Source organism: Arenibacter echinorum (assembly GCF_003259375.1).
GTDB lineage: Bacteria > Bacteroidota > Bacteroidia > Flavobacteriales > Flavobacteriaceae > Arenibacter > Arenibacter echinorum.
In genome coordinates this window covers 1-115,343 of record NZ_QLLN01000009.1, presented here as the reverse complement: position 1 = coordinate 115,343, position 115,343 = coordinate 1, and the positions used below count along the sequence as shown (strand labels likewise).

The following is a 115,343-nucleotide window of genomic DNA, read 5'->3' as shown; positions in this document are numbered from 1 at the left end:
TCCTGAGACGGAATAGCATTAAAAACATCTAGTACTACTCTATTGAAATCTTGTTCAACCTTAAATAAGGTATTTATTTCTTTAATTGAAAAATAGGCGATCCAATCCTCGTACATTTCATCTACTGGCTTCGACAATGAATTGACAAAAGTCTTTACCCTTCTCAATTTATGATTACCAGAAATATCTTCCGAGATAAGTTTGAAAAACGGATTCAAGGCTTTCCAAAAAAGCCTTGGTACAAATTTTATTTTATTGTATAGTAGAGCTGCTTCATACCTGGGATACCCTCCGAAAATTTCATCGCCACCATCCCCGGCCAAAGCTACAGTAGCGTATTTTTTAGTTTCCCTGGTAAGTTCATGGATTAATATAGAGGTAGGATTACCAAAAGGCTCGTCAAAATGATGTACCATTTTTGGCAATAAATCAGTGACATTCGGGTGAATTATGATTTCATGGTGGTTAGTGTTAAAATGAGCTGCCATTTTCTTGGCATCACTGGTTTCATCATATTTATCGGCACCGGCAAACCCTAGGGTAAAGGTATTAATAGGCTTATTGGAATTCTTGGCCATATAATATAAAATAGTAGAAGAATCGATTCCTCCCGAAAGGAACGAGCCTAGTTCTACATCGGCAATCATTCTTAGCCTAACAGCGTCATTTAATAGGTAGTCTAATTTATCAAGGATTTCTCCTTCGCTTAGATCATAGTTCAAACCAATCGAATCTATAGAATCCCAATATTTAGTAATTTTTAAATCTCCTTGTTTGTAAAAAAAATAATGTGCAGGTTCCAGTTTTTTTATCTCCTGATAAATGGAGTTAGGGGAGGGGACATAAAGGTATCTTAGATATTGGCTTACGGCTTCATGATTTACAGATAGCCCTTTCACCAATTCTTTTAGAACTTTTATTTCGGAAGCAAATGCAAATTGTCTTTCATTTTTGTAATAAACAAAAGGCTTGATCCCTAGCCTATCGCGTGCTCCAAATAAAGTATCCTTTTTTATATCGTAAACGGTAAAGGCAAACATACCAATGAAGTCTTCAAGGCATTTTTCCTTTTTTTCAATGTAATTATATAAAATAACCTCGGTATCGGACTTTGTTCTAAAGGCATACTTACCTTCTAAATTTTTCCGTATCTCCTTGTAATTATACACTTCCCCATTGAAGACAATTACAAAATTACCACAGGCCGAAACAAATGGCTGATTGGCACCCTCAGTAAGGTCTATGATAGAAAGACGGTTATGTGCAAACGTATATTCACCAAAGCTCCTTGTAGTGACATTGTCCGGACCGCGGTACTCGGCAATATTTAAAAATGCAGAATGGTCTGGGGCTTTAAAATTAAATCCTATTATTCCGCACATACTAGATTGTTTGTATAAAGAGTATGAGGTTTTTCATTTTATATAAATACACGATAAATGATTTTCTTCTTTTCAAAAGCCGATTGTTAACTTCAATTTATCCCAAAAAGTTATTAATTAAGGTTCTGAGCTTGGCCCATCTGCTTTTTTTAGGTATCCTTAGTTTAATATTACCTTCCTTGCGTTTCACCAACCAAGGAGAGAAATAGAGTAAAGGAACCGCCAAGATTAAAATGTACAACTGTAAATTTATATATAGATCCTTTATTACAAATGCCAGGACTATGACCAGGATATTTATAATCGCCAGGGTCAAGGTAGCTTTTCTATGAGATAGGCCCAAGTCCAATAAACGGTGGTGAATATGGTTGCGATCCGCACTAAAGGGGCTGCGTTTTTGGGCAATACGAATAATAAAGACCCTTACCGTATCCAAGATGGGAAAGGAAAGGATGGCCATGGCCATAATAGGGGCTACAGGTATGGTGTATGGGGTTACCGTAGTGGCATTAAATTCCAAAAAGGAAATGGCCTGGTAGGCCAAAATAAAGCCAATAAACATGGAGCCTGAATCGCCCATGAATATTCTACGCCTTTCCCAGAGGTTAAAACGGAGAAACCCTATAAGTGCCCCTATTAGGGCAAAGGAAACAGCGATCATTAAATAGCGACCGTTGAGCAAATAAAACACACCAAAAGTGGCACTGACAACTATGCCTATGGTACCGGCCAATCCGTTTATCCCGTCGATCATATTATAGGCATTGATTACCGCCAGAAAAACAAATATGCTAAAAAATACCGAGACCAAATAGGGGAGTTCCTCCAAACCCAATAGGCCATGGCAGCTCACGATCCGAACATCGGTAAAAACAATGACCAGGGTTGCGGCCAAGATTTGTATCAGAAATTTTTTCTTGGGTGCCAGGCCCAAAAGATCGTCCTTAATGCCCAAAAACATGAGGGTAATGGTGGCCGCCAAGAGGGAAAGCAATTTTAGGAGGTTTGCTTGGGAAAGATCCAATAACATCCCTGCGATAATCAAGGTCAAAGAAAAGGTAATGAACATGCCCACCCCACCCAAAGTAGGGGTTTTGGTGGTGTGTATACTGCGATCCACAGGTTCGTCCATTAGATTTTTGGACTTTACCAAGTAGATGATTACCGGGTACATTCTCAGTGATAGCAGAATGGGAATAAGCAAGGCGATAAAAACCAATATGTAGGTATTGGTAAATAGGTCATATAGGTATGCCATAATTATTGATTAGCACATAAGGGAACTGTTCATTTATTGTATTCTGCACTAATTTTGTTACACTTTATAGGGGGAATTCTAAAGGAACAAATGTAAAATTTAGGGATTAAGAATAGTACATTTCAGGAGTAAATCCTTAATAGGCAAATGTAAGCTTATTTATTTTTTATAACATGATTTGACTTTGATATATATTATTTCATCGATTAAAAGCACTTTTTCGTTATGAAGTGTTTTTTGTACTCCTTATCTGTCAAAATAAACTATATAAATCCATATATACAAACCCGTGTTGTTAACAAATGGTTAGGCGTTTATGTTGGTTTTACGGGCCTTAAAACCCTTGTAGGCTTATTTATGACCGACATACCCAAGATAGGACGGAATTAGCCTTCGGCTATAGGCTCTTTGTTTTGCAATTTTTGCATGTTATTTGTGTTAATAAATTTTTTAAACGCGTTAAAAAAAACGTTGGTTTATCCTTTGTTTTTAAGGTTTTGAGTACATTTTAACGATTTCTTCATAGAATAAAGGCTTAGCTCGTGAAATTTGTGCGTTCCCCCGAACACGATTTCAACAAGCCAGCCCATATGCCATGTTTTCCAGAAATGATGACACCTATTATTTTTTACCTAGTCAAAACTATACCCAAACCCAATAAAATCCTTGCGGAAAACCGCAAGGGGGGAGGGCTATTGTTTTTGGGTACAGTAATTGCCACTTATGGTTTTGCATAAAGCAAGAACAATGCCCTTAATCCCTATGATTTAGTGGGGTTGTTTAAGTATTTGTAAGTCAGGGGTTTGTATAGGGAATAAAATGAGCCTAAAAAAGGAGATATGGGGAGTTATTCCGCAGCTGGGGAGGAATTGCTCAATGTGGAAATGTACCAATGATGGAATAGGCAAAAGCCAGAAGGCAAAAGCCAAAAGCGATGAGGAGAGAGAAGAGAGGAGAGAGAAAAGAAAAAAGAGAAGAGAGGAAAGAGCAATGGGGTAATGTGTTAATTTGGAAATGTACCAATGGGTTAATTTAGCAATGAAGGAATAGCCAAAAGCCAAAAGCCAAAAGCCAAGAGAAAAGAGAAAAGAGGAAAGAGAAATGGGGTAATGTGTTAATGTGGAAATGTGCCAATGATGGAATAGGCAAAAGCCAGAAGGCAAAAGCCAAAAGCGATGAGGAGAGAGAAGAGAGAAGAGAGGAAAGAGAAAAGAGTCTAAATTATAACTACTCATAACTAATAACTGTCGCCGACTTCGATTTCGACTACGCTCAATCTCCGTGAGGGCATTCGTCATTGCGAGGAGCGATAGCGACGAAGCAATCTCTTCATAGGAACAAGCAGATTGCCGCGCTGCGCCTGCTTGCCAGCAGGTAAACTCGCAATGACGGATTTAGTTCTGTCGTCAGTTCGAGTGAAATGCCGTTAGGCATTTTGTATCGAGAACCGAGGGCTTCTCGATACAATTTTATTGCGCTGCGCTACATAAAATCACTCGAAGTGACGGGCTGTCAACTGACCACTGTTCACTGATTACTTCTCCCTTATTCAAGTCCATAAAAGTCCACCGCATTCTGCCCCATAATGGCGGCCTGCTCCGTGGTGCTAAGGCTGGAAATGAAATTGGTGGTCAGGTCTTTTACCTGGGTGTAGGATCCCGCAACAAGGCAAACGGGCCAATCGGAACCATACATACAGCGTTCTGGGCCAAAAGCCTCTAGGGCCAAGAGCATATAAGGGTGTATTTGTTCCGGAGTCCAGGTTTTGAAATCGGCCTCGGTAATCATGCCCGAGATTTTACAGTGTACGTTTTCGTGCTTGGCAACCTCTTTCATCATAGCCGCCCAGCCGTCATAAAAGCCATCCTTTATATAGGGTTTGGCAATATGATCGATGACGAATTTTTGATTGGGGAATTTTTTCACCAACTCCAGTGTAGCCCCTAACTGATGTGGAAAAATAAGGATGTCATAGACGGCCCCGTATTGCTCCAATTTGGAGATGCCCCTTAAAAAATCTGGTCTCAACAAGAAATTATGGTCCGCTTCTTCTTGAACAATATGTCGGTACCCCTTTAGATGCTTGTCCTTAGCGTATTTCTCCAGATCTTTGTCTACATCGGCACTTCTCAAATCTACCCAGCCCACGACACCTTTAACAAAAGCGTTGTTATGGGCGTGTTCCAAAAGGAAATCGGTTTCCGCCAAGGTCTGGTCCGCCTGTACCGCCACACAACCATCAACGCCGTTTTTGGCAAATACCGGTTTTAGGTCCGAGGGTAAAAAATCCCTACGGATAACGGTCATTTGCTCGTTTATCCAGGAGTGTTTTACAGGGTTGTATTTCCAGAAATGTTGGTGAGAATCTATGATCATGGTTGAAGGTTTAATGTATTATGTTATAAAGTTATAAAGTTATAAAGTTGAATGTTGAAAGTTTTTTGGGTTTTAGGTTCTTTAGCTCTCCTTCGGAGAGGCCAGTTATAGGGAAATCCCTCTTTTCCATGGGATAAAGTCGTTCTGCTCCAATCTAACCGCCGCTGGGACAATGTTGCCACTGGCTACTTCGATGATATAGTCCAGCAATTCCTCTCCTTTGGTCTGTATGGTATCCTCTCCGGTAATAATGGTACCCGTGTTAAAGTCGATAATGTCCTTCATACGCTCACTTAGGGCATTGTTGCTCGACATTTTGATGACCGGGGCCACCGGGTTGCCGGTAGGCGTGCCCAAGCCGGTAGTAAAGGCTATGACATTGCATCCTGATCCGGCCAAGCCTGTGGTGCTTTCCACATCGTTTCCCGGAGTACATAATAGGTTTAAACCATTTTTGGTGACCCTTTCGGTATAGTCAAGCACATCCTGGACCAGGGAAGTACCGCCTTTTTTGGCCGCTCCGGCCGATTTCATAGCGTCTGTGATGAGTCCGTCCTTTATATTTCCTGGCGATGGATTGTTTTCAAATCCGGAGCCTATGGAAACCGCCTTGGCGGAATAGGCCCTCATAATACCCGCAAACTTTTCTGCATTTTCCGGTGTTTCACATCGGTTGATGAGCTCTTGTTCTACCCCATTGAGTTCTGGGAATTCCGATAGCACGGTAGCCCCGCCCAAGGCCACTATAAGGTCGGAAGCATAGCCCAGGGCCGGATTGGCCGAAATTCCAGAAAATCCGTCCGAACCGCCACATTCCAAGCCCAGTACCAATTTGCTTAGTGGGGCGGGTTGGCGTGTTACCTTGTTGGCTTCAATAAGGCCCAAAAAGGTCTTCTTCACCGCTTCCTCTATAAAATGGCGTTCGCTCTTGCTTTTTTGTTGTTCCAATATATGTAATGGTTTGGAAAAGTTGGGGTCGCGTTTGGCTATGGCGGCCTCCAAAATTTTCACCTCTGCGTTCTGGCAGCCCAAACTAAGGATAGTAGCCCCTGCAACATTGGGATTGGTAATATATCCTGCCAATAGGTTGCACAGGGTGTCCGAATCCCCGCGATCACAGCCGCAGCCTCCGTCGTGGGTAAGGAACTTAATACCGTCCACATTGGGAAAGGTCCGGTTCTGTTTAATATCTTCGGCCGTTTTAATAATGGGCAAAGCCATCAGGTCCTCTGCACTGGCCCCTTTTTTGTATTGGGATACCAGCACTTCGGTATCTATTATATAGTCCTGGGCAGTCTCATAGCCCAGGGCATTGAGTAGAGTAGTGCGGAGCACGTTTACATTTCTGTTTTCACAGAATACCATAGGGATAACCAGCCAATGGTTGGCGGTTCCTACAGTGCCGTCGGCACGGTGGTACCCGTTGAAGCTACCGTTCTTCCATTTGGAAATATCCGGTGCCACCCAGTGGGATTGTTGTTCCCCCACATTGTAATCGGAAGAGGCATGCACCACATTATCAATGGTAATGCTTTCCCCTTGGGCAATGGGCTTAACAGATTTTCCTATCAGGGCACCGTACATAAGGATGGGGTCTCCCACCTTGAAATCCTGAAGGGCGAATTTATGTTTGGCGGTAACATTGTTTTTGAGCGGGAAGGATTTCCCTTCAAAATCTACCACATAATCTTTTTTCATATCCTGCAAAGCTGCAAGGATATTATCGTTGGGATGTATCTGTAAAAAGTTCTTTGACATATTGGGATGCTATTTTTTTTTTAAAATTCTACGGTAGCTTTTATTACTCCTGTGGCGGGTTTTAACCAGCTATCGAAATTCTCCTTCATCTCTGAGAAATGCACGTTGTGGGTAATGAAAGATTCTGTGGGGAACTGGTCCAATATGGCAATGACCCTTTCAAAATCGGCCACCGTGGCATTTCTACTACACATAAGGGTGGTCTCCTTGGCGTGTATGGCCGGGTGGGTAAAGGTAAGTTCCCCTTTGGAGAGTCCCACTAAAATATACCTACCGCCGTGCGACATATAGGAAGGTCCCTGTTCCAAGGCCCCCTTATGACCCGAGGCATCGAATACGGCCGTGGCCATATCGCCATTGGTAATTTCTGAAATCTGTTTTACGGGGTCTTCGGTGACATTTACAATATGGTCCACCCCGATTTTTTCCTTGGCATACTGAAGTCGGTCCTGGTTCATGTCCAGGGCAATGACCTTGGCCCCTTCTATCTGGGCCAGTTTCATGATACCGATTCCTATGGGACCACAACCTACTACAACAATCGTTTCCCCAGCTACTATCTGAGCCCGTCGGATGGAATGTGCCGCTATGGCCAAAGGCTCCACAATGGCCATTTGTTCGTTGGTCAGGTGCTTGGCGGGCAACAATATATCAACCGGAACGGTAATCTGTTCCTGCATGCCGCCGTCCGTATGTATGCCCAAAACCTGGATCTGGGTACAGCAATTGGTCTTGCCGTTTCTACAGGCCACACAATGGCCACAGCTTAGGTAGGGCATGATAACCACATTGTCGCCCGCCTCAATGCCCTTATCATTTTCGTCTATTTCCAGTACAGTGGTGGCCAGTTCATGGCCCAGGATCCTAGGATAGGTAAAAAAGGCTTGGTTGCCGGTATAGGCGTGCAGGTCGGTACCACAGATACCCACCTTGTTCACTTTTAACAGGGCTTCCCCTTTTTTTCTGATCGGGGCCTCTTTTTCCTTTAACTGAAAGTCCCCAGGTTCCTCACAAACAATGTATTTCATGCGTTTACTTCTTTTGTTTTTTATGGTTGATGTGATTGATCATTATCATTTTAAGGCTATTGCATGAAAGTACAATAGCTAAAATGCTAATATGGTTTAGGGGTGTAATTTAGCCAAAAAGATTTAAAAAATGTTGAAAGCTTAAAGTTCAATGTTGAATGTTCAATGTTAAAAGTTATGAAGGGCTAAAGGTGTATTGGGAAGTGGGAAATTAGTATTGAGTGTATAGAATTGAGTATTTAGTAGTGAGAATTTAGAAACGGGAGTCTAGAGTCTGGAATCTAGAAACTGGACTAAAGTGTTCTGTTCAAGGTTTAAAGTTCAATGTTGAAAGTCGTCACTTCGAGTGATTTTATGTAGCGCAGCGCAATAAAATTGTATCGAGAAGCACTCGAACTGACTGTAGTGTCTAGTGTCTAGTTTCTAGCCTCTAGAATCTTGATATAGGGGACTGACCAAAATCATTTCAGGAATTCTGACTTCGCATTACCTTCGAAAAAATAGCATTTTGGGCAATTTGGAACTTTTTAAATAAAACTAAACATGGAGAAAATAAAAATACTTTTGATGATCTTGGTTGTCTTGGGATGGAGCTGCAAGGAAAATCCAAAACAGACGGAGCAAAAAATTGAAACCGTAAAACAGGAAACCAAAGCCACTACCTCTTTACCTGCGAGTATAAAGGAGATTGCAACCTTTGTAACACCTGCTTTTACGGATACGACGGACATTCAGAACCTGATTATTTTTAAGGAGCTCGATTTATCTAACAACACCATTTCTACCATAGATACCGATAGCGCGGGTGACCTGTACAAAAAGTTGGCGACACGAGGGCAAGCTACTTCATTGCCCATATTTGAGGTTAAGGGAACAGATCTAGTTGTTCTGCCCGTACAGGGTGTTGGTTTTGGTGGGGCCATCTGGGCAAAGGTGCTGTTGGATAAAAAGACCTTGGAAATAAAAAACATAGCCTTTGAGCACAAGGCAGAATCTGATGGTTATGGTGCGGCAGTTAGCGAAAAAGCATTTGAAGATCAGTTCTTAGGCGTGAAAATCAATTTGGAGGAAGACACCTTTACATTGCAAAAAGCCATTGAAAAAGCCAATGATGACGGACATTTTATTGACGGGATATCCGGAGCAACCATGACAAGTCAAGGGGCTGTGGCCATGGTGAATCAGGGCTTGCGAAAATATAAAAGCTATTTGAAGAGTGTTGAGTGAACAGTCTTCAGTAATCAGTTTTCTTCAGCCATAAGCCACTGGGCAAAAGGCCAAAGTTCAATGTTAAAAAATTGATAGTCCTTACGGAGATGGAGCGTTGGAAGAACCTAGATGCTAGAGCCTAGACTAAAGTCTTGTGTTGAAAATTGTTTAACCTGGTGTTCCTTCCCCTAGCTTGGCCTGTCCCGCTTTTTAGCGGGAGGAAAAGGTGGCTTCGACGTAGGAGAAGACGGAAGGGGTAGCCTGCGAGTCAATCTGCTTCTTACAATGGACAGAGGTCAGCCCGTCACTTCAAGTCTACCTACCTTCAGTTTGGTGGTTTGGAATAATAAAGTGGAGCAAAATAGTATCGAGAAGCACTCGTACGGTCGATAGAGTCTTGGCTCTAGGCTCTTGCCTCTTAGCATCCCGCCTGTTCGTGTGAGCCTTCCCACCAGCAAGTATGTAGTCTTCCAAAGGAAGATAGTGTCTACAAAAAACAGCGGAAACTTCCAAGAAAAATTGGTATCTTTCTTATAACATATTAAGCTTCTCATTTATGTCTTATAACATGGTTATTGCCGGTGCTGGGGGTATTGCCCAGGCCGTTGGATTAATAATGGCGGATTGGGGAAACGTACCCCTAAAAATATTTATTGGCAATCGGACGCTGGAAAAAGCCGAAAAGGTGGCCCATTGGATAGGGAAAGGCACCACCGACCCGGGAATGGTCAAGGCGTTTTGCCTTTCCGAAGCTGGCCTGACCAAAGAAATGGAGGACATTTTTACAAAGGGCGATGTGCTTTTGGATTGTCTGCCCGGTAGTTTGGCGCCCAAAATGGCGAGCTATGCCAAAGATTTTAAAATGCACTATGTAAACCTCACCGAATATGTGGCGGAGACCAATGAAATAATTGCATTGGCCAAAAATGCCGAAACCGGTTTTGTGCTCCAATCCGGTCTGGCACCAGGGTATATCAATCTGTTGGCGCACCATATCTTTCAGGAATTTTGCAAGAAACATAAGGTAGACAAGGTAGATAAACTGCAGTTTAAGGTGGGGGCCTTAACGGACCATGCCGTGGCACCACATTACTACGGATTTACCTGGAGTCCAGTGGGGGTGGCCACAGAATATATTAAAGATGCGGAGGCAGTCCGTGATTTTAAAAAAGTACCCCTTAAATCCCTCTCAGAAAGGGCAACTATTATTATAGACGGCAGGACCTATGAGGAGGACCTCACTTCAGGTGGGGCCGCCGATCTGCCGGACGCCCTAGCGGGCAAGGTGCGAAACTTGGATTATAAGACCTTGAGATATCCCGGACACTATGCATGGGTGCAACAACAGATTGCAGGTTTGAAAAATACCGATACTTCCATTAAGACCCTTCAGGAGAAAATGGAAGGTGAAATTCCCCATATAGAGAATGACCAAATTGTACTGTATGCCGCTGTAGAGGGCAAGGACAGTACGGGTATCCTGAGAAGAAGCGAGGTTTCCAAGCTAATATTGCCTCAAAAAGTAGGGATACACAGACTTAGGGCCATACAGACCACCACGGCGGCACCCATGGTTCAGGCTGCTTTTATGTTGATGGAGTCCGAACACAAAGGAGTTGTTCTGCAAAGTCAGATAGATCCAAAGCCTTTTTTGAACGGGAATTTTATAGCGCCTATTTATGGGAACGTCAATTGAAATGAACTTGAACTTGTGTACAATCTTGATTGTTTGTCACTTTTACTTCAATGAAATTATTTTAACATAATGTAAAATCATTGTAAAGACCCTTTTCCTTTGGCCAAAAATGCGTAATATTATTTTTTAATATTTAAAATATCTATTTACACCTTAAATTCAACCTAATGAATCGGCTAATTATCCTCCTTTTAACGCTAATTTTTATTTCTTGCAATTCCCGCCAAAACAGCATTTCCATTTTACAGGTACCTGGTAAAGATCAGTACAGTATTATTGATGAAAATGGAATATCCATTTTGGCCAGTGGGAGATATGTAACTCCTGTAGGGGATAAATTGCGGATAACACATGATCCCTTTGGGATGGCCGTTTCTCCTGATGGGAGCAAGGCGGTTACCCTGCACAATGGGGTTTTTACGGTTATAGATGTTGCCTCCTTGGAGTCGGTCAGGATTCCCAGTTATGATGGCAGCATACCGTCACCTTTGGCCAAGGGTTCTTTTTTGGGGGTTGAATTTGCCCAGGATTCCAAAACGGTTTATTTAAGTGGGGGAGATACGGGAGCAGTTATCCAATACGATGTGGAGAATCTTGTAAAAGTGGATTCAATCTCCTTGAACGGTCTTGTTGGCGGGAAGGATTATCAGGATAGTTTTACTTCCGATCTGCGGATCAATGAAGCCGAGAACGAATTGTTGGTGCTGGATCGCGGCAATTTTAGACTGGTGCGTATCGATCTGGATACCAAAAAAATAAAGGGATCTGTCAATGTAGGAAGACAGCCTTTTGGATTGGCGATCAGTCCCGATAAAAAGCAGGCCTTTGTGGCCAATGTCGGAGTGTATTCCTATCCTTTGATAGAAGGAGCCACTCCTGCCAATTACGATTCCTTAATGATTTCCCATCACCCTTATGGGGACAACACCAAGGAATCCATAGAGGGTACCGTAGTGGAAGGACGAAAGGTTCCAGGCTTGGGGAGTCCTTTGCACCCGGATGCCATGAGTGTCTTTACCATAGACCTCGACAACAATAAAGTGATCAAAAAATTTAAAACGGGACATCAAATAGGACAGACCGTGGAAGATGCGGAAGTGGTTGGTGGCGCCAGTCCCAACTCCATTGCTGTAGGGAAACAATTTGCCTATATAACCAATGCCACCAACGACAATATCACCATCATTGATCATTTAAGTCAGGAAATTGTAGGCCATATTCCGATAAAGGTCGATGCCCGTATAGACAAATATCGTGGTCTCCTGCCTTTTGGTATCACCATGGATAAGGATGAAAAAACTTTGTACGTGGCCTTGTTGGGCTTCAATGCGGTGGCCGTAATAGATATCCCGTCCCAAACTACCAAAGGGCTTATTCCCAGTGGATGGGGGCCTACAAGGGTTGAATTGTCCAAAGATGAAAAGAACATTTATATTATTACCTGTAGAGGACTTGGGGCCGGACCCAATGGAGGGAAGGACTTTGTAGAACCCCCACAGGGCGATTACATTGGGGATATTCAATTGGGAAGCTTTCAAAGGGTAGCCATGCCAAGCGATGAAAAACTTGCAAAGTACACCAAAATGTCCATCGACAATACCTTCAGGGAAAGTACCATAACCGACGATGGGACCAATCCTTTGCCTCCCTTGCCAAAACTACGCCAGAGTCCTATTAAACATGTGGTGTATATTACCAAGGAAAACAGGACTTACGATGAGGTTTTTGGCCAGCTTAAAACAGGAAAGGGCGATAGTACCTTGGCCCGATATGGCGTTAATAATACCTATACCTTGCCCGATTCCGTTCAGGCCCAGTTTCCCAATCTGCGTATTTCACCCAACCACCATAAGGCTGCAAAGCAATTTGCCTATTCGGACAATTACTATTGCGATAGTGATGCTTCGGTTCACGGACATCATTGGCTGGTAGGGGTTATTCCCAACGAATGGGTAGAGGCCAATGCCAGCGTTAGCAAGACTGCCAAAATATTCTCGGACGCTCCCGGGCGTCGTCACCCAGGCACTATTGGAAGTGTAGACCCCGAGGATTATGCGGAGATTGGTGGACTATGGGAAGCCTTGGATAGGGAAAAAGTTTCTTTCTACAATTTTGGACAGGCCAACGAAACGGCACATGTGCGCGAAGAATGGTACGATACAAATACCGGCGCTGCCCACGGGGTGATGGTGCCTATGCAAAAGGCTTTGTTTACAAGGACCAGCCACGACTTTGCCGGTTATAATATGAATATCCCGGACCAATACAGAATGGATCAGTTTGAAAGGGAGTTTACAGAGAAATGGATTGAAGGGGAGGAAGAAATGCCACAATTGGTGACCATGATGTTGCCCAATGATCACGGGGCAAGAATACGTCCCGAAGATGGCTATCCTTACCCACAATCCTTTATGGTAGATAATGACTTGGCGGTAGGAAGGGTATTGCATTTTCTGTCCAGGACCAAATACTGGAAGAATATGCTGGTAATCATCACGGAGGATGATCCCCAGGGCGGTGTAGATCACGTGGACGCCCATAGGTCCATTTTAATGATGGCGGGCCCTTATGTTAAAAAAGGCTATGTTTCCAACACCCATGCCAATTTTGGAGCTATTTTAAAAACCATGTACAACATTTTGAATGTGCCCTATGTAAATCAATTCGATGTTACGGCGTCCTTACTTCAAGATTTTTTCACTTCGGAGCCCGACTATACGCCCTATACCATGGAACGGCATGATGAACGTATGTACAATGCCGAACTTTCTATGAAGAAGTACAATAAAACCATCGATTGGCGCAAAATTGAACAGGGCCCTCCTATGGATAACGAGGACGATGCAAGGGTAAATCACTATGAGAATAAGACGGATGATGAAGAGTGAACAATTGGCAATTAACAATAAACAGTGAACAGTAAACAGTAATCAGTGAAAAGTTAACAGTGAATAGTAAACAGTAATCAGTGATCAGTAATCAGTGATCAGTAATCAGTGGGCAGTCGACAGTCGGAATGTTGAAAGTTGAGATTTAGTATTGAGCAATTAGAATTGAGAAGTGAGATCCTAAAATCTAGAATCTAGACCTAAGTTTTCAGTTCAAAGATCAAAGTCGTCACTTCGAGCCCGCCAGCCTGTCGGGCAGGTGGTTTTGCATAACGAAGTGGAGCAAAATTGTATCGAGAAGCAGGCACGGGTTACCCTAAAGGTTATCTATACAAAATGGCTATCGCTCGTCACTTCGAGTGATTTTATGGAGTGAAACGAAATAAAATTGGTTTGAGAAGTAGACGTTTTGAACCATACTGGTTCTCGATACAAAATGGCTATCGCCCGTCACTTCGAGTGATTTTGCATAACGAAGTGGAGCAAAATTGTATCGAGAAGTGCTCGAACTGACGAAAGAACCTCAAACTAAGATGTTAGAAGTTTAAAAGAGTAAATGTTGAATACCCGTCACTTCGAGTAATCCGACAGAGGAGGATTGTATCGAGAAGTAGACGGCACCGAGAAGCACTCGAACTGTCGATAGAACAGAGAAGCAAAGTCGAATGCCCTTCATTTCGAGCCTGCTTACCGTCACTTCGAGTGGTTTTATGGAGTGAAACGAAATAAAATTGTATCGAGAAGGACTTGAACTGATGATAGAATCATATTAATCATGAAATTGTCCTATGTATATATTCTTAAATGTTCTGATGATTCATACTATACAGGTGTAACATCAAATTTAAACGGACGACTTTTGGAACATATTTCAGGAATCCACAAAGATAGTTATACGTTTACTCGAAGACCGTTATCATTGGTTTACTATGCTGAATTTTCAGATATAAATTTAGCCATCCTAACAGAAAAGCAAATTAAGAAATGGTCAAGGGCTAAAAAGGAAGCATTAATTAATAACGAGTTCGAAAAATTACCCAATTTAGCGAAGAAAAAATTTAGAATGTAGGACATCTTTCAACATATTTTCCATTCACCGTCACTTCGAGTGATCCGACAGAGGAGGATTGTATCGAGAAGTAGACGGCACCGAGAAGCACTCAAGTTTAAGATGTTAAATATTGATTACAACCCAACCTTGTAACCCAAAACTACAACCTAGCAGAAACAGATAGCACTCCAGACCTACCATATCCATTCACTCCAGAACCATGGTATCTATAATCCTCATTGAAGATATTCTGTAGTCCAACAGCGATGGTAATGTAGCTAATGGAATAACTGCCATGAATATTTAGGACGTTCCAACCAGGGGTGCCCCCGAGAGGGATTCTATTATCGTCTATATCCCCAGAAGCCAAACGATCCTGTTTGCCGGCCAAGAGCCAATCAGCATTGAGGTTCCAGTTCTTTATGGAGTAGGAGGTGGCCAATCGCCCAAATATAGGCGGGATGCGGCGTGCAGGTTCATCACTGGTTTTATTCTGGCCATAGGTATAGGTCATATTGCCTGATAGGTTCCAATTCGGATTCAGGCTTAGATCCAATCCCATTTCGGCCCCTTGGATAAAGCCGCGTTCCACATTTTTCTTTTGATAAACAGGATAACCTTCAATGCTGTCACCAGCTATTCTGTTGCGCACAATTAAATCGTACAATTCATTGCGATATAAAAATACTTCGGCCTTCACGACACGATTCCGAAATTTGTAGCCTAGTTGATATTGTAGGGAATGTTCCGGTTTTAAATCGAAATTGGGTGTTTCATATCGAAAATCTACTATGCCCAAGGAACCAAGATCATTAATATTCGGAGCCCTAAAGCTTGTATTGATGGAGGCAAAGACATTAGATGTTTCATTCAATCTTCGCTGCACTGCCAGATTTCCAACTAATGCCGAGGGTGTAAGTTTGGTAGCACCCAAGACCGAATCGGTCACTTTGTTGATAAAGGTATTGAACCGCAAACCTGCTGTAATATCCCATTTCTCCATGCTCAAGGTATGCATGCTAAAAGCGGCAATACTGGTCATGGTGGCCCCATCTGGATATAATCCGCGACTGGCCGTTTCAGTATTGGTGGTTAGATCCTTATCGTTGCGACTACTTTTTACCTTGTCGTTATAGATCTCGACCCCACTATTTGCAGACCATATTTTTCCATGGCCCGAAAATGTTTCGGCCGAAAATCCAAAGGTCCTCACCTTATCGTTTTCGGTACGTAGGGAATTTGAACCATTTTTTTGCAATATCCTACCTTCCTCATGATGCTGGTAGGAAGCGGTGACCACCGCAGTTTTAAAGATATTGTTTCCGAGGTCTTGGTGGAGTCTAAGATAGGCCAATTCCCTTTTTTGCGGGTCCATCTTATTTATGGCATAATCCTCCAAGGCTACCTTGTGGTATACGGGCACATCTTTTTGGTGCACTCTTTGGTATACCGAGGTGAGGTGGGAACGGTCTGTTAGCAATATTTTTCCCTTGAGGTCAAAATCCAATTCGCGATAGCCTGTTGGAGTCTGTTGTCCGGTGGTATCACCACCTACAAGGTCCCCAAAATTTCGCCAAGTGGCATTGGCCCTAAAGGCCGCTCGTTTATCCCCGTATTTTAAGGCCGCGTTGGCTGTCTGTTCCATGCCCTGCGTCACAAATCGGGTAAAAAGGTCCGTACCCCAAACCGACTTTTCGGCCGTTTCTACCTCCTTGCTCAAGGCTTGGATGGTTCCCCCTACGGCATCGGAACCATATTGTACAGAACCGCTACCGCGTAAAACCTCCATTTTCCCAACGCTGAACACATCAATAGTATTAAAATATTGGTTGGGTCCCGATCTTACCGTGGCATTATTAAGTCGGATACCGTCATATAGCAGTAAGGTTTGGTTCCCCGTTAATCCCCTTAAAAATGGCGATCCGCCTCCATGGTTGGTTTTTTGTACAAACACCCCGGGAGCCAATAGCAGTGCTTCAGGAGCAGTACGCAATTGAAATCTCTGAATGGAATTGTTGTTGACAACCTCAATGGCTTCCGGGGTCTTGTATTGTGAAGATCCGTATCGGTTTGCCGTAACCACTACCTCCTCCAAAGTGTTTAAGGGTAAAGAGTCATTTTGGGACCGGGAGTTTTCCTGGCCAAAAAGGAATCCTGTGATACAGTTGAAAATTATGGCAAAAAGAAATTTGGAAGGACTATTTAAAGCTAAGGTCATTATATAGGTAATTGGGTAAAAATGATTTTGGATACTATGTTTTGAGTGGATTTAATCCCTAACGGGAGACTTAGGTTCTTTACATTTTAAGGTGGCAAAATTGGCTTATTTAACTTTATTGGGTATTAAATTAGTATTATCTAAAATTTATCTTTTGCAATAATAATAGTTCTTCCAAGAATATAAAAGACAATAATGGCATTGGCAAACATTGGGCATGTTTATTATTGATTGTGGCCATACCAGGGTTGATAAATCATAAAAGGGTAATATTGGATTTATAATTGATAAATTTTATGTATTGTGATTCTTTATCTTTGGATTGACGCTGCAGCCCAAAAAATCAACGCTTTTAATTAACTTTTTACTAGTGTTTTAGATTGATTACGGCTTACGGTAAATCAAAAAATACAACTTTATAATTTAAAAATTTATTGACCATTTATGAAACCAATTGTACAAATTTCCTTAGACCTTACCAATATAGATGAAGCTTTAGAAACGGCCGCCATGGCATTGCGAGCAGGGGTGGACTGGCTGGAAGCGGGCACTCCCCTTATTCTGGCAGAAGGATTGCACGGGGTTCGAAAATTAAGGGAGGCGTTTCCTAATATCCCTATAGTAGCTGATCTTAAGACGATGGACGGAGGGTATTTGGAGGCCGAAATGATGGCAAAGGCTGGAGCTACCCATGTGGTGGTAATGGCCAGGGCACATGCAGAAACTATTAAAGTCGTAGTACAGGCCGGCAAAGATTACGGGGTAAAGGTAATGGGCGATAATTTAGGTTGTCCGGATATGGTGGAAGGGGCCAAATGGTTGGAAGACCTTGGCTGTGACTATATAATCCATCATATAGGTTATGACGAACGCCGTGGAATTGCTGCCCAAGGCTTAAAAATGCCAAGCCCAATGGATCAATTGCGCGAGGTGGTCAATGCCGTTAAAGTTCCGGTACAGGCGGTGGGTGGACTAACCTTGGAACAGGCCATACGCTGTCCAGAATATGGGGCGCCAATGGTAGTACTGGGAGCTCCCTTGACTATAGATGCAGATTCCTTTAAGACTGCCGATGGTGACTTGGAAAGTTCTTTGCGACTTATATGTGAAAAGATTCATGCCTACGGGGAAGTAACACGTTAATCAACAATTACAAAATAAAAGAATCAAAAAAATGAGTTCAATAGGAGTAGTAAATTTCTCTTCCGAGCCAGGAAGTGTAGAAATTAGGGAAATAGAAAAGCCAAGTATTGGCGAAGATGATGTGTTGTTGGAAGTGGCCAACGTTGGGGTGTGCGGAAGTGATCTGCATCAATGGACTTCAGACCATAGTTGGCCTGTAAATTATCCCGTGGTGCTTGGGCACGAGTTTGGTGGCCATATTGCGGCATTGGGGAAAAGGGTAATCGGATGGAAGGAAGGTGATAGGGTAGTAAGTGAGACCGCTGCAATAATAGATCAGAACAGTCCGCTTTCTAGACAAGGCCTTTACAACCTGGATCCAACTAGAAAGGGATTTGGATATGGGGTAAATGGTGCCATGACCCGTTTTGTTAAGGTACCTGCCAGATGTCTGCACGCTGTACCGGAAAATTTACCTTTTGAGCAAGCCTGTTTAACCGAGCCCTGTTCGGTGGCATATAGTGCGGTGGTGATGAACTCTAAAATTAAACCAGGGGACAGGGTTATTGTATTGGGACCTGGGACCATAGGCATCCTTTGTGCTGCCATGGCGCGCTTATGTGGTGCCGAAGTAGCCATTGTTGGATTGGAATCCGATAGGGAAAGATTGAACATCGCCAAGCAATATGGATGTGAGGGAATTGTGGGAGACGCAAGTGCTTGGGCCAATAAACAAGATGGGTTGGGAGCGGATTGCATTATAGACGCAGCCGGGGCAAGTGCTACGCTAAAAATTGCCTTACAATTGGTGCGTCCCAATGGACATATTACCAAGGTTGGGTGGGGCCCACAACCTCTAAACTTCTCCTTGGATCCATTAGTGCAAAAGAATGTTACCCTACAGGGTAGCTTTAGCCATAACTGGCCCATATGGGAAAAAGTGCTTTCCCTTTTGGCTTCCGGAGCTTTAGATGTAAAGCCTATAATTGGTGGGGTTTGGGAATTGAAGGATTGGCATGAGGCTTTTGATCAAATGCATTCCGGAAAGGTGGTGAAAAGTGTTTTAAAACCAAGTTAAAACTTATGCGTTTAAAGGATAAAGTAGTTTTAATAACGGGAGGATATACCGGTATAGGCAAGGCCATAGCCAAGCGCAGCGTACAGGAAGGGGCCAAGGTATTGGTCAACGGCTTGGAAGAGGAAATAGGCTTGGCACTGCTGGAGGAATTGGGTGCGGATAATGTTGGTCATCTTACTATGGATATCACCGAGGAAAGTGCCCCGCAATTATTGGTAGAGGAGGCCATATCTAAATTTGGAAAATTGAACGCCGTTGTGAACAATGCCGCCTATATTGCTTCCTCCAATATTACAAGCACCGAAGTACCTTTTATGAAACGTATGTTGGCAGTGAATTCCATTGCTCCTCTAATGATCATTCAGGCAGCATTACCTCATTTATCCGCTGTTCGCGGTTGTGTACTCAATATAGGTTCCATTAACGCCTGGGGCGGGGAACCCGATCTATTGGCTTATAGCATGTCCAAAGGGGCATTGATGACCTTGACGAGGAATCTGGGCGACAGTTTGTTTCGGGAATACGGCGTACGCGTAAACCAGATCAACCCAGGTTGGGTACTTACGGAAAAGGAAATATTGAACAAGAAGGAACAGGGGATGAAATCGGATTGGTATAAAGACATACCGGACATTTTTGCCCCTGCACAACGAATTTTTACCCCCGAAGAAATAGCATCAGCCTGCCTTTATTGGCTTTCCGATGAATGCGGACCTGTTAGTTCCCAAGTGATGGACTTGGAACAGTTCCCCATTATAGGGCGTAACCTCCCCAAGAACTGGGAAGGTTCCCATAAAAAGAAATAATTTAATAACATTAAAAGAATAAAGATTTGCCACAATTAGCAGTATTTCCCAAAGCATTTATGCATGAACTTTGTAAGGATGGAACTATGAAGGTTTCCGAATGGATCGACCTGGCCGTTGAGCTAGAGGTAGACGGATTGGAATGGTACGCCGGATTTTTGGAGATGGCCGATAAGTCCAACTGGCCCGTTTTTAGGGAGCAAGTGGAACGTCATGGAAAAACAATACCCATGCTGTGCTGTTCCCCGGATTTTACCCATCCTGATGCCGCTTTTCGGGAAAAAGAAATTAAAAAACAAATAGGGTGGATCGAAATGACCCACGCATTGGGCGGTTCCTATTGTAGGGTATTGTCAGGACAGCGTCGTCCCGAATTAACTATGGAAGAGGGGATCGGCTTTGCTGCGGATTGCATTAAAGAATGTCTACCCCATGCGGAAAAGTTGGGAGTTACATTAATATTGGAAAACCACTATAAGGACGATTTTTGGGAGTATCCCGAATTTGCCCAGCAAATGGACATTTTTTGCAAGTTGGTAGATCGTATCCACCATCCTAATTTTGGGGTCAATTACGATCCTAGCAATACCTTTTTGGCAGGGGAGGACCCTTTGGAACTCTTGTATCGGGTGTCCGATCGTGTAGTGACCATGCATGCCAGCGACCGTTACCTAAAAGAAGGTACCATTGAAGATCTGCGCAAGGAAGAAGGTGGAGCCATGGGCTATGCCAAAAGACTTAGCCATGGTGAGATAGGGAAGGGCCTAAACGATTATGATGCCATTTTCAAGGAATTGAAAAGAGTTGGTTTTGATGGCTGGATCAGTATTGAAGACGGTGTGGACGGAATGGATCAGTTGGAACGCAGTGTGGCCTTTTTAAGAAAGAAAATAAAGGAGTATTGGCCCGATTTTAAATAGGGCGAATGAACTTAGGACATAACTATTTGACTAAAAAAGTACCTTCTCCTAAACCGATGAAGGTGCTTTTTTCATTAGTTGTTGAATAAGACTAAAGGAAGGTAAATGTCATGATAAAAGAGTCAATAGCCATTAGCCAAAAGACAAGAGGTTGACGGGAATTTTCGCTCCTCCCCCTGACCAGTGGAAGGAGAATTTTCTGTTTCAACTGTACAACTGTCCACTGATTACTGTAATCCCTTCTCGAGACAATCCTCCTTCGTCGGATCACCTACCTGCCGGTAGGCAGGCTCGAAGTGACGGGCAGCCCTCTGACCACTAATTACTGCTACTGTTCACTGACTACTGTTTACTGTTCACTGATCACTAACAATTGTTCCTTGCTAATTGTTCATTGTATCAGCGATAACCCTTCACATCCCCCATATCCAAAGTAATTGGACCAATACTGTGTTTACTGGGTAGAAATGCGCCACTTTCCGTTACTTGCCAATCGTCCCAACTGGCTTCAATGCCACCAATAGGGATAATGCTTACCCACATCTTAAAGCTAATGGGGAAGCCGTTCGGCTGTAATTTCCATAAGTAGGAATCGCCCGGAGTGTCTCCACCACTAGAATAGGTGACCAATAATTCTTGGGTGCCGTCTTTCAAGGAAACAATACTTCTTTCCGTACCCGGGTCAAAAATTTTGAAAGGGGCAACCAGCCAAAAAGAGTCATTGTTAAAATAAGAGGTGGCCATTTTAATAAGTTTTTCCCTTTCCTCACTGTCAAGAGGTACCTTATCTTTGACAACTGAACTCTTTGAGGGTACTTTTAAATTTAGTTGCACTTGATAGTCGCTCCAAGCAACAAATACTATATCCGCCTCTTTATCCCAACGATAATGGTGTTTTCCATTGGCAAAAGACCATTCCAAAAAGCGGGTTTCCTTCTAGGCCTCATAATGGAGGGCTGTCAACATTTTCATGGCCAGGGCATCCGCATTTTGGCTTTTGATACCTGAGGGCAGGGGTTCGTTGTAAATGGCAAAGAGGATAGCTCCCAAGGTGAACAATAGCAGTAATGCTCCAAGTACTATTTTGCCTATTTTTTTGATCAAGTGTAATCGCTTTTTAGGGATTGGAAGTACATCTAGTGTTCCAAATATACAAATAGTGCGATCATTATGTCCAGTTGCGCTTAATAACCTACAGCGGTATCGTCCCCACGTCTATCGGCACCGGCTTCCAACTTTCCGCTTGGCAATATCTTAATGGCATCTACCTTACCTATAACCGGGGTATTTTCTTCATTAATGATGTATCCCTTGCTTTTTAGATCGGTGAGTAAGCTCGGCTTAAATCCTTCCGGTTCAAAAATTATGGCATCGGGCAACCATTGATGGTGAAAACGGGGAGCGTTTACCGCATCTTGCATACTCATATTATATTCATAGCAATTTAGAATGGTCTGGGCCACAGCTGTTATTATCGTGGAACCCCCTGGAGTCCCGACCACCATCCATAATGCCCCATTTTTTTCTACTATGGTGGGCGTCATACTACTTAACATCCGTTTTTCTGCGGTTATGCTATTGGCCTCTGCACCCACAAGTCCGAACATATTGGGAACTCCTGGTTTGGCACTAAAATCGTCCATTTCATTATTTAGAAAAAACCCGAGTTCATCCGAGTACAGTTTGGAGCCATAGCCTCCATTAATAGTCGTTGTGGCCGAAATGGCATTCCCAAAGGAGTCTACAATAGAGTAGTGGGTGGTTTGATCGCTTTCCACAACGTGCACCTCCCCATGGGATACTTCAGAGGATTTGGTAGCCTTGTCAAAGGAGAAATTTTGCATTCTTTCCTGTAGGTATTGGTCCGACAAAAGTTCCTTTAAAGGGATTTCCACAAAATCCGGGTCCCCCAGAAAGTAGTTTCTATCGGCATAGGCCCTACGTGCAGCCTCCGTAAACAATTGGATGGATTTAACCGAATTGTGCCCATAGTCGGATAGGTCATAGGGTTCCATCATCTTAAAAATTTGATTTATAGTAAACCCACCACTACTGGGAGGACTCATAGATATAATTTTTAGGTCCTTATAATTGAACGTAATAGGAGATCTCCATTTGGCTTCATATTTTTCAAGATCTTCAATAGTAAGGTAACCGCCTTTGGCTTGAATAAAATTGGCTAATTTTTCTGCAACTTCCCCTTTGTAAAATCCATCTTTTCCCTGATCGGAAATTTTTTGAAGGGTATTTGCCAAAGCGGGGTATTTTATGGTATCGCCCGTCTTGTAAACAGTGGCAAAAAAAGTCGTATCACTATTCACTTCCATAAAAATGTCGCGATAGTTGTCCAACCTTATGGCCTGTTTTTCGGTTACGACAACGCCTTTTTTGGCCAGCTCTATAACAGGCGCCATGATTTCTTTTAAGGGCAATGATCCAAATTTTTCGTGGACTGCTATTACACCGGCCACAGTGCCCGGAACCCCTACGGCCGTTGCTCCCAAGGTACTTTTGCCCGGAATAACATTTCCTAAGGAATCCAAATACATATCTGCATGCGCTGCCAAAGGCGCTTTTTCGCGGTAGTCCAAACCTCCAGTTTCCCCGTTGGCTTTCCTATATACCATAAAACCACCGCCACCAATATTTCCGGCATAGGGATAGGCCACGGCAAGAGCCAGTTCTGTTGCAATCATAGCATCGAAGGCATTACCGCCCTTTTGGAGAATGTCCGATCCAATTTTGGAGGCCTCCACTCTGGCAGAGACAACCATTGCTTTTTCGGTAACTAAGCCTGTAGGTATTGGGTCGGGTACGTTTCTGCAATTGATGAATAGGAGTATTCCAAGCAAGAAACCAGTTATGCGGATCATAGATTATAATTTTTCCAAAAAGATAGTCATATTCCAATTAAATATGAATTTTAAGATATAATTGAAAAGATATTTATCGATAATGATTAATCCCTTGGAAAATTTGGACAATCTTATAATTAATTTGCTAGGGGATTGAATAAATGGGAATGGGTATAAGGCTGCGAGATAAAGGTGCGCCTTGTCAATAGAATACGGCCAATCTTCTTTGCTTGGCCGCTTTCATGGGAAAATAAGTGTAGGTTATTGAAAAAGTTGCAAAAAAAAAGGTTGTACTATGACAACCCTTTTTATAGTGTCTATTCGGCTTCTCGATGCACGAATTCGCTTAGAGAGATAATTTGTTTTTGATCCTTTGAATTTTGATAAACATTATAGACCGTTGGATAATAGGAGGTTTTTGTAAATTTTGTAGGTTGCGAATAAGCTTCGCTGAAAGGAACTCCACTTTCTATATATGCCACTGTATTCATTGGTTCCACAAATGTTACCTCCCCATCGTAAGTTCCATAAAGTAGTATATTGGTAAATGGGGGAGCAAAACTCAATGGTATCCAATGGGTACCCATCATAGGTACTGCCGTACCACCGTCCGGCGGAGTTATATAGTCTGCAGGTAGGTAGCCTGGCGGCGGATAATTGTCGAACTGGGGCTTTGCTTCGGGGTAGGTCGGAATTGCCTCCCGGGCGGCTACTGATGTCAAATAAAAGTGTACATCAAAATGAGGCACTGTAAACACACCATCGGGCTCATGTCCGTGAGGATTCCAATCAAAAAGGACATGATTGAACGGGGTCACATCCATTGCCTTTTTGTGCAATGGAAGTACTAATTGTACAGGGTCATCACCTTTGGGCAGTTGGTTTAGTAATTTTTTGGACATTTCCACGCCCAATTCTTCTGGAGTGCCATCTTTTGCAATCCTTATCCATGACCGTACATGGCCTTTCCCCAAGGATATTTGGGGACCATAGAAAGTGTTGGATTTTAAAAGGGCCTTGCTATTGACAGGTTCCAGGGTATCTTCGATTGTTGACTCCGGACTACAGCCCAGAAGCATTAAGAGAAAGATCAATCCAATTCCAATGTAGTTCAAATGTTTAAATCCCATAGTTGTTGTTGTTTAGGTAAAGTTTTAAATAAAAACGCACGCCATTGTTTGCACAATGTTAAAAGGACTAACTGTGAGGGGAAATGTATTTAAGCGGAACTTATAAGTATTTGGGGGAGTGTTCCCACATTTGGGAAAGGTGATTAAAGGTACTTAATTATTGTAATTTAATACCATATTTAGATAAAAAAATCATGGTTGTCCCTTGACACCGACTGGGTTATACCCACAATTCCTGGTACTTATCGCAAGGAGAGATATTTTTGTTTGGAAAATATGATGAGTTCTTCAAAAAAATAAGTGAATTCCTTTTCAAAATCGGTATAATGTTCCTCAAGGTCCAAAATGGCAAAATTCATTTTGGATTTATTTTGGGTACGTCTATTCATGCCATTCAAAACTCTGGAAATTCCTTCCATTTTGGCATAATTCAAAATCCAATTATCCGCAATCATATACGGCATCATGCGCTTTACACCTATAGGGAGTATATCGTAATTGTTTTCCAAAAGATCATAAAAATTGTCCACAAAGTGGGGCAATGGGGTATTGGCATAATCCGACCAATTCTTGGCTAAAAAATGATCATAGAATATGTCTACAATTACACCGCTATAATGGCTGTAGTTCTCATGCAAGCGTTTGGTGCTCTGCCTTACAATTGGGTGCTTGTCCGTAAAAGTATCTATAGCACGGTGCAGCACTATTCCCTTTTGAATTTTTTCTGGAAGGTGCTTGTATTTATTGCCCCTTATACTGTCCGCTATAAAATTTCCGATAGTGATCTGGTCGTCTTCAAAAGATAGATATAGGTGTGCTAAAAAATTCATTGACCTCGGTTGAAGTTTATTAAGTTCGAATTTACAACTTAGCGGCATAGGATTTAAACCTAACCTTTTATATTTGTAAAAATTTATAAATAAAATATGACTTTAATAAAATCTATTTCGGGAATACGGGGTACCATTGGTGGCAGGCCAGGAGACAATCTCACACCTATTGATGCTGTTAAATTTGCCGCTGCTTACGGTGTTTGGTTAAAGGAATACTCTAAAAAGGAAAAATTAAAGGTAGTCATTGGGCGAGATGCCCGACTTTCCGGAGAAATGATCCAGAATTTAGTAGTATCCACCCTAGTAGGTTTGGGAATAGATGTGATAGATCTGGACTTGTCTACAACACCGACCGTAGAAATAGCGGTTCCTTTGGAAAAGGCCGATGGAGGTATTATTCTTACCGCAAGCCATAATCCAAAGCAATGGAACGCCCTAAAACTTCTAAATGAGAAAGGGGAGTTCTTGGATGCTGCCCAAGGTGCCAAAATATTGGAAATTGCGGAAAAGGAAGCCTTTAATTTCTCGGAGGTAGATGATTTGGGAACCGTCAATAGGAACGATTCCTATATCGATATCCATATTGATGAGGTGTTGGACCTTTCTTTGGTGGATGCGGAAGTTATCAGGGCGGCCAAGTTTAAGGTAGTTGTAGACGGGGTAAATTCTACCGGTGGTATTGCCATCCCAAAACTTTTAAAGGAATTGGGGGTAGAGGTAGTGGAACTATACTGCGATCCTACAGGGCATTTTCCCCATAACCCAGAACCTCTAAAAGAACATTTGGGCGATATATGTGCATTGGTTGTAAAGGAAAAAGCTGATTTTGGAATTGTTGTAGATCCGGATGTAGACCGTTTGGCTTTTATTACCAATGAAGGGGAAATGTTCGGGGAGGAATATACTTTAGTGGCCTGCGCGGATTACGTGTTGGGTAAGACCAAGGGAAATACCGTTTCCAACCTGTCGTCTTCCAGGGCTTTGCGGGATATTTCCGAAAAACACGGCGGCACTTATGAGGCCGCTGCCGTAGGTGAAGTAAATGTTGTGACCAAAATGAAGGCCAATAAGGCCATTATAGGGGGAGAGGGCAATGGAGGTATAATTTATCCTGAAAGCCATTATGGTAGGGATTCGTTGGTAGGAACGGCCTTATTTTTAATGCTGATGGCAGAAAGGGGAGGTACCGTAAGTGAGCTAAGAGCCAGTTACCCTAGTTATTTTATGAGTAAGAAGAAGATTGAATTGACTCCGGGTTTGGATGTGGATGGCATTCTGGTAACTATGGCAGAGAAATATAAAAATGAGGAAATATCAACAATTGATGGCGTAAAGATCGATTTTCCAGAAAACTGGGTGCACTTACGTAAATCCAATACGGAGCCTATCATCAGAATTTACACAGAAGCCAAAAGTCAGGACGAAGCTGATGGCTTGGCCGATCGAATTATTGGCGAGATAAAGGCGGTTGCCGGAATCTAAAATTATACAGTAATAAGGGTCGGGGCGTTTATATCCGGCCCTAATTTTTTATTGGGTATATGAAATCAATGACCTTAAAATTATTTATTTTTTCTTTACTGGCAGTTACTTCTTTTTCTAGTCATGCACAGGCGGATACCCTGAGGGTAATGAGTTTTAACATACTCCATGGGGCTACGACCAAGAACGATTTTAACTTGGATTCCCTGGCCGGGGTCATAAATCATTACCAACCCGATTTGGTAGCCTTGCAGGAGGTCGACTTTAAGACCAAAAGGGCAAAAAATTACGATCTGCCCACCGAATTGGGCATTCGGACAAAAATGGCTTCGCTATTTGCCCGTGCCATGTATTATGATGGAGGAGAGTACGGAGAGGCGGTACTGTCCAAGTATACCTTTATTGCCAGTGAAAACTTAGCTTTGCCCCATTTGCCGAATTCGGAACCTAGGGCGGCTTTGGTAACCCGTGTCAAAACCAAAAACGGTAATACTATTCAGTTTGTTGGCACACATTTAGATCATCAAAAGGATGAAACCGATAAAGTTATGCAGGCCAAGTCCATCGTTAAAAGCCTGGGTGATACCGAATATCCCACTTTATTGGTAGGCGATCTGAACGCTGTTCCCAATAGCCAAACAATAGCTATTCTTTCCGAAAAATTTATGAAGCCCAAGCATAGCAATGCTTGGAAAGGCACTTTCCCTGCCACCGGACCCAATATCTGCATTGATCACATAATGTTCAATCAGCCTAACAAATGGAAGGTATTGGATTATGAGGTGTTTTGCGAAAATTATGCCAGCGATCACTGTATCGTAATAGCAACCCTAGTATTTACTCCTTAGCCAGTTGTTCTTTTAAGTAGGCTCCACGTACCAACTTTGAGGTCTGATGTTCACCAGTATGGTTCCAACCCGGAGGCATAACTATATAGAGAAGTTTATTCTTTAAACCAGGCGCTTTGGCTACATCTTTGAAAAGGGCAATAAATTCCCCGAAATAAACATCCAAGAAATTGCCGCTATCCATTTTACGGGTAATGCCGTATTCAATTTCGATATCATGCTGTTCATCCTGGTAGGTTCCAAAAACCTTGTCCCAGATATTCAACAAATTACAGAAATTGGTATCCATATACAGGGGGTTTCTGGCGTGATGAACCCTATGATGGGAAGGTGTTAATATAATCTTGTTCAAAAATCCCATTCTGCCATCTTTCATAATATTTTCACCAACATGGATAAAAGCTCCATAGGTGCCATCTATAAACATGATCAAAAAGAGCATAATTGGTTCAACTCCCAACAGTATACATACCGTTGTCCTAATGGCATCGGCATAAGGGGCCTCCAGAAAAAAATGGGCATGGGTTACGGAAAGGTTCATTTGTTCCGGCGCGTGGTGGGTAGAGTGCAGGCACCAAAAAAGCCGCACTTTATGCCCCCAATAGTGGTATAAGAAATGACCAAATTCCCAAACAATATATCCGTAAATAAACCAGTACCAGGTCATTTTTGTCTGTAATATGGCATGGGGTTGTAACCACCCTATTATAAGGGTCACCATGGCTATGGCTATAAATCGCCCAATAAACCTATTGAACACATAGATGAGGAAGTTAACCTTATACACCTTGGTATTAGGCTTTTTGTATACCAGACCAAGGATGAATTCCAATAGTAATAGCAAAGGAATTATGGGGTAAATGAGGGATACAACACCATCGTAAGTTGAGAAAACACTATAATCCCCGGCCTGTAATAACTCCAGTGCCTGACTTATTCCCAAAAATCCAACGACTTCATCATATAGGGTACCTAAAATGTCCATAGTAAACTTTACTTTATATCAATAAGGTAGTAATATAATTAAAAAGGGACAATTTTGCCACTAATTTAGACCAACGCCACTACTGGAATCCTTAAAATGAATCAATGGGCGTTGAATAAAGAAAAAATTTAGTTTATGGGGTGGGGGATGTGCCCGTTTTTTCGTTCGTTATTTACCTATTATTATGAAATCGCAGCGTCTGTTGGCCAGATGATCTTCATTGCTGCAGGGAACACCGTTGGCGCAATTATTGATCAAGCGCGACTCGCCATAGCCTATGGCGCTCTCAATTCTTGAGGGATCAATGCCCATATAAACCAGATAATCCTGGGTAGATTTGGCCCTGTTATCGGAGAGTTCCAAATTAAAAGTGTCCGATGCCCGAGAATCTGTATGGGCTTCAATCTTAATTTTCACATTGGGGAAATCGTTCATAAAGCTCACTATCTTGTCCAGTTCGGCAGCCGCTTTATAGGTGATGTTATGTCGGTTTAAATTAAAAAATATAGGATTTACCCTAACTTTTTCCACACCACCTTCGCTAACTATAAAACTTGAAAAGGGGGTTAATACGGTGTTATTGATATCTTTAAAAAGGTTTGGCGAATCGGCATTGTTCACCGTCTTGATTTCCTGTTTGTATTCCAGTTTAAAAAAGGCAAATATATGATTCACGCTGGGTGATAAAGCTACTTCAAAATTACCCTGTTCATCCGTAGTGGTTTCCAAAACCAATTGTTTTTCCTGATCATATACCTTTATCTTAACCTCCGGGATAGGTGATTGGGTAATACCGTCCTTTATAATGCCTTTATAGATTATCGTTTCGGCTATTTTATTAAAGGCATATAGGTCGTCATCTCCCTTGCCATCTCCCCTGTTGGACGAAAAATAACCGGTATTTTTAGAATGGTTTATGATAAATGCAAAATCGTCCATATTGCTATTAATGGGCATTCCCATGTTTTTTGCCAATCCAAACCCATTTTCGGATTCAATTTCAGCTTTGAAAATGTCGAGTCCACCTAGTCCAAAGTGACTGTCAGAAGCAAAATACAAGTATTGGCCGTCTATAAATGGAAACATTTCCCTTCCAGGAGTATTTACCTTGGGACCAAGATTGGTGGCCGGACCCAATCTTCCATCCTCCTTGATATCTACGTAATAAATATCGGTCTCCCCAAAACCTCCGTACATATTGGAAACAAAATATAGTCGCTTCCCATTCTCCGTTAGGTAAGGGTGTCCAAATGAGTATTTGGGATTATTGAATTTTAGGGAAACGGCCCCTACTATGGAATCTTCTACAACCTTCCCCTTTAAGATCTGCATATTGGAAAATCCTTTTGGATTTACCTGTAAGGCATTGTCCTTTAAATAGTTTTGGGTGAAATAAACGGTTTTGTAATCCGAAGAGTAGGTAAGTGTTCCTTCGTGATATGAAGATTGAATATTGGCATGTAATTTTTGCACATCTTTTAGTTCATTGGTACTAGTATCCCTCTTGGCGGTTAAAATGGTCAAATAGGGCTGTTTGTTCCAGGAATATTCCGTATCCTCCGAAAACTCCGGTGCCCGACTGGAGGAAAATACGATGGCATCTTTGTAATACATTGGGGCAAAGTCCGATTGGGGCGAATTTATTTCCAAATTCTTAATTTCGTAAGTGGGAGTCTCCCCCAACAGGCTGTCCAAATATTTTTCCTGCTCCAAAATGGAGGCAAGCTTTAATTCATCGTAATTATAGTATTCCTTTATTAGGTTGTTGGCAGTAATGTATTCCTGACAGGCCTTAAGGCTTTGTGCATATCGTATAAAAGTTACTTCATCCACTCTTTTTTCCTTAAGGGCATAAAGTTTTTCGTACCAAATCTTGGCATTGGTATAGTCGTTTATATTGAAATAGCTTTCAGCCAGACGCTCAACAAATAGGGGCTTGGGCCGTTTCTTATTAGATTCAAGCTGTTGGTAAACATTTATGGCTTCTGTGAAATTCAAATTTTGAAAATACTCGTTCGCCTCCGCTCTGGTATTTTGTGCCAGAAGGATATTTGTTAGGAAAAGAGTGAATATGGGTAGGATTATCTTCATAGGTCTTAGCTTAGAAAAATCGGGGTGAACGTGCATTGGGCCCCCATCTTGGCATTAAGTACTTCAATATTATCTCGTGTGACCCCTGATTGTAATCGCCAAGATCTGAAATGCTGTAATCATAGGAATAGCCCAGAAAAAAGTTTTTGGATATCTCAAAACCTGCCAAGGCGCTATAACTGTCCTTTAATCTGTGGGAGGCTCCCAATGTAAATTTTTGCAAGAAAAGCACATTTAGGGAGGCGTCTATTGTTGGAGGTGCATTTTCTACAACCTTTATCAGCACAGAAGGTTTAAGTTTTAGGGAAGCGTTGATATCCATTACATAACCACCGATAAAATAAATATGGTTGTCCCTGTGGATCAAGTTTTTGTCGCTAACTACATTCGATTGATTAATTAGCACGTTCGGCATTGAAAATCCAACATACCAGTTGTCATTAAATATATATATTCCAGCTCCTACTGCTGGAAGGGCATTGTAATAGTTGTCATAACTAAATAGAACATCATCTTGGTCGTAATAGTTGCCTTTGGAATAATCTACTTCAAAAAAATCGATACCAGCATTGATTCCTAAGGACATTTTTACTTTTTTGCTTATGTTTAGATAGTAAGAAAAAACCGCATTGGAACTAAATTCAGTCGATGGTCCAATATTATCCTTAAAAATATTGACCCCAAGTCCAATTCTATTATTAATGATTCCCGAAACTGTGAGGGCCTTTGTTTCGGGAGCGCCATCAATGCCGATCCATTGTGCCCTGTAACTCAGGGTGGCATCCATACGGTTATTGTCGTTAACGTATGCGGGATTTATGGTAGAGGTGTTGTACATATACTGGGTATATTGGGGAAGTTGCTGTGCCAGCAGTATACCTTTACTATACAGGAGTAAGATTATAATAAACGTGAGGAATTTTTTTTGGGGGATCTTCATCTATTAATTTAAAGTGTAAGGCTCATTAGTCTTTTCTTAAAAATAGCCAACCTGTTTTGTTTTCGCTTAAGCTGTCGGTTTTTAAAATATAAAAGTAAGTTCCTGTGGGCAATGGGTTTCCTTTGCTTACAGTGCCGCTTACATTGGCCAATCCTCTCCAATCATTTTGGTAGGCCTTTTGCTGATAAACCAGGGCACCATATCTATTAAATATTTGGAGTTCCGACTCCGGGAAAGTTTCTATACAGTCTATTCTGAAATAGTCGTTATCCCCATCGTCATTGGGTGTAAATTCATTGTATATGGTAATACAGGATGGTTCCAAAGTAATTTCAGCACTATTGTTCTGCATATTTTTATCTGCAGGTAAGGATGTTTCAATGAATGAATTACTACTGTAATTACCATTGGGCGTTGCCTCAACTTCAAGGTTCAAAACCGCAGTTGACTTGGCTGGTAATGATGAAAGCCTCCACACCTGGTTCGATGGATCAAAGTTGCCTTGGGAGGTTTTCGCATTAACATAACTAAAACCCCGGTCCAATTGCTCCTTGATCACTATATCACTGAAGTTGGATAACCCTTCGTTTTCAACCGTAATGGTCAAAATTACTTTTTCCCCTATCATCGGGTGTCTGTTGCTGACTTTTTTGTTAATTTTTAAATCCGATGGCTCACTGATTTGAACCGTGATCATTAATCTATGGGTACTTTCACAATTTGAGAAAACTTGGGCGGCAAAATAGTGCTTTCCGTTTTGCAAAGGGGTATCAAAATCCAGTAGTTTGCCTTCCAGAGGCGCGTTGTACCAAACAACATTGGTTTGCTCCACTTCCAAATCCCCGATAGTCGGATTTTGACCAGCCGCAAAAACCTGGACATCATTTGGCGCAGTTGGGGTGAAAGGGGCATGCACGATGACGGAAACAGCCAAGCGTTGTGCACTTTCATGGCCCTCTAATAATTGTGCGGCATAATAAGTTGAATTATCCTTTAAAGGGCTGTCAGGGGATAATGGATGGCCATTGGAGGTACTGTCATACCAAACAATGTTGGATTCATTTATTTGAATAGCACTTAAGGTAGGACGGTCGAACGCACAAAATTCCTGATGGGTATTTTTAGTGGTAGGGGGAGATACCTCCCATATATGATCCCCTCCCATTGGATGGTCATAAAAATCAATGCTTTTGGTCTTAACGAGCTCCGGACTTAGTTCTGGAATTGAGTAACATTGCACTTGCCCAGCTAGAAAGACTACAAGGCAAAAAAATAAATCCAAAGTATACCGGCCAATAGTTGTTTTGGTATAAAATCTCATTTACGACTAATAAATTTGGTTCTATAACGCAGAAAAAAATAAATTATTTAGTTTTTTAAGTATTATCGCTGCCAATAAAACCCACATGGAGAGGGTTTTAGGCGAAATAGAGAAGGAATAATTATCAGATAAAACAAGTCTATTGGAATTCTACGGGTACTTTATTTCGGTGTTTCCAACGTTTGTGTGTCCAAAGGTAGTACTCCGGTTTTTCCCGTATCTGATCTTCGGTCAACCTGAGAAATTGGTCTGTAATTTGATGTTTTTTGGTCTGCTTACCGGCGGTGGTAATGGGGATGAATTCTGCTTGGTAATAGCCTCTTTTTACTTTCGAAACCTTAAGGAAGACTACTGCTAGGTCCAATTTTCTGGCCATGCTCTCGGGGCCATTAAATATAGGCACCTTAACGCCCATAAATTCACTCCAATATTGAGCTCTTTTTACTTGGGGGGATTGATCGCTCACCATGCCATAGGCAGAAATTACTCCGTTTTGGACATTCCTATAAACCGTTTTTACGGTTTCCTGTTGGGTAATTAGGGTGGTGTTCCATTTGGCCCTTATTTTCTTTATTAAATCATCAAAATAGGTATTTCCAATTTTTTGATAAACGGCATATCCTTTGGCATTTACATAATTGTTAATGCTCACGTTCCATTCCCAATTGGCATAATGGGAACATACAATAAGTACGCTTCTATCTTTAACGATGTCCTGAAGTACTTCAATATTAATGATCTTATAACGTTCCTTTAGCTCCTCTTTTGATAGGTTCAAGGTCTTCACCATTTCCAGGAACATGTCGCACATATGATGATAGAATTCCTTTTTAATCTTTTTTATTTCTTGTTTTGACTTATTAGGAAAGGAACGTGCAAGGTTTTCGGTTACCACCCTTTTGCGGTAGCCAACAACATAGAAAAGTACAAAAAATACAAAGTCCGAAAAAAAGTAGAAAAGTCTAAAAGGTAATATGGAAATAAGCCATAGCAGGGGGTAAACTAGAATATAGACCAGAAATTGCATGCAGATATAATTAGAGCAAATATAGCTATATTTGAACCCAAAAATAATAGTTTTCTTCATGAATAATATTCATATTGCTACCATTGCCATTATGGCTGCGAACGTCTTGGCTTCATTAAAAGGTTTTAACGATAATACATTCTTTGAACGTTATAAGTTTGGTGTCGGTGCTATACAGGCAGGGCAAAAGGACAGGATGCTTACTTCGGGTTTTTTACATGTAGACCTGTCCCATCTCTTTTTTAATATGTTTACGCTTTATTTTTTTGCCGATGTGGTGATTGATTGGTTTGGTCCCAGTAAATTCGTCATCCTTTATTTTATAAGCCTGGTTGCGGGAAGTTTATTGGCATTATATTTTCATAAAAGTGAACCTTATTACAGTGCCGTTGGGGCCAGTGGGGCAGTAACCGGTATATTGTACTCGGCCATCCTTCTAGAGCCCGGTATGCGATTGGGAATTATGTTTATCCCTATTCCTTTACCGGCTTACGTTTTAGGAATCCTCTATTTATTTTATTCAATCTATGGGATGAAAACACGGTTAGGAAACATTGGGCATACTGCCCACTTTGGGGGTGCTATTGGCGGCTATGTGGTTACCTTGTTCTTTAAGCCCGATCTTCTAGTTACAGATACTTTAATGGTGCTTTTATTGGCTTTGCCCATTGTGCTTCTTTTTATTCTAGGGAAAATGGGCAAGATTTAAAGAACGCCCAAAGGTACAGCATATGGTTACCACCATCCCTTGGGGTTTTGGATTTAGGAATTTTCCGCACACCAAAATCACGGTCAATTACAATGACATTTCAATAGCTCACATAAAAAAAGGCCCGTAATTTATTACGGGCCTTTTTTATTTATAAATTCTGGAACAATCTTATTGCAAAAGTTCTGAAATTTTCGACTCCAATTCTGGGCCTCTTAGGTTTTTAGCTACAATTACCCCGTTTTCATCAAGGATAAAGGTAGCAGGAATGGCTTCTACATTGTAAAGTTTGGCCACGGCATCATTGAAGTAATCCAAACTGGAAATATGGTTCCAGCTAAGCTTGTCATCAGCAATCGCCTTTTTCCAATCTTCTTCCTTTCTATCCAAAGAAACACCAATAATGTTAAGTCCTTTGGAGTGGTACTTGTTGTAGATATTGACCACATTGGGATTTTCGACCCTACATGGTTTACACCAGGCTGCCCAAAAATCGATGATGGTCACTTTTCCCATTGCCTCTTTTAGGGATAATTCCTTACCGTCTGGGGTAGGCCCTGAAAAGTCGGGGGCAGTAGCACCTATCTCCGTACTCTTGCCTTTTTCTTCCCTAGCTTTGGCAGCTTCCAAACTTTTAAGGATGTTTTTGGCAGGCAGGGTTTCCTTTATTTCAGGGGATAAGGCATCATACATTTTCTGTGCCTCATCGCTCTCAATCATTCTTGTACCAAGACCTTTTTCTATCAATAAAGCGGAAATAAGGCCATTTGGATTGTTTTTGATGAAATTCAACTCAAAATTCTTATATTCTTCTTGAAGTTCAGCAAACTCGTCACGTAAGGAGTTAGCGGTAGCTTCGTTTCCGCTCATATTTGCGTTTTGCATATCTTTTTGAATTGACATTGCCTGATCGGACAATGCCCTTGATTCACTTAGATAGTTAAAGAAAATATTATTCTGTACAGTTCCTTTGACCTTGGCAAAATTTAAACTATCCTTTTGTGCACTAAATTCTATTTCGCCTTTTTCGGCAACAACCGGGGTATAACCCTGTATTTTATCAACAAAAACATATATTAAATCGGGCGAATCAGCAGGACCACTAATGGTAAACTTACCATTCTCAACTGTGGTGGTGTCAATATCATAAGGTTGATTGTTTTCATCAATCTTTCTAAGAAATATTTGGGTACCGTTTTCCACATCACCGGTTAAAGTTCCGTTCAATACAAAACCTTCGGGTTTACTGTTGCACGCTACAACTCCTACAATCACAGTAAGGGATAATAATATTTTTTTCATTGTTGTTTTCTTTTAATTGCCGCAAATGTACTTATATATGAGTAATAAAAAAAGCCATAAATGCTACAAGAACATTCATGGCCAATAAAATAGTAATTAGTTATTTGTATCAAAACTGATAGCGAATACCCAAGGCGATATCAAAATCAAAATTATCAGAGAAGTCTTTGTATCCCACGATACCGATTTCAGGTCTAAAATCCAATGAAATTAACAATGGAATGTCAAAGTTATATTCTATACCAATATCCCCGGCAGCCAAAACAAACAATCCACCATCGGGCGTATAGTATCCTCCATTGCCATTCGGCCTAGAGGCGAAATCCACACTTCCTAGACCGCCACCGGCGCCATAGTACCAATTGAAATTTCCGTCCAAGGGTCTAACCCATTGGTAAAGGGCCGTTAATTTAAAGGCATCAAAATAACGACTATCGCGCCATCCAAGGTTGGCTTCCAATCTGTTGTCGCGGTCCAAAGATTTTTGATAGGATATTTCTGCACCAAAACCATCACTGTCCCCCAAGCGCAGACCAATGGCGTGATCGGATATTTCCTGGGCACTCATAGAGAACCAGGAACAGAACATAAATAGGGTAAATAATTTTAAAATTTTCATAAGTGTTCTAAAGTTAATTAATGTAAAAATTAAAAATTCATTATTAATCTGAAACAATAAAACTTAATTTAGTGCCCAAAATTGTTTTGAGTTGGATAAAAATATGCTAAATAAATTAAAGGGTGATTTAGAGGGCGATTTGTTTGTTGACAAATTAATGACCACCCTATATGCCACCGATGCTTCCGTATATAGAAAAATGCCAATGGCAGTGGCTTACCCGAAGACTGAAGAGGATATTAGAAAACTGATTCTTTTTGCAGGAGAACACAAAATTGGTTTAATACCTAGAACTGCAGGAACCTCCCTTGCCGGACAATGTGTTGGGGATGGTATAGTAGTGGATGTCTCCAAAAATTTCACCAAGATTCTTTCAGTTGATGTAGATAAAAAACAAGTAACCGTTCAACCAGGGGTGATCCGTGACGAGTTAAATCTCTATTTGGAGCCTTACGGCCTATTTTTTGGACCAAACACTTCTACTTCCAACCGCTGTATGATCGGGGGAATGGTAGGCAACAACTCCTCGGGAACTACTTCCATACAATACGGGGTTACCCGTGATCAGGTCGTATCCTTACAGACTTTTTTATCCGATGGAAGCAAGGTAGAATTCAGGGATTTGTCCTTGAACGAATTTCTGGGTAAAATGTCCTTGGATAATTTTGAAGGAAAAATTTACAACAATATTCATAAAGAATTAAGCAATAAGGAAATACAGGCGGAAATTTTAAAAGAATTTCCAAAACCCCAGATCCATAGGCGCAATACCGGATATGCTGTGGACGAGTTGCTCAAGAACAATATTTTTGGGGATAGTGCCCAAGGCATAAACTTATGTAAATTATTGAGCGGGAGTGAAGGCACCTTGGCATTTACAACAGAAATTGTGCTTCAATTGGCAGAGTTACCGCCGAAACTTTCCGCAATGGTGGTTACCCATTACAAAACCTTGGAGGATTGTTTGTTGGATGTTGCTCCCCTAATGACCCATAATCTACATACCTGTGAAATGATGGACAAGGTAATTTTGGATTGTACCAAAAATAACCGTACCCAATTGGAGAACAGATTTTTTGTGGAAGGGGATCCCGCGGCTTTGCTAATGTTAGAAGTTAAGGCGGATACCGAGGAGGACTTGAACAAACAACTTCAGCAATTATTGGAGACGGTTAAAAAGTCGGGATTGAGCTATGCCAACCCTATATTGAAGTTCGGTGATGTGAATAAGGCGATCGAACTTAGAAAGGCCGGATTAGGGCTTCTTGGAAATATAGTAGGAGACCGTAAGGCGGTTGCCTGCATAGAGGATACTGCAGTTGCCTTGGAAGATTTAAAGGATTTTATAGGGGAATTTACCCAAATAATGAAGGACTACAAGCAAGACGCGGTCTACTATGCCCATGCAGGGGCAGGGGAGCTGCATTTAAGGCCGATCTTAAATTTAAAGAAATCTACCGATGTGGCCTTATTCAGGTCCATTACCACAGACGTGGCCAAGCTTACCAAAAAATACCACGGATCTTTTAGCGGGGAACATGGCGATGGAATTGTAAGGGCCGAGTTTATTCCGCTTATGATCGGGGAGAAGAATTACGAGCTCCTGAAACGTGTAAAGACCTATTTTGATCCATACAATATTTTTAACCCAGGGAAAATAGTGGATGCCTATCCCATGGATGAATCCCTAAGGTATGAAATTGACCGTCAGGAACCGGAAATAGAAACCTTGATGGATTTCTCCGACAGTGAAGGCATTCTAAAAGCGGCCGAAAAATGTAATGGTAGCGGGGATTGCAGAAAGACCCATTTGGTATCTGGAGCCATGTGCCCCAGTTATCATGCCACCAAAAATGAAAAGGATACCACACGTGGCCGCGCCAATACCCTGCGTGAATTTTTAACTTCTTCGGAAAAGACGAATAAGTTTAACAACAAGGAGCTAAAAGAAGTTTTTGATCTATGTTTAAGCTGTAAGGCCTGCTCCAGTGAATGCCCCAGTAACGTTGATGTGGCCACACTTAAAGCAGAATTTCTATATCAATATCAGGAAGAGAACGGATATCCTTTTAGGGCGAAGCTTTTTGCCTATAATACCCAATTGAATAAATTGGTAAGTAGTATGGCAGGTATTACCAACGCCATGTACGATTCCAAACTCTTTGGCGGATTGCTTAAGAAGTCGGTCGGAGTAGCAGCGCAACGTAGTCTGCCGAAAGTTTATAAATTCGATTTTGATAAAGAGCTTCAAAAAGCTAAGGGTCAGGTAAATACTACCAAGTCCAAGGTTGTGCTGTACATAGATGAATTCACCAACTATTTGGATGTTGAATTGGGTAGGGATGGAATTGAAGTGCTGACGCGACTGGGGTATGAGGTGGAACTTTTTTATGCAGAGAGTGGAAGGACCTATATTTCTAAAGGGTTTTTAAAACAGGCCAAAAAATTGGCCATTAAGAATGTAGATAGACTTTCGCAGCTAACGGATAAAGGACTTCCAATAATTGGATTGGAACCTTCCGCTATACTTACGTTTAGGGATGAATATAAACGATTTGGTTTTGATAAAAAGAAGATGGATGCCGTTGCTGCCAATTCTTTTTTGATAGAAGAATTTTTGGCCAAAGAAATTCAGTCCGGCGCTTTAACCGCCGATCTGTTTACAAAGGAAGCCAAGACCGTAAAGATCCACACCCATTGCCACCAAAAGTCAATCTCCAACCAAAAGGTAACTTTTGACATATTGAATCTTCCAAAGAATTATACTGTTTCTATCATTAGTTCCGGATGTTGTGGTATGGCAGGGTCCTTTGGGTACGAAAAGGAGCATTATGAGGTAAGTATGCAGGTGGGGGAGCTAAAGTTGTTCCCGGCCGTTAGGAAGTCCGCAGAGGATGTAATCATTGCTGCCAATGGAACAAGTTGTAGGCATCAGATTTACGATGGTACCCAAAGGAAGGCCTTGCATCCTATAACGGTATTGAAGCAGGCGCTTATTGTCTAATAGGATTCTATTAGGATGGCGGAAAACATAGACTTATCAATAAAAAAATAAAGAATTTTAGCCCTGTTCAATACTTGTAGTAGTTGTTGGCCAGGGTTTTTTTTCAATTGTTTTGCAAACAGCGGTAATCGGTTTTTATGATCTAGGCCAAATCAGGGGATAACATTAGATCTTTGCTTTTTTTGATAATTTTTTCAGAGGCTCTTCTACGATGTTTGTTGCAGCCAGTAATTCATGAATGTCCATGCCCTTAAGTTCTTCATCCGCGAAGAAAGGGGAGAGTTTATCCGCGCTGTATCTATATATCTTCCAGCGTTTAAAGGCATATTCAAGAGCAGTGAGATTTTCTACCCAATCTCCGGAATTTAAATAGGTGCATTTACCTCGTTCACTTTCATAAATCTCTTTTTTGGGCTGATGGATATGGCCGCAGATAACATAATCATAGTTCTCGTCAATGGCCAATTCCTTTGCCGTATGTTCAAAATTTTGAATAAATCTAACGGCACCTTTTACGCTGTTCTTAATTCTTTTTGACAAGGAATATTTTTCGCGCCCCAGTTTGCCCAAGGTCCAATTAATGGTTCTGTTAATGAGAATTAATAGACTGTAACCATGCCTGCCCAGTTTGGCCACCCATTTTGCATTCTGAATGGATATATCAAAAACATCACCGTGAAAGAACCAGGCCCTTTTACCATTTAATTCTAGGGTCAATTGATCTACAAAATGGATATTTCCCAAAGAAGTATCGCAGAACCTTCGAAGCCTTTCGTCGTGGTTCCCTACAATGTAATACACGTCGGTACCATTAGTTGCCATTCCCATAATTTTTCTCAGCACTTTTAGGTGTGTAGCAGGGAAATATTTTTTGCTGAATTGCCAGATATCAACTATATCACCGTTTAAAATGAGTGTTTTAGGGTTTATACTGTTCAAATAGGCCAGTAGTTCATCCGCATGACATCCGATTGTCCCTAAATGTACATCGGAAATAACTACCAATTCTATTTGTCGCTTTTTCACGGAGGTGGAATTTTCTCAAATTAAAGCTTTGGATTTAAATTTAAGGTGAAGGTAAAATCAAATTAGAATAAGGAAATAGTTAAGTTTACATTAAGTTGGTCTAATTCTGTTTTAATTTGCAATAACCAAGGTTTCTATTTTCGTATCTCTGTTTTAAGATTTACCTTTGTAATCTTTGAGTTGAAATGACCTTTTAAACCATTTCATAACCACAAATTTTAACTACAAACATGGCAGGAAATACTTTTGGAACCCTATTTAAACTATCTACGTTTGGAGAATCTCACGGTGTGGCCATCGGCGGCGTACTGGATGGCTGCCCGGCAGGAATTGAATTAAATCTGGAGGCCATTCAGGAAGATCTGGACAGGCGTAAACCTGGTCAGTCGGCCATCGTGACCCAACGTAAGGAGCCTGATACCGTGGAGTTTTACTCCGGAATTTTTGAAGGGAAGACCACAGGGACACCTATAGGGTTTGCCATACACAATACGAATCAAAAATCACATGATTATTCACATATAAAGGACTCTTATAGACCTTCGCATGCCGATTATGTGTACGACCAAAAATATGGTTTCAGGGATTATCGCGGAGGAGGAAGAAGTTCGGCCAGGGAAACCGCCAGTAGGGTAGTTGCAGGAGCTATAGCCAAACAATTTTTGGGCGATATGAAAATAAATGCCTACGTTTCGCAAGTGGGCGAACTTTCCTTAAACAAAAGTTACCAGGAACTGGATTTCTCACTTATAGAATCCAATCCTGTACGATGTCCGGATACCGCTACTGCGGCTAAAATGGAAGAATATATTAAAAAAATAAAAAAGGAAGGCGATACCGTTGGAGGGGTAATTACCTGTGTTATCCAAAATATTCCTGTAGGCTTGGGAGAACCGGTTTTTGATAAACTACATGCAGAACTGGGGAAGGCCATGCTGTCCATTAACGCCGTTAAAGGTTTTGAGTATGGTAGCGGATTTGAAGGGGTAAAGATGAAGGGGAGTGCACATAACGATCAGTTCAATACAGATGGTACCACCAAGACCAATCATAGTGGAGGTATTCAGGGCGGTATAAGCAACGGAATGGATATTTACTTCAATATCGCATTTAAGCCGGTTGCTACTGTTATCCAGGCCTATGATACCATAGATAGGGAAGGGAATAAAGTAAGCACCCAAGGCAAGGGTAGGCACGACCCATGTGTGGTGCCCAGGGCGGTGCCCATTGTGGAAGCAATGGCGGCCTTGGTTATGGCAGATTATACTTTGCTGAACAGGACTATTAAATTATAGCCTTATATTTTTTGGTGCTTTGCACCACAAAATACTATCTTTCCAATCTAAATCATTGTTTTTATGAGGAAGTTGGAATTGCACTGGCAAATTATTTTAGGAATGGTGGGCGGAGTTCTTTTCGCTCTGGCCATGGTTCAGTTTGATTGGGGCCCCAAAATTGTCTCCGATTGGATTAAACCCTTTGGGAATATTTTTATTAATTCTCTAAAGCTCATTGCGGTTCCATTGATATTGGCTTCCCTGATCAAGGGGGTTTCAGATTTAAAGGATATTTCCAAGCTTTCAAAAATGGGGGGGAGGACCATTGGAATTTACATTATAACTACTGTTATTGCCGTTTCCATAGGACTCACCATAGTGAATATTATAAAACCCGGATCCTCCATTTCAGAAGAGACGAGGAACGAATTGGTGGAAAATTACCAAGGTGATGCCGATTCTCAGATAGCCAAGGCCAATAAACAAAAAGAATCCGGGCCTCTCCAAGCCTTGGAAGATTTGGTGCCAAGCAATATTTTTGCGGCAGCCGGTGACAATGGCAACATGTTGCAGGTCATCTTTTTTGCTATTTTCTTTGGCGTGGGACTTATTTTGATACCGGCAGAGCAGGCCGATCCGGTAAAGAAGTTTTTTGATGGCTTCAATGAGGTAATTCTTAAGTTGATAGATTTGATTATGTTGGCCGCTCCTTATGGTGTTTTTGCCTTATTGGCCGCTTTGGTAGTGGAATCTCCCAGTTTGGATCTATTCAAGGCCTTGGGATGGTATTCGGTAAGTGTACTATTAGGTTTGATCCTGATGATAGGCGTATACATTTCACTGGTATGGATATTTACCAAACGCAAACCATCATTTTTTATAAATGGAATTTCCCCTGCACAATTACTGGCTTTTTCTACCAGTTCCAGTGCTGCAACACTACCTGTGACCATGGAAAGGGTAGAGGAGCATTTAGGGGTAGAGGAAGAGGTTGCCAGTTTTGTATTGCCAATTGGGGCCACTATAAATATGGATGGTACCAGTCTTTATCAAGCTGTTGCAGCGGTATTCATTGCACAGGCTTTTGGAATGGATCTTAGTTTTGGAGCCCAATTGGGAATCATTGTAACGGCCACCTTGGCTTCTATAGGTAGTGCCGCTGTACCGGGAGCAGGGATGGTGATGCTTGTCATTGTTTTGGCACAGGCTGGCATTCCAGAAGCCGGACTGGCATTGATCTTTGCTGTAGATAGGCCTTTGGATATGTGTAGAACGGTAGTCAATGTTACAGGGGATGCCGCAGTATCCATGATGGTGGCAAAGTCTGTAGATAAATTAGGGGAACCCAAAGTAAAGGAATGGAGTGATCATTATAAGCCATCAAAATAACAAACAGCTTCATTATTGCTGAATTCAGCGCCTATTAATACTACAAAAATTATTTTTGTCGTTTTGTGAATTCAATTGATTGTTCCCATAATTTAGCACAATCTTAATTGAAAGTATGAAAAAACTTGCCTTGCACTGGCGAATCCTAATAGGTATGCTTTTGGGATTGCTTTTTGGGGTGTTAATGTTATATATATCAGGAGGTAAGCTATTTATTCAAAATTGGATCAATCCATTTGGCATTATCTTTATCAACCTATTGAAGCTTATCGCCATTCCCTTAATTTTGGCTTCGATAATAAAGGGGATTTCAGATTTAAAGGATATTGCCCAGTTTAAAACAATAGGTGTCCGTTCCGTTACCTTATTTATCACCACCACCATAGTGGCAATTATTATAGGCTTGGTGCTGGTAAATATTTTTTCCCCTGGAAAAGGAATCTCTGAGGAAACCGTTGCAAGGATTACCAATGAATATGCTGGTCGGCAAGGTGTGCAGTCCAAACTTGCAGAAGCTTTTGTGCAAAAGGAATCCGCGCCTTTGCAGTTTTTGTTGGATATGGTACCGGAGAATGTTTTTAGTGCAATGAGCGACAATAAACTAATGCTCCAGGTAATATTTTTTTCTGTGTTTCTAGGGGTGTCCATGTTGCTAATTGGGGAAGCCAAGGCAAAACCTTTAAAGACCCTTTTTGATTCCCTTAACGATGCGGTATTAAAAATGGTCGATATAATTATGGTAACGGCTCCCTTTGCCGTGTTTGCCCTTTTGGCCAATGTAGTGGCCAGCTCAGGAGATCCGGATTTATTATTGGCATTGGTTAAATATGCTGGTGTTGTTATTTTAGGGCTTTTTCTGATGATTGTTTTTTACTCTACCGTATTGATGTTTGTAACCGGAAAAAACCCCATTTGGTTTTTAAAGGCCATCAGTCCTGCACAACTTTTGGCATTTTCTACCAGTTCAAGCGCGGCAACCCTTCCCGTAACCATGGAGAGGGTAGAGAATCAGTTGGGAGTGGACAAGGAGGTTGCCAGTTTTGTGCTTCCTGTTGGGGCTACCATAAATATGGACGGAACCAGTCTTTATCAAGGTGTGGCAGCAGTTTTTATTTCTCAGGCATTGGGGCATCATTTGGAGATTTCGGACCAATTAATGATAATATTGACCGCGCTTTTGGCCTCTATAGGTTCTGCTGCAGTACCGGGAGCTGGAATGGTAATGTTGGTAATTGTTTTGGAGTCCATAGGATTTCCCAGTGATAAGTTGGCGGTAGGCTTAGCATTGATCTTTGCGGTAGATAGACCTTTGGATATGGCCAGAACAGTAATAAACGTAACGGGCGACGCCATGGTGTCCGTGGTTGTTGCAAAATCGGTAGGGAAATTGAATGATATCCCTAAATAATGAGAGCCTCAACGAGGTGCAATAAATAATAGTAGTAATGTTAAAGCAAGAAATGAGCCGGGAAATTATTAATCAGTTTCCCAATGTATTTGCAATAGATGCCAACTTGGACAGGTTGGTAAAAAAAATTGAATTACTTACCTATTTAAATCCTTTAAATATTGAAAAAGAAAAGCATCGTTTTTTTTCATCCAAGTTCGTAGATGAACCCATATTTAAGTATAAAAAACTACAATTCGACCCATATAAGCTAAACCGTTTGTTCTTCTCCCAGCGCTTGGAGCGCATAAAGGATGAACAGATAAGGAAATTTTATCAAGAAGTGGTGTATTACTATGCCAATATGATACAGTGTATCGAGACTATTGGCCAGAACAAAAAGTTCTATTATAATTCCCTTAGGGTTTACGGCACTCCCACGGAGAAAGATGTTCAAAATGCCAGGTTTATTCTGCATTTCGCTGATGAGCCGGATACCGAGGACATGGAAAAAATATATACCCCAGAAGACGCCAAGGTGTATTTTGAAGAGTTTGTACAGCAATATAATTTCCCTCTAAACATTTCCTTTTCCAATAGTATTGCCGCTGATGCCATGGTGAGCAATAATACCCAATCTCTCTTAATTAAGAAAAATACCACTTTTAGCAGAAACCAACTGCTTACCTTGGCCAATCATGAGATTGGAGTTCATTTGGTAACTACCTATAATGGCATGTTGCAACCTTTAAAAGTATTTTCCAATGGTTTTCCAAAAAACGTGGAAACCCAGGAGGGCTTGGCGGTATTTAGTGAATATATGAGCGGGGCCCTAAGCTTGAAAAGATTAAAGGAGTTGGCCTATAGGGTCTTGGCTTCCGACAGTCTGATAAAAGGATATAGCTTCTCGGACACCTTCGACATGCTGCACGGACAGTACAAACTGGATCGGAACAAAGCCTTTACCATAACCATGCGGGTCCACAGGGGAGGCGGATTTACCAAGGACCGCTTGTATCTAAGCGGATTGAAGAAGATTTATAAAAGGCATAAAAATGGCTTGTCCATGGATACTTTATTAACAGGTAAGGTTACTATGGAATCTGAGGCCACTATAAACCGATTTAAGGACTTGGGCTTGGCAAATGATTTAACACATACCAATGTGGCCTTTGAACAGAATTGCAATAAGAACAGCACTTTGGATTTTATATTGGACAATTTGAAATAGTGATAGGGAAGTTGTATTTCCTTTGGTTTAGTATATGTAGGCCTGCGGTAGTATGTAGGTAGACTGGTCCAAGAAGTTTTTAAATTAAAGTTAAATTATTTTAAATACCCCTTGGAATAATAACTTAGATTTTGATATCTTTGTACCACCATTAAAAAAACATAGCAATCATGTTCGATTTTGACCAATATTTAGGGTTTTTAGCATTTTTGACCATCTTGACCATTGGGTTTTGGTTGATGATTTTTTTGTTGACTTTTGTTATTCCCTACTGGATAGGAGGTGCTATCTTGGAAATATTGAAAGAAAAGCGCGACGCTAAAAAAGCAAAACGTAACCAATAGGATACGACGATTATATAGTATAAATAAAAAGGGAGCCCATAGGCTCCCTTTTTATATTTAATGGGTTAAAACTTTTATCCTTCAAAGTCCATATCTTCCCCGCCGCCACTTCTGCCTTCCCTATTGCCATTCCTTTGGTTCTGAGGTTGATTGAAGCGGTACTGGAACGATAAGGTAATCTGCCTTTGCCTCCATTGAAATTCGCTATATGTAGCCACATTTTCAGTTCTGGTATCGCTAATACGTTTTCTGGTGTTAAATATATCGCTTACGTTCAAAGTTAGGGAGCCTTTATCCTTTAGAATATCCTTGCTAAGGGCAAGATCGGAGCTCAACATTCCCTTATTGCGGTTTTGCGCATCTTCGGAAGGTCCCATATAAAAGAAGTTGGTCTGAAAATCGATTTTTCCCGGTAAAGGTAATTTGGCACTAAAGCGTGTAAACCATGAAAAATTATTGGCATCGAAATTTTGAACAATCTCTACATTCTGACTGTTGGTATAGGTGTAGTCTCCCTGTAGATCCCTTTGGAAGGCATTTAGGTTCCAGGTTAATCTCCAGTTTCTTTTAGGGGTATAGGTAGTGGTAAATTCCATACCATAGCGCTCTTCGGTGGCTAAATTTATAGGGCTTCGCACTTGTACGGGAACTACAATAGGATTTTGGGGGTCGTCCGGATTTTCAATGGTTACAAAGTCGCCCGTCTCCCTGGAAACAAATTGAAACACTCCAGTAGATCTGTTAAAGTATCCGGAAGTAGTAAAAGTAAACTTATCCCATCTTTTTAAATATCCCAAATCGTATGCATCGGTAAAAGTAGGGTCCAAATCGGCGTTTCCTTGAAAAAGGTTAGTGTTACTTGATCTGGAAGGAAATGGGTTAATAAATCTAGATCGAGGTCTTCTAAGTCTTTTGCTATAGCTTAAGGTAAGCTGCTCTTTTTCCGAAAATTCATATCCTAAAAATATAGATGGAAACCAGTTGACGTAATCCTTATTGTTAAGGTCATTGGAGTTTACCAATTCTATGGCAATATCGGACGCCTCTACTCTCAATCCACCTAGAATACTGAATTTATTAAATTTAGATCCCAATTGTGTATAGGCCGCATTTACGTATTCCTTATAGTTTAATTCATTACTGAAGTTGGGGTCACTTGTGAAACCGCCGTCTTGTTGCTGTATACCAAAATCAAAATCGGTATTGTTATTGTTGAAGGTACCGCGATAGCCTAGTTCAAATTGGGACTGGTTGTCCTTTCCAAAGGGAAGTACATAATCCATTTGTACCAATTGCGTTATCTGTGTTTGGTTATCTATGGTCCTTTCGGTATCCAAAGCAATATTATCCCCCAAGATTACCTCTTCAATTATAGAATTTTCATCATCCACTCCTTTGGAGTATTGATAATCGAAGGTAAGGGTGTGTCCTTCTTTTTCAAATTTTTTCTGGTAATTTAAAGAGTATTGATGCTCCTCCTCAAACTCGTCCTCAAGGGTAAATCGGTTTCTTTGGATGGTTGGGTTTCTATTGGCATCAAAATTGGAAAAATCCACATTAACCGAGTTGTCCCCATTGGATTTACTAAAAACAAAAGAATTGGTAATGCTGCTGCTTTCATCCAAAAACAGTTCAAAGCCAACATTGGTATTAAAGCTTTTATCTTTTCTTTGGTAATCCCTTATTTCATTTTGAAAGCTCAAGGTATTGCCGTTACTGTCAAAGTTCTCTTGATCGAATAACGCATTCCCAGGGCCGTTGCGATAGCGGTAAGTGGTATTGGTGAAGATATTGAAGTTATCGCGTCTTAGGTTGAGACTCAAGGAGCCTCCATAAGTTTCTGGGTGGCCTGTATAAACATTGACCGATCCATTTATCCCAGCCGTCTTGCTCTGCTTTAATATTATATTCAAAATACCTGCCGTACCTTCTGCATCATATCTTGCGGAAGGGTTGGTAATTACCTCCACCTTTTCTATCGCATCGGAAGGTAACTGTTGCAGGGCCTCGGGACTCAGACCGGACAAGGCCGATGGTTTGCCGTTGATAAGGATTCTAACACTTTCGTTTCCCCTAAGACTAATATTACCTTCTACATCCACGGAAACCGAAGGTACGTTGCTCAGTACATCGGTTACCGAACCACCTTTGACGGTTAGATCCGAACCAACGTTATATACTTTTTTATCCAATCGCAATTCTACTGTGGTACGCTCGCCGACCACTTCTACCTCTGCCAACTGGGCAACGTCCAAGGAAAGCCTAATTACACCAAGGTTGGTGGAAGATCTTAGATTTTGATTGTTCAATTTATAGGATTTGTAGGAGATATATTCTACACTAACGTTATAGTTTCCAGGAGCTGTCTCCACTTCGAATTGCCCGGTGGCATCCGTAATACCGCCAGTGACTTTTTCAGGATTTCTAACACTTTGTAGCACCAAAGTGGCATATTCCAAGGGTTGACCTGTTTCTTGGTCCAAAACGGTCCCAGTTATTTTTATTGGTTCTTGCGGGCCTTGGGCTCCTTGGGTGTAACCAACTAAAGAAATTAGAAATAGTGCAACTGGGAGTAGTTTGTTCATGTGCTATGTTTTGGATTTATTTTTTTTCTTCTTCTTTTTTTCTTTAACCTTTTTAAAACCGTTTTTCTGCAGTTCTACAAAGGCTTCATATTTATCGGCAGGTAGTCCTGCCATAAGTTCTTCGTCCTGCTTTAGGGTGATTTTCTCATAACTTTCCCTCATTTTGTCCGGCGGTAAATCCAGTATTTGTAATTCAATTCTTTCTTGGAGATACTTTTTTAAGGTGGTACTCAAAACAGCCTCCTCGAACGGATTTAAACCTAATTTTTCGGTAATTCCGGGCATTTCCTGATCCACAATCTGTTCTGCCGTTAATTTTTCAGGCTCCTTGGGGGTTTCTTGTGCTTGTGGAATACTATTTCTCTGTCTTCCATACCCTCCATATCCTCCGTATCCATATCCATAACCATTTCCGTATCCATATTGGGCGCTTAAAAAGGGAAAGGATAATAAGATAAATAAAACACTAAAAAATAATCTTTTGTCAGTTTTCATAATGTCAGTGGTTAATGGGATTCCAAAATTAATAGATGGTTTAACCCTTAAGGGTTAAATGTTTGTTAAAATGAATAATTCAAGAACTATGCCGTTCTGTGGCGCTTAGTAGTCTGTTCTGCTGCTAAGGAAATAATGTAAGAATAAATACTCCTTTTACCAAGCATTTTAACACGGTTACTAATTTAAAAGCGCCTTTATTTTTTCGGGAGGTCGTCCGACCACCCCTTTGTTGTCCTTGATGACGATGGGACGTTCTATGAGTTTGGGAAACGCTATCATGGCCGCAATTACTTCATCGTCCGTCATAGATTTTCCCTTGAATTTTTCTTTCCAAATGGCTTCGTTGGTTCTCACCAACTCCATAGGTATTATACCTAAAACTTTTAAAATGGCTTCAAGTTCTTTTTTGGTAGGCACGTTTTCAAGATATTTAATAATCTCAAAGTCGTTTCCCGAATTTTCTAGAATGGCCAATCCTTCCCTGGACTTTCCGCATCTGGGGTTGTGATATATTTTGATCATATTTACTAGGTTTTAAGTTTTAGGGCCATAAGTTTCCGGGCTCCTATTGGTCATGATAAAAATCTTAAGATCAGGTACCTGAAACTTTTCCCCCTTGTCCATTAACAATTTAAAAGTTTGTATAAGGTAGTCATGGTTCAACTTTCTTCCTTTTGCCCCATCATCATCAGATAGGCCTTTAAGAATTGATCTATATTCCCGTCCATTACCGCATCCACATTGCCCGTCTCCTCGCCACTACGCACGTCTTTTACCAATTTGTATGGGTGCATTACGTAATTCCTGATCTGTGAGCCCCATTCAATTTTCATTTTGGAAGACTCAATCTCTTGTCTGGCTTCCATTTTTTTTCGCAATTCTATTTCGTACAATTGGGATTTGAGCATTTTTAAGGCAGTGGCCCTATTGTCGTGTTGTGATCTTGAATCTGAACATGAAATCTGAATTCCAGAAGGTTTGTGGGTCAGCTGTACCTTGGTTTCTACTTTGTTCACATTCTGTCCCCCAGCTCCACTGGATCGGGCAGTAGTAATCTCCACATCGGCCGGATTAATATCAATTTCGATACTGTCGTCTACCAAAGGGTACACGTACACTGAAGCAAAGGAAGTATGGCGCTTGGCATTGCTGTCGAAAGGGGAAATACGTACCAGCCTATGTACTCCGTTCTCGCCCTTAAGCCATCCAAAGCTATAATCGCCCTCTATTTCCAAGGTTACGGTTTTTATTCCTGCAACATCCCCATCCTGATAATTTAGCTCTTTTACCTTGTAGCCATTTTTTTCGCTCCACATCATGTACATCCTCATGAGCATGGAGGCCCAATCACAGCTTTCGGTACCTCCGGCACCTGCGGTTATTTGAAGTATGGCCGTAAGTTCATCCCCTTCCGCTGAGAGCATGTTCTTGAATTCCAATTTTTCCAAGGCCTCGATGGTCTTGTCGTAATGGCTCTTTACATCGTCCTCGGACATTTCACCTTCTTTCTGAAATTCCAAGAAAATTTCAAGATCTGCTACCAAACTTTGGGCATTGTTAAAATCATCCACCCATTGTTTCTTGGACTGAATCAACTTCATCTGCTCCTGTGCCTCTTGGGGATGATTCCAAAAATCCGGGGCCAAGGTCTTTTCTTCCTCGTTTTCTATTTCTACAAGCTTGGCATCTATGTCAAAGATACCTCCTTAACGCACCAAGGCGATCAATGAGACTATTATAATGGTCCGTAGTTATCATATTCTAATTATTTTCAGCCAAAAATAGGATTCTTTTTTTTGATTATGGACCAAATGGGAAATGTTATTTATTGTTGGGTCTGTACATCCACGGAATGGGAGGTTTTATTAGCTCCATGGGAGTGTACTACCCCTTTTAGAGGGGAGCAATCATTAAAGTCCTTACCATGGGCTACTTTAATGTGGTTGTCATCGACCAATAAATTGTTGGTAGGGTCAAAGCCCACCCAGCCAACTTGGGGAACATAGGCCTCCACCCAGGCATGCATCTGTGAGTCTCCAAAATAACCATTTCCTTGGTGCAAATATCCGGATACATAACGGGCAGGGATTTTATTGGCCCTGGCCAAGGCACAGAATAAATGTGCAAAATCCTGACAAACACCTTCTGGATTTTCAAGTATTTCCTCTAGGAGCGTATTTACATGGGTCACCCCGGTGTTGAATTTAATAAACTGATAGACCCAGTTATTTAATTTTTGAAGATTATCAAATATACTTAGGGCAGTGTCGAAAACAAATAGATTTTTTGAACCTTTTGGCAAAGTTGTAAATTGGGTTTGGCCTAAAAAGGGCTCAAAATCTACCTTGAAATCCAAACTTTGAACAAGCTCATAATTGCTCGCGATATTAAAGATTGGAACTTGTCCAAAAGGATTAAGGCTTATTTTCTTTAGTTTAAAATTGGCCCTAAAATTTAAGTTTTGGAATTTCTCTTGGGTATTTATCCTTATGGTCCGAAAACCATAACCATTTTCCGAAAACTCATTTTTGGCACCCAATGAATTCTTAATATCAACACTCATCAATTCCTGTGTTTCATTATTTTCGGGTACAATTAGAAATTGCCATGAGGCATTGTCTACCGGATTTTCGTACTCATTTTCGGCATTATAGGTAATTGAATATTCAATTGACATTTATAGTAGTTCTTAAAGCAAATGTAGGTCAATGGTTTAACATCAATAGTTAAAAAACTCATTTTCCATTTTAAGGCTAATCTGCACCAGATTATTAAGGATTTTTTCAATGAAGCTTTGAATGTCCTCTTCAATTTCCTCGGCATATTTAAATTCATACTCCCCTTTAACTTTGCTTATTAAGAAGGCGGTGGAATTTTTGTTTGGAGTCTTGGATTCATCCAATACTCTGATGTGCTTATGGACCTGGTTGATACTGTTGATGACCGATCTTGGACAATCGGGATTTAATATCAAAAATTCCAAGGTAGAGATACTCGTAGGGGTCTTTTTGTAATACCTGCGCATCATATCATAGGATTCCACACATTTGAGCAAGGTGATCCATTCAAAGCTATGGCCTATTTCGTCCCCATAATTGCCCTTGGCCTTTACGGCATCATTGTATTTCGCGTTGATGATTCGGATTACCTGCGTGGCCCTTTCTAGATTTATACCAAGCATGATGATGGCATATACCTCATCGTGCAAAAGGGTACCCCGTATTTTGCCTCTTAAAATGGCTGTCATTTCAGTGACATTTACGGTAAAATCGTATAACCCCTTTTTTGTAAAATCCTCTACAGAATAATTGACTACAAAATGATAGAATTTGTTGATGGATTCGTACAATTCCGTAGAAATAAGGTCCCTGGCACTGTTGGCGTTCTCTCTGGCACTTTTTACATTGTTGATAACAGAATATGGTATAACCGGGTTTAGGCCAATATTGTATAGAATGTCTTCTTCTTTAAGAATAATGGAATCGTCCGCTATAGGTTCTCCTACTAGGAACATCATGGAACGCAGTACAAATTGTCTGGATTGGGAGAGCTCGTTAGGAGCATCCAAAGACGAAAAATAATTTACGTTCAGGTATCTGGCAACATGTTCGGCACGTTCAATATAACGCCCCATCCAAAAAAGGTTATTGGCAACTCTTGCTAACATAAGATTGTTTTATTTTTTTAATACCCAGGTGTCCTTTGAGCCCCCGCCTTGTGAGGAATTTACAATTAGGTTACCTCTTTTTAATGCTACCCTTGAGAGTCCTCCCTTAAGGACAAATTTCTTTTCATGCCCTAAAAGTGTAAAGGTTCTTAGGTCCACATGTCGTTGTTCAAAGGATTCGGTGTCCTCTATATAGGTAGGATGCACGGATAAGGACATTATGGGCTGCGCAATATATTTTCTTGGATTTTCCTTAATCTCATCCTGGACTACCTTTATTTCATCCTTAGTGAGTCGGTTACCAATAGAAATGCCATAACCACCTGCTTCGTCCACAGGTTTTATAACTAGTTCATGTATATGTTCCAATACATATTTCAGCTCGTCCGGCCTGCTACAGTGATAGGTGTGGACATTATTTAGAATTGGGGTCTCGTCCAAATAATATTTAATGATCTGGGGCATATAGGTGTAAATGGCCTTATCATCAGCTACACCTGTTCCAGGCGCATTGGCCAAGCAAACGTTACCCTTTCTATAGGCAGCAAAAAGACCAGGTACTCCAAGTGCCGACTCGGGTTTGAACACTAAAGGGTCCATGTATAAGTCATCTACACGGCGGTAAATTACATCAACTTTTATAGGGCCTCGAATAGTCTTCATGTAAACAAAATCGTTCTCAACGAACAGATCCCTACCTTCTACCAATTCTACACCCATAGCCTTAGCTAGATAGGAATGTTCATAAAAGGCAGAATTGTACATCCCGGGGGTAAGTACTACACAATTTGGAACATCCACCCCTTTTGGTTTTACACTTTCCAGAATCTCCAATAGGTTTTCCGCGTAATTGGTTACCGAATGGGTTTTGTAGTGGTTGAAAACACCAAAAAGAGCTCTCTTTAAGGCGGTGCGATTGCAAATAACGTAGCTCACACCGGAGGGACATCTAATATTGTCTTCAAGCACATAATAGTTTCCGTCAGAGTGTTTAATGATATCTGTACCCGATATGTGATTGTAAATGCCACCTGGTGGATCCACACCTATCATTTGATGTAAATAGTTCGCAGAGGAAGTTATAAGGTCTAATGGGACTATCCCATCCTTGATTATTTTTTTATCGTGATAAATGTCCCATAAAAACAGGTTCAAGGCCTTACTGCGCTGAATAGCTCCTTTTTCAATGATTTCCCATTCATCTTCATCTATAATTCTGGGAAAAAGATCAAAAGGAAATATCTTTTCTTGGGTCACTTTATTGTCATAGACCTGAAAAGTTATCCCTTGGTTAAAAAAAGAGGCTTTGGCCTTATTGTTCAACTGCACATAATCCTGTATGGAATGATTCCCGTACAATTCCAATAATTTTTGATAAACATTTTTGGCAACTCCATTGGAATCAAAGACTTCATCAAAAAGTTGGGCATTTTTGTTGTACGATGAAAATATAGTTTTGTTTACTTCCGAGTTCATACGCCTATTTTCTTTCAAGATAACTCATTTATGGAACTTTCGGGAATTATAAATATAATTTACCCCTAGAATTATCTATTGTTGAAAAATTAATGGAAAATATTATTGAAAATTATTTATCCTGAGTGAAAATTTTCCTTCTTGGGAATGTTATTGTTGTTTTGCATAAATTTGGCTACTCGGTTTATTAAAACCGTCTGTTTTTTAATATAACTCTTATTCCATATGCAGATAAATCTTATCAGCGATACCGTCACAAAACCTACTCCTGCAATGTTGAATGCGATGATGCAGGCTGAAGTAGGCGATGATGTTTTTAAAAATGATCCAACTGTCAACAAGCTGGAAGAAATGATGGCGAAGTTGTTCGGGATGGAAGCGGCCTTGTTTTTTCCAAGTGGTACCATGGCCAATCAGACGGCTATTAAATTGCACACCCAGCCAGGGGAGCAATTAATATGTGATAAGTATGCCCATGTTTATAATTATGAAGGGGGAGGGGTGAGTTTTAACAGTGGTGTTTCCTGTAGATTGGTAGACGGCCAAAGAGGAATGATGACTGCAGGTCAAGTAGAGGAAGTAATAAACCCACCCGACTTTTATCATAGCCCGTTAACCTCGCTGGTATGTATAGAAAATACTACCAATAAGGGCGGAGGGGCCTGTTGGGACCTGGAGGAATTGAAGGCAATAAGAAAGGTTTGTGACGAGCATCATTTAAAATATCATTTGGATGGTGCCCGACTTTGGAATGCCCTTGTTGCCAAAAATGAATCGGCCTTGGATTACGGAACTTTGTTCCATACCATAAGTGTTTGTTTAAGCAAAGGGCTGGGCTGTCCCATAGGTTCCGTTTTGTTGGGTAACAAAGAGCATATAGACAAAGCGCTAAGAGTGAGGAAGGTGCTTGGAGGTGGCATGCGGCAGGCAGGCTACCTTGCGGCAGCGGGAATTTACGCATTGGAAAACAACAGGGAAAGATTGGCGGAAGACCATAGGAAGGCCAAGGAAATAAGTGTATTGCTAAACGGGTTGCCCTACATTAAAAAGGTAGAGCCTACAGAAACCAATATTGTAATTTTTGAAATAGATGAAAAGCACATGTCCCCTGATGAGTTTTTGGCTAAACTGAACAAAAGGAATATTCAAATCATAGGGATGGGCCAAAATAAACTGCGCATCGTTACCCATATGGATTATACCAATGAAATGCACGAGGTTTTTTTGGAGATTCTTCCAAAATTATAGGCCAATGGCATCGGGTAATAAGGAAATGCTGGTTTTGAGATTCTTTATGCCGTTTTCCATTCCGGCTTCGGAGTTATAGAGCATGGAGTTGCCTAAAACTTTTCCTTCACTGTTCTTAAGAATAAAAAGAAATTTGCCATTATAGTCGGTCTTGCGTTCAAAAACCGAAGATTGCCCAATTAGCACCTTAAGATTGGCAATGGTCTTGTCAATCTCCTCCCTATTAATGAAGGGTATACTATTCAGAAGTGTCTGTCCACTTTCCGACTGCAGACTAAAGGTATATGTGGTATCCGATTCCTTTTTTATTTTTAGCATAGCCTACGGCAACTTTTTTTAAAGTTACACAAAAAAATGTGAATCTTTAAGATTAACAATCTTATCTAGATAAATTTCCGTTTACTCAAAAATGGCCCTGTATATGGTTAAAGACCATTAGTGCAGGTCTCTCTATATAGGAGTTCGTACATAGCTGGGCTAGGAGTGTAATGGTATAGAAAGCTTATATTTTAGGTAGCCATTATAAGATGATGAACAACGGGGAAGCTTGCCATTTAAAAAGGCGTCCAAATAGCCTCAAATTTTAGCTCTTGGACACCCCTTCATGTAGGTTTTAAAAATTATTTCCCATCTTCAGGTAGCCCGTAGGTATCTACCACATAATCTAAGTCCTTATCCCCTCTACCACTTAAATTGACCAAAATGGAGGAACGTGGATCTTGTTGTGCCAATTTTATGGCATATGCCACTGCATGGGCACTTTCCAAAGCAGGGATAATACCTTCCAAGCGACTTAATTCATAAAAAGCATCCACTGTTTCCTGATCCGAAACTACGTCATAGGTTACTTTTTTAAGATCCTTTAGCATACTGTGTTCCGGACCAACTCCTGGATAATCCAAACCACTGGCAACGGAATGCACTGCTCCAGGTTCTCCTTTATCGTCCTTCAACATATAACATTTAAATCCATGGATGATTCCTGGACTGCCCAAGGTCATTGTAGCGGCATGTTCGCCATATTCCATAGAGCGGCCACCGGGTTCTACTCCGTATAAGGTACATTCCGGTTCCGCTAAAAAGGAGGAGAATATTCCCATGGCATTACTTCCCCCGCCCACACAGGCTACTACCTTGTCCGGCAATTCTCCCGTCATTTCAAAAAACTGCTCTTTGGCCTCTATACCGACCACACGTTGGAAATCCCGTACCATCATGGGAAAGGGGTGTGGGCCGACCACAGAGCCAATGCAGTAAATGGTGGTTATAGGGTCTTTTAAATATGCCTCAAAAGCAGAATCCACAGCTTCTTTCAAAGTTTTCAAGCCATGGGAAACAGGTACTACCTTTGCTCCAAGGATTTTCATCCGAACCACATTGGGATGTTCTTTGGCAATATCCACTTCTCCCATATGAATCTCACATTCCAATCCAAAATAGGCGGCTGCAGTTGCCAAGGCAACTCCGTGTTGTCCTGCCCCTGTTTCAGCAATTAGTTTCTTTTTGCCCAAATGTTTTGCCAAAAGCGCCTCTCCCATACAATGGTTGAGTTTATGTGCCCCGGTATGGTTCAGATCCTCACGTTTAAGGTATATTCTTCCTCCATATTTTTCGGAGAGCCTGTTGCAATAATAAACGGGCGTTGGCCTGCCTTGATAGTGTTTGCGAATACTTCGCAGTTCCGAAATAAAATTATGCGATTTGCTTATGGAATAATAAGCGTCCGTGATTTTTTTCATTTCCTCTTCCAGAAAGGGCGGGATAAAGGATCCACCGTATTCTTTGAAAAAACCATTTTCGTCCGGATAGGTCTTAAAATAATTGTCCGTCAACATAAAGGAGAATTTTGTAATTGTTAATAAAGGTTTTGCGGCTAATAAAAATGCCCTTACAATTATAATGAATTTTATGTGAATACCCCCTTTGTGGTTATGAGGAATATGCATTTTTCTGGGCAGAAATAGGAGATTTGGCTATTGCCAAAGAAATGGCAACGCCACAGTTAAACACTGGGTTTAATTATTGAAAAAAAGAATCGTAAAATAATTTGAAAAAGAGGGAGCTCCTTGGGATTGAAATTACATTTTTCTGTTCCTTCTAAGAAAATCCAAATACTTTTCCACATCCACTTTGGACCCATAACCGGACAATGAGGCCACTTCTTTTTCTTCGGTGTTGACCAAGCTTATCAATGGAAAAATGCCCTTTTTGTTCCATTGTGATAGCAGAGCCTTGTTCTGTTTCATTTCTTCGGCGCTGAGAAGTTCTTTTTTTCTGGGGAGATCCACATACAGGAGCACATAGTCCTTGGCCACTTCCTTAAATTGACTGGTGTCGAAAAGGTCTTTTTTTAAAGCCTTACAGGGCGAGCACCAATCACTGCCCGTAAAATACATGAGAATGTTGGAATTGGTTTTTTTTGCCACTTCTTTGGCATTGGCGTAATTGGTCAGCCAATTCGTTTCATTGATATCACCACTATTATTTTGCGCATTTACAAGGAATGGAAACAGAAGTAGCAAGAAAAAAATCTTCATTATTATAAGTTTTTATTAAAAAGGCTCTGCTAAACTTACTGAAATTTATTTTAAAAACGAATCCATTCCAGGAATGTTGGGCATTCCTTCCTTGGCAACTGCGGCCAATTCGTTCTCATTTATAGTTGTGGCCTTTTCTATAGCCTTGTTCAGGGTCAGGATCAAATAATCTTCCAGCTGATCCTTGTCCTGCAAAAGACTATCATCTATGGTAATGGATTTAATTGTTCTATTGGCCGTTATACTCACCTTGAGCAATTGATCCGGAGATTGCTCATCAAGTATTACAGTATTCATTCTTTCTTTGGTGGCCTTTACTTTTTCTTGGGTTTCCTTCAATTTTCCCAACATGCCCATCATATCTCCAAACATAATTATAGATTTAAAAAATTCTTTTGTCAAAATTAATAAAATGAACGGGATTTATTGGGATTTAAGATGACAGTTATTCGCTTGGATACCTTGACGGGCAGATATTATAATAAAAGATAAACCACACATTTAAACAGGTCGATTGCATTTAAATATTATTTTTGCGGTTTCTTATAAAATATACCACACTCATGCAGCGGGAATTAAAAGCACCAAGTGCAAAAAAGATTGAGAAGCAATTAATAAAGCACAAGGATATACGAATAGATGATTACTATTGGTTGAACGAAAGGGAAAATCCGGAAGTCATTGCTTTTTTGGAACAGGAAAACGCATACTACGCTTCAATGACAGCCCATACCCAAGAGCTTAAAGACAGCTTGTTCTTGGAAATGAAGTCCAGGATAAAGGAAGATGATTCTTCCGTGCCCTACAAGTTCAATGGCTACTGGTATGCTACCAGATATGAGGTGGGAAAAGAGTATCCCATTTTTACCAGAAGATTTGAAAAAGAGGATGCCGAAGAGGAAATAATGTTCAACTGCAACCTTATGGCGAAGGGTTTGGATTATTTTAACCTAGGAGGCCTGTCCATTAGCCCCAATAACGAACTGGCCGCCTTTGGAGTGGATACTGTTTCGCGTAGGCAGTACACCCTACAAATAAAAAATTTGCATACTCAGGAGATTTATGGGGATAAAATAGAGAACACCACTGGCAGCGCGGTTTGGGCCAATGACAATAAGACCCTGTTCTATACCAAGAAAGATCCTGTTACCCTAAGGTCCAATAATATTTATAGGCATATATTGGGAACATCCCCCGAAGAAGATGAACTGGTTTTTCACGAGGACGACGAAACCTTTACCACCTTTGTTTACAAAACCAAATCCAAAGAATTTATAGTTATTGGTTCTTCCAGTACCTTGACCACTGAATTTCAAATTTTAAGGGCGGATGACCCTAATGGAAAGTTTCATGTGTTTTCCAAAAGAGTTAGGGGCATGGAGTATTCCTTAACGCATTACGAAGACAATTTTTACATTCTTACCAATATTGAGGGGGCAACCAATTTTAAATTGATGACGACCCCTGAAGATCATACCGAATCCGAACATTGGGTGGATTTTATTCCGCACAGGGAAGAAGTATTGCTAGAAGATATTGAAATGTTCAATGAGTATTATGTTTTGTCCGAACGGGAGAATGGTTTGAATAAATTGAAGATTGTGCGATGGGATACCGGGGAAAGCTATTATTTGCCCTTTGACAATGAGACTTATACGGCCTATGTGGGTACCAATCCGGATTTTGACACCGAAATTTTAAGATATGGATATAACTCTATGACAACGCCCAGTTCCATCATAGATTTCAACATGAGGACAAGGGAAAAGAAAATAAAAAAGGAACAAGAGGTATTGGGTGGAAAATTCGATAAGGAAAACTATATTTCAGAACGAATTTGGGCCCCGGCCAGAGATGGTAAAAAAGTTCCTATCTCTTTGGTCTATCACAAAAACACCAAGTTGGACGGTTCCAGTCCGTTATTGCAATACGCCTACGGGTCCTACGGCCATACTATAGATCCCTATTTTTCCACAGTACGGTTAAGTCTGTTGGACAGAGGTTTTATTTATGCCATAGCCCATGTGCGCGGCGGGGAATATCTGGGCCGTAAATGGTATGAGGAGGGAAGGTTGCTGAACAAGATCAATACGTTTACCGATTTTATTGATTGTTCCAAATTTCTGATTGAAAAAAAGTTTACCAGTCCGGAACATCTCTATGCATCTGGAGGTTCGGCAGGGGGACTTTTGATGGGGGCTATAGTAAATCTGTGCCCTGAAATATATCACGGGGTAATTGCAGCTGTTCCGTTTGTAGATGTGCTTACTACCATGTTGGATGATACTATTCCTTTGACCACAGGGGAATATGATGAATGGGGCAATCCAAACGAAAAGGAATACTATGACTATATGAAATCATATTCGCCATATGACAATGTATCGCGACAAGTACAGCCAAATATGCTGGTTGTTACAGGATTTCACGATTCCCAAGTGCAATATTTTGAGCCTGCCAAATGGGTTGCCAAACTTAGAGAGTACAAAATGGACAATAATTTATTGTTGTTCAATATTAATATGGATGCAGGTCATGGTGGTGCTTCTGGCCGATTTGAATCCTTAAAAGAGGTGGCAAAAGAATATGCATTTTTGTTAGATTTAGAGCATAAAATTCGATAATCAAAAAAAAAGACTAATTTTGTCCTATCAATATTGACATAAATTAAAAGATGTCGATAAGTTCTAAACCTAGAAACTGTTTATGGAACATAAGATAAACGCTTATAACAACCTCCTAGAACTTGTAGGAAACACCCCATTAATCAAACTAAATAAAATAGCTGCCAACTTAGAAGGTAATTTTTACGCTAAGGTGGAAGGTTTTAATCCAGGACATTCTTCCAAAGATCGCATTGCCCTTTATATTATTGAAGAGGCGGAGCGCAGGGGAATTTTAAAGAAGGGGAGTACCATTATAGAAACCACTTCGGGAAATACTGGTTTTAGCATTGCCATGATCAGTATCATAAAAGGTTATGAATGTATCTTGGCGGTAAGTTCAAAATCTTCCAAGGATAAAATAGATATGCTGAGGTCTATGGGGGCAAAAGTATATGTATGCCCTGCACACGTAAGCGCAGATGACCCAAGATCATATTACGAAGTGGCCAAGAGACTTCATGAGGAAACCGAAGGGTCTATTTATATCAATCAGTATTTTAATGATTTAAATGCCGAGGCCCATTACAAAAGTACGGGACCGGAAATTTGGAATCAGACCAACGGTCATATTACGCATTTAGTTGCCTGTAGTGGTACGGGAGGTACCATTTCCGGTACTGCTAAGTACTTGAAAGAACAAAATCCGAATATCCGTGTAATAGGTGTGGATGCATATGGTTCCGTTCTTAAGAAATACCACGAGACAGGTGAATTTGATAGTAAGGAAATTTATCCGTACCGTATTGAAGGTTTGGGTAAAAATTTAATACCTACGGCTACCAATTTCAAGGTAATAGATGAATTTATTAAGGTTACCGATGAAGAAAGTGCCCATACGGCCAGGGAGATATCCAGAACGGAAGGACTCTTTGTTGGATATACTAGTGGAGCAGTAATGCAAGCCGTAAGGCAACTGGAGGAAATGGGGGAGTTTAATGAAAATAGCAATGTAGTCGTTATTTTCCCAGATCATGGTTCTAGGTATATGAGTAAGATATACAGTGACCAGTGGATGGCAGACCAAGGCTTCTTTGACAGTAAAAACGTGGAAGAACCACAAAAAATAGAATTTGTAAAGTAAAGGCTATGCAAAATTTATGATATAAAAAGCAACGGTTCATAAGTCGTTGCTTTTTATGTATTAAATAAGTTGCATATGCATATTAAAAATATATACTTTTGCAGTAATAATCAACGTAGTCTAGATGAGAGATTTATTTGACAGAATTATCGAGAATAAAGGTCCTTTAGGGAAATGGGCTTCCCAAGCTGAGGGATATTTTGTATTTCCAAAATTAGAAGGTCCTATATCCAATAGGATGAAATTTCAAGGAAAGGAAGTAATTACTTGGAGTATTAATGATTACTTGGGTTTGGCTAATTTGCCGGAAGTGAAAAAGGTAGATGGCGAGGCAGCATTGGAGTACGGTGCCGCTTTTCCTATGGGTGCTAGAATGATGAGTGGGCATACGGATTTTCACGAACAGTTGGAGCAGGAATTGGCAGCTTTTGTTAATAAAGAGTCGGCTTATTTGTTGAATTTTGGCTACCAAGGAATGGTTTCTGCCATTGATGCTTTGGTTTCCAAAGACGACATTATTGTATACGATGTTGATGCACATGCCTGTATTATAGATGGCGTACGTTTACATATGGGTAAGCGTTTTACCTTTAAGCACAATGACATTGAAAGTCTTGAGAAAAACTTGGAACGTGCCGTAAAAATGGCCGATCAAACTGGCGGAGGAATATTGGTTATCTCCGAGGGTGTTTTTGGAATGCGAGGGGAACAAGGCAGGTTAAAAGAAATTGTTGCCCTTAAGAAGAAGTATAATTTCCGATTGTTTGTAGATGATGCACACGGTTTTGGAACTTTGGGTAAAACTGGGGCTGGAACTGGTGAAGAACAAGGAGTACAGGATGATATAGATGTATATTTTGCAACTTTTGCAAAATCTATGGCGGGAATAGGCGCCTTTTTGGCTGCAGATAAGGAAATCATAGATTATCTTAAATATAACTTGCGATCTCAAATGTTTGCCAAATCATTACCAATGATTTATGTAAAGGGAGCGCTGAAAAGGTTGGATATGTTACGTACCCAACCAGAACTTAAGGCCAAACTTTGGGAGAATGTAAATGCATTGCAGAACGGACTTAAGGAAAAAGGTTTTGATATAGGTACTACCACTAGCTGTGTTACACCGGTCTATCTTAACGGTAGCATTCCCGAAGCCATGGCGTTGGTCAAGGATCTAAGGGAGAATTTTGGTATTTTCTGTTCTATTGTAGTGTATCCCGTAATCCCCAAAGGTTTGATTCTTTTAAGAATGATTCCGACGGCCACGCATACCTTACAGGATGTTTCCGAAACTTTGGAGGCCTTCTCCGTAATACGCGAGCGTTTACAGAATGGTACTTACAAAAGGTTGTCTGCGGCAGTAGCTGCGGCTATGGGAGAATAAATCTATTTCAATTCATATCAAAAAAGCCAACTTAATTAAGTTGGCTTTTTTGATTTTGGATGGGTTTGAAACTTTATCTTTTGGGACTACTTAGAGTTCTTTTTTGTAAGTCCTTCGTCTCTTATATATTTTTGGGTCGAAATGTTTCCATAACTGGCGAATGGCCACATTTTCCTCCAATTCTGGAGTCCTAACACATTTTTCTATTCCCTTGGCCTTAAAGGTCTTGTAATATTCATTGAACATAACGGCAGTAACACCTTTGTTCTGGTATTCCGGAAGTACCCCGATCAAATAAAAGATAACCTCTTTGCTGTTCTTTTTCGCGCTGAGCAAATGAAATATGCCAAATGGAAATAATTTTCCCTTCGCTTTTTGCAAGGCTTTGGAAAATGAAGGCATTACTATTCCGAACGCTATCAATTTATCATCCTTGTCCAATATGAATTTGATATACTCGGGATTTATAAAACTTATATATTTTTTCTTGAAGTATTCCTTTTGAATATCGGTGATGCGGACAAAGGAAGAAAGGGAGGAATAGGTCTCGTTAAAAAGATCGAACATCTGATCTACCCACGGCATTACCTCCTTGGTTGTACTAAAGTTCAATTCCTTTACACCATATCGTTTCCTGACCAGTTCGTTTGCCTTTTCAAAAAATTTGGGCTCTGCATTGCTAAAGGGGAATTTATTTTCCATGTATTCCTTTTCCTTTACAAACCCAAAGCGTTCAAAATGGTTTACATAGTAAGGATGATTGTACCAGGTAATCATGGTGCCTATCTCTTCAAAACCTTCGGTTAGTACACCTACTTTGTCCAGATTGGAAAAACCTACAGGCCCTTCCATATAGGACAACTTGTGCTCTTTTCCTATTTCGGACACCTTATTGAACAGCGCCTCTGTAACTTCATGGTCATCCACAAAATCGAACCAACCAAAACGCATCTTTTTTACCTGCTGTTGGTTCACTTCCAATCTATTGATAATGGCTACGACCCTGCCTACAATTTTATCGTTCCTATAAGCTAGAAAAAACCAGGCATCGGCATCCTTAAAAACAGGATTTTTGCTTTTGTCAAAAGACTCCAGCTCATCATTAATGATAGGAGGGACCCAATAAGGGGAATCCTTGTAAAGTGTAAATGGAAATTTTACGAAATCTTTAAGTTCCGATTTTGTTTTTGCTTCTTTCAGAGTAACCATACCATGTTTCTTGTATGGTTCAATATTAGCAATATTAATCTATAGGAAAAAGGACAAAAGTTATTTTGTTAGAAATCAATTTCAGAATCGTCCCTATTCTTTTCCTTTTTCTTTAGCTTCCGTAGTTGTTTTTTAGTAGGTCCCAAATCGATATCTTCTGCACCGGAACCTTTATTTTTCCCTTTTTTCTTTTTCTTCATGGCGTTCTTGTTGATGGGGCCGCCATTTTCTCCCGCCTTTTGATCTTCGATGGCCTTCACCTTGTCCCTGTGCATGTCTACCCTATAGGAGAATCCCATTGCGGCAAAAATCCTACTGGGCGTATTTTTAAAACTAGCACCCAAGTTCATATCCACCTGCATATTTTCACCCAACAAATGGGCCACACCACCCCTTAAAAGTACGTCCGAGTACCGATCACTTTTTATGCCTTGGTTTTCCACAAAGACACTCCATTTGGGGTCTCTAAAGGCATGAGACAAGGATACTGTGTAGTTCCATTCCGGGAAATCCGTTCCCAATCTGTCATAGGCAATATTGGAAATAAGTACAAATCTAGGAGTAAGTCTGCTTTGGGTCGCCACCATTACCCGAGGGGAGACCGTAGGGTCACCTCGGTAAAACGGATTGTCGCCCAATACAAAATTGGCACCTGCGTAGACCGATACGGCCGGGATTAGATTTTTTAGTTTAAAACCATAATTGGCCTTCCAACTGTATAGATTGGGCTTATTATTTTCGGGATTCTTAAAAGGATCGTAAACCAAAAATTTTAAACCTATTCTGTTTCTGGAAAAATCGGTGTTCGTAATTTCTACCCCTGTGTTGGTATATGTTTTATTTTGATTGTCGAAAGTACCTTCATAATTCAACTCCAAGGTTTCGAAAAGTAGGCCATAACGCAATGAGAGATCGGCTCCAAGAATATTGGATTCTGTAGCTAGCTTTGAGTGGTCCTGTTGTTCATAAGCAACGCCAAATTCGGCCTGTAAAACGTTTGTACCAATAGCATACGCACTCACAGATAGTCCAGGTCTATTGGAGTTAATGACATCGGTGTATTGCGAAAAAGCGACCAATGGAATGGTGAAAATTCCAAATATTAGTATTTTCATAAGGCGTTTCTTGGAAACAATATACTCCATAGGTACTATTTTATTATTATTTTAAGACTTTTGCACTATTAATACAACGTTAGAATTGTACTTTTGATATAAAATTTGTCAACTAATTATGGGTTTTTTAAAAACGATACTAATTGTACTCTTAGTATACTATTTGCTTAAAATTCTGGCGAAATGGTTTGCTCCTAAATTGTTTAGGTACGCGGCAAAGAAGACCGAGGAACATTTTAAAGAGCAGTTTGAAGGTTTTGCAGGTCAGCAACCTCAGGAAGAAGAGCAAATAGGCGACGTTATAATTGATAGGAAAACAACCAAGAAAAAGAACAGCTCAAAAAATGTTGGAGAATACATAGATTTTGAGGAAATTGAATAACCATTTACCATAACCAAACATGAGAAACGGTCTAAGAGCCTTTTTTATCCATTTTTTTGTAACTGTATTTTTCGTAATTGTAGCGCTGGCCTATTTCCATCCCGTACTCCAGGGGAAGGTAATCGAGCAATCGGATATTGTCCAATTTACGGGGATGGCCAAAGAACAAAACGATTTTCGGAAGAAGACAGGGGAGGAGCCGTATTGGACCAATGGCGCCTTCGGCGGAATGCCCACTTATCAATTAGGAGCCTATTATCCACATGATTATGTAAAAAAGTTGGATCGGATTATCCGGTTTTTACCTAGGCCCGCAGATTATCTTTTTATATATCTTATTGGGTTTTATATCTTGTTATCCTGCCTAAAGGTAGATTACAAATTGGCGGTATTGGGTGCACTGGCCTTTGGTTTCTCTACCTATATGATCATTATATTGGGGGTAGGGCACAATGCAAAGGCACATGCCATTGGTTATATGCCTATGCTCTTGGGGGGAATTATTTTGGTTTTTAGGAAGAAATACCTCTGGGGGTTCCTCCTCACGGCTATTGCCATGGCCTTGGAAGTGGGTGCCAACCATTACCAAATGACCTACTATTTTATGTTACTGGTACTTATTCTTGGCGTTGTGTATCTAGTGGATGCCATTAAGAAAAAGAAAATGAAACATTTTGGTATTTCCGTCGGAATCCTAATTTTTGCGGTGTTGCTGGGAATAGCAGCAAATACCACTAGTCTAATGGCTACTAAGGAATATGCGGATTGGAGTACAAGAGGTAAATCCGACCTTACCATAACTGCCAACGGTGAGCCCAAAGAAAGTGGTTCCGGTCTGGATCGGGAATATATTACGCAATTTAGTTATGGGATTGTAGAATCCTTGAATTTATTTGTTCCAAGATTGTTCGGGGGTTCCGGTGGTGAGGATCTTGGGGCCGATTCCAAAACCTATACCTTTTTGACCGAGAATGGAATATCCCGGACCAAGGCATTGGATTTCACCAGTGCATTGCCTCTTTACTGGGGAGACCAGCCTATTGTAGCCGCTCCTGCCTATATTGGGGCCGTAGTGTTTTTTCTATTTGTCCTAGGGCTATTTTTGGTAAAGGGAAAAGCAAAATGGTGGCTTCTGGTAGGTACTATAATGGCGCTTCTTCTTTCATGGGGTAAAAATTTTGGCCTTCTTACGGATGTAATGATCGATTATTTTCCGTTGTACAATAAATTTAGGGCGGTGTCATCCATTCAAGTCATTCTGGAGCTCTGTGCTCCTGTTTTGGCCATCCTCGCTTTGGTACAACTTTTTGATCCCGCAGAGGATACTTCCAAGAAACTAAAGGACTTAAAATTAACGATCTTCATTACTTTGGGAATAGGAGTGCTTCTTTATCTGGTTAAAGGAATGTTCAGCTTTACTGGACAGAGCGATGAAACCTATCGCCAGTATTATGGCGATGACATTGTTTCCTTGATTATGGCGGATCGTAAGGCCGTTTACAACGCAGATATTTTTAGGTCACTAATCTATGTTATCTTGGCCGGCTTGGTTATTTGGTTCTATTTAAAGAATAAATTGAAGCAAAATTTGGTGATTGTACTATTGGGGGTGCTGGTGGTGTTCGATTTGGTAGGGGTTGCAAAACGCTATGTAAATGAGGACGATTTTGTGGCCCAAAGAAGAATGCTGGAACCTTTTCAGGAAACTGATATGGACAGACAGATAGCGCAGGACACTACTGTTTTTAGGGTATACGATCCATCAGAGATAGGAGGGGGAGGCCGTACAGCTTATTTTCATCAGTCCATTTGGGGGTATCACGCCGCTAAACCGGCGGGGATCCAGGAATTGTTCGATTTTCACATATCCAAGAATAACGTCAGGGTTTTGAGTATGCTCAACGTTAAATATGTGGTACAACAGGACGAAGAGGGTAGGAGCTATCCTGCATTAAATCCTGATGCCAATGGCAATGCTTGGTTTATTGATGAATTGGTGCCAGTATATAATGCCAATGACGAAATAATGGCATTGAATACGTTGGATGTAAAACATAAGGCGGTTTTTAACAAGTCGAAGTTTGAAAATATAAAAGAGCTTAATTTCAAGACAGATTCTACAGCTTCAATAAAATTGGTTGAATACAAACCCAACCATTTAACCTATAGTTCCAATAATGCCAACCCGGGAATTGCCGTATTTTCAGAAATGTACTATCCACATGGTTGGAATGCCTATATAGATGGTAATTTAAAGGAACATTTTGAAGTGAATTACGTTTTGAGGGCCTTGGAAATACCGGCGGGAAAACATAAAATTGAGTTTAAGTTTGAGCCCAGCCTTATTAGGGTTGGAGGCAATATAACTATGGCAAGCTCCATAATCTTGGTCTTGGTGTTCTTTTTTGGAATTGGCCATGCTTTTTGGGTCTCTAGGAAAAAACCAACAGCTTAATGCAGAAGGTACTCATCATCACGTATTATTGGCCTCCGGCAGGTGGACCTGGAGTACAGCGATGGTTGAAATTTGTAAAATACCTTAGGGATTTTGATATAGAACCTATTGTATATATTCCGGAAAACCCCAATTATCCCATAGTAGACGAATCTTTAACAGAGGAAATACCGGCAGGAATAAAAGTATATAAAAAGTTCATAAATGAACCCTATGGTTTTGCCCGATTTTTTTCAAAAAAGAAGACGAAACAGATTAGTGCAGGTATCATCAATACCAAAAATCAATCCGGGTTGGAGAAATTGTTGTTATGGATACGTGGCAATCTGTTTATACCGGATGCCAGAAAATTTTGGATAAAACCTTCGGTCGATTTTTTACAGGATGTGATTGCAAAAGAAAACATCGGAACAGTTATTACTACCGGACCCCCACACAGCTTGCATCTTATTGGGCTTGAACTAAAAAAGCGTACCAAAATTAGGTGGATAACCGATTTTAGGGATCCGTGGACCTCGATTGGCTATCATAAAAAATTGAAACTGACCAAGGCTTCCCAGGAAAAGCACAAACAGTTGGAGCACTTAGTACTGAATGAAGCCGATAAAATAATTGTGACCAGTAATACAACTAGGCTGGAGTTCTCCAATATAACTCCAAAACCTATTACTGTTATTACCAATGGGTATGATACCAGCCCGGGCAGTTCCGTGACTTTGGATGTTGATTTTACCATTTCCCATATTGGATCTCTGCTTACTGGGAGAAACCCCTTGAATCTTTGGAAAGCGTTATCAGAATTAATTCAGGAATACCCCGATTTTAAAAAATGTTTCAAATTGCAATTGGCAGGAGTTATTAGTTCGGACGTTTTGGAAAGTATCTATTTTTATGGTCTTCAATCCTATACCAAATTACTGGGTTATATTTCGCACCATGAGGCACTCCAATATCAAAGAAAGTCGCAAGTGCTTTTGTTGATAGAGATAGATTCTGAAGAGACCAAGGGTATTATTCCGGGAAAGGTATTTGAGTATATGGCGTCCAAAAGGCCTATCTTAGGTGTAGGCCCGACCAATTGGGAGGTAGGAGATATTATTGCCAAATCCAATACGGGTAAGACCTATACCTATCCACAGATCGGTGAATTAAAAAGTACGCTGCTGCAATGGTTTCAAGAATATAAAAAAGAACAATTGGCTCTGCCTTTGGCAGAGGTTGAACAATATCACAGAAGGGAATTAACGGCAAAGTTGTCCAAGTATTTAGCATGGGAATAGTCTTAAAACAATCATTGAACAATACTTTGATTACCTATGGTGGCTTTGCTATAGGGGCATTGAACCTGCTTTTTCTATATACACGTTTTTTATCGGACGAATATTTTGGCTTGGTCAATGTAATACTGTCCGCATCTTCCGTCTTAATGCCGATATTGGCATTTGGGATTCCAAATACCTTGGTCAAATATTATTCAGGTTTCCAAGAACTTAATAGAAAGGATGGTTTTATGACCCTAATGGTTTTCTTACCGCTAATACTTATTGTACCTATTGGGGCCATTTCCTACCTGGCCAATGAGACCATTGGTGATTTTTTGTCCAAGGAGAACCCCATAGTGAAAGGGTATGTATGGCATATTTTTATTATTGGTGTGGCAATGGCCTATTTTGAGGTGTTTTACGCTTGGGCAAAGGTTCAGATGAAGTCGGTTTTTGGAAATTTCATGAAGGAAGTATTCAGCAGAATAGTGATAACAATATTGCTTATGTTGGTTTATTGGAACCTAATTTCGGTGCTGACCTTTCTCAATGCCATGGTAGGGATGTATATCCTTAGAACCCTTATAATGCAGATATACGCTTTAAGATCTCTCCGGTTAAAGTTGGATTTTAATTTTCCTGCCAACACCCGTGAAATTATAAATTATAGTACTTTAATAATATTGGGTGGATCTGCCGCGATTGTTCTGTTGGAGGTAGACAAGGTAATGATCAATCAATTTATAGAAATTAAAAATGTTGCCTATTACAGTGTTGCAGGGTATATAGCAACCGTCATTGCCGTTCCGTCCAGGTCTATGCATAATATTACTTATCCCCTAACTGCGGAAATACTTCATAAAAAGGATATGAAGGCTCTTAAAACATTATATCAAAAGAGCTCCCTGACCTTGTTTATAGTATCTGGGCTTATATTTATTTTGATTATTCTTAATCTAAATGATCTGTACAATTTATTGCCCGAATCTTATCGTGGCGGATATGTAATTGTTTTCATCATTGGGTTTGCGAGGGTATATGATGCCCTTTTGGGCAACAATAATGCTATAATGTATAATTCGGATTTTTATAGGGCATTGCTCCTAATGGGGGTTGCTTTGGCCATTCTAACCATTTTGTTGAACTTATGGCTGATTCCAAAATACGGCTTGGACGGTGCGGCCATAGCTAGTTTTATGGCTTTTTTTATTTACAATACCATAAAATTGGGTTTTGTTAAATTGAAATTTGGTATTCAACCAATTACAAAGGAGACCTTTAAGGTTGTTTTTCTTCTCGTTATACTATCTGCCATTTTTTACTTTGTATCGTTTCCTTTCCATCCCGTGGTGAACATTGCCCTTAGGGGTATGTTGATTCTGCTTATTTATATTTTTATTTTATATCGCTTCAGAATTTCCGAAGACGTATTTGGGGCCATTTCATTTTATTTAGGAAAGTTGGGGAGAAGAAAATAAGAGAGACTTTATTATCTCTGGACAAGCCCTTGAGGCATTGAACGGAAGCTACTGTTAGTATCTCGGTGCCCGCCAGAACGGAACGGGCAGGCAAGGGTTCAGCATTTCAATCTCCCTTATAAAGTAAAACCCCGCAGGAACGAATTCGCTACGGGGCTAAACAACTAACCAACCTAAAAACTATTTTTAATTACTTCTAGAACTTCTTCCTCTTGTGGAAGCCGTTGAAACTTTTCTTGCACTACTGGAAGATGCCTTTGCCACCGACCTTTTTACAGTACTTTTTGACTGTACATTTGGTCGTTTTACAGTGGTATTCCTTACAGATGAACCGCTATTACTTCTACTCGAAGAACTTCTACTTATCGAAGTATTTCTCGGACTTCTGTTAACTTCCTTTTTTACCGTTGTCCTTGTATTTCCGGAAGGTCTGGACACCACTGCTTTGCTCCTTGTTACAGAACTTCCATTGCCATTACTACTCCTTGTAGAGGTTGTTCTACTTACGGTTCTTTGGACGTTCCCCTTATCATTTTGGCGAATCGAAGAACTCCTGGAAACCGATTTGTCATTTCTAGCACTTGGCGAATTGCTCCTTACCGTGGTGCTTCTCTTAACGGTGCTATTTCCATTATTGCTGCTACGTTGGGTTGTGGTCCTGGAAATAGTGTTGTTATTTCTGGATGTAGTACTTCTGGAAACACTATTGTTGTTTCTTACCCCATCATTTCTACTGGCCACAGCTCTGTTGGATCTTAGGTTACTGTTATTTCTATACCCATTATCCCTAACGGCCACTCTTTTGTCGTTTCTATAAATGGTACTTCTTTTATTCTGATGTCCTTTATCATATTTGTAATGGTGACCTATTTTAGCATATGCTTTTCTGTGGTTGTTATAATATGGTCTATAATAGGTGTATCTTACAGGTTCGTAATATCTTCTATAAGGGCTGCCGAATACTAGACCAAAGCCTATGGCCGGTCTTAAGAAATAACTGTGGAAAGGGCTGTATACATAATGTCTGTTGTAAATATTAATGTATCCCCTGTGATGGCTGTAAATTCCACGGTTGTTATAATAAACATATAGACCACCAACTCGTGAAACCCTACCGCTATTATAGTTGATATCTACATCCCCAATTTGGGTTACCCTACCGTAATAGTCATAGTAGATAGGAACATTCTCAACTTGTATAACTGCACCGTAATCGTCATACTGTACATAAGGGTTGTAATCGTAACCTGAATTAAAAGTAATATTGGTATGTCCAAAATTGACATTGGCATTTACGCCACCATTATTGTCAATATAGAAATCGAACTCCCCATCAGGATAAACTGAAAATGTGATACCATTTTCAACAAAAATAAATGAGTTATTATTTCTATAAGTATTGCTTGTGGCAACCTTATCTTCCACTGAAGCTGCCATGGAACCTGAAGTTCCAAATATAAGCGCTGTAAATAGGAGTATTAAATTTCTCATGATATAAGGTTTTAATTTTGAATGCAACTATTTACATTCAATTTGTATATACCAAACAGCATGCCAAAAAATTAAACATCAATTTAAAATGTTGATTTTCAGTTATTTATAAATTTATTTTTTATCACAAGGCGAAAGAATTAGGTTGAAGGAAAAAGAAGCTGCTAGCCAAAAGCCATTAGAAAAAAGCCTGAAATCTGTTGTCAGTAATCAGTAAACAGTAAGCAGTGGGCAGTGGGCAGTGGCCGGAAGGTAGATATTTAGGAGATGGAAACATCAGATCTGAGACTAGTAGTCAGTAGTCAGTAATCAGTATTCAGTAAACAGTGGGCAGTGGGCAGTATGTAGATTTTTAGGAGAAGGAAGCATCAAACTTCTAACCAGTAATCAGTATACAGTGGGCAGTTAACAGTATTGAAAGTTCAAAGTTCAATTTGGATAAGTAGTTCATTTAAGGGCTATAAAAATGAAACTAGTAACCAAGGACTACATCTAGCTGGACAGTTTTTCTTTTAAATACTTTGCCGTATAGGAAGCTTTGTTTTTTACAACATTTTCCGGGGTTCCCTGCACCAATAGTTGTCCTCCCTTATTTCCTCCGTCCGGGCCTAAGTCTATGATGTAATCGGCGCATTTGATTAAGTCTATATTGTGCTCTATGACAATTATGGAATGTCCTTTGTCAATTAATGCGTCAAACGATTTAAGCAATTTTTTAATATCGTGGAAATGGAGACCGGTGGTAGGTTCATCAAAAATAAACAGCGCTTTGTCCTTGGTGATTCCCTTTACTAAAAATGAGGCCAGCTTAATACGCTGTGCTTCCCCTCCGGAAAGGGTAGAGGAAGATTGTCCCAAGGTTACATATCCTAGACCAACATCTTGAAGTGGCTTCAATTTGGTCACGATTTTGGATTGATTGTTTCTGTTAAAGAAATCTACGGCATCATCAATGGTCATATTAAGGACATTATCTATATTGGCATCTTCAAATTTTACTTCCAATACTTCCTTTTTAAACCTTTTTCCGTTGCAGGTTTCGCATTCCAAATGCACGTCCGCCATGAATTGCATTTCTACCGTAATCTCTCCTTCCCCTTTGCATTTTTCGCACCTGCCACCGTCAACATTAAAAGAGAAATGTTTGGGCTGATACCCTCTTAATTTGCTTAATTTCTGGTTGGCAAAAAGATTACGGATATCGTCATAAGCCTTAATGTAGGTAACGGGGTTAGATCTTGAGGAACGACCAATGGGGTTCTGATCAACGTACTCCACGTGTTTTAGGGATTGAAATTTACCTTCCATGGAACTGTATTGCCCAGCTTTCTCTCCGTAGCCACCAAGTTCCTTTAGAATTATAGGGTATAATAACTTTTTTACCAAAGTACTTTTTCCACTCCCAGATACTCCGGTAATGACGGTCAAGACGTTCAAAGGAAAAGTAACATCAATATTTTTAAGGTTATTTTCCCGGGCTCCTTTTATTTCTATGTAATTTTTAAAAGGTCTTCTTGTTTTTGGTACGGCAATTTCCATGGAACCATTTAGGTAAGCCGCTGTAAGCGAATTGGATTTAAGAATTTCATCCAAGGTTCCATGAGCAACGACCTCCCCTCCGTGCGTGCCCGCTTCTGGGCCAATATCGATAACCTCGTCCGCTGCTTTCATAATGTCCTCATCGTGTTCCACCACAATTACGGTATTGCCTAAATCGCGTAACGATTTTAGAACGGTTATTAAGTTCTCGGTATCTTTTGGGTGAAGGCCAATACTGGGTTCGTCCAATATATACATGGAGCCTACCAAACTACTTCCCAATGAGGTGGCCAAATTTATGCGTTGACTTTCCCCACCCGACAAGGAATTGGATTTTCTGTTCAATGTTAAATAACTTAGTCCTACATTATGAAGAAACCCCAATCTGCTTTCTATTTCCCTAAGTAATCTGTTGGCAATTTTCTCGTCGTTGGAACTAAGTTTTATAACCTTAAAGAAGCCGATAAGATCTTCTATAGGCAATTCCACAAGGTCAGAAATAGATTTACCCGAAACTTTTACATAGTCGGTTTCCTTCCGTAAACGCTTTCCCTTACAGGTGCTACATTTGGTTTTGCCGCGATAACGTGATAGCATTACCCTATTCTGTATTTTATAGCTTTTTTCTTCCAGGCCTTCAAAGAATTTATGGATACCGGTAAAATAGCTGTTCCCTTCCCACACAAGTTGCTTTTGCTCATCGGATAGCTGATACCAGGGTTTATGGATTGGAAAATCGAATTTATAGGCCACATTCACCAATTCATCCCTGTACCATCCCATGCTTTCCCCTCGCCATGGAAAAATTGCGTTTTCGTATACCGAGAGCGAGGTGTTGGGAATAACCAAGTCTTCATCTATGCCTATGACATCCCCGTAGCCCTCACATTTGGGACAGGCCCCGTAAGGGTTGTTGAAACTGAACAAATGAACATTGGGTTCTAAGAATTGTATTCCGTCCAATTCAAATTTATTGCTAAAATGGGTATTTTGGCCAGTTGTTAGATCCTGGACAATACATTCTCCCTTGCCTTCAAAAAAGGCCGTATCAATGGCATTGCCCAATCTATTGAAGAAGTCCTCGTCGTTTTTATATATAATTCGATCTACCACCAGTTCAAATTCCCGACCTATATCCTTTAGGTCCTCATCTATCCTAGTAACCTCTCCATTGTACAATATTCTTGCAAATCCCTGCTTGGAAAATAATTGAAGCGATTTATAGGGGTCTCTTTCGGCACTAATTTTAATTGGGGCAAGCAAAAGTAATTTTGTGCCTTCTTCAAAGGTTTTAATATGTTCAACCACGTCCGAAACAGTATGCTTTTTAATCTCATTGCCCGATATTGGGGAAAAGGTTCTGCCAATACGCGCGAACATTAATTTTAAATAGTCATAGATTTCAGTGGTGGTTCCCACGGTAGATCTGGGATTGGTAGAATTCACCTTTTGTTCAATGGCGATGGCGGGAGCTATACCTTTAATATAATCCACTTTGGGCTTGTCCAATTTTCCTAAAAACTGTCTAGCATAGGAGGAAAGACTTTCAACATATCTTCTTTGACCTTCGGCATAAAGGGTATCGAAGGCCAAACTGGATTTTCCCGATCCGGACAAGCCTGTAATGACCACTAGTTTATTGCGTGGTATTACAACGTCTATATTCTTTAAATTATGGAGCTTTGCCCCTTTAATTATAATATTATGCTTGGGATTAACGTCTGTTATAGTGGTCATGCTCGTATTTAAGTTTGCAAAGATACGATATGTGATTTTTATTAGCTAGTAGCCTTTGTCCTACAACTAAATTATATTCATTGAAGGAAAGTAGTTTGATTCGATTTAATTTTTTTTATATTTGATGCATAATAAACCCTAAATAGCCTATACGTAACAAAATTACTTTTTTAAAATTTTGCTCAAAATGCACTTGTCACACAAAACAGGTATAGCATTTTAGCCTCAAAAAAGTAATTTGTATGGAACTATTAATAGAAGATTCAGTATTAGTAAAAGACTACATGAACGGGGACGAAAGAGCCCTTGAAAAACTAATTGACCGCCACAACCAGCGACTTAGCAGTTTTATTTATTCCAAAGTTCAAGATCGGGAAATTACAGAAGATATTTTTCAAGATACCTTTATAAAGGTTATAAGAACCCTAAAGAAGGGCAATTATAATGAAGAAGGAAAATTTCTACCTTGGGTAATGCGTATATCCCATAACCTAATAATAGATTATTTTAGGAAGAATAAGCGAATGCCCAGATTTGAAGGCAACAATGATTTCAATATATTCTCCATAATTAGCGATGATCAGTTAAATGCTGAAAGGCGACTTATCAAAGATCAGATAGATCAGGATCTTACCCTACTTATCAAAGAATTGCCAAAAGATCAGATGGAAGTTTTGGAAATGCGCCTATATAAGGACATGAGCTTTAAGGAAATATCTGAAAATACAGGGGTTAGTATTAACACTGCCTTGGGCAGAATGCGCTATGCTCTTATCAATCTTCGGAAGATTGTAGAAAAGAACAACATTATTTTAACGAATTAATAGGCCTTACAACCCCTTTTAGTTAATTTCTTCATAACAGTTGCGTTATTTGACAATAACAATATATTATTATGGGGAAATTCAACGTTACTACTAATAACAAATGTAAACTAATGTCTACACGGAGGTCCAAGATAGATTTTTTGTTGAATTACTCTAAATCACTTTACATCATTAAAAGCGATAAGTGTAATGATGAATTGGATGAGCATTGCTTAAACTAGGAACTTACAAAGGTTTTGCAATAGCTCGTCCGTATCTATAACGACTTATTGGGTTACTTAAGTACATAGGCAATAGCCTAAAAGTGAAACTCCCATTATTTTAATTTACGATGTAGTACACTTCCCATTAAGTATATAACCTTGACTTCCTTTAACAGGCCCATTACAATAAACTTTACAGTGTTTTTCTATATTCCTTAATATATAGGTTATTCTATCTTTCCAGCAGCTGATAATAATAAATAGTCTTGCCATTAATTCAATTAGGCCGTTTCAACTTCATTTTTGGCCAATTATTATGCGTAAAATAAGAAAATTGGCATTTGACATCAATTAACGGGGGTTTTACAACATAGTTTTTTGCACACCTTACCATTTATATACTTTTATCCTGTTACTAATTAATAATGAAGATTTAAAGTCTTCAAAAAAGAAGAAGTAATAAAAAAAAAGTCCGAACCGAAAGGGGAGGCCCCCTAGTTTAACCAAAAACAATATTTTGTATGGAACTGCAAATAGATGACTCAGTATTAGTAAAGGATTACATTAACGGTAATGAAAAAGCTTTAGAGGTTTTGATCAACAGGCACAACCAACGTATTAGTAGCTTTATTTATTCTAAGGTATTGGACCGGGATGTTTCAGAGGACATTTTTCAGGACACCTTTATTAAAGTGATTAAAACCTTGAAAAAAGGAAATTATAGCGAAGAAGGCAAATTTTTGCCTTGGGTTATGAGAATAGCCCATAACTTGGTAATTGATCACTTTAGAAGAAACAAAAGAATGCCAATGTTTGAGGGGAATGATGATTTTAATATCTTTTCCGTAATTGGTGATGATAAACTTAATGTAGAAAAACAACTTATCAAGGATCAAATAGATTCTGATCTTACCTTATTGATCGAAGAATTACCGGACGATCAAAAAGAAGTTCTTTTAATGCGTATTTACAGGGACATGAGCTTTAAGGAAATATCTGAAAATACAGGGGTTAGTATTAATACGGCCTTGGGAAGAATGAGATACGCACTTATAAACCTTAGAAAAATAATTGAAAAACATAATATCGTTTTAACGAATTAATAGGTCATAGGACGAACCGGACAATATTTCCATTTTAGTAGCGTTATCTTAACATAACAATACTATAATCCTATGGAAAAAATTTACTCTGAGAATCAACACAAGTGTAAACTTGCCAAAGCGAGTCCTGAAACTATCAAGTTTTTGATTGGCTATTCCAAATCTTTGCAAATAGTTGAATATAGTAATATTCAATTCGAAAATAATTTAAACTAGACTAAAAAATCCCAACTAGGAGTTGGGATTTTTTGTTTTATAGTAGGCGTCCAAAACTTTTTTTCTTCCTATTGTTTTGGTTATTATGTCTTTTTGCAAATTCCACCCTCTTGCAGGGGAATATTCCCTTCCGTACCAGATTATCTGTAAATGAAGATCGTTCCATAATTCTTTTGGGAATAATCTTTTCGCATCCCTTTCCGTTTGTACTACATTTTTACCATTGGAAAACCCCCATCGGTACATAAGCCTATGTATGTGGGTATCCACGGGAAAAGCTGGTATACCAAAGGCTTGGGAAACCACCACACTAGCTGTTTTATGACCTACGGCCGGAAATTGTTCCAAAAGTTCCATTTCTTCAGGAACTTGTCCGTCATATTTTTCAATTAAGATTTTGGAAAGCCCATAAATTCCTTTGGATTTCATTGGGGATAGTCCAACGGGTTTTATAATTTCCCTTATTTCATCTGCCGTCATTTTTACCATGTCATAAGGATTGTCTGCCTTGGCAAATAGTATAGGGGTAATCTGATTGACCCTGACATCCGTACTTTGTGCGGACAATAATACTGCAATAAGTAGCGTATATGGGTCTTTGTGGTCTAACGGAACTGGAATGGTTGGATATATTGTCTGTAAAGTTTCAATGGCAAAGTTTACTTTTTCCGCTTTCGTCATTTATTGCGTAATTTTATAAAAATATAAATATGGCAACGCCCATTCGTTTGGGTGTATTTTTAAATATAAATTTACTTAAAATTTAACTATGAAGACTTTAAAAGTAGGGGATAAGGTACCCCCATTTTTGGCAAAGGATGAAAACGGCACTATTGTTAAGCTTTCCGACTATAAGGGTAAAAAATTAATTGTCTTTTTCTATCCCAAGGCAAGTACTCCAGGATGTACCGCTGAAGCCTGTAATTTGAGGGATAATTATACCGAGCTAAAAGCAAAAGGTTTTGAGCTCCTAGGGGTAAGTGCCGACTCAGAGAAACGTCAACTAAATTTTAAAAATAAATATCAATTTCCTTTTCCGTTGTTAGCGGATGAAGACCATACTATCATAAATATTTTTGGGGTTTGGGGCCCAAAACAGTTTATGGGAAAAAAATATGATGGTATTCATAGAATGACTTTTGTAATTGATGGGGACGGAGTTGTGGAAAAGGTAATTGATAAGGTCAAGACCAAGGATCACGCTGCACAACTTCTATAAATGGTAGTATATGAACAAGTGGCTGTCCTAAATCAAAATATTAAGACAGCCACCTATTAAATATTTTTAAGTGTTACACTTTTTCCTGTTCTTCCTCTAGGGGTTTACGGATAAAAAGTTTTTTCTTTTTTATTATTTCCGCAATACCCTCAGGAAGTACGGATTCCCAACCTTCTTCACCATTAATTATTTTTTTGAGTACATCCCTGGAGAAAACATGTAATATTTCCGGGTCGTAATCTATAATGTCCATCACCTTTCCATTGTATTTGAAGAATTTGTACAATTCTTTCATTCTAGGGTGGACTTTTATGGTGTTACTTGTCATAATTTGCCCAGTTTCCTCATTGCGCATTGGATATAGGTAAACTTTAAGATCTTTAAAGAATAATTTACCAAATGCCTCTAGGATACCTCCACTAAGATGACGGTAGTATTTTTCATCAAAAATATCGACCAAATTGTTCACTCCCATGGTAAGGCCAATTTTGGATTTGGTATAATTGCTAAAATATTCAACGAGTTTAAAGTACTCCTGAAATTTCGAAATCATTACCGTATGGCCCAAAGAACATAAAAGTTCTGCCCGATCCATAAAATCTTGTTCATCTATTTCCCCGGATGCGCGAAGGTTGGAAAGGGTAATTTCAAAAATTACAACGGTATTTTCCTCCTCAACACTGGGTTCCCTGATGAAAATTTCATAGGATTTTTTAAACATATCCATATTAACCATGGTCACTGGTCTAAAGCTACCACGTAAGGCCAAAATATTTTTCTTGTAAAGAATGGTCGCGGGCAAAAGATTATTGCCATCGGGTCCAAACATTACGGCATCGGTCATATCATTCTTAACAAGCTGTAAACTCATCAACCTATTGTCCACTTCCGCAAAATTTGGTCCTGAAAAATTAACCATATCTAATTCAACCGTATCCTTGTCGATATGGTCATACAGGTATTTTAGTAATTTTCTAGGCTTGTCGTATTTATAAAATGCACCGTAAATAAGATTGACACCAACAATACCCAAGGTTTCCTGTTGCAACCTCGCTTCATTTTGTTTAAAGCGAATATGAAGGATAATTTCGTTTAATTCTTTTTGTTTGGGATCTAATTGGTATCGGATTCCGATCCATCCATGGCCTTTATATCTCTTGGAGAAATCAATGGTAGCAACGGTATTGGCGTAGGAAAAGAACAATCTGTCCGGGTGTAGTTCGCGACTTATCCTGTTGTCCATGTTTTCCATTTCATGGGCCAACATCTTTTTTAATCTAGACTGGGTTACATATCTTCCGTCTTCCTCTATTCCGTAGATGGCATCACTAAAATCTTTGTCATATGCACTCATTGCCTTGGCAATGGTTCCAGAAGCACCGCCAGACTTAAAGAAATGCCCAGAAGTCTCCTGTCCGGCACCTATTTCGGAAAAGGTTCCATAAATATCAGGATTTAGGTTTATCCTTAAGGTTTTCGCCTTTATTGACGGTACGTTTGTAAAAGCGATTTCTTTCTTAAAAATAGTGGACATAGTGTCTTTTTTACTTGTAGCAAAGTTAAAAAGTTTGAGCTATCTATTAAATAAATTAGTTATAAATTTGGATTAAATAGATATAAGATTGAAAATAACTTTTCTAGGTACCGGAACATCACAGGGAATCCCCGTAATTGGGAGCAAACACCCTGTCTGTTTAAGCAATAATTCCAAGGATAAAAGGCTGAGGGTTTCGGTAATGGTTTCTTGGGATTCCTATAATTTTATAATAGATTGTGGCCCCGATTTTAGACAGCAAATGCTTAGCAATAATGTAGTAAAGATCGATGGCATTTTATTTACCCATGAACATTCTGATCATACAGCAGGAATAGATGATATAAGACCATTTTTTTTCAGGCAGGGGGATATTCCCATATATGCCCATGAGAGGGTTGTTACTTCGATCAAAGGACGGTTCGATTATATATTCGCAGATGAAAATAGATATCCTGGTGCCCCTGCCGTAGAGATCAATACGATAAAAAATAACAAGCCGTTCAGGATAGGAAACTTAATGGCCATACCTGTAGAGGCTCAACACAATAGATTACAGGTTTTTGGGTTTAGAATACAGGACTTCGTTTATCTAACCGATGTAAAAAGCATTGAAAAAGGAGAAATGGAAAAAATAAAGGGGGTAAATACCTTGGTAGTCAATGCCTTGCGAATAGAGCCCCACCATTCCCATTTTAATTTGGAGGAAGCTTTGGAATTCATTGATATCGTAAAGCCTAAAACGGCTTATTTGACCCATATAAGCCACTTATTGGGTTTTCATGATGAAGTGGAGAAACTGCTTCCGGATAATGTGCATTTGGCTTATGACAATTTGGTTATAGAGGTTTAAACAACCCTATAGATCATAGTTCAGGAAAATATTTCAACATAAAAATTATTATTAAACCAATAAAATAGAAAATAAGGGAATGAAACATAAGATTTACTTGTATTTGTTCATATTCGTTACGCTAATAGCACTTTACCAATTTGTAAGTACCAATAATATGGTGAAGGCAAAAAACACAAAAATCGAGTCCCAGGAAGAGCAGCTTTCCCAATTGGAGGATTCCATACAGAAACTACATATAAAGGTTTTGGACAACCAATATTTTTCTTTGGAAAATAATGATGATGCCTTGGCCTATTACGACCATCTAAATTTGAAGGACCCTAGTCTCTATATATCGGATAAATTATTGGAGACCAATGAGAGTAAGGGGGATAACCCCCTAATCCCGTATGAGGGTATGGAAAACGATTTTAAAATAAACAAGATCAAGATTTTAAACCATAAATGGATTTTGGCCGATTTCTCGGATGGGAAATATTGGGGAGAAGTATTGATCAAGTATGAACTTAAGGATGATCTGGGTGTGGATTTTTCTTTGATGGACCACTTGTTGTACACCCGTAGCAATTAAATTTTATCCTGTAGCCATGTCTTGAAGGAGTAGAAATTTTGGGGGGCCACACCATGGCCAACCGGGAATTCCTCATATACATGGTCTATCTTTAGATCCTTTAAAATGCCGGGCGCTTGTTGGGCCCAGGCGACTGGAATTACCTGATCTACACTTCCGTGGGAGACATAAATCTTTAGATTTTTGAAGTTGTTTTCCTTATAGTCCTTCAAAATGAGGTTTTCATTGATATAACCACTAAGGGCTATTACATTTTTGACCAGATCAGGGTAGGACAAGGCTACTGCATAACTCAGGATGGTGCCTTGGCTGAATCCTAAGAGGGTTACATTTTTTTCGTCCAGCCCATAGGTTTTGCAAGCTTCCTCTATAAATATTTTAATCTTATCCCTGGAAAGAACCGCTTCTTCCTCATTGTTCCATTTGCCTTTTTCAGCTTCAAAGTTAATAGCATACCAAGCATTGCCATAGGGTTGCATAGGGTAGGGGGCCCTAACGGATATGATACAAAGTTCTTTGGGGAGTTCTGAAGCAAAGGAAAACAGATCTTCCTCATTGCTGCCATAGCCGTGGAACATGAACAGCACTGGAGGCTTACCCTCGGTAATATTTGATGGTCTAATAAGATGTTCCAATGATAGGGGAGCTGTAGTCATTCTAAGATATAAAAGTGAACCATTTTTGAAAATAGGGACCGAGTACGGGCACCTCTTGTTTTTTGTTGTTCAAGGCTCCGAGAAAGCCGTAGAACCAAAGTACAATATAAAAAACATAAAGGCCGTACCAGGCATATTCATTGTACCAATTGCTTAAAAAAATAGCAAAGCCAAGGAATACGAGATGTAATCCAAAAGCTTGTCGGGTATGAAACCGGGCAAACTCGTTCTTGGGATCTGAATTCATCGATATGGCAATCAAAGCCCCAACCATAGTAAGGTAAGCTACAATTGCCGTAGTCTTTCCTTCCTTAATAACATTATCCATAGAGGCAAAGTTAGTCAAGTTTAAAATTTGAACAAAAAAAGAGGCCTTATTAGACCTCCCTGAATATATTGATTCTTATAATTATTCCCCAATGGTTCCAATAATCGGTAATTTTTCCATTTTGCCGTTGTAGGCATTTATGGCACCCATTACAGCCAAAACCCATGGGGCCCACTGCAATATTCTGAGGAAACCCATACCCATTGTAACAGCTATAAGTCCAAGGACAATGGAAAGTGCAATGGCCAAGATCCACACCCTTAATGATTGTCCAATATGGAATTTGACAAATTCATTTTTTTTATCACTGTTTACTATAAAGGCAATGAGCAGACCAATAACAGTAATATAACTGATTAATGCCATAGTTTTTCCCTCACTTATAGTTTTCTGGTCCATCGTTAAGTTTTTAGTTCCTATAAATTTAGTTAATTATTTGATTGTTGGATACAATTCCGTAAACCTTTCCTTTAAGTTTACTTCCCAAAAAGCAGCTATTCTTTGAATTGGATAAAATGTCCTCTTCTTCAAAGGTATATTCCTGATCGGGGTCGAATAAGGTAAGCGCTGCATTTTCACCTACTTTCAGCACAGGAGTTTCAATGCCATATCTTTCGCGACCTTTCGTAAGAAGGGATATGGTGGTATCAAGATCAAAAATCTGATTTAACATTCCAAAAGCGCTTTCCAGACCTATAGTGCCGTCCGAGGCATTATCGAATTCCACTCTTTTGTGTTCAATATCCATAGGCCTATGGTCTGAGGTAACAAAATCTATGGTTCCATCGCTTAATCCCTTGATCAAGGCCTTACGGTCCGATTGGGTCCTAAGTGGAGGCATCAATTTAAAGAGGGAGTCGAACTCTGTCAAAGTATCATCGGTGAAGCATAGGTTGTGTACAGCCACGCTGCAGCTAACATCCAATCCCTTTTTTTTAGCCTCCCCAATTAGTTTTACGGAATTGGCCGTTGAAATAGTGGGGATGTGCAGTTTTCCACCCGTATATTCCAATATGAACAGATCCCTAACAATATTTAGCTCCTCGGCCAAATTAGGAATTCCTTTTAGGCCTAGTTTTGTAGATACTTCACCTTCATTCACAATTCCTTTTCCCGCAATCTGTAAATCCATTGGAAAAGAATGCACAAGGCCACTGAAATTATGGGCATATTGGAGGGAAATTTTGAGAAGGTTCGAGTTTCTTAAAGGTAATTTGTAATCATAAAACCCTACTGCACCGGCAGTTTTCATATCATATAGTTCGGCCAAACTTTCTCCTTCAGACTTAACGGTCAAAGTTCCTAAGGCATGAAGGGTAGTAGCCGCATTTTTGGAGGCATTCTTTAAAAAGACAATGTCGGAGCTGCTATCTGGGAGGGGGTTGGTATTGGGGTTTAGGACTATATCGGTAAAACCACTTCTTGCCGCTGTGTATAATCCATTTTCAATGGTTTCCCTTTCCTCATAGCCCGGTTCGCCAAAACTTACGCTGGAATCGAACCATCCTAGGGATACATGTAGGTTCTTATATTGGATGACCTTTGTTTTTCCTTGAACATCCAAATTGGCAGCAATATCTTCAATTACCCCGTTTTTTATAAAAATATCGCGCTTTTTTAAATGAAGTTCCTTGTTGGAAGGAGAAACAATCTTGGCCGATTTTAAAAGTATGTTCATTTCAGAAATTTTTGGATAAGAACTTCAATAAATATAAATGCTAGTGCTAAAATAACAAACCATTTCCAAAGCTCGTTGATGCTATTGTCTTTTTCTATATTTTGGAACAATGCTGCAACATTGTCGTTTTTACTACTAGCATTGAGCTCATCTAGATTCATATATTGTAGCTGGCTTTCTGTCCTAGGAAAGTTGAAACTGATGTACTTAACTATCTTTCCTTCGTCCGTTATATCGTATATCCCGGAAACCTCAGGATAATCATCAAAAGTTAAGGTGGTTTTGTTGGTAAAAGATTGTTGAAAGGGTATAAATTCGAAATCTTTTTGGGACACTTTCAAAATCCGATCTTTTGTAAGATTAACGGGAATATCAACGGTGGTTTTGCCACCTATCATCTCATAAATTTTGGGAATCTTAAGACTTGCCATACCCATGTTGTACAAGGTTGGCACAATTAAGGGAGAATTTAAAATATTTGAATTTTCCTTGGATATGGATGCTGTAAATAAATAAGTGCCGTTTTCCCCTACCAAAAACGGATCACCACTTTGGTAAGAAAGTATTTTTGGCATGGCCGATTTAATACTATAGAATGAATTTACGGAGGGATATTGGAAATTGGTTACTTCTTTTTCGAACACATTTTTATACAAAGGATGGGCAAAGGCAATCTGACTAATTTTTCTTTCTTCCACCACCGAAGAAATTAGCATAGTATTGGAAAGCCCTATTAAAAAGGAATTGTAATTTTCCAAATTGGCCTGGCCACTTGGAACAATTACTAAACTGCCTCCGTTATTTTTAAAGGCTTGTAGAGCATTTTGCAAGGCTATGGGGACAGAGTTAAGTTCATTTAGTATAATCAAATTTTGCGACTCCAATAGGCTGTAATTCAATGATTTTAAGTTGAGATTGGAATACTGAAATACCTCCTCATCAAAAATACGCTTCAAGTAATCACTATCGGCATCCCCTATGGATAGCACCTTAATTTTATCTTGCTTGGCTAAATTGAAGTAAAGTTGATTGTCATAATTAAGTCCTGCATCGGTGATCACAATTTCGCCATTGATAAGTTCGTTTGCCGGAATGGTAAAAATTACCTCGCCCTTTTTATTCTTATTGAAGGTAACCGATGTTTTTGCAATCAATTTTTCTCCATTGTAAAGAGAAACCGGAGTGTTGTCCAATTCAGTGTTGGTAGAGAGTATGCTTTTTAAATCTAAATTCTCTGAGGAAATAGTATTGATAAATACAGTATCGATTGAAATATTAACAAGGTTTTCCGGTATCAATTTTACCAAATGCCTATTTATATCGGGGAGCGAGTCTGTAGTAGGTGAATTAATACTCTTTTGAAAATCGGAAATCAAGACAAGATCTTTACGCGTACCTTCAGCTTCCGAGAATAAGGTTCTGGCCTTTAAATTAATTTCTTTTAGCTGTAATTGGTTCTTGGAATAAAGGAGGGCAAGCAAATCGTTTTTAATATCTCCAATACGGACCTCACGAAATATTTTATCGTTGGTAAAAAGAGTGAAAATATTTTCTTCAGGAACAGATTTTAGAATTCCTTGTACCATATTTTCCAATAAGGTAGCTGTTCCCATTTTGGCTTGCATACTTAGGGAATTATCAAGGTAAATAACTATTTCGTTACTTTTTAGTGCTGATTTTCCAGGAATAAAGGGTTGGGCAAAAGCAACAATAAGTGCAGTTAGCAGCAAAAGGCGAGTAAATAACAGTAGCCATTTTTTTAGGGAGTTGCTCTTTCTGGATTCCGCCACTACCTTTTTTAAGATTTTTACATTGGTAAATGGGGTTTTCTTAAATCTACGGAGTTGGAAAAGATGAATGAAAATAGGAATAAGGAGAAGTAAAAGGGCCCAAAGGAGTTCCGGATGTTTAAACAGCATTCCTAAATTTAATTTTTCAAATATAAGAAAAGAATTTCGAGGCAGTCTTAAATTTATTATCCATCTGCTCACTAGTTAAGTGACCGGGAATAGCAGGAGTATTCTTTAAAGAGGCGGTTCAATGTCAGGTTCAACAAAAAAAGAAAATATCTTGAACAGTTTTTTTTCCCTGTGCCAACAAATAGTCTTTTATAAATTCCTGAGCTTCTTTGTTGGCAACAGTAATTATGATTTGGGCATTTTGGAGTTTGTTTATTCCTAGATAATGATCCATCTTTTTATCATAAATATCCAATCCAATTTTATTGGAGTTATTGCATACCCATGTAAAAGCTATGTCCTTTTTTAGAAGTTTTTTAGCTAAAGTTTTTCCTTTGCTACCTGCACCCCAGAGTACCAAGGGGCTTTGATTATCATGGTCAAGCTTCAGGAAATAATGGAGTTTAATATCCAAGAAATAATTTTGGGCATAGTGTTCACTAGTTCTGGAAGTTCTATGTCCATAATCGCGCCAATAGTGAAGAAGTTCATTGGTTGGAATACATTTTAGACCCTGCTCATAAAAACGGAAGGCTAGGTCGTAATCTTCCGGATAGCGATTTGAAGAAAATGACCCAGCCTTTTCCAGATCTTTCCTATCTACCATCCAACATGGGGAGGGTATTACACATTCCTTATATATTTCTGAATAATTTAATCCCTTTTCCGTTAAGCCGTTTAACCATTTTTCATAACTCTTGTAACCATCTCCAACCCCCTCTTTTGAAAAGTATTTCACCTTTCCGAGGGCTACGTATCCCTGTCCATAATTTTTAAGGGAATTAACCATGGTTTCCAATTTATTTGGGGACATAACATCATCGGAATCCATTCTGGTTATATAGGTGCTCTGGGAATGGGAATATGCTGTTCTAAGTGCCTCAATAATTCCCTTGCCTTCATTTTTCAATACCTTGATCCTGGTATCCTTTTGTGCATATGAATACATGATATCCAAACTATTGTCGGTAGAATGATCATTTACAGCCAGAATTTCCCAGTCTTCATATGTTTGGTCGATGATGGATTTTATGCAGTCCGGTAGAAATTCCTGGGTATTTTTAAAAGGAATAAGAATGCTGATACTACTTTTATTCATTTGTCAAAAGTAGAAATATATTTCGCTATATGGTCAATATGGGCTTAGCAAATGAATGTATAGTGCCCAACTCCAGCAGTTTTATAAAGCTGATCGATATAAAGTCTAATTGGTGTTTTCACCAATCAGTTCCAGATCCTTTATTGCGGCCAACATTGCCCTAAAACAGGCCTCTTGGGTAAAGGGATTGATTTCTTTTGCTTTTTGGCTATGATAGCTTTTTATAAATTCACTGGCAGAGGACCAGACGGTGTGCATCATGCCCAAAAAGTGTTTCTTCATTTCTGGGCTTGCATTTTCTCTAAAATTATACATCATTTTAACCTGTTCCCTGGCAACCTCAGGCTTCTTCCAGGGACAGGCAATAACGTCCAACCCCTTAAGCGCAAATAGGGCAGGGGTAGGTAATGCCCTTTCATAATGCCAGTCGCAAATAACTACAGATTTGTCAATTAGGTCTATGGCCCTGGCAGTGTTGTTCATACTTGCCTCCCACATCCCAATTCCTGAAGTGGAAGCATCTATTAAACGATCTCCCCAAATCCATAGCCGTTTGCTGTTCATCTCTAAATGCCGGCTTATCTTATTAACTTCATTGGCAAAAATTGCAGCTGGGTCTTTTCCTTGGCAGCGTGGGCATTTTTCATCTGCAATGTAAAATACCTCGTCCATTCCTGCGTGAAAGGCTTTTGCCTCAAAAACAGCAATAATTTCATCTACCAGATCAAACACCACATTGTGCACTTCCGGATGTAACGGACAATAACTTTTACAATAGAGGCCATCGGCATTTGGCCATTCATATTTTACAGGTATTTTAACATGTGGCGTTTCGTCAAATTGGGGATATACCTCAAGAAGTTTATTGGTTTTTTCTGCCCAACTCTGATGTCCGAATAAATTTACCTGAGGAATTAGGTTTATATTGTGTTTTTTGGCAACGGCTACCAATTCCTTTATTTGCACTTTGGACAATGGATTGTTACCTCTCAGTTCTGGTCTTGATTCATAGGCATAATTGAAATCTACCCGTAGTGCCAGGGTGTTGATGCCATTAGGGCCTAATTCTTCATCAACGAATTTTACAAACTCGGCTACACCATCGGCATGGGGTGCGGCAATACAAAGTCCTTTTACTTCAAAAATATCTTGTGCGTTGCAAAAATAAAAGCCTATAGACAGGAAAATTAAGAGTAGTTTGCCCATTGTTAATTAGGATTTAATTCTAAAATACCTCGTAAAAATATTTTTCCAAAGTGAGTAAAATCCCAGGCTATTTCAATGCCTTGTTTATTGCGGCTTCCACTAATGGTTCCATTACAGCATAACCCGCCGCGGTAGGATGAACCTCATCGTCTGCATATTTTTTTGGAAGTCCGTTTCTATCATCGGCCATTGCGGTAAAATAGTCTAGATAAATATGACCATTCGCTTCCGTATATTCTTTTAACATTTTGTTCAATGCAGGAATTTTTTCATTGGGATTTAATCCAGGTTTCCATGGGTAATCGAAGGCAGGAAGCACGGAGGAGATAATTACTTTAATTCCGTTGGCCTTTGCAAGTTCGGCCATGGACTTCATATTGTCCAAGATCATCTTGGGGGTAGAAGGCCCTGTATTTCCTGCAATATCATTGGTTCCAGCCAGAATAACCACTACTTTGGGTTTTAAATCGATTACGTCCTGTCTAAAACGCAATAACATCTGGGGTGTAGTCTGTCCGCTAATACCTCTGTTGATATAAGGTTTCCCTTCAAAGAACTCCGGCCTTTTATTTATCCAACCTATGGTAATGGAATTGCCCATAAATACCACACGATTTTCGTTGGTAGCTGGCATTCCCACCTCTTTGTTGTCCTCTGCAAAGCGCTCCAGATTGGGCCAATCCTGTCCATAACTATTGTTCACGGTGAAAATGGTTAACGCAAATAATGCAATCGATAATTTTAATGCTTTCATATTAGTAAAATTGATTGGAAGATAAGTTAATATTTAAATTAGGGTTGGATTGTCATGCTTTTTTTTATTTGATAGCTGTCGCGCTTTTCTCAAATTTATTTTTTGTTGGATATCCTTAGGATAGTCGGAATGGTCTTCCGCTTCAAAGATCCTAATGTTCTGGGAATCATCTGGTTTTATCAGGTCATCTTGTCTGCAATTCAGTATGGCGGCTGCCGTCTGGACCCCGGAATAACTTGCGCCGGCCACTCCATGGGATTGGATACTTGCCCCGCACATATAAAGATTCTCTATTTCGCTCTTGGCCTTAAAGGCAAAGGGACCTATCTGTCCAAAACTCTTTTCAGTACCGTATACGCTGCCATTGGTAGCATTCAAATAGTATTTGTTGGTGATTGGCGTTCCCAATTCTTTATGAACAATATGCTTACTAATACCCGGTAGGGCACGTTCCAGGGTATTTATCATTTTATGGGTCAATATTTCCTTGAATTCCAAATACTCCTTTGATCGCTGTTCATCCTCATTGTTGAATTTGGAGAATGAATCGGGATTGATATAAGTAATGACTTCAAGAGAGTGGTGTTTTCCATCGAAACTTGTGGGGTCTTTTAGCGTGGTACAGCTAATGAACAATCCAGGGAACACTTCGCCATTAGTAATATCAATCGCGGTCATCTCTTCGTAAATGTCATCCATATCCCTGTTATCCATCATCCATATATTGCCCGAGTCCATTCCTAATTTTCGAACGTCGGTAGCAACGGTTAGAAAAAGCATTAGGGAACTACAGGAATACTTTGTTTTTTTAAGTTTTTTAAGAAGTTTTGCGCTTAGGTTTTGTTCTTTTATCAGTTTCAAATAGGTAATCCCTGGATCAGCATTGGAAATGATTCTGGATGCAAATATTTTCTCCCCATTTCTCAATTCCACCCCAATGGCCTTTTTCTTTTTATCCCCTTCCAAAAGAATTCTTTTTACGGCTGTACCCGTACGTATGGTCCCACCATTTTTTTGTAACGCCTTGGTCATGGCTTTTACAATAGCAGCTCCGCCACCCATAGGGTAGTAGCCCCCGCTAAAATAATGGTCCATGACAGCGCAGTGCAAAGGGAAACTCGCCCTCGAAGGAGCCAATCCGTGATCTCCCCATTGTATATTGAGTATTTTTTGCAGTAGGGGGTCTTTTATATGCCAGTTGATAACACGCTTCAAACTGAACAGGGCAAACTTGCCCATATGCTTTGTTCTAAAAGGGATGGTGATATGATCCCAAAAACCGTTTATTTTAGGAATCAGTTGTATTTGTCGAGAAACATTCCTGACCAACTTTAAATAATCATCGAGACGTTTTTTTTCCTTAGGGAACCTATGCCCTAGAGAGGTGTTTAGATCATTAAAATTGCCCGGCAGGTCTATTCTTTCTTCTCCAATAAAACAGTGCTCATATCCCGTGGGATTCATTCTAAAAAAAACCAGATCATTGGCTATCCCCAATCCTTCATATAGGGTTCTTGTAGATTCTCCTTCTCCAAGCAGTCCAATATAATGCACTCCTGGAGAAAAACGGTGGCCGTTTAAATAGAAGCTATGGCACCAGCCACCAGGAACATCGTGTTGTTCCAATACCAATACCCGCTGACCTGCTTTGGATAGACAAATGGCTGCAGATAATCCGCCTGCACCAGAACCGATGATAATCGTATCTATATCGTTGTAAATTTTATTATTGATTCCCATTGTATAGGTGTTGCATATGCCAAGCTATTTATAATGACCACTTTTATTTTATTTCCTCGTTTTCTTTTTGGAAAAAGTGTTGGTCCTTTAATTTTAATTCCAAATCGTTTATAACTTTGTTCTTGGTGGGCCTAAGCTTAAAAAGATAAAGAATTAAAAGTAAGGAAATAACCAGATAAAAAATGTGGTTATTCAACCTATAAGCAATAGTACTCAATATTGCTGCACCCTCTATAAATGCATATCTTACCACACATGCTTGTAGATATAGCATCAATTTACTTTTTAAAGAGTTGAGTTTTGTTAAGTCCTTTAATTGTTTACCGAAAACATAGTTGCTTATAAAATAGCTCAACATGGCAATGGTTGGGACAAGATATACAAAAACATTATTGTCTTTGGTAAAATCTATCAAAAAACCTTCCCCTGTTGCATAGATAAAAGTGGTAAACAACAAAACTCCAATAAGCAATGCAGCATGTATGAATTTAAGGGTATTAAGGTATGCTTTCGGAGTTGGGGCTTTGGCTTTGGAATCGATCATATGGCATTCAAAAGTACAGTGGTGCTTGGCAATGCCATAACTAATAAAACTTGTATTAACAGCACATTTGTTTTTAAAGGTATAAGCCTTTCCGTTTAAATGCAAGGAAGTTAAGCCAAAAATAACAGGAGGTCCAAAAGGCCCAATTTTTTTTTCAAAGCAGAAACTAATGAATATGCCCCTCATAAACAATTTCCGTGGAAATTTAATCAGTAATTATTTTTCTTTATTTTTATGTAAAGGGAATTAAAGAGGAAAAGGTTAATTTCAGTATCTAAATCAATTAAACATGGCCAATAGCGATTTTCACATACTTCTTGCAGATGATGATGAAGACGATTGCATGTTTTTTAAGGAAGCATTGGACGAGCTTTCTTTGTGTGCAACATTGAAGACGGTTAACAATGGGGTAGAGCTTATGGATTTTCTTGAAAATAATTTACCCAACCTGCCGCAAGTGCTCTTTCTGGATCTTAATATGCCCCGAAAATCAGGAACGGAGTGTTTATCGGAAATAAAGCAATGTGAAAAATTTAGGCATCTGCCTGTAATAATATATTCCACTTCTTCCAATATTGATGTCATGGACCAATTATACCGCCAAGGCGCACAATACTATATTCGGAAACCAGCCGATTTTTCAAATCTTAAAACTGTAATAAGTAGGACGATCGATCTGATAAAACAAAAAAGAGTATTACAATCCTCTAGAGAAGAATTTGTGATACAACCTTAAAGTAGATGAAACTGAATTCTACCCATAAAGCAAATAATCTCTCGTTCCTTGAGAATAGTGGCCAAATGGGCGAGCTTATTAGGGAGATGGACTGGGACACTACAACTCTGGGACAAATCAGTGATTGGCCTGTAAGTTTGCGTACTACCCTAGCCATAATTTTGCACTCATCTTATCCTATGTTTCTTTTTTGGGGTGATGAGCTTATCTGCTTTTATAATGATGCTTACAGACCAAGTCTTGGGATAGAAGGAAAACATCCGGCTATTGGAAAAAGTGGCAAAGAAGTTTGGCCGGAGATATGGGATTACATAGGCCCCTTGATAAATGAAGTAGTTACTACCGCTAAACCAGTTTCATATAATGACCAATTGGTTCCATTTTATCGAAATGGGAGCATGGAGGATATATATTGGACATTCTGCTACAGTGCTGCTTTTGATGATTATGGAAAGGTAAATGGCGTAGTTGTTACTTGCACAGAAACTACTGAAACCGTAATTACGAAAAAAGAATTACAAGAAAGTGAACGTAGGCTTCGCACAATGATTGCTCAAGCACCTGTATCGATAGCTATATTTCAGGGCAAGGATCATGTAACCGAATTGGTAAATTCTCTTGCACTGGAAATGTGGGGCAGAATGGAGGATGAAGTATTGGGACAGCCACTTCTTGAAGCAATGCCAGAACTTGAGACGCAAGGAATTAAAGAGTTGCTGGACGAGGTTTATAGTACTACCAAAACTTTTTCTACTTCAGAATTTCCCATGCAGATCATGAGGAAAGGAAAATTGAATATGGCCTATCTCAACTTCAGCTTCGAACCACTTTTAGACAATAATGGGAAAATTGAAGGTATAATGGCTTTGGGTATTGAAGTTACAAATCAAGTAATTAGCCGCAAGAAAATAGAAGAAAGTGAAAAAAAATTCAGACTACTGGCCGACTCACTTCCCCAGTTCGTATGGACCTCAGATCCACAAGGTAATTTGAATTATTTTAACCAGTCAGTTTATGAGTATTCGGGATTGTTGCCAGATCATTTAATCAATAAAGGGTGGTTGCAGATGGTACATCCGGACGATAGGGCAATGAACATTAAAATTTGGGAGGATTCAATTGCAACCGGTAAGGATTTTTTATTGGAGCATCGCTTTCGAAGACATGATGGTGAGTACCGGTGGCAATTGAGCCGTGCAAAGCCGCAACGTAATGACGACGGAATTATAAATATGTGGGTAGGAAGTAGTACCGATATACAGGAACAGAAAATTTTCCTTGACGAATTGGAAAAACAAGTTCAGAAACGTACTGCCGAGCTGGTAGAATTAAACGATTCGCTTAAAAAAAGTGAACAGCGTTACCACCTCATGGTGGAGGAAGTTCAGGACTACGCCATAATTTACTTGAACCCGGATGGAATTGTGGAGAACTGGAATACGGGAGCAGAAAAAATTAAGGGCTATAAAGCCGAAGAGATAATAGGTAGGGATTTTTCCAATTTTTATACGGAGGAGGATAGAAATAGCGGACTTCCCAAAAGGTTATTAGGTTTGGCTGCCAGAAAGGGCAAAGCAGTACATGAAGGATGGCGCCTAAGGAAGGACAATACTTTATTTTGGGCAAGCGTGGTAATCACTGCAGTGCACAATGAAAAAAAGGAGGTAATAGGATATTCAAAAGTAACCCATGACCTTACTGCTAAGAAAGAGGCAGATGATGCACTTAAGGAAAAGAAGGCTGAGCTGGAACAAAAGAACATTGAACTGCAGAAAATGAACAAGGAGCTCCAATCCTTTGCTTACATATCAAGCCATGATTTGCAAGAGCCTTTAAGAAAAATTCAAACGTTTGCTTCCAGAATAATCGAAAAGGATCAAGATACACTTTCCGAAAATGGAAAATATCTATTTAAAAGGATGCAACTGTCCGCAGAAAGGATGCAGTCTCTTATAGACGATTTGTTGGCCTATTCCCGTACACACCATTTGGAAGGCGATTTTGAAAAAATCAATCTTAATCTTATCATTGAGCAAGTTAAACAAGACCTTAGTGAAGAACTTCTGCAGAAAAATGCTATTATTGAAACAGATAATACTTGCATCGTCAATATAATCCCATTTCAATTTAAGCAACTCTTTTACAACCTGTTAAGTAATTCCTTAAAGTTTTCTAATCCTGAAAAACCGGTGCACATAACTATAAAAAACGAGTATGTTTATGGTAATTCATTGGAAGGTGAAAATTTTGTTGACGACACTAAATATTGCCATATCACTTTTTCGGATAACGGTATAGGCTTTGAACAAAAATACAGTGAAAAGATCTTTGAACTATTTCAGCGCCTATATGGGAGGACAGAATATCCTGGTACAGGAATTGGACTCGCAATTATAAAACGTATAGTGGAAAATCACCATGGCATTATTACTGCACAGGGCGAACTGGGCAAGGGTGCCACTTTTAATTTATATCTTCCGGAGGAGGACTAAAAGACTCTAGTTGCAACTTGTATACACTGCAGTTAAAAGGTAAAACTGTGATAAATATATCCGGATTATTGATCCGAATTTTTTTTAAACCCATTGATTTTTAAGCAAATGCGATAAGTTCAGACAGAAAAAACATTTGTAGAGTTGTTACAGATCTAGACTATAACCAAAAAATTTAAATCGTCATTGGTTTTTGAGGTTGCATTTTGAAAAGACTTCAAGGATTTATATAATACGGTTTTCAATTGATTGAACGAGTTGGGTTTCTTTATGTATAGATTTGCCCCGCCCTCTTGCAGTTGGTCTACTTCATTTTCATTATAGGATGTGGAATAAATGATTATTTGGATTTCTGATAATTCGGAGATGTTACGGATATCCGTTAGGCATTCAAATCCGTCCATAAGGGGCATTCGAAGGTCTAAAAAAATGGTGTCAGGCTTGGGGTTGCCAGAATATAATTCCGCCATTAGGTCAACCCCGTTTTCAAATTGTTTTACCGAGGTTTCAATTGGTAATTCGGACAAAGCGTCCATAAAAAGTTCTCGATCATCTTGATCATCGTCTGCGAGAAAAATGTTAATAGGATTCATAACTGTATATTTTTATTGATTATCTACCGGACAAGGAATATTATATTTAAATTGATTTATAAACTTAAATCCTGATTATCACAATATAGGTATGTCACCATTCCAAATTGGATTACTAATTTTTAGTACCCTCAATTTTTGAAGGGTTCTAAAATTTCTTGCAAACTATTTAATCTACACATAATTTAGGAGAAGTTTTAAATAAAGGATGCGTCAAATGAATATAATATTAACTCGAAAAATCATTTGATCAATCAGCACAAATAAAAAGTATCCGAAAAATAGGCCTATGCGTGGCTGGTACCATTCGCTCTTACAGATTCTGTATTTACTTTTGTATTTCAAATTGGATCAAGCTTCCTAAATAATACTTAAGCCTTTTGCTATTTCTCTGGAAGGAGCCAGTCTATTAATGGTCATAAAATAAAGAACCGCTCTTTTTGGAGCGGTTCTTCGGTTTCGCTTCATTACGAAGCATGAGCTTGAGTTAGTCAATCTTCACTAAAAACAATACTTGTTCTCAGCCTTTAGTTTTTCGGCAATTGTATTCCGCAGTTCAACTACGTTGGGTTGGTTTATATATTTTGTAAACCGTTTTAGGCCCATAAGCATCATACGTTGCTCATCACCATCAGCCATTGATACTATAGCTTCCTTGCCATTTTTTATAACAGTGTCCACTGCATTGTACAGGTACAATTTGGACATGGCTATTTGTTCTTTTTGTGCCGCTTCCCCAAATCGTTTTGCATTTTTTTCAGTTCGTAAGATGGCGGATTCTGCCAAATAGATCTCTATCAAAATATTGGATGCAGCCAAAAGTAACATTTGATGTTCATCTAGGGCAGGTCCATATTTCTGGACCGCAGATCCGGCCACCATTAAGAAAACTTTCTTAAGCTTTTCGATCATTTCTTTTTCTTCGGACAACAATTCGGAATAGTCCGGGGTGTCAAAGGAAGGAATGCCCATTAGTTCGTTCCCTACGGCCGTAGCCGGCCCCAACAGATCTACATGCCCTTTCATGGCTTTCTTAACCAAGAGGCCAACGGATAACATTCTGTTAATCTCATTGGTACCTTCGTATATTCTGGCTATTCGCGCATCTCTCCATGCGGCTTCCATAGGGGTTTCCTCCGAAAAGCCCATACCACCAAAAATTTGAATACCCTCATCCGAGCAGTTCTGTACGTCTTCGGATACGGCAACTTTTAAGATAGAACATTCAATGGCATATTCCTCTACACCCTTCAACTCGGCTTCCTGATGGCTATTACCCGCCGCCAGGCGCATGGCAATACGGTCCTCAATATTTTTAGCAGCTCTGTATGAGGCAGCTTCCCCGGCATACAAACTGGTCGCCATTTCCGCCAACTTCGATTTTATTGCCCCGAAATCTATTATGGCTGTTTTAAACTGCTTACGTTCGGTAGCATACCTTAAGGAATTGGTAGTAATTCTCCTTTGGGAATCCAAACAGGCGGCCGCTAATTTTATTCGTCCAATATTTAAGGCGTTCATGGCAATTTTAAAACCATTTCCCCTTTCAGAAAGCATGTTTTCAACTGGTACTACCGTGTCGTTAAAGAAAACCTGTCTGGTAGAGGAGGCACGAATTCCCAATTTATGTTCTTCCTCCCCTAAAGTGATTCCATTACTAGGATCATTTTCAACTATAAACCCGGTGATATTTTTGTCATTTTCAATTCGTGCAAAAACAATAAATAATTTACAGAACCCGGCATTGGAAATCCACATTTTCTGGCCATTGATCTTGTAGCTCTTGCCATCAGCGGAAAGGGTAGCGGTGGTTTTGCCCGAATTGGCATCACTACCAGCCCCTGGTTCCGTTAAACAGTAAGCACCGAACCATTCACCAGTGGCCAATTTTGGGACATATTTTTGCTTTTGGGCCTCAATACCGTATAATGTAATGGGCATGGTCCCAATACCGGTATGCGCACCAAAGGCTGTACTAAAAGATCCACTTCCACTAGAAATATATTCGCAAACTATCATGGTAGAAATAAAGCCCATTCCCAATCCCCCATAAGCTTCAGGAACGGCAACACCCAAAAAGCCCATTTCTCCGGCCTTGGTCATTACTTCCTGGGTTAAGGCATAATCTTTAGCTTCGAAACGATCCCTATTGGCCACAATCTCCCGATCGTTGAACTCAATAACGGAGTCGCGCATCATTTTTTGCTCTTCGGAAAAATCCTCCGGTGTAAAAATATCCTCGCAATTGGTTTCCTTTACAAGGAATTGTCCGCCCCGCAATATTTCTTTAGTTGTTGTTTCTGTGCTCATTGTGTGTGTTGTTAAGTTTTATAGTAAGTATTGGAGTAGATATTGAAAAAATAATCCCTCAATAAATATGTCTTTAGTTATCTAATTTAAAAATTCGTATATCCCTGCTGCTCCCTGACCAGTACCTACGCACATGGTTACCATGCCGTATTTACCTTTCATATCCCTCTTTCTCATCTCATCAAAAAGTTGAACGGACAACTTTGCTCCGGTACAGCCCAATGGGTGGCCAAGAGCAATTGCGCCCCCATTAACATTGACTATATCATTATTTAAGCCAAGTTCGCGGATTACTGCCAATGACTGTGAAGCGAAGGCTTCGTTTAATTCGATCAATTCGATATCGTTTTGTTTAAGACCGGCTTGTTTTAGCGCCTTTGGAATAGCTTTTACAGGGCCTATTCCCATGATTCTGGGTTCAACTCCGGCAGCAGCATAGTTGACCAATCTTGCAATAGGTTCCAATCCTAACTCTTTTACCATATCCTCACTCATGACCAGTACAAAAGCAGCTCCGTCGCTCATCTGTGAGGAATTACCGGCAGTAACACTTCCCCCTGCAGCGAAAACCGGACGCAGGCCTGCCAAAGCCTCTTTACTGGTTCCTTTTCGTGGTCCCTCATCTTTGGTCACCGTATATTTTTTAGTAGCCTTTTTTCCATTATCATCAACGTATATCTGTTCTATCTCAATAGGAACGATCTGACTTTGAAAACGATCCTCTGCCTGTGCCCTAAGCGCTTTCATATGCGAGTTATAGGCAAACTCGTCCTGGTCCTCACGGGACACATTAAACTGTTTGGCTACCGCTTCCGCAGTATTTCCCATACCCCAGTAATAATCTTCGTGACCGGCCTTTGCCAAATCGTAATTGAGTTCTGTTTTATATCCCGTCATCGGTACGGCACTCATGCTTTCTGCACCGCCTGCAATAATACAGTCGGCCATACCTGCTTGGATTTTCGCGGTGGCAATACCAATAGTTTCTATTCCAGAGGAACAAAATCTATTTACGGTAACCCCTGGTACATCAACTATATTAAGCCCCATTAAGGATATTAATCGGGCCATGTTAAGGCCTTGGGAACCTTCGGGCATGGCATTTCCAACAATAACGTCATCAATGCGTTTTTTGTCCAATTGTGGCAACTCATTCATCATATACGCTATGGTTTCGGCAGCTAGCTCATCCGTTCTTTTAAAACGGAAAACACCTTTTGGAGCTTTTCCTACTGCAGTCCTATATGCTTTTACTATAAAGGCTTGTTTGTTCATATTTCTATTTTTGTTTTGATAATGAGAGTTTAGACTGCTAGATACTAGAGTCTAGACTTTGATTGCCTAGATTATCTATAAAGGAGGCAATCATTTTTTGAATTTGTAAAATTTTATTTTCAAGTTCTTCGAACTTTTCTTTGTCTAAATAATTTTCATTATGAGAAACAATTAATTGAGTTTCCCATTCAAAAGCTGACCCCAAACTATTCTCTAAATATTTTATAAAATGCCTATTTGTACTTTTACTTGAACCTTCAGATATATTTGATGGAATGGAGACTGCACATCTGTTAATTTGACTGATTAAATTAAACCTTTCAAAATCTGGATATGTTTTTGTCAGTTTATAGTTTTCACTTACAAGATTCATTCCCTCTTGCCATATTTTCAATTTCTTAAAATTATGTCGTCCCATTTGGTCTAGTCTCTAGGGTCTAGTCGTCTATTACCTTAATTCCGCAACGGTTTCCCTGTCTTCAGCATATGCTGTATGCGCTCCAAGGTTTTTCTTTCCGTGCATAAAGATAAGAACGCTTCCCGTTCCAGATCCAAAAGATATTGCTCTGTTACCAAAGTTGGCTCCGACAAGTCACCCCCGGCCATTACATAGGCTAATTTGTTGGCAATCTTATGGTCGTGTTCGCTTATATAATTACTGTCCTCCATGGCATCCGTTCCTACCAAAAACATTCCTAGGGCCTGTTTTCCAAGAACCTTTACGTCTTTTCTCTTAGGAGGTTGGGTGTAGCCCTGTTCTGCCATTAGTTTGGCGTAGGCCTTTGCCGTTGCAATTTGTCGGTCCTTGTTTACGACCACTATATCTTTCCCTTTTTCAAGTACTCCCATATCATAGGCCTCATAAGCGGATGTTGAAACTTTTGCCATCCCAATGGTGAGGAAATATTCTTGAAGTACATTGAGCTCAACATCATTTTTCCTAAAGGTATCCGATGCCCTTAAGGCCATTTCCTTGGAACCACCACCTCCCGGTATAACCCCAACTCCGAATTCTACCAGTCCCATGTAGGTTTCAGCCGCTGCAACAACCTTATCGGCATGTAAGGACAGCTCGCAACCACCGCCCAAGGCCATCCCATGCGGGGCTGAAACTGTCGGAATGGATGAGTAGCGCATGCGCATCATCGTATCCTGGAACATCTTTATGGCCATATTAAGCTCATCGTATTCCTGTTCTACGGCCATCATAAATATCATTCCAATATTGGCACCAACAGAAAAGTTGGGTGCTTGGTTGCCCACCACCAGACCTTGAAAGTCTTTTTCGGCCAAATCGATGGCCTTGTTGAGTCCTGCTAAAACATCGCCCCCAATGGTGTTCATTTTGGATTGAAATTCCACATTTAATATACCGTCACCCAAATCCTCAATGACAACACCAGAGTTTTTCCATACCTCGTTGGATTTTCTAATATTGTCCAAAATGATAAAGGCATCCTGACCAGGTATTTTCTCCATCGCCTTTTTACGGATGTCGTAATAATAGGTTGCCCCGTCTTTAATGGTGTAGAACGATTTATTTCCAGAGGATATCATTTCGGTAACCCAGGCTGCCGGCTGAAAACCTTCAGCCTTCATCATTTCAATTCCTTTTTCAACTCCTATGGCATCCCAAATTTGAAAGGGGCCATGTCCCCAGGCAAAACCTGCTTTCATGGCGTCATCTATTTTATATAATTCTCCGGTTATTTCGGGTATCCTATTGGAAGCATACTCGAATAATGAAGAAAAACTTTTTCTGTAAAAGGCTCCTGCCTTGTCCTTTCCGGTAACCAGGACCTTAAATCGGTCGATTACATTTTCTATGGATTTGGTGAGCTCAAGAGTAGCGAAACTAGCCTTTTTACTAGGCCTGTATTCCATGGTGTTCAGGTCCAGGGCCAATATTTCCCGACCTTCCTTTTTATAAAAGCCTTGCCCTGTTTTACTTCCGAACCATTTATTTTCCATCATTTTTCCGATAAAATCAGGAAGTGTAAATTGCTCCCGTCTTTCATCATCCTTACAGTTTTCTGCAATACCATTGGCTACATGCACCAGAGTGTCCAAGCCAACAACGTCTACGGTGCGGAAGGTGGCCGATTTTGGCCTGCCTATTACCGGACCTGAAAGTTTATCTATTTCTTCAACGGTAAGGTCCATTTCCTTTACGGCATGGAACAAACTCATTATGCTAAAGGTTCCTATTCTATTACCAATAAACGCTGGAGTGTCTTTGGCTATCACCGAGGTCTTGCCTAAAAACTGTTCCCCATAGCCATTTAAAAAATCCAATACTTCTTGAGAAGTTTTGGGTCCAGGAATTATTTCAAAAAGTTTTAAGTATCGGGCCGGATTAAAAAAGTGTGTTCCACAGAAATGTTTTTGGAAATCTTCACTTCTTCCCTCACTCATAAATTTTATAGGTATGCCCGAAGTGTTGGAAGTAATTAAAGTGCCCGGTGTTCTATGTTTATCGAGTTTTTCAAAAACTATTTTTTTGATATCCAGACGTTCTACTACCACTTCAATGATCCAATCTACCTGTCCAACTTTGGAAATGTCGTCCTCAAGATTCCCGGTCGAGATTCTTTGGGCGAAATTTTGATGATAAATAGGGGAGGGTTTGGATTTTAATGCAGCGGCCAAGGAATCGTTTACCAATCTATTTCTAACTACCTTATCCTCTAGGGTAAGGCCATTTGCTTTTTCTTTATCATTTAGTTCCCGTGGTATAATATCCAAAAGCAATACTTCCACTCCTATATTGGCAAAATGGCAGGCTATGCCGCTTCCCATGATACCTGAACCAATAACTGCTACTTTTTTAATGTGTTTGTTCATCAATAAAAAGGTGTTAACTAGTTTTTTAACTTTATTAATAAATTTTCTTTTCCGCAATTAATTTGTTAATAATCTCCGTTACCTCAAAAAAAGTTTCCAATTTTTCTGTGGGCACATGTGTCCTCACCACATCGTTGAAACGAAGTACAACATCTTTTGAATCCTTCCTCTTTTCCAGGCCAAAAGCTGTGAGGTGTATCAGAACGCCCCTACCATCATTGGGGTTGGGCCTACGTTCAATAAGCCCTTTTTCCTCCATACTTTTCAATATCCGCGATAGACTCGTGGCCTCCATACCCATTTTTGGGCCAAGGGCGGTCGAAGGGGTGCCAGTTTTTGGGTCTATACTCAATAATGTGAAGCCTACGGCCATGGTACTATTGAATTTCCTCGCCTCCTCGTTATACATCTTTGTTACCGCTTGCCAAGTTGCTCGGAGCGCGTAATCTATTGTTATGTCTTGCATGCTGTTTTGTTGGTTCTTCCAAAGATATAAAAATATATTATGCATGCATAATATATTTCAAAAAAAATAGAGGTTCTATAAAATAAAACAGCTTCCCGTTAAAGAAGCTGTTTTTAATTTAGTATCGGACAATCCACTAATGCTCGTAAATGTTATTGTAAAGATCTATATATTTTTCCTTGACAATTTTACGTTTTAGTTTCATGGTGGGCGTTAGGTGCCCTTGGTCTATGCTCCAAACATCTGGTGTAAGTCTAAATTGTTTTACCTTTTCCCATTTGGCAAAACTTTCATTGGCAGCATCCACTTCTTCTTGGAACCTTGAAATTACTTTTTCATTTTGGACCATTTTTCTATTGTCGCCAACCTCTATGTTATGCATTTTGGCCCAATTGTGTAAAAATTCGAAATCTGGTTGTATCAAAGCCGCAGGCATTTTTTCTCCTTCACCAACAACCATTATTTGTTCTATAAATCTGGATTGCTTAAACCTGTTCTCCAATAGTTGGGGCGCAACATATTTACCTCCGGATGTTTTGAACATCTCTTTCTTTCTGTCTGTAATCTTGAGAAATCCATCGGCATCAATTTCACCTATATCCCCTGTATGAAAATATCCATCCTTTAAGACCTCAGCTGTTTTTTCATCATCCTTGTAATAACCTAACATTACTTGTGGCCCTTTAACGCATATTTCTCCATCTTCTGCAATTTTTACCTCTGTATTAGCCAATAATTTTCCAACGGTCCCTATTTTAAATCCGCCATCTCTCATATCGTTCACTGAAACTACCGGTGAAGTTTCAGTAAGTCCGTATCCTTCCATGACTCCAAAGCCGGCGGCATTGAAAATACGCGCCAATCTAGGCTGTAAGGCGGCGCTACCTGAAGATATTAAGGAAAGATTACCGCCTAGGCCTTCCTTCCACTTGCTAAAAATTAATTTTCTGGCAAGAGCCAATTTTTGTTCGTACCACCATCCGTTTTGGCCGTATGGTTCATATTTCAGACCGACTTCAACAGCCCAGAAAAATAATTTTCTTTTAATGCCGGTTAGTGTTGTTCCTTTGGCAATGATTTTATCATAGACTTTTTCCAACAACCTAGGAACAGCAGTCATAACATGGGGAGCGCACTCTTTTAAGTTTTCACTTATTTTGTCCATTGACTCAGCAAAATATATGGTAACCCCTGCGTATTGATATAGATAAACCATCATTCTTTCGTAGATATGGCAGACGGGCAAAAAGCTTAAACATGTGGTATTGCCGTAATCTATAGGCAGCCGTTTAGAACTTTCTATGGCATTGCACACCACATTGTTGTGGGTAAGCATAACCCCTTTAGGTCGGCCAGTTGTACCCGATGTATAAATCAAGGTGGCCAAATCATCTGGTTTAACCTTATCCTTAAGTTTTTCAACCTCATTTTGGTTGGAGGTATCCGCACCCATTTCCAAGATTTCACTCCAATTTTTACAGTTTTCCAGTACATCAAAAGAGTATACATCCTTTAAATGCGGAGTATTCGCTTTTACGGCATTAACCTTGTCAAAAACTTCCGTACAGGACACAAAAACATATTTTGCCTCTGAATGGTTTAGGACATATTGGTAGTCTTCCTCTGATATAGTAGGGTAGATAGGCACATTTTGGGCGCCTAACTGTAGTATTCCAATATCCATTATATTCCATTCCGTTCTGTTGGTCATGGAAATAAGGGCAATTTTATCATTGGGTTTTACCCCTAATCGCAACAAAGCCCTACTTATAGCATTTGCCTTGTCTACATATTCCTGGGTAGATGTTGATACCCATTCTCCATTATACTTTGTAACCAGTGATTTTTTTAAATTGAATTTCTCTAATTGATAGTAAGGAAAATCAAAAAGGCGGGTGATTTCTTGCATATTTAATTTGCTGTTCTTAATCGCAAATTAAGAAAAGGGAACGGTATTTTAAAATCACATTCGTATAAAAAATGTAAAAAAATTATGGAGTCTTCATTTTATCTTCTATAATTTGTATCTCTTTGGCTTTGTTTATATGGATTGGGGAGCTGTAATCGGGATATTTTAAAATAGTGATTTGATCTTCAGGAGCCATGATTTATTACGGATTTTTGCCCATTTTTGAATAAGATTCGATAAATTACGTAAAAGATTTACCCTTATTAATGAATACTAAAGTAGAATTAATTCTAAGGCACAATAATGTTGTTTGTATTAATTCCGAGGTTACTTAGCTAAGAATTATAGTTTGGAAACCACAAAATGATTAAGTTCAAACTTTAATGCACCATATTCCTAAATAAACGCTTCTACCTTTTTTGATGACCTCTGGAGCGTTTATGTGTGACTTATATGTAATTATTATTAACAATTAAACTAAACCAATGAAAAAGCTTTTTGTAACGGCAGTAGTTATTTTTACCATGATTTCCTGTGCCGAAAAATCCAAAATCCCTGTTTATGCATGGACCGGTGGTCCTGGAGAGGCTACAGATCAAGAATTGATAGCAACTTTTAAAAATTATAAGGAGAAGGGGATTGATGGACTAATGTATAATGGTGGACATAATCCGGAAACCTATAAGCGGGTTGGTAAATTGGTAAAGGACGCGGGAATGGAATTCCATACTTGGGTGCCCACAATGGTGCAGGGAGACAATCCTAAATTACCTCAGGATCTTTATGCAATCAACCGAAATGGGGAATCAGCTTTTGATAAACCGGTATATGTTTCATATTACAAATTTCTTTGTCCCAATAAGGAGGGCTCATTCACTTTTTTGTCTGAACTGTACGGGAATATTGCAGCTGTGGAAGAAGTGGACGGGATACATTTGGATTATATCCGTTTCCCGGATGTAATATTGGCAGAAGGCCTTTGGGATAAATACGGGCTAGTGATGAACGAGGAATATCCAGTTGCCGATTATTGCTATTGTGATAAATGTGTAGCTGATTTTAAAGAACAATCCGGAATAGACATAAAGGAGGTCGAAGATCCTTCCAAAGTTCAGGAATGGAAGCAGTTTAGATATGATTTAATCACCAGCATTGTAAATCGTTTGGCCAAGGTAGTACATGACAAGGGCAAAAAAATAAATGCAGCTGTTTTTCCTGGGCCTAGCAATGCAATGAAAATGGTTAGACAGGAATGGAACAAATGGGACTTGGATGCCTTTTATCCTATGAATTACAACGACTTTTACCTAAAGAGTCCTGAATGGGTTGGGGAAATAACCAAGGAGGAAGTGGAATCCGTAAAGGGAGAAAAGCCCATTTACAGTGGACTTTTCATATGTCCGAACCCGGAGAACAAAACAAAGGAAAACGACCCTGAAAATCACGGATTATTGCCTTCGGAAATAGAAACAGCCATAAGAACTTCTATGGAGAACGGAGCAGCTGGCATATGCCTTTTTACCCCCGAAAGAATGAAGCCAGAGCATTGGGAGGCTTTTGATAAGGCAATACATGCGGATTATTCCAAGAAATAAACATTATCCTAGGCTTTGCCTAGAGGAATAACAATTATATATTATAAAAATCCCTTGAAAAGGAGTTGAGATTAAATGCTAATATGGCATAAAAGTCAAACTTCTATTCAAGGGATTTTAATTTTTGGACTTATAGGTGAAGTTTAAATCCTTCGTGGGTAGCTTTGAATCCGATGCCTTCATAAAACCGAATAGCATTGGGCCGTAGTTTGTTGGATGTTAGCTGTATAAGGTGAACGCCTTTTTCCTTTGCTCTTTCAATAATCCATTGAAACATTTGTTTGCCTATTCCCTTGCCCGTTTGATCCTCCCTTACATGCACATTTTCTACAAGACAGCGGATGCCGCCTACATAGGTGAGGTATTGGAGAAAACTCAATTGAAAAGACCCTACCACTTCGCGCTCAGAATTCTCTATAACCATCAGTTCCTGATTCCTGTCACCATCAATTCTTTCAAAAGCATTATAATACTCTTTGGGAAGCGGATCCTCATATCTCTCCCTTAATTGGCCCAAGGTATCATTGGCTATCATTTCTATTATCGCCGGAAGGTCTTCCTTGGTAGCTTGTCTAAAGGTCATAATTAATCCTTATGGGTCTCCAGCCATTTTCTGGCGTTGACAAATGCCTCCAACCATGGTGAAACCTCATCCTTTCTGCCCGCAGGGTAATGTGCCCAATTCCACTGGAAAATGGAACGCTCTATGTGTGGCATAGTCACCAGATGTCGCCCTGAGGCATCACATAGCATGGCTGTATTGAAATCACTGCCATTGGGGTTCGCCGGATAAGCTGCGTAACCATAATTGGCCACAATATTGTAATTATCTTTGGACAAGGGTAATTTAAATTTTCCTTCCCCATGGGAAATCCAAACCCCTAAATTGGCTCCTTCCAAACTTGAGAGCATAACGGAATTGTTCTTTTGAACAACCACGGAAGTAAATCCGCTTTCGTGTTTATGGGAATCATTAAAGGTCATTTTTCCGTGTTCGGTGTGCTCAGGATTAATCAATTCTAATTCCATGAATAGCTGACAACCGTTACAAATACCTATGGAAAGGGTATCGGGTCTGGCAAAGAAATTCTTTAATGCAGTATTGGCTTTTTCGTTGTATTTAAAGGCTCCTGCCCAACCTTTGGCGCTTCCCAATACATCGGAGTTAGAGAATCCACCCACGGCACCTATAAATTGAATATCTTCCAAAGTCTCCCTTCCGGATATTAGGTCGGTCATATGAACATCCTTAACATCAAAACCGGCCAGGTACATGGCATTGGCCATTTCGCGTTCCGAGTTACTGCCTTTTTCACGCAGTATGGCCGCCTTTGGTCGCGCATTGGCCTTCGCAGGCAACTTTCCGTCAAAATGAGCTGGGAAAGTATAGTTTAATGGCTGATTTTTGTAATTGTTATAGCGCTCTTTGGCCAAGTTGTTGGCCGTTTGCCTTCGGTCCAATAGATAGGATGTTTTAAACCAGTTGTCACGTAGGGAATTGATGTTCAATCCCATTTCCATCCCCTGATTTTTTATGGTCAGGGTAGGTGTTGCGCTTACCGATCCAATTTTGAAATGCTCAATTCCTGCATTGGCCAATACTTTTTCTACCGAGCTGTCCTTAGCTTGAAAAACAATTCCCGCATTTTCTGAAAACAATAATTTGATGGTATCGGCTTCACCTATGTTTGTCAAGTCCAATGTAGCACCCAAATCAAGGTCGGCAAAACAAAGTTCCAAAAGCGTCGTAATCAATCCGCCCGACGCCACGTCGTGACCGGCCAGAATTTTTCCGTCAATAATTAATTCTTGGAAAGTATTGAATACGGTCTTAAAATTTTCGGCATTATTTATAGTGGGGGCAGCATCACCAATGGTGTTTAAAATTTGTCCAAAGGAAGATCCTCCCAATTTATAAGAATCTTGAGATAAATTGATGTAGTAGATTTCCCCGCCATTTTTTTGTAATACGGGCTCTACCACCTTGGTAATATCGGTACAGTTTCCGGCAGCGGAAATGATAACGGTTCCCGGAGCTATAACTTCTGCGTCCTTGTAGCGTTGTTTCATGGACAGGGAGTCCTTTCCGGTTGGGACATTTATTCCAAGCTCGATTGCAAAATCTGAAATGGCCTGCACCGCCTCATATAGTCTTGCGTCCTCCCCGGGATTTTTACAGGGCCACATCCAGTTGGCGGAAAGTGAAACCGAGTCCAAACCATTTTTTAAAGGTGCCCAAACAATATTGGTCAAGGCTTCCGCGATACTATTTTTACTTCCAGCAGCGGGGTCGATCAATCCTGAAATAGGGGAGTGGCCAATGGAGGTGGCAATTCCTTCCTTCCCTTTATAATCCAACGCCATAACGCCACAATTGTTCAAGGGTAACTGTAGAGGACCTGCACATTGCTGTTTGGCTACCTTTCCGCCTACACAACGGTCAACCTTATTCGTAAGCCAATCTTTGGCGGCTACTGCTTCCAATTGCAGTACCTGGTCCAAATAATCATGGAAGTGTTCCAGGGAATAGGATGGGGCCGTATATTTTCTTTTTATTGTGGAATCGTTCATTACAGTTTTAGGAGAACTCCCAAACATATCTGATAGTTCCAAGTCCATTGGACTTTCTCCCGTTGTGGCAGATTTAAATGTAAAGCGGTTGTCTCCCGTAACATCACCAACCTCATACATGGGTGATCGTTCCCTATCTGCAATTCGGTGCAGCATATCAACGTCTTTTTTTCCGATGACCAAGCCCATACGTTCTTGGGATTCGTTCCCAATGGTTTCTTTGGCCGATAGAGTAGGGTCTCCAATAGGTAATTTATCCAAATCTATTTTTCCTCCCGTATCCTCGACCAATTCGGACAGACAATTTAAATGTCCACCTGCACCATGATCGTGTATGGATACGATAGGGTTATGGTCGCTCTCTACCATTCCTCGTATGGCGTTTGCAGCCCTTTTTTGCATTTCAGGGTTGGAACGCTGAATGGCGTTCAGTTCTATAGTTGCTCCAAATTCTCCAGTATCGGCACTGGATACGGCAGCGCCGCCCATACCAATACGGTAGTTGTCGCCTCCAAGGATCACGATTTTATCGCCCGTTTTGGGAATATCTTTTATTGCCTGTTCAGCCTTTCCATAGCCAATACCCCCGGCCTGCATAATTACCTTGTCGTATCCTAATTTTCTACCTTGGGCAGTTCCAGGGTTTTCACTGGCTTCATCATGTTCAAAAGTAAGTACGGATCCGGCAATTAGGGGTTGACCAAATTTGTTTCCAAAATCGGAAGCTCCGTTGGATGCCTTTATTAAAATATCCATAGGGGTCTGGTATAACCAATTCCTTTCTGGCATTCCCTTTTCCCAAGGCCTGTTTTCTTCCAGACGGGAATAGGCGGTCATGTAAACCGCAGTTCCTGCCAAGGGCAAGGAACCTTTACCTCCTGCCAAACGGTCCCTAATTTCTCCACCAGCCCCAGTGGCTGCGCCATTAAAAGGCTCTACTGTGGTTGGGAAGTTATGGGTTTCAGCCTTTAAAGATATTACCGATTCAAACGGTTTTTCTTGGTAAAAATCTGGTTTGTCAGCACTTTTGGGAGCAAACTGCACCACTTTGGGCCCTTTTAGAAAGGCCACATTATCCTTATATGCCGATACGATATCCCCTGGATGTTCCTGGGATGTCTTTTTAATAAGCTTAAAAAGTGATGACGGTTTTTCTACTCCGTCGATGACAAAAGTCCCATTAAAAATTTTATGCCTACAATGTTCAGAGTTCACTTGACTAAAGCCAAACACTTCGGAATCTGTAAGTTTGCGGCCAATTTTATCGGAAACTTGTTGTAGATAGGCTACTTCTTCATCACTCAGAGCCAATCCTTCCTGTTCATTATATTGGGCAATATCCAATATTTCCAGTATAGGCGCCGGCATTACATCAACCTTAAAAATATCCTGCGAAAGGCCACTATATTTTTGGGAAAGCATGGGGTCGAACCCTTTTTCATCCTGGTCTACTGCAATAAACTCCTCAATTCTAATAATACCCGAAATCCCCATATTTTGGGTTATCTCTGTAGCATTGGTGCTCCAAGGGGTGATCATGGCTGCCCTGGGACCAACAAAAAAGGCGTCCAATGACGCCGCGTTTAACTTGGGTTGGTTGCCGAACAACCACGTAAGTTTTACGCTATCTTCTTGGGTCAGGTCGTTTTTGGTTTGTACCGCAAATATCTTAGTGCTAAGGTCTCCAAAGAAATGAATCATCTAATATGTAAATTGTAAGGTTGAGAAAGGTGCAAATTTACGGTTTTAATGTGTAATTTTTCATTAGAATAGTTAACAGTTTTGGACAACAATTGTTAATTTCTGTATGAGGTCTATTTTAGAACATAGCCTGCTTAATTATTTATTTTGGTTCTATATGAATCAATACATGCCCAATGTTGGGTATATCCCTGCGGAGCCTGTCCTTTAGTCTATGGGACAGGTCATGCCCTTCTTTTACACTAATACTGCCGTTTACTTGGGCATGAAGATCGATATGATATTTTGTGCCTGCCTTCCGAACAAAACATTTTTCAGTTCCCAATATACCATCAACAGTTGAGGAAACATCTCGAATTTCATCAATAAGGTCATCGTATAAATGCTCATCCATTATCTCTCCAAGGGCAGGTCTAAAGATCAGATATCCATTATAAAAAATAAAAAATGAGGCCGCCAAGGCAGCCCAATCATCGGCCGTTTCATAACCTTTGCCAAAGATCAAGGCAATGGATATGCCTATGAAGGCCATAATGGAGGTGATGGCATCGCTTCTATGATGCCATGCATCTGCTTTTAAGGAGGAACTGTTGGTTTGGATACTCATTTTTAAGACTACCCTATATGAAATCTCTTTCCACAAAATAATGCCACCCAGAACCAATAGTGTCCAGGATTTTGGTGTTTTGTGTGGGGTTAAAATGTTCATAATACTTTCATAGGCTATAATTGTGGCCGAGGTAATTAAAAACCCTACTACCAAAAAAGTAATAAGGGGTTCAATCTTACCATGTCCGTAGGGGTGATTTTCGTCTGCCGGTCTTTTTGCGTATTTAAGTCCAAACAGAACCAAGAGGGAGGAAAAAATATCGGTTGTGGATTCTATGGCATCGGCTATTAAAGCGTAGGAATTGCCAAAAAAACCTGCCAAACCTTTAATTACGGCCAAAGCAATATTCCCAGCTATGCTGAAATAAGTGGTCTTTATTGCCGACTGCTCGTTGTTCATTCTTTTCCTAAACCCGATAAAAATTAAAGGTAAGGAACTTATGATTGCTTTTTGACGTGGGAGAGCAGAATAGTAGATTCAAGTTTTTTTAGCTCCCATACTGCCCAAATAACTTCATTTTTTTACTAGGGGCCTCAATTAGAAGAGTAAATTGTATCTTGGGAATATAATACCAATAAATACTAAATATAAATACCATGGCTAAGGAATATGTAGATATCGCAACATTAAAATATTTGTTATACCATGTACATGGGGTGGAGAATTTGCTAACAGCAGAACGGTTTCAAGATTATGACAAGGATTCCTTGGATCTGTTTTTAAATGCTATCAAGGAATTTTCCGACCGTGAATTATTTCCCTATTTCAAAGAGATGGATGAAACGCCTGCCATGTATAAAGATGGAACCATAATGGTGCATAAGCAGGTTGATGTAATGATGAAGAAAGGTGGGGAAATGGGAATTATTTCCGGACCATTTGATTATGCGGATGGGGGGTTGCAGTTACCTTTTATAGTCCATACTGCTTCAGCCTATATTCAGGAGGCGGCAAACAATCATCTGCCAGGATATGCAGGACTGACCCAAGGGGCTGCAGAGCTGATTGTTCATTTCGCCGACGACAACCTAAAGAAAACCTATGTTCCCAACATGTTGTCTGGAGACTGGGGAGGTACCATGTGTCTTACGGAACCCCAGGCAGGTAGTTCCTTATCGGATATCACTACTAAGGCAACCCCTACTCAGGATGGTTACTATAAAATATCCGGACAAAAAATATTCATTTCAGGTGGCGATCATCAATATGCAGAAAATGTTGTCCACCTATTGTTGGCAAGAATAGAAGGCGCTCCGTCTGGAACAAAGGGCATATCCTTATTTGTAGTACCAAAGCTAAGGTTAGGTGGGGATGGAAGTCTAGAAAATAACGATGTGATAACCGTGGCCGATTTCCAGAAAATGGGTCAACGGGGTTATGCTACGACCCATCTAGGATTTGGTGACAAGGACGATTGCCATGGCTGGCTGGTAGGGGAGGCGCATAAGGGGCTTAAATATATGTTCTTAATGATGAACAGTGCCAGGATAAGTGTAGGCCGCGGGGGTGCAGCTATAAGTATGGCAGCTTACCAAGCTTCTTTGGAATATGCCATGGAACGACCCCAGGGACGAAAACTTTCCAGCGATGGAAAAAAAGATCCCGATGAAAAACCGTGTTTAATAATTGAGCATCCAGACGTAAGACGCATGCTGTTATTGCAAAAGGCTATTGCCGAAGGTTCTTTGAGTTTGGTGCTATTGGCCGCCAAGTATTACGATATTATACAATCCACCAAGGACCTCGAAACCAAGGAAAAGTACGGTCTATTATTGGAAATGATAATTCCTATTGTAAAGACCTATCCCACCGAGGCAGGAACTTTATCTGTGAGCAATGGGGTGCAGGTGTTGGGCGGATATGGATTCTGTTCCGATTTTATACTTCAGCAATACTATCGTGACATTAGGATATTTAGCATATACGAGGGTACTACGGGTATACAATCCCAAGATTTATTAGGTCGTAAGGTTCCGATGGAAAATGGAGAAGCCCTGGAATTGTTGTTAAAGGAAATATTGTATACCCTAGAGGAGGCAATGGAGTTTGAAGAATTGCGCTCATCGGCCAAAAGTTTGGGGGACAAAATTAAATTAACTAGAGAGGTATTGGATTTTCTAATGCCTTTTGCCAAAAAAGGAAATTACGAACGTTATTTATCCGATGCCAATTTGTTTATGGAATATTTAAGTCACGTGGTCATAGCATGGTTATGGCTCGATATTGCTGTAAATGCACAGCGTAACTTACAGGAGGAGGACCAAGCTTTTTCCAAAGCCTTTTACGACAGCAAAATCCATACTATGAAATTCTATTTCAAGTACGAACTACCGAAGACTGGTAGTTTGGCAGAATCGTTAATGCATCCGGATGTACTTACCACAAATTCCAAGAAGGAGGTTTTTTGAAAATCTTTTTTTTCTAAACGAGGTAGGGTAATTTTCCTTTTGGTTGTTTTGTATACAAACAGTGCTATTAAAAAAATCACAGTTTAAACAAAACAATTAAGTTATGAATAGATTACAATTTTTAAGTATAGTGATCCTACTTTTTTCTTTTGTCGGATCAATAGCCCAGGAAGTAGAATCCACCGAACAGGAAAAACTTACTTATTATGAACAAAGAGCCAAGGAGGATGCAAAATTTGAGCAATCACAGGAATTGGCAGAAGAAGAGGAGGAAGAATTCTGGGAATCCCAAAAGGATTATGAGCGACAATTGAAAAAAAGGGATAAAAGGGCGTACAAGGCGTATATGAAAGGTAAGAGGGATGCCTATGCGGAACATCGCAGTCATTGTGATGCACATTGTCACCACAGCGACCATTACCATACCCACGCCAGTTTCTACTATTATCATAACGAACCTTATCGTTATAGAAGCTATTCCAGTGGAACAACTATCCGCACGGGAGTTGGGATCAGTGCACCTAGTGTTAGAATAGGACTTTAGGCACCAGAAACTAAAAAGAGGCCGTCCATGAATATGGACAGCCTCTTTTTTTATTATTTTGTCCCGTCCTGAAATAGTGATACACTAAAAACTTAGTGTAATGAAAACATCAGAAAATATGGGGTATACCAGGCGTACCCAAAAAGATTACTCCATTTCTTTTAAGCTTCAATTAGTTGAAGAAATTGAACAAGGACTTCTTACGAAAGCTCAAGCAAAGGCCAAATATGGTATTCAAGGAGACTCAACGGTGACCAAATGGTTGAAGAAATATGGTAACTTTGATTGGGAACATCGACCTTATTATGCTATGGCCAAAACACCTGAACAAAAAATACTTGAGTTAGAAGCAAAGGTAAGATTGCTCGAGAAACAGAAAGCTCGGGCAGAACACCTT

Annotated in this window: 93 protein-coding genes (1 of these 93 running past the window's edge); 37 read left to right on the top strand and 56 right to left on the bottom strand. The window is 40.0% G+C overall.

Features of this window, described 5'->3' with window-relative positions:
- Together asnB and LV92_RS19855 are read right to left on the bottom strand one after the other, a co-directional pair.
- Nucleotides 1–1,382 carry the 5' portion of an asparagine synthase (glutamine-hydrolyzing) gene (gene asnB, locus LV92_RS19860; protein ID WP_111625353.1) on the bottom strand. 460 nt of this gene lie to the left of the window's left edge, so only the first 1,382 of its 1,842 coding nucleotides appear in the window; the start codon lies at nucleotides 1,380–1,382; its stop codon lies off the left edge, out of view.
- Between the two features lie 97 nt (nucleotides 1,383–1,479).
- Complete coding sequence (locus LV92_RS19855) at nucleotides 1,480–2,640, bottom strand: MraY family glycosyltransferase (protein ID WP_111625352.1); 1,161 nt, start codon at nucleotides 2,638–2,640, stop codon at nucleotides 1,480–1,482.
- A gap of 819 nt (nucleotides 2,641–3,459) precedes the next feature.
- Here LV92_RS19855 and LV92_RS19845 point away from each other — a divergent pair.
- On the top strand, nucleotides 3,460–3,639 hold the full coding sequence (locus LV92_RS19845; RefSeq protein WP_111625350.1) for a hypothetical protein: 180 nt from the start codon (nucleotides 3,460–3,462) through the stop codon (nucleotides 3,637–3,639).
- Nucleotides 3,640–4,185: 546 nt separating this feature from the next.
- On the opposite strand, the gene LV92_RS19840 is transcribed toward LV92_RS19845, so the two are convergent.
- The 3 genes from LV92_RS19840 to LV92_RS19830 form a co-directional block, all read right to left on the bottom strand.
- A complete protein-coding gene (locus LV92_RS19840; RefSeq protein ID WP_111625349.1) occupies nucleotides 4,186–5,016 on the bottom strand; it encodes an amidohydrolase family protein in 831 nt (276 codons plus the stop codon).
- A 105-nt stretch (nucleotides 5,017–5,121) separates the two neighbouring features.
- Complete coding sequence (locus tag LV92_RS19835) at nucleotides 5,122–6,774, bottom strand: UxaA family hydrolase (protein ID WP_111625348.1); 1,653 nt, start codon at nucleotides 6,772–6,774, stop codon at nucleotides 5,122–5,124.
- A gap of 20 nt (nucleotides 6,775–6,794) precedes the next feature.
- The gene (locus LV92_RS19830; protein ID WP_111625347.1) at nucleotides 6,795–7,802 is read right to left on the bottom strand and encodes a zinc-binding alcohol dehydrogenase family protein; all 1,008 of its coding nucleotides are present in this window, start codon (nucleotides 7,800–7,802) and stop codon (nucleotides 6,795–6,797) included.
- Between the two features lie 543 nt (nucleotides 7,803–8,345).
- Here LV92_RS19830 and LV92_RS19825 point away from each other — a divergent pair.
- The 4 genes from LV92_RS19825 (at nucleotide 8,346) to LV92_RS19810 (ending at nucleotide 14,664) form a co-directional block, all read left to right on the top strand.
- Complete coding sequence (locus LV92_RS19825) at nucleotides 8,346–9,029, top strand: FMN-binding protein (protein WP_111625346.1); 684 nt, start codon at nucleotides 8,346–8,348, stop codon at nucleotides 9,027–9,029.
- A 538-nt stretch (nucleotides 9,030–9,567) separates the two neighbouring features.
- Nucleotides 9,568–10,707, top strand: coding sequence for a saccharopine dehydrogenase family protein (locus tag LV92_RS19820; protein WP_111625345.1), 1,140 nt, complete (start codon nucleotides 9,568–9,570; stop codon nucleotides 10,705–10,707).
- A gap of 167 nt (nucleotides 10,708–10,874) precedes the next feature.
- The gene (locus tag LV92_RS19815; protein ID WP_111625344.1) at nucleotides 10,875–13,595 is read left to right on the top strand and encodes a bifunctional YncE family protein/alkaline phosphatase family protein; all 2,721 of its coding nucleotides are present in this window, start codon (nucleotides 10,875–10,877) and stop codon (nucleotides 13,593–13,595) included.
- Nucleotides 13,596–14,370: 775 nt separating this feature from the next.
- Nucleotides 14,371–14,664, top strand: a complete 294-nt coding sequence (locus LV92_RS19810) for a GIY-YIG nuclease family protein (RefSeq protein WP_111625343.1) — start codon at nucleotides 14,371–14,373, stop codon at nucleotides 14,662–14,664.
- A gap of 142 nt (nucleotides 14,665–14,806) precedes the next feature.
- Here the strand turns inward: LV92_RS19810 and LV92_RS19805 are convergent, their stop codons facing one another.
- Nucleotides 14,807–16,864 carry a TonB-dependent receptor plug domain-containing protein gene (locus LV92_RS19805; RefSeq protein WP_111625342.1) on the bottom strand — a complete coding sequence of 686 codons (2,058 nt, stop codon included), beginning with the start codon at nucleotides 16,862–16,864 and terminating at the stop codon, nucleotides 14,807–14,809.
- A 444-nt stretch (nucleotides 16,865–17,308) separates the two neighbouring features.
- Here LV92_RS19805 and LV92_RS19800 point away from each other — a divergent pair, with 444 nt between their 5' ends.
- Genes LV92_RS19800 through LV92_RS19785 form a run of 4 tightly spaced genes read left to right on the top strand, consistent with a single transcriptional unit; the run spans nucleotide 17,309 to nucleotide 20,790 of the window.
- A complete protein-coding gene (locus LV92_RS19800) occupies nucleotides 17,309–18,007 on the top strand; it encodes an orotidine 5'-phosphate decarboxylase / HUMPS family protein (RefSeq protein ID WP_111625341.1) in 699 nt (232 codons plus the stop codon).
- A gap of 31 nt (nucleotides 18,008–18,038) precedes the next feature.
- Complete coding sequence (locus tag LV92_RS19795; protein WP_111625340.1) at nucleotides 18,039–19,064, top strand: zinc-binding dehydrogenase; 1,026 nt, start codon at nucleotides 18,039–18,041, stop codon at nucleotides 19,062–19,064.
- A gap of 5 nt (nucleotides 19,065–19,069) precedes the next feature.
- The gene (locus LV92_RS19790; RefSeq protein WP_111625339.1) at nucleotides 19,070–19,870 is read left to right on the top strand and encodes an SDR family NAD(P)-dependent oxidoreductase; all 801 of its coding nucleotides are present in this window, start codon (nucleotides 19,070–19,072) and stop codon (nucleotides 19,868–19,870) included.
- 26 nt (nucleotides 19,871–19,896) lie between these two features.
- Nucleotides 19,897–20,790, top strand: coding sequence for a sugar phosphate isomerase/epimerase family protein (locus LV92_RS19785; RefSeq protein WP_111625338.1), 894 nt, complete (start codon nucleotides 19,897–19,899; stop codon nucleotides 20,788–20,790).
- Nucleotides 20,791–21,189: 399 nt separating this feature from the next.
- On the opposite strand, the gene LV92_RS19780 is transcribed toward LV92_RS19785, so the two are convergent.
- The 5 genes from LV92_RS19780 to LV92_RS19765 form a co-directional block, all read right to left on the bottom strand.
- Nucleotides 21,190–21,711 (bottom strand): hypothetical protein, encoded by a 522-nt coding sequence (locus LV92_RS19780; protein ID WP_245946442.1) that lies wholly within the window; start codon nucleotides 21,709–21,711, stop codon nucleotides 21,190–21,192.
- Between the two features lie 15 nt (nucleotides 21,712–21,726).
- A complete protein-coding gene (locus LV92_RS22040; protein WP_245946441.1) occupies nucleotides 21,727–21,894 on the bottom strand; it encodes a hypothetical protein in 168 nt (55 codons plus the stop codon).
- A gap of 80 nt (nucleotides 21,895–21,974) precedes the next feature.
- Complete coding sequence (gene ggt / locus LV92_RS19775) at nucleotides 21,975–23,663, bottom strand: gamma-glutamyltransferase (RefSeq protein WP_111625337.1); 1,689 nt, start codon at nucleotides 23,661–23,663, stop codon at nucleotides 21,975–21,977.
- A gap of 299 nt (nucleotides 23,664–23,962) precedes the next feature.
- Nucleotides 23,963–24,775: a DUF5602 domain-containing protein gene (locus LV92_RS19770; protein WP_111625336.1), complete on the bottom strand. Its 813-nt coding sequence runs from the start codon at nucleotides 24,773–24,775 to the stop codon at nucleotides 23,963–23,965.
- 242 nt (nucleotides 24,776–25,017) lie between these two features.
- Nucleotides 25,018–25,605, bottom strand: a complete 588-nt coding sequence (locus LV92_RS19765) for an acyl carrier protein phosphodiesterase (protein WP_111625335.1) — start codon at nucleotides 25,603–25,605, stop codon at nucleotides 25,018–25,020.
- 96 nt (nucleotides 25,606–25,701) lie between these two features.
- On the opposite strand from LV92_RS19765, the gene glmM reads away from it, so the two are divergent.
- Together glmM and LV92_RS19755 are read left to right on the top strand one after the other, a co-directional pair.
- The gene (glmM, locus tag LV92_RS19760) at nucleotides 25,702–27,090 is read left to right on the top strand and encodes a phosphoglucosamine mutase (protein WP_111625334.1); all 1,389 of its coding nucleotides are present in this window, start codon (nucleotides 25,702–25,704) and stop codon (nucleotides 27,088–27,090) included.
- 68 nt (nucleotides 27,091–27,158) lie between these two features.
- The gene (locus LV92_RS19755) at nucleotides 27,159–27,938 is read left to right on the top strand and encodes an endonuclease/exonuclease/phosphatase family protein (protein WP_111625333.1); all 780 of its coding nucleotides are present in this window, start codon (nucleotides 27,159–27,161) and stop codon (nucleotides 27,936–27,938) included.
- Here the strand turns inward: LV92_RS19755 and LV92_RS19750 are convergent.
- From LV92_RS19750 to LV92_RS19730, 5 genes are all read right to left on the bottom strand, one after another.
- Nucleotides 27,928–28,923 carry a sterol desaturase family protein gene (locus tag LV92_RS19750; RefSeq protein WP_111625332.1) on the bottom strand — a complete coding sequence of 332 codons (996 nt, stop codon included), beginning with the start codon at nucleotides 28,921–28,923 and terminating at the stop codon, nucleotides 27,928–27,930. The two genes, LV92_RS19755 and LV92_RS19750, sit on opposite strands and share 11 nt — an antisense overlap.
- A gap of 168 nt (nucleotides 28,924–29,091) precedes the next feature.
- Entirely contained in the window at nucleotides 29,092–31,014 is a 1,923-nt protein-coding gene (locus tag LV92_RS19745; protein WP_170126365.1) for an OmpA family protein, read from the bottom strand.
- A gap of 10 nt (nucleotides 31,015–31,024) precedes the next feature.
- Nucleotides 31,025–31,954: a PorP/SprF family type IX secretion system membrane protein gene (locus LV92_RS19740; protein ID WP_111625330.1), complete on the bottom strand. Its 930-nt coding sequence runs from the start codon at nucleotides 31,952–31,954 to the stop codon at nucleotides 31,025–31,027.
- Nucleotides 31,955–31,979: 25 nt separating this feature from the next.
- Nucleotides 31,980–33,275, bottom strand: a complete 1,296-nt coding sequence (locus LV92_RS19735) for a T9SS type B sorting domain-containing protein (RefSeq protein ID WP_111625329.1) — start codon at nucleotides 33,273–33,275, stop codon at nucleotides 31,980–31,982.
- Nucleotides 33,276–33,414: 139 nt separating this feature from the next.
- Complete coding sequence (locus tag LV92_RS19730) at nucleotides 33,415–34,302, bottom strand: lysophospholipid acyltransferase family protein (RefSeq protein WP_111625328.1); 888 nt, start codon at nucleotides 34,300–34,302, stop codon at nucleotides 33,415–33,417.
- Nucleotides 34,303–34,360: 58 nt separating this feature from the next.
- On the opposite strand from LV92_RS19730, the gene LV92_RS19725 reads away from it, so the two are divergent.
- On the top strand, nucleotides 34,361–35,011 hold the full coding sequence (locus tag LV92_RS19725; RefSeq protein ID WP_111625327.1) for a rhomboid family intramembrane serine protease: 651 nt from the start codon (nucleotides 34,361–34,363) through the stop codon (nucleotides 35,009–35,011).
- 171 nt (nucleotides 35,012–35,182) lie between these two features.
- On the opposite strand, the gene LV92_RS19720 is transcribed toward LV92_RS19725, so the two are convergent.
- Both LV92_RS19720 and LV92_RS19715 read right to left on the bottom strand, forming a co-directional pair.
- On the bottom strand, nucleotides 35,183–36,313 hold the full coding sequence (locus LV92_RS19720) for a TlpA disulfide reductase family protein (protein WP_111625326.1): 1,131 nt from the start codon (nucleotides 36,311–36,313) through the stop codon (nucleotides 35,183–35,185).
- Between the two features lie 109 nt (nucleotides 36,314–36,422).
- Nucleotides 36,423–36,932, bottom strand: a complete 510-nt coding sequence (locus LV92_RS19715; protein ID WP_111625325.1) for a hypothetical protein — start codon at nucleotides 36,930–36,932, stop codon at nucleotides 36,423–36,425.
- Nucleotides 36,933–37,035: 103 nt separating this feature from the next.
- Between LV92_RS19715 and LV92_RS19710 the strand changes: the two genes are divergently transcribed.
- Nucleotides 37,036–39,936, top strand: coding sequence for an FAD-binding and (Fe-S)-binding domain-containing protein (locus tag LV92_RS19710; RefSeq protein ID WP_170126364.1), 2,901 nt, complete (start codon nucleotides 37,036–37,038; stop codon nucleotides 39,934–39,936).
- A 165-nt stretch (nucleotides 39,937–40,101) separates the two neighbouring features.
- On the opposite strand, the gene LV92_RS19705 is transcribed toward LV92_RS19710, so the two are convergent.
- A complete protein-coding gene (locus tag LV92_RS19705; RefSeq protein WP_111625323.1) occupies nucleotides 40,102–40,962 on the bottom strand; it encodes a UDP-2,3-diacylglucosamine diphosphatase in 861 nt (286 codons plus the stop codon).
- A 230-nt stretch (nucleotides 40,963–41,192) separates the two neighbouring features.
- Between LV92_RS19705 and aroC the strand changes: the two genes are divergently transcribed.
- From aroC to LV92_RS21840, 5 genes are all read left to right on the top strand, one after another.
- On the top strand, nucleotides 41,193–42,257 hold the full coding sequence (gene aroC / locus LV92_RS19700; RefSeq protein ID WP_111625322.1) for a chorismate synthase: 1,065 nt from the start codon (nucleotides 41,193–41,195) through the stop codon (nucleotides 42,255–42,257).
- A gap of 63 nt (nucleotides 42,258–42,320) precedes the next feature.
- The gene (locus LV92_RS19695; RefSeq protein WP_111625321.1) at nucleotides 42,321–43,628 is read left to right on the top strand and encodes a dicarboxylate/amino acid:cation symporter; all 1,308 of its coding nucleotides are present in this window, start codon (nucleotides 42,321–42,323) and stop codon (nucleotides 43,626–43,628) included.
- 115 nt (nucleotides 43,629–43,743) lie between these two features.
- Complete coding sequence (locus LV92_RS19690; protein WP_111625320.1) at nucleotides 43,744–45,036, top strand: dicarboxylate/amino acid:cation symporter; 1,293 nt, start codon at nucleotides 43,744–43,746, stop codon at nucleotides 45,034–45,036.
- Nucleotides 45,037–45,073: 37 nt separating this feature from the next.
- Nucleotides 45,074–46,246 carry a flavohemoglobin expression-modulating QEGLA motif protein gene (locus LV92_RS19685; protein ID WP_111625319.1) on the top strand — a complete coding sequence of 391 codons (1,173 nt, stop codon included), beginning with the start codon at nucleotides 45,074–45,076 and terminating at the stop codon, nucleotides 46,244–46,246.
- Nucleotides 46,247–46,416: 170 nt separating this feature from the next.
- Nucleotides 46,417–46,590, top strand: a complete 174-nt coding sequence (locus LV92_RS21840) for a hypothetical protein (RefSeq protein ID WP_170126363.1) — start codon at nucleotides 46,417–46,419, stop codon at nucleotides 46,588–46,590.
- Between the two features lie 74 nt (nucleotides 46,591–46,664).
- Here the strand turns inward: LV92_RS21840 and LV92_RS19680 are convergent, their stop codons facing one another.
- The 7 genes from LV92_RS19680 to LV92_RS19650 all read right to left on the bottom strand — a co-directional run bounded on the left by LV92_RS19680 (nucleotide 46,665) and on the right by LV92_RS19650 (nucleotide 54,816).
- Entirely contained in the window at nucleotides 46,665–49,175 is a 2,511-nt protein-coding gene (locus tag LV92_RS19680; protein ID WP_111625318.1) for a TonB-dependent receptor domain-containing protein, read from the bottom strand.
- A gap of 3 nt (nucleotides 49,176–49,178) precedes the next feature.
- Nucleotides 49,179–49,670, bottom strand: a complete 492-nt coding sequence (locus LV92_RS19675; RefSeq protein ID WP_111625317.1) for a hypothetical protein — start codon at nucleotides 49,668–49,670, stop codon at nucleotides 49,179–49,181.
- Between the two features lie 180 nt (nucleotides 49,671–49,850).
- A complete protein-coding gene (gene arsC, locus LV92_RS19670) occupies nucleotides 49,851–50,195 on the bottom strand; it encodes an arsenate reductase (glutaredoxin) (RefSeq protein ID WP_111625316.1) in 345 nt (114 codons plus the stop codon).
- Between the two features lie 137 nt (nucleotides 50,196–50,332).
- Nucleotides 50,333–51,431, bottom strand: a protein-coding gene (gene prfB / locus LV92_RS19665) for a peptide chain release factor 2 (protein ID WP_111625315.1) whose coding sequence is annotated in 2 segments (ribosomal slippage) — nucleotides 50,333–51,367 and nucleotides 51,369–51,431 — 1,098 coding nt in all. Because the reading frame shifts where the segments join, the coding sequence is not laid out codon by codon here.
- A gap of 67 nt (nucleotides 51,432–51,498) precedes the next feature.
- Nucleotides 51,499–52,350, bottom strand: coding sequence for a transglutaminase-like domain-containing protein (locus LV92_RS19660; RefSeq protein WP_111625314.1), 852 nt, complete (start codon nucleotides 52,348–52,350; stop codon nucleotides 51,499–51,501).
- A gap of 42 nt (nucleotides 52,351–52,392) precedes the next feature.
- Nucleotides 52,393–53,340, bottom strand: a complete 948-nt coding sequence (locus tag LV92_RS19655) for an alpha-E domain-containing protein (protein ID WP_111625313.1) — start codon at nucleotides 53,338–53,340, stop codon at nucleotides 52,393–52,395.
- A 9-nt stretch (nucleotides 53,341–53,349) separates the two neighbouring features.
- Nucleotides 53,350–54,816: a circularly permuted type 2 ATP-grasp protein gene (locus tag LV92_RS19650; RefSeq protein WP_111625312.1), complete on the bottom strand. Its 1,467-nt coding sequence runs from the start codon at nucleotides 54,814–54,816 to the stop codon at nucleotides 53,350–53,352.
- Nucleotides 54,817–55,041: 225 nt separating this feature from the next.
- Between LV92_RS19650 and LV92_RS19645 the strand changes: the two genes are divergently transcribed.
- A complete protein-coding gene (locus LV92_RS19645; protein WP_111625311.1) occupies nucleotides 55,042–56,064 on the top strand; it encodes a threonine aldolase family protein in 1,023 nt (340 codons plus the stop codon).
- On the opposite strand, the gene LV92_RS19640 is transcribed toward LV92_RS19645, so the two are convergent.
- From LV92_RS19640 to LV92_RS19625, 4 genes are all read right to left on the bottom strand, one after another.
- A complete protein-coding gene (locus LV92_RS19640; protein ID WP_111625310.1) occupies nucleotides 56,059–56,382 on the bottom strand; it encodes a YegP family protein in 324 nt (107 codons plus the stop codon). The two genes, LV92_RS19645 and LV92_RS19640, sit on opposite strands and share 6 nt — an antisense overlap.
- A 302-nt stretch (nucleotides 56,383–56,684) precedes the next feature.
- Nucleotides 56,685–57,899, bottom strand: a complete 1,215-nt coding sequence (trpB, locus tag LV92_RS19635; protein ID WP_211323020.1) for a tryptophan synthase subunit beta — start codon at nucleotides 57,897–57,899, stop codon at nucleotides 56,685–56,687.
- 243 nt (nucleotides 57,900–58,142) lie between these two features.
- On the bottom strand, nucleotides 58,143–58,601 hold the full coding sequence (locus tag LV92_RS19630; protein ID WP_111625309.1) for a thioredoxin family protein: 459 nt from the start codon (nucleotides 58,599–58,601) through the stop codon (nucleotides 58,143–58,145).
- 45 nt (nucleotides 58,602–58,646) lie between these two features.
- Nucleotides 58,647–58,973, bottom strand: coding sequence for a YbaB/EbfC family nucleoid-associated protein (locus LV92_RS19625; protein ID WP_111625308.1), 327 nt, complete (start codon nucleotides 58,971–58,973; stop codon nucleotides 58,647–58,649).
- 191 nt (nucleotides 58,974–59,164) lie between these two features.
- Here LV92_RS19625 and LV92_RS19620 point away from each other — a divergent pair, with 191 nt between their 5' ends.
- From LV92_RS19620 to LV92_RS19610, 3 genes are all read left to right on the top strand, one after another.
- Entirely contained in the window at nucleotides 59,165–61,225 is a 2,061-nt protein-coding gene (locus LV92_RS19620) for a S9 family peptidase (protein ID WP_111625307.1), read from the top strand.
- An 82-nt stretch (nucleotides 61,226–61,307) separates the two neighbouring features.
- Nucleotides 61,308–62,348, top strand: a complete 1,041-nt coding sequence (locus LV92_RS19615; RefSeq protein ID WP_111625306.1) for a PLP-dependent cysteine synthase family protein — start codon at nucleotides 61,308–61,310, stop codon at nucleotides 62,346–62,348.
- A gap of 124 nt (nucleotides 62,349–62,472) precedes the next feature.
- A complete protein-coding gene (locus tag LV92_RS19610; RefSeq protein ID WP_111625305.1) occupies nucleotides 62,473–63,732 on the top strand; it encodes an aminotransferase class I/II-fold pyridoxal phosphate-dependent enzyme in 1,260 nt (419 codons plus the stop codon).
- A 90-nt stretch (nucleotides 63,733–63,822) separates the two neighbouring features.
- Here the strand turns inward: LV92_RS19610 and LV92_RS19605 are convergent, their stop codons facing one another.
- Entirely contained in the window at nucleotides 63,823–64,941 is a 1,119-nt protein-coding gene (locus LV92_RS19605; RefSeq protein WP_111625304.1) for a GNAT family N-acetyltransferase, read from the bottom strand.
- 68 nt (nucleotides 64,942–65,009) lie between these two features.
- Nucleotides 65,010–66,056, bottom strand: coding sequence for a transporter (locus LV92_RS19600; RefSeq protein ID WP_245946440.1), 1,047 nt, complete (start codon nucleotides 66,054–66,056; stop codon nucleotides 65,010–65,012).
- 118 nt (nucleotides 66,057–66,174) lie between these two features.
- On the opposite strand from LV92_RS19600, the gene LV92_RS19595 reads away from it, so the two are divergent.
- From LV92_RS19595 to LV92_RS19580, 4 genes are read left to right on the top strand one after another with little or no spacing between them, the layout of a single operon-like run.
- A complete protein-coding gene (locus LV92_RS19595; RefSeq protein WP_111625302.1) occupies nucleotides 66,175–66,438 on the top strand; it encodes a DUF4834 family protein in 264 nt (87 codons plus the stop codon).
- 19 nt (nucleotides 66,439–66,457) lie between these two features.
- Complete coding sequence (locus tag LV92_RS19590) at nucleotides 66,458–68,893, top strand: YfhO family protein (protein ID WP_111625301.1); 2,436 nt, start codon at nucleotides 66,458–66,460, stop codon at nucleotides 68,891–68,893.
- A complete protein-coding gene (locus LV92_RS19585) occupies nucleotides 68,893–70,173 on the top strand; it encodes a glycosyltransferase family 4 protein (RefSeq protein ID WP_111625300.1) in 1,281 nt (426 codons plus the stop codon). Before LV92_RS19590 ends, LV92_RS19585 begins: the two co-directional genes overlap by 1 nt.
- Nucleotides 70,164–71,633, top strand: a complete 1,470-nt coding sequence (locus LV92_RS19580) for a lipopolysaccharide biosynthesis protein (protein ID WP_111625299.1) — start codon at nucleotides 70,164–70,166, stop codon at nucleotides 71,631–71,633. Before LV92_RS19585 ends, LV92_RS19580 begins: the two co-directional genes overlap by 10 nt.
- A 186-nt stretch (nucleotides 71,634–71,819) precedes the next feature.
- On the opposite strand, the gene LV92_RS19575 is transcribed toward LV92_RS19580, so the two are convergent.
- Together LV92_RS19575 and uvrA are read right to left on the bottom strand one after the other, a co-directional pair.
- Nucleotides 71,820–73,124: a hypothetical protein gene (locus tag LV92_RS19575; protein WP_111625298.1), complete on the bottom strand. Its 1,305-nt coding sequence runs from the start codon at nucleotides 73,122–73,124 to the stop codon at nucleotides 71,820–71,822.
- A gap of 492 nt (nucleotides 73,125–73,616) precedes the next feature.
- Entirely contained in the window at nucleotides 73,617–76,400 is a 2,784-nt protein-coding gene (uvrA, locus tag LV92_RS19570) for an excinuclease ABC subunit UvrA (protein WP_111625297.1), read from the bottom strand.
- Nucleotides 76,401–76,642: 242 nt separating this feature from the next.
- Here uvrA and LV92_RS19565 point away from each other — a divergent pair, with 242 nt between their 5' ends.
- Entirely contained in the window at nucleotides 76,643–77,224 is a 582-nt protein-coding gene (locus tag LV92_RS19565; RefSeq protein WP_111625296.1) for an RNA polymerase sigma factor, read from the top strand.
- Between the two features lie 727 nt (nucleotides 77,225–77,951).
- On the top strand, nucleotides 77,952–78,533 hold the full coding sequence (locus LV92_RS19560) for an RNA polymerase sigma factor (RefSeq protein ID WP_031444405.1): 582 nt from the start codon (nucleotides 77,952–77,954) through the stop codon (nucleotides 78,531–78,533).
- A gap of 231 nt (nucleotides 78,534–78,764) precedes the next feature.
- On the opposite strand, the gene LV92_RS19555 is transcribed toward LV92_RS19560, so the two are convergent.
- Nucleotides 78,765–79,430: an endonuclease III domain-containing protein gene (locus tag LV92_RS19555; RefSeq protein WP_111625295.1), complete on the bottom strand. Its 666-nt coding sequence runs from the start codon at nucleotides 79,428–79,430 to the stop codon at nucleotides 78,765–78,767.
- A gap of 88 nt (nucleotides 79,431–79,518) precedes the next feature.
- Between LV92_RS19555 and bcp the strand changes: the two genes are divergently transcribed.
- Nucleotides 79,519–79,968, top strand: coding sequence for a thioredoxin-dependent thiol peroxidase (gene bcp / locus LV92_RS19550; protein WP_111625294.1), 450 nt, complete (start codon nucleotides 79,519–79,521; stop codon nucleotides 79,966–79,968).
- A gap of 73 nt (nucleotides 79,969–80,041) precedes the next feature.
- Here bcp and LV92_RS19545 read toward each other — a convergent pair whose 3' ends face one another.
- Nucleotides 80,042–81,502, bottom strand: a complete 1,461-nt coding sequence (locus LV92_RS19545) for a TonB-dependent receptor (RefSeq protein WP_111625293.1) — start codon at nucleotides 81,500–81,502, stop codon at nucleotides 80,042–80,044.
- Nucleotides 81,503–81,590: 88 nt separating this feature from the next.
- Here LV92_RS19545 and LV92_RS19540 point away from each other — a divergent pair, with 88 nt between their 5' ends.
- Entirely contained in the window at nucleotides 81,591–82,355 is a 765-nt protein-coding gene (locus LV92_RS19540) for an MBL fold metallo-hydrolase (protein ID WP_111625292.1), read from the top strand.
- 79 nt (nucleotides 82,356–82,434) lie between these two features.
- Entirely contained in the window at nucleotides 82,435–82,929 is a 495-nt protein-coding gene (locus tag LV92_RS19535) for a hydrolase (protein WP_111625291.1), read from the top strand.
- Here LV92_RS19535 and LV92_RS19530 read toward each other — a convergent pair.
- The 10 genes from LV92_RS19530 to LV92_RS19485 all read right to left on the bottom strand — a co-directional run bounded on the left by LV92_RS19530 (nucleotide 82,926) and on the right by LV92_RS19485 (nucleotide 93,078).
- Nucleotides 82,926–83,585, bottom strand: a complete 660-nt coding sequence (locus LV92_RS19530) for an alpha/beta hydrolase (protein ID WP_111625290.1) — start codon at nucleotides 83,583–83,585, stop codon at nucleotides 82,926–82,928. The two genes, LV92_RS19535 and LV92_RS19530, sit on opposite strands and share 4 nt — an antisense overlap.
- A 1-nt stretch (nucleotide 83,586) precedes the next feature.
- Nucleotides 83,587–83,913 carry a hypothetical protein gene (locus LV92_RS19525; protein WP_085498161.1) on the bottom strand — a complete coding sequence of 109 codons (327 nt, stop codon included), beginning with the start codon at nucleotides 83,911–83,913 and terminating at the stop codon, nucleotides 83,587–83,589.
- Nucleotides 83,914–83,994: 81 nt separating this feature from the next.
- Complete coding sequence (locus LV92_RS19520; protein WP_111625289.1) at nucleotides 83,995–84,312, bottom strand: DUF4870 domain-containing protein; 318 nt, start codon at nucleotides 84,310–84,312, stop codon at nucleotides 83,995–83,997.
- A 25-nt stretch (nucleotides 84,313–84,337) separates the two neighbouring features.
- Nucleotides 84,338–85,591, bottom strand: a complete 1,254-nt coding sequence (locus tag LV92_RS19515; RefSeq protein ID WP_111625288.1) for a dihydroorotase — start codon at nucleotides 85,589–85,591, stop codon at nucleotides 84,338–84,340.
- Nucleotides 85,588–87,510 carry a BatA domain-containing protein gene (locus LV92_RS19510; RefSeq protein ID WP_111625287.1) on the bottom strand — a complete coding sequence of 641 codons (1,923 nt, stop codon included), beginning with the start codon at nucleotides 87,508–87,510 and terminating at the stop codon, nucleotides 85,588–85,590. Before LV92_RS19510 ends, LV92_RS19515 begins: the two co-directional genes overlap by 4 nt.
- 130 nt (nucleotides 87,511–87,640) lie before the next feature.
- The gene (locus LV92_RS19505; protein WP_111625286.1) at nucleotides 87,641–88,648 is read right to left on the bottom strand and encodes a glycosyltransferase family 2 protein; all 1,008 of its coding nucleotides are present in this window, start codon (nucleotides 88,646–88,648) and stop codon (nucleotides 87,641–87,643) included.
- Nucleotides 88,649–88,753: 105 nt separating this feature from the next.
- Nucleotides 88,754–89,854 (bottom strand): family 20 glycosylhydrolase, encoded by a 1,101-nt coding sequence (locus LV92_RS19500; RefSeq protein ID WP_111625285.1) that lies wholly within the window; start codon nucleotides 89,852–89,854, stop codon nucleotides 88,754–88,756.
- A gap of 67 nt (nucleotides 89,855–89,921) precedes the next feature.
- Nucleotides 89,922–90,608 (bottom strand): SGNH/GDSL hydrolase family protein, encoded by a 687-nt coding sequence (locus LV92_RS19495; RefSeq protein WP_111625284.1) that lies wholly within the window; start codon nucleotides 90,606–90,608, stop codon nucleotides 89,922–89,924.
- A 33-nt stretch (nucleotides 90,609–90,641) separates the two neighbouring features.
- Nucleotides 90,642–92,348, bottom strand: coding sequence for a phytoene desaturase family protein (locus LV92_RS19490; protein WP_111625283.1), 1,707 nt, complete (start codon nucleotides 92,346–92,348; stop codon nucleotides 90,642–90,644).
- Between the two features lie 43 nt (nucleotides 92,349–92,391).
- Nucleotides 92,392–93,078 (bottom strand): hypothetical protein, encoded by a 687-nt coding sequence (locus tag LV92_RS19485; RefSeq protein WP_111625282.1) that lies wholly within the window; start codon nucleotides 93,076–93,078, stop codon nucleotides 92,392–92,394.
- 103 nt (nucleotides 93,079–93,181) lie between these two features.
- Between LV92_RS19485 and LV92_RS19480 the strand changes: the two genes are divergently transcribed.
- A complete protein-coding gene (locus LV92_RS19480) occupies nucleotides 93,182–93,628 on the top strand; it encodes a response regulator (protein ID WP_111625281.1) in 447 nt (148 codons plus the stop codon).
- Between the two features lie 5 nt (nucleotides 93,629–93,633).
- Nucleotides 93,634–96,120, top strand: coding sequence for a PAS domain-containing sensor histidine kinase (locus LV92_RS19475; protein WP_111625280.1), 2,487 nt, complete (start codon nucleotides 93,634–93,636; stop codon nucleotides 96,118–96,120).
- Nucleotides 96,121–96,275: 155 nt separating this feature from the next.
- Here LV92_RS19475 and LV92_RS19470 read toward each other — a convergent pair whose 3' ends face one another.
- The 7 genes from LV92_RS19470 to LV92_RS19440 form a co-directional block, all read right to left on the bottom strand.
- Nucleotides 96,276–96,713, bottom strand: coding sequence for a response regulator (locus LV92_RS19470; RefSeq protein ID WP_111625279.1), 438 nt, complete (start codon nucleotides 96,711–96,713; stop codon nucleotides 96,276–96,278).
- A 501-nt stretch (nucleotides 96,714–97,214) separates the two neighbouring features.
- Nucleotides 97,215–99,023: an acyl-CoA dehydrogenase family protein gene (locus tag LV92_RS19465; RefSeq protein WP_111625278.1), complete on the bottom strand. Its 1,809-nt coding sequence runs from the start codon at nucleotides 99,021–99,023 to the stop codon at nucleotides 97,215–97,217.
- Nucleotides 99,024–99,104: 81 nt separating this feature from the next.
- Nucleotides 99,105–100,298, bottom strand: a complete 1,194-nt coding sequence (locus LV92_RS19460; RefSeq protein WP_111625277.1) for an acetyl-CoA C-acyltransferase — start codon at nucleotides 100,296–100,298, stop codon at nucleotides 99,105–99,107.
- A 37-nt stretch (nucleotides 100,299–100,335) separates the two neighbouring features.
- Complete coding sequence (locus LV92_RS19455) at nucleotides 100,336–100,716, bottom strand: four helix bundle protein (RefSeq protein WP_111625276.1); 381 nt, start codon at nucleotides 100,714–100,716, stop codon at nucleotides 100,336–100,338.
- Nucleotides 100,717–100,751: 35 nt separating this feature from the next.
- On the bottom strand, nucleotides 100,752–103,142 hold the full coding sequence (locus tag LV92_RS19450; protein WP_111625370.1) for a 3-hydroxyacyl-CoA dehydrogenase/enoyl-CoA hydratase family protein: 2,391 nt from the start codon (nucleotides 103,140–103,142) through the stop codon (nucleotides 100,752–100,754).
- Nucleotides 103,143–103,176: 34 nt separating this feature from the next.
- Nucleotides 103,177–103,608, bottom strand: coding sequence for a MarR family winged helix-turn-helix transcriptional regulator (locus tag LV92_RS19445; RefSeq protein ID WP_111625369.1), 432 nt, complete (start codon nucleotides 103,606–103,608; stop codon nucleotides 103,177–103,179).
- 136 nt (nucleotides 103,609–103,744) lie between these two features.
- Entirely contained in the window at nucleotides 103,745–105,517 is a 1,773-nt protein-coding gene (locus LV92_RS19440; protein WP_111625275.1) for an AMP-dependent synthetase/ligase, read from the bottom strand.
- 485 nt (nucleotides 105,518–106,002) lie between these two features.
- Between LV92_RS19440 and LV92_RS19435 the strand changes: the two genes are divergently transcribed.
- Nucleotides 106,003–107,112 carry a glycoside hydrolase family 10 protein gene (locus LV92_RS19435; RefSeq protein WP_111625274.1) on the top strand — a complete coding sequence of 370 codons (1,110 nt, stop codon included), beginning with the start codon at nucleotides 106,003–106,005 and terminating at the stop codon, nucleotides 107,110–107,112.
- Nucleotides 107,113–107,242: 130 nt separating this feature from the next.
- On the opposite strand, the gene LV92_RS19430 is transcribed toward LV92_RS19435, so the two are convergent.
- From LV92_RS19430 to LV92_RS19420, 3 genes are all read right to left on the bottom strand, one after another.
- The gene (locus LV92_RS19430; RefSeq protein WP_111625273.1) at nucleotides 107,243–107,695 is read right to left on the bottom strand and encodes a GNAT family N-acetyltransferase; all 453 of its coding nucleotides are present in this window, start codon (nucleotides 107,693–107,695) and stop codon (nucleotides 107,243–107,245) included.
- Nucleotides 107,696–107,697: 2 nt separating this feature from the next.
- A complete protein-coding gene (purL, locus tag LV92_RS19425; protein ID WP_111625272.1) occupies nucleotides 107,698–111,384 on the bottom strand; it encodes a phosphoribosylformylglycinamidine synthase in 3,687 nt (1,228 codons plus the stop codon).
- 142 nt (nucleotides 111,385–111,526) lie between these two features.
- A complete protein-coding gene (locus tag LV92_RS19420) occupies nucleotides 111,527–112,393 on the bottom strand; it encodes a cation diffusion facilitator family transporter (protein ID WP_111625271.1) in 867 nt (288 codons plus the stop codon).
- Between the two features lie 197 nt (nucleotides 112,394–112,590).
- On the opposite strand from LV92_RS19420, the gene LV92_RS19415 reads away from it, so the two are divergent.
- The 3 genes from LV92_RS19415 to LV92_RS19405 form a co-directional block, all read left to right on the top strand.
- The gene (locus LV92_RS19415; protein WP_111625270.1) at nucleotides 112,591–114,402 is read left to right on the top strand and encodes an acyl-CoA dehydrogenase; all 1,812 of its coding nucleotides are present in this window, start codon (nucleotides 112,591–112,593) and stop codon (nucleotides 114,400–114,402) included.
- 103 nt (nucleotides 114,403–114,505) lie between these two features.
- Nucleotides 114,506–114,946, top strand: a complete 441-nt coding sequence (locus LV92_RS19410; RefSeq protein WP_111625269.1) for a hypothetical protein — start codon at nucleotides 114,506–114,508, stop codon at nucleotides 114,944–114,946.
- A 100-nt stretch (nucleotides 114,947–115,046) separates the two neighbouring features.
- The coding region (locus LV92_RS19405; protein ID WP_146613562.1) for a transposase at nucleotides 115,047–115,343 on the top strand (297 nt) is incomplete at its 3' end.

Bases quoted from the DNA above. Each gene is read 5' to 3' on its own strand.
- LV92_RS19855 (WP_111625352.1), bottom strand. From the start codon at position 2,640: ATGGCATACCTATATGACCTATTTACCAATACCTACATATTGGTTTTT.
- LV92_RS19750 (WP_111625332.1), bottom strand. From the start codon at position 28,923: ATGGACATTTTAGGTACCCTATATGATGAAGTCGTTGGATTTTTGGGA.
- LV92_RS19835 (WP_111625348.1), bottom strand. From the start codon at position 6,774: ATGTCAAAGAACTTTTTACAGATACATCCCAACGATAATATCCTTGCA.
- LV92_RS19460 (WP_111625277.1), bottom strand. From the start codon at position 100,298: ATGAACAAACAAGCCTTTATAGTAAAAGCATATAGGACTGCAGTAGGA.
- LV92_RS19615 (WP_111625306.1), top strand. From the start codon at position 61,308: ATGGAACATAAGATAAACGCTTATAACAACCTCCTAGAACTTGTAGGA.
- LV92_RS19845 (WP_111625350.1), top strand. From the start codon at position 3,460: ATGAGCCTAAAAAAGGAGATATGGGGAGTTATTCCGCAGCTGGGGAGG.
- LV92_RS19410 (WP_111625269.1), top strand. From the start codon at position 114,506: ATGAATAGATTACAATTTTTAAGTATAGTGATCCTACTTTTTTCTTTT.
- LV92_RS19645 (WP_111625311.1), top strand. From the start codon at position 55,042: ATGCAGATAAATCTTATCAGCGATACCGTCACAAAACCTACTCCTGCA.
- LV92_RS19790 (WP_111625339.1), top strand. From the start codon at position 19,070: ATGCGTTTAAAGGATAAAGTAGTTTTAATAACGGGAGGATATACCGGT.
- LV92_RS19605 (WP_111625304.1), bottom strand. From the start codon at position 64,941: ATGGTTACTCTGAAAGAAGCAAAAACAAAATCGGAACTTAAAGATTTC.
- aroC (WP_111625322.1), top strand. From the start codon at position 41,193: ATGGCAGGAAATACTTTTGGAACCCTATTTAAACTATCTACGTTTGGA.
- LV92_RS19655 (WP_111625313.1), bottom strand. From the start codon at position 53,340: ATGTTAGCAAGAGTTGCCAATAACCTTTTTTGGATGGGGCGTTATATT.
- arsC (WP_111625316.1), bottom strand. From the start codon at position 50,195: ATGATCAAAATATATCACAACCCCAGATGCGGAAAGTCCAGGGAAGGA.
- LV92_RS19520 (WP_111625289.1), bottom strand. From the start codon at position 84,312: ATGGACCAGAAAACTATAAGTGAGGGAAAAACTATGGCATTAATCAGT.
- LV92_RS19415 (WP_111625270.1), top strand. From the start codon at position 112,591: ATGGCTAAGGAATATGTAGATATCGCAACATTAAAATATTTGTTATAC.
- LV92_RS19630 (WP_111625309.1), bottom strand. From the start codon at position 58,601: ATGAAGATTTTTTTCTTGCTACTTCTGTTTCCATTCCTTGTAAATGCG.
- LV92_RS19475 (WP_111625280.1), top strand. From the start codon at position 93,634: ATGAAACTGAATTCTACCCATAAAGCAAATAATCTCTCGTTCCTTGAG.
- LV92_RS19455 (WP_111625276.1), bottom strand. From the start codon at position 100,716: ATGGGACGACATAATTTTAAGAAATTGAAAATATGGCAAGAGGGAATG.
- LV92_RS21840 (WP_170126363.1), top strand. From the start codon at position 46,417: ATGTTCGATTTTGACCAATATTTAGGGTTTTTAGCATTTTTGACCATC.
- LV92_RS19485 (WP_111625282.1), bottom strand. From the start codon at position 93,078: ATGAGGGGCATATTCATTAGTTTCTGCTTTGAAAAAAAAATTGGGCCT.
- bcp (WP_111625294.1), top strand. From the start codon at position 79,519: ATGAAGACTTTAAAAGTAGGGGATAAGGTACCCCCATTTTTGGCAAAG.
- LV92_RS19685 (WP_111625319.1), top strand. From the start codon at position 45,074: ATGTTAAAGCAAGAAATGAGCCGGGAAATTATTAATCAGTTTCCCAAT.
- LV92_RS19825 (WP_111625346.1), top strand. From the start codon at position 8,346: ATGGAGAAAATAAAAATACTTTTGATGATCTTGGTTGTCTTGGGATGG.
- LV92_RS19515 (WP_111625288.1), bottom strand. From the start codon at position 85,591: ATGAACATACTTTTAAAATCGGCCAAGATTGTTTCTCCTTCCAACAAG.
- LV92_RS19500 (WP_111625285.1), bottom strand. From the start codon at position 89,854: ATGGGCAAACTACTCTTAATTTTCCTGTCTATAGGCTTTTATTTTTGC.
- LV92_RS19690 (WP_111625320.1), top strand. From the start codon at position 43,744: ATGAAAAAACTTGCCTTGCACTGGCGAATCCTAATAGGTATGCTTTTG.
- LV92_RS19675 (WP_111625317.1), bottom strand. From the start codon at position 49,670: ATGAAAACTGACAAAAGATTATTTTTTAGTGTTTTATTTATCTTATTA.
- LV92_RS19735 (WP_111625329.1), bottom strand. From the start codon at position 33,275: ATGAGATTTTATACCAAAACAACTATTGGCCGGTATACTTTGGATTTA.
- glmM (WP_111625334.1), top strand. From the start codon at position 25,702: ATGACTTTAATAAAATCTATTTCGGGAATACGGGGTACCATTGGTGGC.
- LV92_RS19745 (WP_170126365.1), bottom strand. From the start codon at position 31,014: ATGAAGATAATCCTACCCATATTCACTCTTTTCCTAACAAATATCCTT.
- LV92_RS19445 (WP_111625369.1), bottom strand. From the start codon at position 103,608: ATGCAAGACATAACAATAGATTACGCGCTCCGAGCAACTTGGCAAGCG.
- LV92_RS19420 (WP_111625271.1), bottom strand. From the start codon at position 112,393: ATGAACAACGAGCAGTCGGCAATAAAGACCACTTATTTCAGCATAGCT.
- LV92_RS19770 (WP_111625336.1), bottom strand. From the start codon at position 24,775: ATGGGATTTAAACATTTGAACTACATTGGAATTGGATTGATCTTTCTC.
- LV92_RS19430 (WP_111625273.1), bottom strand. From the start codon at position 107,695: ATGACCTTTAGACAAGCTACCAAGGAAGACCTTCCGGCGATAATAGAA.
- LV92_RS19600 (WP_245946440.1), bottom strand. From the start codon at position 66,056: ATGAAAATACTAATATTTGGAATTTTCACCATTCCATTGGTCGCTTTT.
- LV92_RS19590 (WP_111625301.1), top strand. From the start codon at position 66,458: ATGAGAAACGGTCTAAGAGCCTTTTTTATCCATTTTTTTGTAACTGTA.
- LV92_RS19545 (WP_111625293.1), bottom strand. From the start codon at position 81,502: ATGTCCACTATTTTTAAGAAAGAAATCGCTTTTACAAACGTACCGTCA.
- LV92_RS19800 (WP_111625341.1), top strand. From the start codon at position 17,309: ATGAAACCAATTGTACAAATTTCCTTAGACCTTACCAATATAGATGAA.
- LV92_RS19650 (WP_111625312.1), bottom strand. From the start codon at position 54,816: ATGAACTCGGAAGTAAACAAAACTATATTTTCATCGTACAACAAAAAT.
- LV92_RS19810 (WP_111625343.1), top strand. From the start codon at position 14,371: ATGAAATTGTCCTATGTATATATTCTTAAATGTTCTGATGATTCATAC.
- LV92_RS19755 (WP_111625333.1), top strand. From the start codon at position 27,159: ATGACCTTAAAATTATTTATTTTTTCTTTACTGGCAGTTACTTCTTTT.
- LV92_RS19710 (WP_170126364.1), top strand. From the start codon at position 37,036: ATGCTAAATAAATTAAAGGGTGATTTAGAGGGCGATTTGTTTGTTGAC.
- LV92_RS19510 (WP_111625287.1), bottom strand. From the start codon at position 87,510: ATGCTGTTTAAACATCCGGAACTCCTTTGGGCCCTTTTACTTCTCCTT.
- LV92_RS19820 (WP_111625345.1), top strand. From the start codon at position 9,568: ATGTCTTATAACATGGTTATTGCCGGTGCTGGGGGTATTGCCCAGGCC.
- LV92_RS19840 (WP_111625349.1), bottom strand. From the start codon at position 5,016: ATGATCATAGATTCTCACCAACATTTCTGGAAATACAACCCTGTAAAA.
- LV92_RS19730 (WP_111625328.1), bottom strand. From the start codon at position 34,302: ATGCAATTTCTGGTCTATATTCTAGTTTACCCCCTGCTATGGCTTATT.
- LV92_RS19525 (WP_085498161.1), bottom strand. From the start codon at position 83,913: ATGGATAATGTTATTAAGGAAGGAAAGACTACGGCAATTGTAGCTTAC.
- LV92_RS19720 (WP_111625326.1), bottom strand. From the start codon at position 36,313: ATGAAAAAAATATTATTATCCCTTACTGTGATTGTAGGAGTTGTAGCG.
- LV92_RS19830 (WP_111625347.1), bottom strand. From the start codon at position 7,802: ATGAAATACATTGTTTGTGAGGAACCTGGGGACTTTCAGTTAAAGGAA.
- LV92_RS19490 (WP_111625283.1), bottom strand. From the start codon at position 92,348: ATGGGAATCAATAATAAAATTTACAACGATATAGATACGATTATCATC.
- LV92_RS19535 (WP_111625291.1), top strand. From the start codon at position 82,435: ATGAAACATAAGATTTACTTGTATTTGTTCATATTCGTTACGCTAATA.
- LV92_RS19595 (WP_111625302.1), top strand. From the start codon at position 66,175: ATGGGTTTTTTAAAAACGATACTAATTGTACTCTTAGTATACTATTTG.
- LV92_RS19465 (WP_111625278.1), bottom strand. From the start codon at position 99,023: ATGAGCACAGAAACAACAACTAAAGAAATATTGCGGGGCGGACAATTC.
- LV92_RS19480 (WP_111625281.1), top strand. From the start codon at position 93,182: ATGGCCAATAGCGATTTTCACATACTTCTTGCAGATGATGATGAAGAC.
- LV92_RS19450 (WP_111625370.1), bottom strand. From the start codon at position 103,142: ATGAACAAACACATTAAAAAAGTAGCAGTTATTGGTTCAGGTATCATG.
- LV92_RS19575 (WP_111625298.1), bottom strand. From the start codon at position 73,124: ATGAGAAATTTAATACTCCTATTTACAGCGCTTATATTTGGAACTTCA.
- LV92_RS19765 (WP_111625335.1), bottom strand. From the start codon at position 25,605: ATGAATTTTTTAGCACACCTATATCTATCTTTTGAAGACGACCAGATC.
- LV92_RS19680 (WP_111625318.1), bottom strand. From the start codon at position 49,175: ATGAACAAACTACTCCCAGTTGCACTATTTCTAATTTCTTTAGTTGGT.
- LV92_RS19565 (WP_111625296.1), top strand. From the start codon at position 76,643: ATGGAACTATTAATAGAAGATTCAGTATTAGTAAAAGACTACATGAAC.
- LV92_RS19470 (WP_111625279.1), bottom strand. From the start codon at position 96,713: ATGAATCCTATTAACATTTTTCTCGCAGACGATGATCAAGATGATCGA.
- LV92_RS19555 (WP_111625295.1), bottom strand. From the start codon at position 79,430: ATGACGAAAGCGGAAAAAGTAAACTTTGCCATTGAAACTTTACAGACA.
- LV92_RS19725 (WP_111625327.1), top strand. From the start codon at position 34,361: ATGAATAATATTCATATTGCTACCATTGCCATTATGGCTGCGAACGTC.
- LV92_RS19495 (WP_111625284.1), bottom strand. From the start codon at position 90,608: ATGAAAGCATTAAAATTATCGATTGCATTATTTGCGTTAACCATTTTC.
- LV92_RS19715 (WP_111625325.1), bottom strand. From the start codon at position 36,932: ATGAAAATTTTAAAATTATTTACCCTATTTATGTTCTGTTCCTGGTTC.
- LV92_RS19740 (WP_111625330.1), bottom strand. From the start codon at position 31,954: ATGAAGATCCCCCAAAAAAAATTCCTCACGTTTATTATAATCTTACTC.
- LV92_RS19585 (WP_111625300.1), top strand. From the start codon at position 68,893: ATGCAGAAGGTACTCATCATCACGTATTATTGGCCTCCGGCAGGTGGA.
- trpB (WP_211323020.1), bottom strand. From the start codon at position 57,899: ATGTTGACGGACAATTATTTTAAGACCTATCCGGACGAAAATGGTTTT.
- LV92_RS19640 (WP_111625310.1), bottom strand. From the start codon at position 56,382: ATGCTAAAAATAAAAAAGGAATCGGATACCACATATACCTTTAGTCTG.
- LV92_RS19660 (WP_111625314.1), bottom strand. From the start codon at position 52,350: ATGTCAATTGAATATTCAATTACCTATAATGCCGAAAATGAGTACGAA.
- LV92_RS19435 (WP_111625274.1), top strand. From the start codon at position 106,003: ATGAAAAAGCTTTTTGTAACGGCAGTAGTTATTTTTACCATGATTTCC.
- LV92_RS19530 (WP_111625290.1), bottom strand. From the start codon at position 83,585: ATGACTACAGCTCCCCTATCATTGGAACATCTTATTAGACCATCAAAT.
- LV92_RS19695 (WP_111625321.1), top strand. From the start codon at position 42,321: ATGAGGAAGTTGGAATTGCACTGGCAAATTATTTTAGGAATGGTGGGC.
- LV92_RS19625 (WP_111625308.1), bottom strand. From the start codon at position 58,973: ATGTTTGGAGATATGATGGGCATGTTGGGAAAATTGAAGGAAACCCAA.
- LV92_RS19805 (WP_111625342.1), bottom strand. From the start codon at position 16,864: ATGACCTTAGCTTTAAATAGTCCTTCCAAATTTCTTTTTGCCATAATT.
- LV92_RS19620 (WP_111625307.1), top strand. From the start codon at position 59,165: ATGCAGCGGGAATTAAAAGCACCAAGTGCAAAAAAGATTGAGAAGCAA.
- ggt (WP_111625337.1), bottom strand. From the start codon at position 23,663: ATGATCCGCATAACTGGTTTCTTGCTTGGAATACTCCTATTCATCAAT.
- LV92_RS19560 (WP_031444405.1), top strand. From the start codon at position 77,952: ATGGAACTGCAAATAGATGACTCAGTATTAGTAAAGGATTACATTAAC.
- LV92_RS19505 (WP_111625286.1), bottom strand. From the start codon at position 88,648: ATGAATAAAAGTAGTATCAGCATTCTTATTCCTTTTAAAAATACCCAG.
- LV92_RS19440 (WP_111625275.1), bottom strand. From the start codon at position 105,517: ATGCAAGAAATCACCCGCCTTTTTGATTTTCCTTACTATCAATTAGAG.
- LV92_RS19580 (WP_111625299.1), top strand. From the start codon at position 70,164: ATGGGAATAGTCTTAAAACAATCATTGAACAATACTTTGATTACCTAT.
- uvrA (WP_111625297.1), bottom strand. From the start codon at position 76,400: ATGACCACTATAACAGACGTTAATCCCAAGCATAATATTATAATTAAA.
- LV92_RS19795 (WP_111625340.1), top strand. From the start codon at position 18,039: ATGAGTTCAATAGGAGTAGTAAATTTCTCTTCCGAGCCAGGAAGTGTA.
- LV92_RS19815 (WP_111625344.1), top strand. From the start codon at position 10,875: ATGAATCGGCTAATTATCCTCCTTTTAACGCTAATTTTTATTTCTTGC.
- LV92_RS19610 (WP_111625305.1), top strand. From the start codon at position 62,473: ATGAGAGATTTATTTGACAGAATTATCGAGAATAAAGGTCCTTTAGGG.
- purL (WP_111625272.1), bottom strand. From the start codon at position 111,384: ATGATTCATTTCTTTGGAGACCTTAGCACTAAGATATTTGCGGTACAA.